This window comes from Pseudomonas sp. BSw22131 (assembly GCF_026810445.1).
Lineage (GTDB): Bacteria > Pseudomonadota > Gammaproteobacteria > Pseudomonadales > Pseudomonadaceae > Aquipseudomonas > Aquipseudomonas huanghezhanensis.
Genome location: NZ_CP113949.1, coordinates 3,270,108 through 3,381,665, shown reverse-complemented (window position 1 = coordinate 3,381,665; position 111,558 = coordinate 3,270,108). Strand labels below are relative to the sequence as shown.

The 111,558-nt window shown below is 56.7% G+C and carries 113 protein-coding genes, 1 tRNA gene and 9 pseudogenes (2 of these 123 running past the window's edge); 74 read left to right on the top strand and 49 right to left on the bottom strand.

Features of this window, described 5'->3' with window-relative positions; all coding sequences use genetic code 11:
- From OYW20_RS15185 to OYW20_RS15150, 8 genes are all read right to left on the bottom strand, one after another.
- On the bottom strand, positions 1 to 1,896 hold the 5' portion of the coding sequence (locus OYW20_RS15185; protein WP_268796780.1) for a transporter substrate-binding domain-containing protein. It extends 1,740 nt beyond the left edge of the window; 1,896 of the gene's 3,636 nt are visible here — the first part of the coding sequence; its start codon is at positions 1,894 to 1,896; its stop codon lies beyond the left edge, outside the window.
- 8 nt (positions 1,897 to 1,904) lie between these two features.
- A complete protein-coding gene (locus tag OYW20_RS15180) occupies positions 1,905 to 2,531 on the bottom strand; it encodes a response regulator transcription factor (RefSeq protein ID WP_268796779.1) in 627 nt (208 codons plus the stop codon).
- Positions 2,532 to 2,811: 280 nt separating this feature from the next.
- Positions 2,812 to 3,225, bottom strand: a complete 414-nt coding sequence (locus OYW20_RS15175; protein ID WP_268796778.1) for a response regulator — start codon at positions 3,223 to 3,225, stop codon at positions 2,812 to 2,814.
- A gap of 282 nt (positions 3,226 to 3,507) precedes the next feature.
- A complete protein-coding gene (locus OYW20_RS15170; protein WP_268796777.1) occupies positions 3,508 to 4,839 on the bottom strand; it encodes a deoxyguanosinetriphosphate triphosphohydrolase in 1,332 nt (443 codons plus the stop codon).
- 71 nt (positions 4,840 to 4,910) lie between these two features.
- Complete coding sequence (locus OYW20_RS15165; protein WP_268796776.1) at positions 4,911 to 6,074, bottom strand: EAL domain-containing protein; 1,164 nt, start codon at positions 6,072 to 6,074, stop codon at positions 4,911 to 4,913.
- Between the two features lie 121 nt (positions 6,075 to 6,195).
- On the bottom strand, positions 6,196 to 6,537 hold the full coding sequence (locus OYW20_RS15160; protein WP_268796775.1) for a hypothetical protein: 342 nt from the start codon (positions 6,535 to 6,537) through the stop codon (positions 6,196 to 6,198).
- Positions 6,534 to 6,926, bottom strand: coding sequence for a phage holin family protein (locus OYW20_RS15155; RefSeq protein WP_268796774.1), 393 nt, complete (start codon positions 6,924 to 6,926; stop codon positions 6,534 to 6,536). The genes OYW20_RS15160 and OYW20_RS15155 overlap by 4 nt, the downstream gene beginning before the upstream one ends.
- A 5-nt stretch (positions 6,927 to 6,931) precedes the next feature.
- Complete coding sequence (locus OYW20_RS15150) at positions 6,932 to 7,246, bottom strand: DUF883 family protein (RefSeq protein WP_268796773.1); 315 nt, start codon at positions 7,244 to 7,246, stop codon at positions 6,932 to 6,934.
- 289 nt (positions 7,247 to 7,535) lie between these two features.
- Here OYW20_RS15150 and OYW20_RS15145 point away from each other — a divergent pair, with 289 nt between their 5' ends.
- The gene (locus OYW20_RS15145; protein ID WP_268796772.1) at positions 7,536 to 7,784 is read left to right on the top strand and encodes a glutaredoxin family protein; all 249 of its coding nucleotides are present in this window, start codon (positions 7,536 to 7,538) and stop codon (positions 7,782 to 7,784) included.
- Between the two features lie 37 nt (positions 7,785 to 7,821).
- Here the strand turns inward: OYW20_RS15145 and OYW20_RS15140 are convergent, their stop codons facing one another.
- Positions 7,822 to 8,088, bottom strand: a complete 267-nt coding sequence (locus OYW20_RS15140; protein ID WP_268796771.1) for a hypothetical protein — start codon at positions 8,086 to 8,088, stop codon at positions 7,822 to 7,824.
- A gap of 516 nt (positions 8,089 to 8,604) precedes the next feature.
- Here OYW20_RS15140 and OYW20_RS15135 point away from each other — a divergent pair.
- Positions 8,605 to 9,495, top strand: a complete 891-nt coding sequence (locus OYW20_RS15135; RefSeq protein WP_268796770.1) for a pseudouridine synthase — start codon at positions 8,605 to 8,607, stop codon at positions 9,493 to 9,495.
- Positions 9,496 to 9,594: 99 nt separating this feature from the next.
- Here the strand turns inward: OYW20_RS15135 and OYW20_RS15130 are convergent, their stop codons facing one another.
- Positions 9,595 to 9,819 (bottom strand): YgdI/YgdR family lipoprotein, encoded by a 225-nt coding sequence (locus OYW20_RS15130; protein WP_268796768.1) that lies wholly within the window; start codon positions 9,817 to 9,819, stop codon positions 9,595 to 9,597.
- 102 nt (positions 9,820 to 9,921) lie between these two features.
- Positions 9,922 to 10,503, bottom strand: coding sequence for a molybdenum cofactor guanylyltransferase MobA (gene mobA / locus OYW20_RS15125; RefSeq protein ID WP_268796767.1), 582 nt, complete (start codon positions 10,501 to 10,503; stop codon positions 9,922 to 9,924).
- Positions 10,504 to 10,581: 78 nt separating this feature from the next.
- Here mobA and moaB point away from each other — a divergent pair, with 78 nt between their 5' ends.
- The gene (gene moaB / locus OYW20_RS15120; protein WP_268796766.1) at positions 10,582 to 11,121 is read left to right on the top strand and encodes a molybdenum cofactor biosynthesis protein B; all 540 of its coding nucleotides are present in this window, start codon (positions 10,582 to 10,584) and stop codon (positions 11,119 to 11,121) included.
- A gap of 4 nt (positions 11,122 to 11,125) precedes the next feature.
- The gene (locus tag OYW20_RS15115; RefSeq protein WP_268796765.1) at positions 11,126 to 12,340 is read left to right on the top strand and encodes a molybdopterin molybdotransferase MoeA; all 1,215 of its coding nucleotides are present in this window, start codon (positions 11,126 to 11,128) and stop codon (positions 12,338 to 12,340) included.
- A 39-nt stretch (positions 12,341 to 12,379) separates the two neighbouring features.
- Here OYW20_RS15115 and OYW20_RS15110 read toward each other — a convergent pair whose 3' ends face one another.
- Positions 12,380 to 14,188, bottom strand: coding sequence for a monovalent cation:proton antiporter-2 (CPA2) family protein (locus tag OYW20_RS15110; RefSeq protein ID WP_268796764.1), 1,809 nt, complete (start codon positions 14,186 to 14,188; stop codon positions 12,380 to 12,382).
- Positions 14,189 to 14,380: 192 nt separating this feature from the next.
- On the opposite strand from OYW20_RS15110, the gene OYW20_RS15105 reads away from it, so the two are divergent.
- The 3 genes from OYW20_RS15105 to OYW20_RS15095 all read left to right on the top strand — a co-directional run bounded on the left by OYW20_RS15105 (position 14,381) and on the right by OYW20_RS15095 (position 15,532).
- Positions 14,381 to 14,569, top strand: coding sequence for a hypothetical protein (locus OYW20_RS15105; protein WP_268796763.1), 189 nt, complete (start codon positions 14,381 to 14,383; stop codon positions 14,567 to 14,569).
- Positions 14,570 to 14,673: 104 nt separating this feature from the next.
- Positions 14,674 to 14,940 (top strand): PepSY domain-containing protein, encoded by a 267-nt coding sequence (locus OYW20_RS15100; protein ID WP_268796762.1) that lies wholly within the window; start codon positions 14,674 to 14,676, stop codon positions 14,938 to 14,940.
- Positions 14,941 to 15,094: 154 nt separating this feature from the next.
- On the top strand, positions 15,095 to 15,532 hold the full coding sequence (locus tag OYW20_RS15095; protein ID WP_268796761.1) for a GNAT family N-acetyltransferase: 438 nt from the start codon (positions 15,095 to 15,097) through the stop codon (positions 15,530 to 15,532).
- Here OYW20_RS15095 and OYW20_RS15090 read toward each other — a convergent pair whose 3' ends face one another.
- Complete coding sequence (locus tag OYW20_RS15090) at positions 15,533 to 16,261, bottom strand: aspartate/glutamate racemase family protein (RefSeq protein ID WP_268796760.1); 729 nt, start codon at positions 16,259 to 16,261, stop codon at positions 15,533 to 15,535.
- Between the two features lie 333 nt (positions 16,262 to 16,594).
- On the opposite strand from OYW20_RS15090, the gene OYW20_RS15085 reads away from it, so the two are divergent.
- The 5 genes from OYW20_RS15085 (at position 16,595) to map (ending at position 19,603) form a co-directional block, all read left to right on the top strand.
- Positions 16,595 to 17,626, top strand: coding sequence for an Ldh family oxidoreductase (locus OYW20_RS15085; RefSeq protein ID WP_268796759.1), 1,032 nt, complete (start codon positions 16,595 to 16,597; stop codon positions 17,624 to 17,626).
- A gap of 148 nt (positions 17,627 to 17,774) precedes the next feature.
- Positions 17,775 to 17,984 carry a hypothetical protein gene (locus OYW20_RS15080; protein ID WP_268796758.1) on the top strand — a complete coding sequence of 70 codons (210 nt, stop codon included), beginning with the start codon at positions 17,775 to 17,777 and terminating at the stop codon, positions 17,982 to 17,984.
- Positions 17,985 to 18,112: 128 nt separating this feature from the next.
- Entirely contained in the window at positions 18,113 to 18,445 is a 333-nt protein-coding gene (locus tag OYW20_RS15075; RefSeq protein WP_268796757.1) for a helix-turn-helix domain-containing protein, read from the top strand.
- Between the two features lie 91 nt (positions 18,446 to 18,536).
- Positions 18,537 to 18,791: a ParD-like family protein gene (locus OYW20_RS15070; RefSeq protein ID WP_268796756.1), complete on the top strand. Its 255-nt coding sequence runs from the start codon at positions 18,537 to 18,539 to the stop codon at positions 18,789 to 18,791.
- Positions 18,782 to 19,603 carry a type I methionyl aminopeptidase gene (map, locus tag OYW20_RS15065; protein ID WP_268801147.1) on the top strand — a complete coding sequence of 274 codons (822 nt, stop codon included), beginning with the start codon at positions 18,782 to 18,784 and terminating at the stop codon, positions 19,601 to 19,603. The genes OYW20_RS15070 and map overlap by 10 nt, the downstream gene beginning before the upstream one ends.
- 212 nt (positions 19,604 to 19,815) lie before the next feature.
- On the opposite strand, the gene OYW20_RS15060 is transcribed toward map, so the two are convergent.
- The 4 genes from OYW20_RS15060 to OYW20_RS15045 all read right to left on the bottom strand — a co-directional run bounded on the left by OYW20_RS15060 (position 19,816) and on the right by OYW20_RS15045 (position 21,687).
- The gene (locus tag OYW20_RS15060; protein ID WP_268796755.1) at positions 19,816 to 20,070 is read right to left on the bottom strand and encodes a hypothetical protein; all 255 of its coding nucleotides are present in this window, start codon (positions 20,068 to 20,070) and stop codon (positions 19,816 to 19,818) included.
- 99 nt (positions 20,071 to 20,169) lie between these two features.
- Positions 20,170 to 20,394 carry a DUF6555 family protein gene (locus OYW20_RS15055; RefSeq protein WP_268796754.1) on the bottom strand — a complete coding sequence of 75 codons (225 nt, stop codon included), beginning with the start codon at positions 20,392 to 20,394 and terminating at the stop codon, positions 20,170 to 20,172.
- A 338-nt stretch (positions 20,395 to 20,732) separates the two neighbouring features.
- Positions 20,733 to 21,434, bottom strand: a complete 702-nt coding sequence (locus OYW20_RS15050) for an endonuclease I family protein (protein ID WP_268796753.1) — start codon at positions 21,432 to 21,434, stop codon at positions 20,733 to 20,735.
- A gap of 4 nt (positions 21,435 to 21,438) precedes the next feature.
- Complete coding sequence (locus tag OYW20_RS15045; protein WP_268796752.1) at positions 21,439 to 21,687, bottom strand: DUF1654 domain-containing protein; 249 nt, start codon at positions 21,685 to 21,687, stop codon at positions 21,439 to 21,441.
- A 200-nt stretch (positions 21,688 to 21,887) separates the two neighbouring features.
- On the opposite strand from OYW20_RS15045, the gene OYW20_RS15040 reads away from it, so the two are divergent.
- Positions 21,888 to 22,112 carry a YgdI/YgdR family lipoprotein gene (locus OYW20_RS15040; protein ID WP_268796751.1) on the top strand — a complete coding sequence of 75 codons (225 nt, stop codon included), beginning with the start codon at positions 21,888 to 21,890 and terminating at the stop codon, positions 22,110 to 22,112.
- A 106-nt stretch (positions 22,113 to 22,218) separates the two neighbouring features.
- On the opposite strand, the gene OYW20_RS15035 is transcribed toward OYW20_RS15040, so the two are convergent.
- Positions 22,219 to 23,382, bottom strand: a complete 1,164-nt coding sequence (locus OYW20_RS15035; protein WP_268796750.1) for an asparaginase — start codon at positions 23,380 to 23,382, stop codon at positions 22,219 to 22,221.
- A 372-nt stretch (positions 23,383 to 23,754) separates the two neighbouring features.
- Here OYW20_RS15035 and OYW20_RS15030 point away from each other — a divergent pair, with 372 nt between their 5' ends.
- From OYW20_RS15030 to OYW20_RS15000, 7 genes are all read left to right on the top strand, one after another.
- Complete coding sequence (locus OYW20_RS15030; RefSeq protein ID WP_268796749.1) at positions 23,755 to 24,711, top strand: sugar ABC transporter substrate-binding protein; 957 nt, start codon at positions 23,755 to 23,757, stop codon at positions 24,709 to 24,711.
- 80 nt (positions 24,712 to 24,791) lie between these two features.
- Entirely contained in the window at positions 24,792 to 26,342 is a 1,551-nt protein-coding gene (locus OYW20_RS15025; RefSeq protein ID WP_268796748.1) for a sugar ABC transporter ATP-binding protein, read from the top strand.
- Positions 26,342 to 27,337 (top strand): ABC transporter permease, encoded by a 996-nt coding sequence (locus OYW20_RS15020; RefSeq protein WP_408005411.1) that lies wholly within the window; start codon positions 26,342 to 26,344, stop codon positions 27,335 to 27,337. The genes OYW20_RS15025 and OYW20_RS15020 overlap by 1 nt, the downstream gene beginning before the upstream one ends.
- Position 27,338: 1 nt before the next feature.
- The gene (locus tag OYW20_RS15015) at positions 27,339 to 28,358 is read left to right on the top strand and encodes a LacI family DNA-binding transcriptional regulator (protein WP_268796747.1); all 1,020 of its coding nucleotides are present in this window, start codon (positions 27,339 to 27,341) and stop codon (positions 28,356 to 28,358) included.
- A gap of 38 nt (positions 28,359 to 28,396) precedes the next feature.
- The gene (rbsK, locus tag OYW20_RS15010; RefSeq protein WP_268796746.1) at positions 28,397 to 29,314 is read left to right on the top strand and encodes a ribokinase; all 918 of its coding nucleotides are present in this window, start codon (positions 28,397 to 28,399) and stop codon (positions 29,312 to 29,314) included.
- Positions 29,311 to 29,715, top strand: coding sequence for a D-ribose pyranase (rbsD, locus tag OYW20_RS15005; protein ID WP_268796745.1), 405 nt, complete (start codon positions 29,311 to 29,313; stop codon positions 29,713 to 29,715). The genes rbsK and rbsD overlap by 4 nt, the downstream gene beginning before the upstream one ends.
- Positions 29,716 to 29,774: 59 nt before the next feature.
- Positions 29,775 to 30,803 (top strand): nucleoside hydrolase, encoded by a 1,029-nt coding sequence (locus OYW20_RS15000; RefSeq protein WP_268796744.1) that lies wholly within the window; start codon positions 29,775 to 29,777, stop codon positions 30,801 to 30,803.
- Positions 30,804 to 30,810: 7 nt separating this feature from the next.
- Here OYW20_RS15000 and OYW20_RS14995 read toward each other — a convergent pair whose 3' ends face one another.
- Positions 30,811 to 31,008, bottom strand: coding sequence for a hypothetical protein (locus OYW20_RS14995; RefSeq protein WP_268796743.1), 198 nt, complete (start codon positions 31,006 to 31,008; stop codon positions 30,811 to 30,813).
- A 356-nt stretch (positions 31,009 to 31,364) separates the two neighbouring features.
- Between OYW20_RS14995 and OYW20_RS14990 the strand changes: the two genes are divergently transcribed.
- On the top strand, positions 31,365 to 31,691 hold the full coding sequence (locus OYW20_RS14990) for an I78 family peptidase inhibitor (RefSeq protein ID WP_268796742.1): 327 nt from the start codon (positions 31,365 to 31,367) through the stop codon (positions 31,689 to 31,691).
- A 63-nt stretch (positions 31,692 to 31,754) separates the two neighbouring features.
- Here OYW20_RS14990 and OYW20_RS14985 read toward each other — a convergent pair whose 3' ends face one another.
- Complete coding sequence (locus OYW20_RS14985) at positions 31,755 to 31,967, bottom strand: cold-shock protein (RefSeq protein WP_007905882.1); 213 nt, start codon at positions 31,965 to 31,967, stop codon at positions 31,755 to 31,757.
- 297 nt (positions 31,968 to 32,264) lie between these two features.
- Positions 32,265 to 32,579 (bottom strand): hypothetical protein, encoded by a 315-nt coding sequence (locus OYW20_RS14980; protein WP_268796741.1) that lies wholly within the window; start codon positions 32,577 to 32,579, stop codon positions 32,265 to 32,267.
- Positions 32,580 to 32,977: 398 nt separating this feature from the next.
- Between OYW20_RS14980 and thrS the strand changes: the two genes are divergently transcribed.
- The 11 genes from thrS to OYW20_RS14925 all read left to right on the top strand — a co-directional run bounded on the left by thrS (position 32,978) and on the right by OYW20_RS14925 (position 41,424).
- The gene (thrS, locus tag OYW20_RS14975; protein WP_268796740.1) at positions 32,978 to 34,900 is read left to right on the top strand and encodes a threonine--tRNA ligase; all 1,923 of its coding nucleotides are present in this window, start codon (positions 32,978 to 32,980) and stop codon (positions 34,898 to 34,900) included.
- A complete protein-coding gene (infC, locus tag OYW20_RS14970) occupies positions 34,900 to 35,451 on the top strand; it encodes a translation initiation factor IF-3 (RefSeq protein WP_268801145.1) in 552 nt (183 codons plus the stop codon). Before thrS ends, infC begins: the two co-directional genes overlap by 1 nt.
- A gap of 60 nt (positions 35,452 to 35,511) precedes the next feature.
- A complete protein-coding gene (gene rpmI, locus OYW20_RS14965) occupies positions 35,512 to 35,706 on the top strand; it encodes a 50S ribosomal protein L35 (RefSeq protein WP_002553160.1) in 195 nt (64 codons plus the stop codon).
- Positions 35,707 to 35,735: 29 nt separating this feature from the next.
- A complete protein-coding gene (gene rplT, locus OYW20_RS14960) occupies positions 35,736 to 36,092 on the top strand; it encodes a 50S ribosomal protein L20 (RefSeq protein WP_056839923.1) in 357 nt (118 codons plus the stop codon).
- Between the two features lie 104 nt (positions 36,093 to 36,196).
- A complete protein-coding gene (gene pheS / locus OYW20_RS14955; protein ID WP_268796739.1) occupies positions 36,197 to 37,213 on the top strand; it encodes a phenylalanine--tRNA ligase subunit alpha in 1,017 nt (338 codons plus the stop codon).
- 82 nt (positions 37,214 to 37,295) lie between these two features.
- Positions 37,296 to 39,674 (top strand): phenylalanine--tRNA ligase subunit beta, encoded by a 2,379-nt coding sequence (gene pheT, locus OYW20_RS14950; protein WP_268796738.1) that lies wholly within the window; start codon positions 37,296 to 37,298, stop codon positions 39,672 to 39,674.
- A 3-nt stretch (positions 39,675 to 39,677) separates the two neighbouring features.
- On the top strand, positions 39,678 to 39,980 hold the full coding sequence (gene ihfA, locus OYW20_RS14945) for an integration host factor subunit alpha (RefSeq protein WP_002553164.1): 303 nt from the start codon (positions 39,678 to 39,680) through the stop codon (positions 39,978 to 39,980).
- On the top strand, positions 39,961 to 40,317 hold the full coding sequence (locus OYW20_RS14940; protein ID WP_268796737.1) for a MerR family transcriptional regulator: 357 nt from the start codon (positions 39,961 to 39,963) through the stop codon (positions 40,315 to 40,317). Before ihfA ends, OYW20_RS14940 begins: the two co-directional genes overlap by 20 nt.
- A gap of 88 nt (positions 40,318 to 40,405) precedes the next feature.
- A tRNA-Pro gene (locus tag OYW20_RS14935) sits at positions 40,406 to 40,482 on the top strand.
- Positions 40,483 to 40,717: 235 nt separating this feature from the next.
- A complete protein-coding gene (locus tag OYW20_RS14930) occupies positions 40,718 to 41,089 on the top strand; it encodes a hypothetical protein (RefSeq protein ID WP_268796736.1) in 372 nt (123 codons plus the stop codon).
- A gap of 113 nt (positions 41,090 to 41,202) precedes the next feature.
- Positions 41,203 to 41,424 carry a hypothetical protein gene (locus tag OYW20_RS14925; RefSeq protein WP_268796735.1) on the top strand — a complete coding sequence of 74 codons (222 nt, stop codon included), beginning with the start codon at positions 41,203 to 41,205 and terminating at the stop codon, positions 41,422 to 41,424.
- Between the two features lie 671 nt (positions 41,425 to 42,095).
- Here the strand turns inward: OYW20_RS14925 and OYW20_RS14920 are convergent.
- Positions 42,096 to 42,728, bottom strand: a complete 633-nt coding sequence (locus OYW20_RS14920; protein ID WP_268796734.1) for a TetR/AcrR family transcriptional regulator — start codon at positions 42,726 to 42,728, stop codon at positions 42,096 to 42,098.
- 72 nt (positions 42,729 to 42,800) lie between these two features.
- Between OYW20_RS14920 and OYW20_RS14915 the strand changes: the two genes are divergently transcribed.
- Positions 42,801 to 43,667 (top strand): aldo/keto reductase family oxidoreductase, encoded by an 867-nt coding sequence (locus tag OYW20_RS14915; RefSeq protein ID WP_268796733.1) that lies wholly within the window; start codon positions 42,801 to 42,803, stop codon positions 43,665 to 43,667.
- 256 nt (positions 43,668 to 43,923) lie between these two features.
- Here OYW20_RS14915 and OYW20_RS14910 read toward each other — a convergent pair whose 3' ends face one another.
- Positions 43,924 to 44,310 carry a hypothetical protein gene (locus OYW20_RS14910; protein WP_268796732.1) on the bottom strand — a complete coding sequence of 129 codons (387 nt, stop codon included), beginning with the start codon at positions 44,308 to 44,310 and terminating at the stop codon, positions 43,924 to 43,926.
- A 425-nt stretch (positions 44,311 to 44,735) separates the two neighbouring features.
- Here OYW20_RS14910 and OYW20_RS14905 point away from each other — a divergent pair, with 425 nt between their 5' ends.
- From OYW20_RS14905 to OYW20_RS14865, 9 genes and pseudogenes are all read left to right on the top strand, one after another.
- Complete coding sequence (locus OYW20_RS14905; RefSeq protein WP_328284783.1) at positions 44,736 to 45,683, top strand: arginase family protein; 948 nt, start codon at positions 44,736 to 44,738, stop codon at positions 45,681 to 45,683.
- 106 nt (positions 45,684 to 45,789) lie between these two features.
- Positions 45,790 to 46,323 carry a GNAT family N-acetyltransferase gene (locus OYW20_RS14900; RefSeq protein WP_268796730.1) on the top strand — a complete coding sequence of 178 codons (534 nt, stop codon included), beginning with the start codon at positions 45,790 to 45,792 and terminating at the stop codon, positions 46,321 to 46,323.
- Positions 46,324 to 46,413: 90 nt separating this feature from the next.
- Positions 46,414 to 47,179: pseudogene (locus tag OYW20_RS14895) on the top strand (transposase).
- A 419-nt stretch (positions 47,180 to 47,598) separates the two neighbouring features.
- Positions 47,599 to 48,330, top strand: coding sequence for an energy transducer TonB (locus tag OYW20_RS14890; RefSeq protein ID WP_268796729.1), 732 nt, complete (start codon positions 47,599 to 47,601; stop codon positions 48,328 to 48,330).
- A gap of 84 nt (positions 48,331 to 48,414) precedes the next feature.
- Positions 48,415 to 49,143 (top strand): MotA/TolQ/ExbB proton channel family protein, encoded by a 729-nt coding sequence (locus OYW20_RS14885; protein WP_268796728.1) that lies wholly within the window; start codon positions 48,415 to 48,417, stop codon positions 49,141 to 49,143.
- On the top strand, positions 49,143 to 49,568 hold the full coding sequence (locus tag OYW20_RS14880; RefSeq protein WP_268796727.1) for an ExbD/TolR family protein: 426 nt from the start codon (positions 49,143 to 49,145) through the stop codon (positions 49,566 to 49,568). Before OYW20_RS14885 ends, OYW20_RS14880 begins: the two co-directional genes overlap by 1 nt.
- A 113-nt stretch (positions 49,569 to 49,681) precedes the next feature.
- Positions 49,682 to 51,802 carry a TonB-dependent receptor gene (locus OYW20_RS14875; protein WP_268796726.1) on the top strand — a complete coding sequence of 707 codons (2,121 nt, stop codon included), beginning with the start codon at positions 49,682 to 49,684 and terminating at the stop codon, positions 51,800 to 51,802.
- Between the two features lie 7 nt (positions 51,803 to 51,809).
- Positions 51,810 to 53,075, top strand: a complete 1,266-nt coding sequence (locus OYW20_RS14870; protein ID WP_268796725.1) for a histidine-type phosphatase — start codon at positions 51,810 to 51,812, stop codon at positions 53,073 to 53,075.
- Between the two features lie 323 nt (positions 53,076 to 53,398).
- Positions 53,399 to 53,623, top strand: a pseudogene (locus OYW20_RS14865) (IS5/IS1182 family transposase); the annotation flags it as partial.
- A 380-nt stretch (positions 53,624 to 54,003) separates the two neighbouring features.
- On the opposite strand, the gene OYW20_RS14860 reads toward OYW20_RS14865, so the two are convergent.
- Positions 54,004 to 54,498: a BLUF domain-containing protein gene (locus OYW20_RS14860; RefSeq protein ID WP_268796724.1), complete on the bottom strand. Its 495-nt coding sequence runs from the start codon at positions 54,496 to 54,498 to the stop codon at positions 54,004 to 54,006.
- A gap of 9 nt (positions 54,499 to 54,507) precedes the next feature.
- Positions 54,508 to 55,311: a Crp/Fnr family transcriptional regulator gene (locus OYW20_RS14855; protein ID WP_268796723.1), complete on the bottom strand. Its 804-nt coding sequence runs from the start codon at positions 55,309 to 55,311 to the stop codon at positions 54,508 to 54,510.
- 888 nt (positions 55,312 to 56,199) lie between these two features.
- Between OYW20_RS14855 and OYW20_RS14850 the strand changes: the two genes are divergently transcribed.
- Positions 56,200 to 56,511, top strand: a complete 312-nt coding sequence (locus OYW20_RS14850; RefSeq protein WP_328284782.1) for a DUF1652 domain-containing protein — start codon at positions 56,200 to 56,202, stop codon at positions 56,509 to 56,511.
- Positions 56,512 to 56,777: 266 nt separating this feature from the next.
- Here OYW20_RS14850 and OYW20_RS14845 read toward each other — a convergent pair.
- Both OYW20_RS14845 and OYW20_RS14840 read right to left on the bottom strand, forming a co-directional pair.
- Positions 56,778 to 56,979: pseudogene (locus OYW20_RS14845) on the bottom strand (integrase); the annotation flags it as partial.
- Between the two features lie 551 nt (positions 56,980 to 57,530).
- On the bottom strand, positions 57,531 to 57,710 hold the full coding sequence (locus tag OYW20_RS14840; protein ID WP_268796721.1) for a hypothetical protein: 180 nt from the start codon (positions 57,708 to 57,710) through the stop codon (positions 57,531 to 57,533).
- Positions 57,711 to 57,963: 253 nt separating this feature from the next.
- Here OYW20_RS14840 and OYW20_RS26325 point away from each other — a divergent pair, with 253 nt between their 5' ends.
- The 6 genes and pseudogenes from OYW20_RS26325 (at position 57,964) to OYW20_RS14815 (ending at position 65,433) form a co-directional block, all read left to right on the top strand.
- Positions 57,964 to 58,098: a DUF4113 domain-containing protein gene (locus OYW20_RS26325; RefSeq protein WP_408005410.1), complete on the top strand. Its 135-nt coding sequence runs from the start codon at positions 57,964 to 57,966 to the stop codon at positions 58,096 to 58,098.
- A 314-nt stretch (positions 58,099 to 58,412) separates the two neighbouring features.
- Positions 58,413 to 59,147 (top strand): annotated as a pseudogene (locus tag OYW20_RS26320) (MCP four helix bundle domain-containing protein); the annotation flags it as partial.
- A 42-nt stretch (positions 59,148 to 59,189) separates the two neighbouring features.
- Entirely contained in the window at positions 59,190 to 60,053 is an 864-nt protein-coding gene (locus OYW20_RS26315) for a methyl-accepting chemotaxis protein (RefSeq protein ID WP_408005519.1), read from the top strand.
- A gap of 644 nt (positions 60,054 to 60,697) precedes the next feature.
- Positions 60,698 to 60,916, top strand: a pseudogene (locus OYW20_RS14825) (DUF4113 domain-containing protein); the annotation flags it as partial.
- A gap of 155 nt (positions 60,917 to 61,071) precedes the next feature.
- Positions 61,072 to 62,661, top strand: coding sequence for a methyl-accepting chemotaxis protein (locus OYW20_RS14820; RefSeq protein ID WP_408005518.1), 1,590 nt, complete (start codon positions 61,072 to 61,074; stop codon positions 62,659 to 62,661).
- Between the two features lie 582 nt (positions 62,662 to 63,243).
- Positions 63,244 to 65,433 carry a putative bifunctional diguanylate cyclase/phosphodiesterase gene (locus tag OYW20_RS14815; RefSeq protein ID WP_268796717.1) on the top strand — a complete coding sequence of 730 codons (2,190 nt, stop codon included), beginning with the start codon at positions 63,244 to 63,246 and terminating at the stop codon, positions 65,431 to 65,433.
- A 144-nt stretch (positions 65,434 to 65,577) separates the two neighbouring features.
- Here the strand turns inward: OYW20_RS14815 and OYW20_RS14810 are convergent, their stop codons facing one another.
- On the bottom strand, positions 65,578 to 66,546 hold the full coding sequence (locus tag OYW20_RS14810) for an endonuclease (protein ID WP_268796716.1): 969 nt from the start codon (positions 66,544 to 66,546) through the stop codon (positions 65,578 to 65,580).
- Positions 66,547 to 67,220: 674 nt separating this feature from the next.
- On the opposite strand from OYW20_RS14810, the gene OYW20_RS14805 reads away from it, so the two are divergent.
- The 3 genes from OYW20_RS14805 (at position 67,221) to OYW20_RS14795 (ending at position 70,090) form a co-directional block, all read left to right on the top strand.
- Positions 67,221 to 69,245 carry a methyl-accepting chemotaxis protein gene (locus OYW20_RS14805; RefSeq protein WP_268796715.1) on the top strand — a complete coding sequence of 675 codons (2,025 nt, stop codon included), beginning with the start codon at positions 67,221 to 67,223 and terminating at the stop codon, positions 69,243 to 69,245.
- 145 nt (positions 69,246 to 69,390) lie between these two features.
- The gene (locus OYW20_RS14800; protein ID WP_268796714.1) at positions 69,391 to 69,639 is read left to right on the top strand and encodes a hypothetical protein; all 249 of its coding nucleotides are present in this window, start codon (positions 69,391 to 69,393) and stop codon (positions 69,637 to 69,639) included.
- 19 nt (positions 69,640 to 69,658) lie between these two features.
- On the top strand, positions 69,659 to 70,090 hold the full coding sequence (locus tag OYW20_RS14795) for an NUDIX hydrolase (protein WP_268796713.1): 432 nt from the start codon (positions 69,659 to 69,661) through the stop codon (positions 70,088 to 70,090).
- Between the two features lie 108 nt (positions 70,091 to 70,198).
- Here the strand turns inward: OYW20_RS14795 and OYW20_RS14790 are convergent, their stop codons facing one another.
- The 6 genes and pseudogenes from OYW20_RS14790 to OYW20_RS14765 all read right to left on the bottom strand — a co-directional run.
- Positions 70,199 to 71,146, bottom strand: a complete 948-nt coding sequence (locus OYW20_RS14790; RefSeq protein ID WP_268796712.1) for a DNA/RNA non-specific endonuclease — start codon at positions 71,144 to 71,146, stop codon at positions 70,199 to 70,201.
- Between the two features lie 546 nt (positions 71,147 to 71,692).
- On the bottom strand, positions 71,693 to 72,466 hold the full coding sequence (locus OYW20_RS14785; RefSeq protein ID WP_268796711.1) for a CHAD domain-containing protein: 774 nt from the start codon (positions 72,464 to 72,466) through the stop codon (positions 71,693 to 71,695).
- A 51-nt stretch (positions 72,467 to 72,517) separates the two neighbouring features.
- Positions 72,518 to 74,371, bottom strand: coding sequence for a pyruvate kinase (locus OYW20_RS14780; RefSeq protein WP_268796710.1), 1,854 nt, complete (start codon positions 74,369 to 74,371; stop codon positions 72,518 to 72,520).
- Between the two features lie 9 nt (positions 74,372 to 74,380).
- Positions 74,381 to 75,982 carry an inorganic phosphate transporter gene (locus tag OYW20_RS14775; protein ID WP_268796709.1) on the bottom strand — a complete coding sequence of 534 codons (1,602 nt, stop codon included), beginning with the start codon at positions 75,980 to 75,982 and terminating at the stop codon, positions 74,381 to 74,383.
- 353 nt (positions 75,983 to 76,335) lie between these two features.
- A complete protein-coding gene (locus OYW20_RS14770) occupies positions 76,336 to 76,608 on the bottom strand; it encodes a hypothetical protein (protein WP_268796708.1) in 273 nt (90 codons plus the stop codon).
- A gap of 184 nt (positions 76,609 to 76,792) precedes the next feature.
- A pseudogene (locus tag OYW20_RS14765) lies at positions 76,793 to 77,125 on the bottom strand (alpha/beta fold hydrolase); the annotation flags it as partial.
- 767 nt (positions 77,126 to 77,892) lie between these two features.
- On the opposite strand from OYW20_RS14765, the pseudogene OYW20_RS26310 reads away from it, so the two are divergent.
- Positions 77,893 to 78,918, top strand: a pseudogene (locus OYW20_RS26310) (methyl-accepting chemotaxis protein); the annotation flags it as partial.
- 30 nt (positions 78,919 to 78,948) lie between these two features.
- The gene (locus tag OYW20_RS26305; RefSeq protein ID WP_408005517.1) at positions 78,949 to 79,821 is read left to right on the top strand and encodes a methyl-accepting chemotaxis protein; all 873 of its coding nucleotides are present in this window, start codon (positions 78,949 to 78,951) and stop codon (positions 79,819 to 79,821) included.
- 89 nt (positions 79,822 to 79,910) lie between these two features.
- On the opposite strand, the pseudogene OYW20_RS14755 reads toward OYW20_RS26305, so the two are convergent.
- The 5 genes and pseudogenes from OYW20_RS14755 to OYW20_RS14735 form a co-directional block, all read right to left on the bottom strand.
- Positions 79,911 to 80,159 (bottom strand): annotated as a pseudogene (locus OYW20_RS14755) (winged helix-turn-helix domain-containing protein); the annotation flags it as partial.
- A gap of 106 nt (positions 80,160 to 80,265) precedes the next feature.
- A complete protein-coding gene (locus OYW20_RS14750) occupies positions 80,266 to 81,387 on the bottom strand; it encodes a metallophosphoesterase (protein ID WP_268796706.1) in 1,122 nt (373 codons plus the stop codon).
- Between the two features lie 34 nt (positions 81,388 to 81,421).
- Positions 81,422 to 81,838: pseudogene (locus OYW20_RS14745) on the bottom strand (methyl-accepting chemotaxis protein); the annotation flags it as partial.
- 164 nt (positions 81,839 to 82,002) lie between these two features.
- The gene (locus OYW20_RS14740; RefSeq protein ID WP_268796704.1) at positions 82,003 to 82,272 is read right to left on the bottom strand and encodes a hypothetical protein; all 270 of its coding nucleotides are present in this window, start codon (positions 82,270 to 82,272) and stop codon (positions 82,003 to 82,005) included.
- A 78-nt stretch (positions 82,273 to 82,350) separates the two neighbouring features.
- Positions 82,351 to 84,522 (bottom strand): TonB-dependent siderophore receptor, encoded by a 2,172-nt coding sequence (locus OYW20_RS14735; protein ID WP_268796703.1) that lies wholly within the window; start codon positions 84,520 to 84,522, stop codon positions 82,351 to 82,353.
- A gap of 300 nt (positions 84,523 to 84,822) precedes the next feature.
- Here OYW20_RS14735 and OYW20_RS14730 point away from each other — a divergent pair, with 300 nt between their 5' ends.
- From OYW20_RS14730 to xylB, 10 genes are all read left to right on the top strand, one after another.
- Complete coding sequence (locus tag OYW20_RS14730; RefSeq protein WP_268796702.1) at positions 84,823 to 85,053, top strand: hypothetical protein; 231 nt, start codon at positions 84,823 to 84,825, stop codon at positions 85,051 to 85,053.
- A 106-nt stretch (positions 85,054 to 85,159) separates the two neighbouring features.
- A complete protein-coding gene (locus OYW20_RS14725; protein ID WP_268796701.1) occupies positions 85,160 to 85,408 on the top strand; it encodes a hypothetical protein in 249 nt (82 codons plus the stop codon).
- Between the two features lie 99 nt (positions 85,409 to 85,507).
- Positions 85,508 to 85,837: a glycine zipper domain-containing protein gene (locus OYW20_RS14720; RefSeq protein WP_268796700.1), complete on the top strand. Its 330-nt coding sequence runs from the start codon at positions 85,508 to 85,510 to the stop codon at positions 85,835 to 85,837.
- Between the two features lie 55 nt (positions 85,838 to 85,892).
- Positions 85,893 to 86,015, top strand: coding sequence for a hypothetical protein (locus OYW20_RS14715; RefSeq protein WP_268796699.1), 123 nt, complete (start codon positions 85,893 to 85,895; stop codon positions 86,013 to 86,015).
- A 177-nt stretch (positions 86,016 to 86,192) separates the two neighbouring features.
- Positions 86,193 to 86,396: a DUF2934 domain-containing protein gene (locus OYW20_RS14710; protein WP_268796698.1), complete on the top strand. Its 204-nt coding sequence runs from the start codon at positions 86,193 to 86,195 to the stop codon at positions 86,394 to 86,396.
- 318 nt (positions 86,397 to 86,714) lie between these two features.
- Entirely contained in the window at positions 86,715 to 88,208 is a 1,494-nt protein-coding gene (locus OYW20_RS14705; RefSeq protein WP_268801144.1) for a sugar ABC transporter ATP-binding protein, read from the top strand.
- A gap of 69 nt (positions 88,209 to 88,277) precedes the next feature.
- Positions 88,278 to 89,270, top strand: coding sequence for an ABC transporter permease subunit (locus tag OYW20_RS14700; RefSeq protein ID WP_268796697.1), 993 nt, complete (start codon positions 88,278 to 88,280; stop codon positions 89,268 to 89,270).
- Positions 89,271 to 89,338: 68 nt separating this feature from the next.
- Entirely contained in the window at positions 89,339 to 90,280 is a 942-nt protein-coding gene (locus OYW20_RS14695; RefSeq protein ID WP_268796696.1) for an ABC transporter substrate-binding protein, read from the top strand.
- A 71-nt stretch (positions 90,281 to 90,351) separates the two neighbouring features.
- Positions 90,352 to 91,350 carry a LacI family DNA-binding transcriptional regulator gene (locus OYW20_RS14690; RefSeq protein ID WP_268796695.1) on the top strand — a complete coding sequence of 333 codons (999 nt, stop codon included), beginning with the start codon at positions 90,352 to 90,354 and terminating at the stop codon, positions 91,348 to 91,350.
- Between the two features lie 29 nt (positions 91,351 to 91,379).
- Positions 91,380 to 92,864, top strand: coding sequence for a xylulokinase (gene xylB, locus OYW20_RS14685; RefSeq protein WP_268796694.1), 1,485 nt, complete (start codon positions 91,380 to 91,382; stop codon positions 92,862 to 92,864).
- 7 nt (positions 92,865 to 92,871) lie between these two features.
- Here xylB and OYW20_RS14680 read toward each other — a convergent pair whose 3' ends face one another.
- Positions 92,872 to 93,135: a hypothetical protein gene (locus OYW20_RS14680; protein ID WP_268796693.1), complete on the bottom strand. Its 264-nt coding sequence runs from the start codon at positions 93,133 to 93,135 to the stop codon at positions 92,872 to 92,874.
- 232 nt (positions 93,136 to 93,367) lie between these two features.
- Here OYW20_RS14680 and OYW20_RS14675 point away from each other — a divergent pair, with 232 nt between their 5' ends.
- Positions 93,368 to 93,565, top strand: a complete 198-nt coding sequence (locus OYW20_RS14675; RefSeq protein ID WP_268796692.1) for a DUF6021 family protein — start codon at positions 93,368 to 93,370, stop codon at positions 93,563 to 93,565.
- 88 nt (positions 93,566 to 93,653) lie between these two features.
- On the opposite strand, the gene OYW20_RS14670 is transcribed toward OYW20_RS14675, so the two are convergent.
- The 3 genes from OYW20_RS14670 to OYW20_RS14660 form a co-directional block, all read right to left on the bottom strand.
- Positions 93,654 to 94,304: an HAD family hydrolase gene (locus tag OYW20_RS14670; protein WP_268796691.1), complete on the bottom strand. Its 651-nt coding sequence runs from the start codon at positions 94,302 to 94,304 to the stop codon at positions 93,654 to 93,656.
- Between the two features lie 121 nt (positions 94,305 to 94,425).
- The gene (locus OYW20_RS14665) at positions 94,426 to 94,731 is read right to left on the bottom strand and encodes a DUF6482 family protein (protein WP_268796690.1); all 306 of its coding nucleotides are present in this window, start codon (positions 94,729 to 94,731) and stop codon (positions 94,426 to 94,428) included.
- 135 nt (positions 94,732 to 94,866) lie between these two features.
- The gene (locus OYW20_RS14660; protein WP_268796689.1) at positions 94,867 to 95,196 is read right to left on the bottom strand and encodes a hypothetical protein; all 330 of its coding nucleotides are present in this window, start codon (positions 95,194 to 95,196) and stop codon (positions 94,867 to 94,869) included.
- A 626-nt stretch (positions 95,197 to 95,822) separates the two neighbouring features.
- Between OYW20_RS14660 and OYW20_RS14655 the strand changes: the two genes are divergently transcribed.
- Positions 95,823 to 96,791: a threo-3-hydroxy-L-aspartate ammonia-lyase gene (locus OYW20_RS14655; RefSeq protein ID WP_268796688.1), complete on the top strand. Its 969-nt coding sequence runs from the start codon at positions 95,823 to 95,825 to the stop codon at positions 96,789 to 96,791.
- 51 nt (positions 96,792 to 96,842) lie between these two features.
- On the opposite strand, the gene OYW20_RS14650 is transcribed toward OYW20_RS14655, so the two are convergent.
- The 4 genes from OYW20_RS14650 to OYW20_RS14635 form a co-directional block, all read right to left on the bottom strand.
- Complete coding sequence (locus tag OYW20_RS14650; RefSeq protein ID WP_268801143.1) at positions 96,843 to 97,742, bottom strand: TIGR03915 family putative DNA repair protein; 900 nt, start codon at positions 97,740 to 97,742, stop codon at positions 96,843 to 96,845.
- A gap of 7 nt (positions 97,743 to 97,749) precedes the next feature.
- Complete coding sequence (locus OYW20_RS14645; protein WP_268796687.1) at positions 97,750 to 98,970, bottom strand: putative DNA modification/repair radical SAM protein; 1,221 nt, start codon at positions 98,968 to 98,970, stop codon at positions 97,750 to 97,752.
- A 120-nt stretch (positions 98,971 to 99,090) separates the two neighbouring features.
- Positions 99,091 to 99,735: an HAD family hydrolase gene (locus OYW20_RS14640; protein ID WP_268796686.1), complete on the bottom strand. Its 645-nt coding sequence runs from the start codon at positions 99,733 to 99,735 to the stop codon at positions 99,091 to 99,093.
- A 200-nt stretch (positions 99,736 to 99,935) separates the two neighbouring features.
- A complete protein-coding gene (locus OYW20_RS14635; RefSeq protein ID WP_268796685.1) occupies positions 99,936 to 100,502 on the bottom strand; it encodes a cysteine hydrolase family protein in 567 nt (188 codons plus the stop codon).
- A 132-nt stretch (positions 100,503 to 100,634) separates the two neighbouring features.
- Here OYW20_RS14635 and OYW20_RS14630 point away from each other — a divergent pair, with 132 nt between their 5' ends.
- The 8 genes from OYW20_RS14630 to OYW20_RS14595 all read left to right on the top strand — a co-directional run bounded on the left by OYW20_RS14630 (position 100,635) and on the right by OYW20_RS14595 (position 110,525).
- Positions 100,635 to 101,678, top strand: coding sequence for a GlxA family transcriptional regulator (locus OYW20_RS14630; protein WP_268796684.1), 1,044 nt, complete (start codon positions 100,635 to 100,637; stop codon positions 101,676 to 101,678).
- An 83-nt stretch (positions 101,679 to 101,761) separates the two neighbouring features.
- Entirely contained in the window at positions 101,762 to 102,889 is a 1,128-nt protein-coding gene (locus OYW20_RS14625; protein WP_268796683.1) for a DUF1615 domain-containing protein, read from the top strand.
- A gap of 253 nt (positions 102,890 to 103,142) precedes the next feature.
- Positions 103,143 to 104,000 (top strand): glucose 1-dehydrogenase, encoded by an 858-nt coding sequence (locus OYW20_RS14620; protein WP_268796682.1) that lies wholly within the window; start codon positions 103,143 to 103,145, stop codon positions 103,998 to 104,000.
- A gap of 147 nt (positions 104,001 to 104,147) precedes the next feature.
- Complete coding sequence (locus OYW20_RS14615) at positions 104,148 to 104,342, top strand: hypothetical protein (protein ID WP_268796681.1); 195 nt, start codon at positions 104,148 to 104,150, stop codon at positions 104,340 to 104,342.
- Between the two features lie 180 nt (positions 104,343 to 104,522).
- Positions 104,523 to 105,002, top strand: a complete 480-nt coding sequence (locus OYW20_RS14610) for a hypothetical protein (RefSeq protein WP_268801142.1) — start codon at positions 104,523 to 104,525, stop codon at positions 105,000 to 105,002.
- A 308-nt stretch (positions 105,003 to 105,310) separates the two neighbouring features.
- Entirely contained in the window at positions 105,311 to 107,572 is a 2,262-nt protein-coding gene (locus tag OYW20_RS14605; RefSeq protein ID WP_268796680.1) for an ATP-binding protein, read from the top strand.
- 19 nt (positions 107,573 to 107,591) lie between these two features.
- Positions 107,592 to 108,056: a response regulator gene (locus tag OYW20_RS14600; protein WP_268796679.1), complete on the top strand. Its 465-nt coding sequence runs from the start codon at positions 107,592 to 107,594 to the stop codon at positions 108,054 to 108,056.
- Positions 108,057 to 108,134: 78 nt separating this feature from the next.
- Positions 108,135 to 110,525, top strand: coding sequence for a response regulator (locus OYW20_RS14595; RefSeq protein WP_268796678.1), 2,391 nt, complete (start codon positions 108,135 to 108,137; stop codon positions 110,523 to 110,525).
- A 37-nt stretch (positions 110,526 to 110,562) separates the two neighbouring features.
- Here OYW20_RS14595 and OYW20_RS14590 read toward each other — a convergent pair whose 3' ends face one another.
- Together OYW20_RS14590 and OYW20_RS14585 are read right to left on the bottom strand one after the other, a co-directional pair.
- The gene (locus OYW20_RS14590; RefSeq protein WP_268796677.1) at positions 110,563 to 110,862 is read right to left on the bottom strand and encodes a protealysin inhibitor emfourin; all 300 of its coding nucleotides are present in this window, start codon (positions 110,860 to 110,862) and stop codon (positions 110,563 to 110,565) included.
- A 19-nt stretch (positions 110,863 to 110,881) separates the two neighbouring features.
- A protein-coding gene (locus OYW20_RS14585; RefSeq protein ID WP_268796676.1) for a M4 family metallopeptidase crosses the window boundary here: on the bottom strand, positions 110,882 to 111,558 show its 3' portion. It continues 391 nt past the right edge of the window; only the last 677 of its 1,068 coding nucleotides appear in the window; its start codon lies off the right edge, out of view; its stop codon occupies positions 110,882 to 110,884.

Here is a 111,558-nt window from a genome sequence, read left to right as displayed (position 1 = left end):
GTCGCTCAACACGCCGTCCAGAAGGCTTTTGCCGATGACATCCTCACGTTTCGCGGCGAAGGCCGCGAGGTAGCTGTCATTGCAAATCTTCAGCAGGCCTTTGGCGTCGCGAACGTAGATCGGATGCGGCGTGCCATTGACCAGCGCGCTCATGAATTCGAACTGATCGTTGAGCGCTCGCTCAGCCCGCTCGCGTTGTTTGATCTGACGGCGCATCCAGGCATTCCAGGCCAGCGATCCCAGCAACAAGACGCCCGCGCCGATGACGATCTGGTAGATGAGTAGCTGGTAATCGTGCCACGCACCCTGATTTGCCGGGATGTAGGAGCGCCAGCGGTTGTTGATGACCCTCAGGTCCTCGGGCGCGATGCTCGACAACGCCTTGTCGAGGATGCCGCTGAGCTCCGTCGCATTGCGTGATGTCGCCATGGCGATTCTGGCTGGCACATTACCCACGGTGACCCGCATCTGCAGCGAATCCTGCAAAGCTCTGGACGACAAGTAATAGCTGGCGCTGAGCAAGGAGGTAATCGCGCCCTCGACCCGTCCGTGGGCCAGCATGTCCAGTGCTTGGGAGGGATTGTCGACCTCGACCGGGTAAATATCCGGCCAGGCCTCTTTCAGGTATTCAAGGAGCGGGCTGCCCAATGCCAGGGCGACGCGCTTGCCGGCAAGCTGCTCCAGATTGGCAGGGCTGGAAGGCCGTTTGCGGGTGACGAGCACGAACGAGTTGTCCAGGTAGGGACGACTGAAGCTGAAACGATTTTCACGCTCGTCGCTGGGGACCATCGCGCCGATCATGTCTGCCTTGCCCTGAGTTACCTGATTCATCATGTCGTTCATGCTGGGCGCATGAGTGACCTGAAACTTCAGTCCGGTGCGTAATCTCACCAGCTCCAGCAGGTCGGCGGTGACGCCGCGGAAATTGCCGTTGGCGTCGAAGAACGTCAGGGGCGCGTAGGCGTCGTTGATCACCACCCGCACGGTCGGATGCTGGGCGATCCATCGTTCTTCGCGTTGAGTGAGTTGCAGTTTCTGGTCGGTAAGCATCAGATCGCTGCCCGCGCCCCAGCGCTTGGAGATGGCAATACGCTCTTCGACCGGGATGCCCTTGAGCACCAGATTGATGATCTGCACCAGTGGAGCGTTGTCGGTGCGCGTGGCGAAGCTGAAACCATTTGCTTCGTGCTTGCCGAAGTTGGCCATCTGCACGTTGTTCAGATAGCCCTTGTTGATCAGGTAATGGGTGGAAATGGTGTCGCCGAGAAACACATCCGCCTGGTTGAAGGCCACCGCATTGATTGCGCTCTGAAACGAAGGGAAAGTCTGCAGGCGAGCCTTGGGATAGAGCGCGGCGATGTCCTTGGGCGGCAGGTAGTGATAAACCATGCTCAGGCGCAAGCCGTTGAGGTCATCGCTGAGCGAACGGTTTTCGCCGATCCGCGTGACCAGTACGGGTTGATCGACTGCGTAGGGTGTGGACAGGGTGACGTTGCCCTGGCTGGCCTCGAAGCCATTGGCGCTGCCCAGAAGGTCGATTTCCCCGCGCTGCAACGCATCAACTGCAGCGTCTCGGGATTCGTAGCGCTGGACCCTTACGGGCAGATCCAGCGCTCGCGCGATGATGCCCGCGTAGTCGGCCGTGAACCCTTCGTAATCATGCCCGGTCAAGGTCATGTCGAAGGGCGGGTAGTCCGGGGCAGATGTTCCCAGAACCAGCTCTCGCTTGCTGCGTACCCACTGCCATTGCGTCCGGTCCAGCGTCACGTCCATGTGGGCTGGGTTGGATCGGCTCAACAGCGTATAGCGTTCAGCCACCGCGCCGTGCGCCTGAGCGATAAAGCCCAGGCAGGCGAACAGGGTCAGCGTCCAATAGTCCTTTAAGCCGTTTGACATCCTATCTCTCACACTAACGAATTGCGTTTAGCCATCTCGATAAGTTCTACCAGCGTCTTTGCCCTCAGCTTTTGCATTAAACGAGTCTTGTACGTGCTGACTGTTTTGTTGCTGAGAAACATTCCTTTGGCGATTTCTTTATTGGTGCGCCCTTGAGCGAATAATTGCAATACCATTAATTCGCGGTCGTTGACCAGTTTGAATAACTCTATTTCGCTCGGTTGACCATCTTCGCGCGCGCAGGCCATCAGAGCCTGGCTGGGAAAGTAATTGTAGCCGGATAATACGGCTTTGACCGAGCTAAGTAGCTCACTGAGGTCTTCCTGCTTGCATACATAGCCCGCCGCCCCTGACTGCATGCAGCGAATAGCGAACAGGTCAGGGGTCTGTTCGGTGAGCACCAGAATTTTGCACGGGAGGTTCATTGCGTTGAATCGGGCCAGCACCTCGAGGCCGTCCAGCTTGGGGATGCTGATGTCGAGAATGATCAGGTCAGGCATGCACTCGCGAACCATTTGCATTGCGTCGACGCCGTTATCTGTTTCACCAACCACTTTGTAATTTTCATTTTCGAGCAACATACGAATAGCCAGGCGAATAACCGGGTGATCGTCAATGATAAATACTGAATTCATACTTTAATCCATGTCAGCAGTGAAGATAGCGCGCACCTTATCTCAGTTGTTGCAGCAGTCACATGAACAGACACGGTTGCTGGGGAGATATAGGAAGTTTCCTACGTGAATTAGCGTATCGGCGTACGTAAATACCCACGTGGAGCGAAAACTTTAATCGTGGTAGTGCTGATTCTTCATCGAAATGGTTATTGCTGAATAGTACGGTTATTTCCTTTAGGAATTATCCTACATACCTAAAGCCTACTGACTACAGAGTAAAAAAGTCGCCGCGCCAAAGTTACTCGTCGTCAGCCCCGTCATGACTTTCCGAGCACGATAGCAACCTGTAAAGATCCGGTGCGAAAAGTGGTTTGCTCAGGCAGCCCAGTAGCGGCAGGCCTCTTTCGGTAGCATGGCGGGCAACCTCGTCCAGATCATGCTGAGCCTTTCCGCTGAACACCACGGCCTGAATAATCAATCCGCGTTGGGTGGCTTCTTCGATCAGGTCCAGACCACTGATGTCAGGCAGACCCTGATCGCACAACAGAAGGTCATAGGGCATCTCACTGGACTCCATGGCGAGCAAAGCGTCTTTGGCGGTCAGGACGGGCGTCAGCCGATAAAACCCATGTTGGTTCAGCAGGATTTCCGTGGCGATGAGCTGGAAGGGGTGGTCTTCCACCAGCAGAATGCGAAGATTTTTTTTGAGCATCGGGGGGGTTCCGGAGAATCGGCGATTCTAGACAGGCCTGTTCGTGCTGCGTTTGATCGCACCTGAATGCGTGCGTCTGTGGGGGAGCCTGCGGCACCACGAATCGCTTTGGGGATGCGCGCAAGCGGGGCGAGTATTGGATAGAGACGACGCTGCCGCGATAGGAGCATTCTCCGATTGGCGTAGGAAGCTTCCGAAGTTGCCAAAGGCGTTTCTAGATCCGGTGAAGGCACAACCCGATTTCATGATAGGAATCGGGTTTTTTTTCAGCCTGTCGGGCACTTATACCGGGCTGCTGCGACCGGTCATCTCTCTGGCCATCTCGCTGGCATAGCTGTCGGTCATGCCTGCGATAAAATCGATCACCCGCAGAAACGAGGTGTGCAACGGCCAGGCTGGGTCGGGCGCGTTGTTACCCAGCAGGTCGAGGATACGACGGCTTTTGAATGAAGGGGTGCGGCCGTCGAATTGCTCCAGCGCCGCCCCGCAGAACGCATTGAGCAGGATCTCAAGCGTGGTGTACGCGCCGATCTCATGCAGCGTCTTGCGTTTGTCCTGGAAGATTTTCTTGCGCGCCATGTCCTTGGCATCAAGGACGCAGCGCTTGGCCGGTCCGTGCATGTGTTCCACCAGGTCGCCTGGCAGCGTGCCGGCCAGCAGAGCGTCCTGTTGCTCTACAAACGCTCTGGCCGCCGCGTTGGTCAAGTGCTCGATGGCTTTGCCGCGCAAAATCGCCAGTTTGCGCCGACGGGAATCGTCCGGCCCCAGTTGGCGGTACGTCTCTGGCAGGTCGTCGCCCACCAGCCCCAGCAGCAGCGCTTCGACTTCGGCGTACTCGAGCAAGTCCATTTCCAGCCCGTCTTCGAGGTCGATCAGGGCATAGCAGATATCGTCGGCGGCCTCCATCAGGTACACCAGCGGATGCCTGGCCCAGCGCTGGTCCTCTATCTGTGGCAAACCGAGTTTGGCGGCGATCTGTTCGAGGATGGGCAATTCGCTCTGGTAGCAGCCGAATTTGTGTTTTTTGTAGCCAAGGGAATCGGCGTGACGGGCAGTCCACGGGTATTTCAGGTAGGTCCCGAGGGTCGCGTAGGTCAGCCGTGTACCGCCTTCGAACTGGTGATATTCAAGCTGGGTGAGCACCCGAAAACCTTGGGCATTGCCTTCAAAGTTAAGGAAGTCGTTGCGTTCGACGTCGCTCATTGCATCAAGCCAGCCACGTCCGGCGGCCTGTTTGAACCAGTTGCGAATAGCGTCTTCACCGGAGTGGCCAAAGGGCGGGTTACCGATATCGTGCGCCAGACAGGCCGATTGCACGACCATGCCAAGATCGCTTGGCGCGCACCACTCGGGGAGGGCATCACGCAAGGTTTCCCCAACGCGCATGCCGAGCGAGCGGCCTACGCAGCTGACTTCAAGCGAGTGGGTGAGGCGGGTATGAATGTGGTCGTTGCTGGTGACGGGATGAACTTGAGTCTTGCGCCCCAGACGGCGAAAAGCGCCCGAAAAAATAATCCGGTCATGGTCTTTGTGAAACGGGCTGCGCCCCAGTTCTTCAGGGCTGTGCAGGGTTTTGCCGAGTCGCTCGCGGGTAAGCAGGGTTTGCCAATCCAAGGCGTTTACTCCATCGGGTAATTATCGGCCTAGCTTCCCGCTTCGACCGGCCCCCCGCAAGTGCAATTGGCTCATAATCCCGCTGCATCGACGTCAATCAACAGTAATCGCTCGCCGTTGCCGCAGAACTGCCCGGCAGTGAGGCAATACTGGTTACTGGTAGCGTCCCGGTAGGTGGTCGACAGCGTCAGCCGCCGCTCATGCCAACCCTCGGCCAGCAGGTGATAGAAATACGGGCGCCAGGACCAGTTATGCCCCAGATACCGGGGGTCGGCCTGCCAGCTGCCGTCGCGCCATTCCAGATTGGGTGTGAGCTGGGTGCCATGGCGGTCGCACTGATAAAACCGCAGCAGCCAGGGGAAGTCATCCATCGGCGGCAGAGACGTCAGCGGGTCGTGATTTTCTGCCCAGGCTTGCAGCAGATTCATTAACCTGGACAACTGCTTGCGCAGACTCATCAGCCGCTCGCGTTCACCGACTTTCTGCAACACATAGCGGTCACGTAACGTGGCGAATTGGTCGACGAACGCATCGGCAGAGAAAAAGTCCAGCTCGGCCTGTGCAAACAGAAAGCCCTGCACATAACGCGAACCGCACTCCAGCGCAAACTGAAGCTCGGCTTCGGTCTCAACCCCTTCAGCGATAATCCAGCAGCCTGTTTTCTCGGCCATCTGCGCCAGCGCCTTTACTACATCGCTGCTGGGTCCGCCACGCGCGGCCGCCTGGAACAGCTGCATATCCAGTTTGAGGATGTCAGGCTGTAACGCCAGCACCCGATCCAGCTGGGAATAGCCTGCGCCAAAGTCGTCGATGGCGATCCGTGCGCCCGCCTCACGGTAGCGCGCCACCACCTCGCTCAAGCAATGACTGTCGCCGCCTAATTCGGTGATTTCGAAGACAATGCGCTCCGGTGCGATGCCATGCAGCTGCAATTGCTGAAGACTTGGCAACGGCTGGCCGGCGCGTAGGCGGCTGATCCAGCGCGGAGAGATATTGAGGCTCAGAAACCAGTCGTCGGGTGCTTCGTGCAGGCGGCTCAGTGCATCGTCGCGGATCAGTCGATCCAGGCGGCGCAGCGCGGTGCCAGAGACTTTAGGGTCGGTAAACAGTGGTCCGACCGATTGCAACCGGCCGTTTTCCAGACGCAGACGTCCCAAGGCTTCGATGCCTGCAATGCGGCCAGTTGCGGTATCGATGAACGGCTGAAAACAGGCTAGCGGGTGCCCATCGAACACGTGGCCTCCTCAGTGGGGAATAGTCGTTATTTTTTACGCACACTAACTTTCTCCATTGGCGGACCAATGGAGAAAGGATCGATCAGAAATGTGTCTGCAAGAATGCAGCCAAATGGCCAGCTCAGCGTTGGCGATTGCTGCCCTGGATCGCCATTTTGAGCAGCGGCAACAACGTTGCGCTGAGCTTGACCAGACGGCCAACGCTACCGGCTCGCTTGCTGCGGGCGCCTTTGCCGGTCAGGAAGCCCAGCAGGGAGACAATACCTACACCCCAGAGCGGCGCATGTTTGATACCAAGGGTGCCTTGCCAGTCTTGAGTCATGCCGCGCACTCGATGCAAGGGGCGCATCAGTTGTGTGGACTCGTGACGGATCTCTTGCCTGTGCATTTCCATGCGCAGGCGAACCAGCGCTTTGCGCAGTTCGCGGCGATTATGGGTCTTTGGCAATTCGGGCTGGCTCATGGCATCAATCGCTCGCGGTCGTTGGCCAATTCTTCCAGGGTGGAGTGGAAGGGTGAGGACTCATCGAAAATCGCTGACTTTAGTTTCATCGCGCAAAACAGAGCAGCCAGGGTGTAGAAACCGCACAGCGCAACGATACCCATCAGGCGGTAGCTGTCCCAGACCAGAATCAGGAACAACGCCGACAACCCGATCAGTAAAAGTAAGGCGAACACCAGTGCCAGACCCGCGAACAAAAGCAGGCTGACCGTGCGTGCTTTTTGCTCCTGCAGTTCAATGCCGAACAGCTCGATATGGCTGTGCAGCAGGCCCAGAAACGCCGCACCGAGCCGGCGAGGTGAAGAGCTGTTATCGGTCGAAGAAGGACCGGATTCCGTTCCCAGTGTCATATCGTTCAGCGCCTTGTGGCCAACAGACCCAGCAGAAAGCCTGCACCGGCTGCGATGCCGACAGACTGCCACGGATTGCTCTGTACGTAATCTTCAGTCGCGACAACAGCAGCTTTGCCGCGCTCGCGCAGCGCATCTTCCGTCAACTTCAGGGTTTCCCGGGCACGCAGCAGGCTTTCCTGAATCTGACCGCGCAGCTCGTCCGCTTGGTCGCCGGCCAGGGATGCTGTGTGTGCCAGCAGCTTTTCGGTGTCGGCAACCAGCGTCTGGAAGTCTGCCATCAAGATGTCTTGGGCTTTCTCTGCGGTTTGGCGGGCCATGGTTTTCTCCGTTAGGTTGCAATATGGGTTTTCGAGTATGGCTGATTACTGAAGGTTCATTTCAATTGCAGTCCCAATTGCAAAGCAGGGGCCTAACAGTGATCACTTCAGCCCTATGATTCGGCGGGAGGAGAGCATCGGTATTCGCGCCCTGTTGCGGGTCGCGAGCCAAATGACGCGCCTTTAAAAGGTGCGCTGGCCTGATTGGGGGAGGGTCGCGGCTGCGTCTCGACGCTGTCGGCAGGCGCGCCTAAACTGACGTCTCCACTTGCTTTTTGAGGGCGCGCTGATGCCACCTGAATGCCAGTTGTTCAGCACCGTGGGTTGTCATTTATGTGAAATTGCCGAAGCCGAATTGATGCCCTTGATCGAGCACGGACTCTTGGTTGAATTGATTGATATCGCAGAAAGCGACGTCATGGCCGAGGATTACGGGCTGAGGATTCCCGTATTGCGACGCACCGACACCGGGGCCGAACTGGATTGGCCGTTCGACGCCGGGCAGGTGGTGGAGTTCTTGCGCTCAACCAGCGGGTAACGGGTCAGCGCCTTGCAGCAGGGAGGGCAACAAAGATTTACAGATATTGAGTGTCCACGACCATAGCTTTGGCAACTGCTTCTTTCTGCTGCTCAGTCATGCTGTCCCAGACATGGACCTTGGCGTAGTAGCCCAGGCCTGCGACGACGTAGAGGCTGAGGGTGAATGCGATGAAGATCGACAGAAAGGTCCACCGGCCCACGTCGCTCTGTTCACCGGAAAAGGTTTCGGAGTAGTTCTCGTCGTTCTGCGGCGCAGTACGGGTGGCAATGCGTTTTATCCATTGAAGCAGTTGAACCAGCATGGGCGTGACCTCGAAAGTTGAAAAATAAAACAGTGGCAGGGCAGTGGCAGCTCCATAAGTCGAGAGTCTCCAGTGCCGACGCAAAAAGGCACGGCGTTCAGGCGTGGCGCGCTGATCACATTCTGAAAACGAAAAAAGCCCGTCGATGACGGGCTTTCTTTTTATGGTCTCAGGTCCAGCTGCGCTTTCGAATTCGACGATGAAAGTGATCGTTGTCGTTCGTTGTGACGCCTGCTTGCCGATTTCGAAACATTTTAGAACAAATCAAAATCGGCTTCCAGATGTGTCATGTAGTTGTCTGATAACCGGTGCCGTTTCGGACTGCGTCATGTCGTCGCACACCGCTCGAACGGTCGGGCCAGAGCGGTTGTCGGATGCGGTCACTGTAAGCATCCTGCGCCCAAGTGCGTTTGATCACTTGCAGAGTGCTTAAAGCGTCTGCGCTCGCGCCGCGCCGTGGCACTGGGTGATAATGCGTGTCCTGCAACGCCCCCTGTCATCAATGCTGAGTCACGCATGTCTGAATCTGTTTTTTCCGCCGCTCATCTTCAGGCCAGCACGCTGTATCTGCCGCCCGGCGCATGGGCCACCGTGCTCGACTGTCTCTGTGACCGGTTTCGCGCGATCACCCGGGAGCAGTGGCTTGACCGTATCGCCCGTGCACGAGTGCTGGACGGCGAGGGCAAACCGATTTCCGTTGATCTTGCTTACCGCGAAGGGCTGCGCATTCATTACTTTCGGGAAGTGCCCAACGAGACGCCGATCCCGGTGGTAGAGTCAATTCTGTACGCAGACGAGCATTTGGTAGTCGCGGACAAACCACACTTTTTGCCCGTTACGCCAGCGGGGGAGTACGTTGAGGAAACGCTGCTCAGGCGTTTGATTCGCACGCTTGCCAACCCTGATCTGGTGCCGTTGCACCGCATAGATCGACACACCGCAGGCCTGGTGCTGTTTTCGGCCAACAAGAAAACGCGCTCGGCCTATCAGGCGTTGTTCCCGACCCGCACCATCCATAAGCGCTACGAGGCCATCGCCCCCGCATTGCCAGGCCTTGAGTTCCCGCGGGTTCACAAGACCCGCCTGGTTGAGGGCGAACCGTTTTTTCGCATGCAGGAAGGCGCGGGCACCAGCAACACCGAAACGCTAATTGAGGTAGTTGAGCGCAATGGGGCGCTGTGGCGCTACGCGCTGTATCCGGTTACAGGCAAGAAGCATCAGTTGCGCGTGCACATGGCGGCGCTGGGCGCAGGCATCTGCAACGATCCGTTCTATCCGAATGTGTTGGAGGACGCGGTCGATGATTTTGATCAACCGCTGAAGCTACTGGCGCAAGCCTTGCGATTTATCGACCCGCTGACGGGTGAGGAAAGGGCGTTCCGCAGCGAGCTGACACTGGACTGGTGATGGCTTGAGCCCACTTGGCGCGTAACGCATCGCTCGGATCGGCCTGAGAGGCGCACATAAAAAAACCCGCACGAAGCGGGTTTTTTGGTGTTTGCGGACTTACAGATCTTTAACGGTACGAACCTGGTCTTTGTTGACGCGGGTTTCTTTGCCGTCCAGTTGCTTGAACTCATAGAAGCCTGAGTCTTCGTCATATTTCGGAGTGTCAACGGCTTGGATTTCACGGCCGTCATTCAACGTGATCACAGTGGGCGACGAGCAACCAGCGAGGGAAGCAAGGCTCAGTGCGAGCAAGAAGGCTGCGGGAATAGTCCGTTGTTTCATTACAGTGTCTCCAGAATGGAATTCTTTGTGTAGTGGGGTTTCTGACGCGGGCGCGACCGGCTAAGTTCCATGAAATTCAGTTGCGTCACCTCAAAAGATGATTCAGGTCAGTAAATCCGGAGTGTTGAAGTTAGCAAGACGCGGATCGCCAGCATCGCATTGAAACGCCACCGCGCCCAGTCTTGACAGGGTATAGCGCGGGCTGCGTTGGCCTTCATTCCAGTCGCGTTCGAACGCGCCCGATTGTGCAAGCGGGATAATGCACAATAACGGCTCCCATTGCTCGCCCTGACGCACCATCACCGGTTTGTCCCGATGCGCCTGAGCGGTGATGCGCAGACCTTCTATAAGTCCGCTATCCAGCAGCGGCGCGTCACAGGGCAGCACCAAAAGCCATGGGTGCACCGCCGCCGCAAGGCCAGCCCGAATTCCTGCGTAAGGCCCCGGAAAGTCGGACTGGTCGTCATGGACAAGGCGATCCGCATAAGCAAGATAGCGCTCGGGGTTGCGGTTGCACGAGATGATCAGGTCGTCCGTCCACGGTCGCACCAGGCGCTGGGCGTGGGCGATCAGAGGCTCACCTCGCCATTCAACCAGGCCCTTGTCACGTCCGCCCATGCGCTGGCCACGACCACCGGCCAACAGCAAAACAGAGCAGGGGGGAAGGTCAGAAATGGCGTTCATGGAGGACTCAACCGGCGCGGGAAAAACAGGTGCTGTGATATAACACCGGCCTGTTTTCACTACAACCGGACCTAGCCGATGAAAGCCAAGGCAGACACACCTTTCGTACCCTTGAATATTGCCGTTCTGACTGTCAGCGACACCCGCAGCCGCGACACCGATACCTCAGGACAGATGTTCGTAGACCGTTTGACCGAAGCCGGTCACGGCCTCATCGAACGCGTCCTGCTCAAAGATGATCTGTATAAGATCCGCGCTCAGGTCGCGACCTGGATCGCCGACGACGACGTGCAGGTAGTGCTGATCACAGGTGGTACGGGTTTTACCGGCCGCGACAGCACTCCCGAAGCGGTAGCCTGCCTGCTCGACAAACAGGTCGACGGTTTCGGTGAGCTTTTCCGCCAGATATCCCTGCCAGACATTGGCACCTCGACTATCCAGTCACGTGCCTTGGCGGGCCTGGCCAATGGCACGCTGGTGTGCTGCTTGCCGGGTTCCACCAACGCCGTGCGCACCGGCTGGGACGGTATTCTCGCCCAGCAACTCGACTCTCGGTTCCGTCCCTGCAACTTCGTCTCGCACCTGAAAAAAGCCGAACTGTGCGCGACCCGAGGCTAGTCCCATGAGCGAACCTGAAAAGCGCGGCTTGATGCCGGTGGAAGAGGCCATGGCGCGCTTGATGTCCATGGCCGAAGCGTCGCCGATCCGCGAGCATGAACACGTGAGCCTTGCCGATGCGCATGGGCGTGTGCTCGCCGACGATCTGATTTCAAGCCTGGACTTGCCGCCTTGGCCCAACAGCGCCATGGACGGCTATGCGCTGCGCCTCAGCGACTGGACCGGCGAGCCGCTCATCGTCAGCCAGCGCATTTTCGCCGGACAAGCCCCTGATCCATTGCAGCCGGGCACCTGTGCACGCATCTTCACCGGCGCGCCCGTGCCCGAAGGCGCCGACTGCGTCCAGATGCAGGAAAACGCTGAAGTGCTGAGCGATGAGCGCGTGCGTTTTACCGAGAAGATGCAAGCGCAGCAGAACATCCGGCCAAAAGGTCAGGAAACCACAGTTGGCGATACGGTGCTCGACGCTGGCACCGTCATGGGGCCGATCGAAATGGGGCTGGCGGCAACCATGGGCCTGGCACATCTGGACGTGGTACGCCGGCCCCGCGTGGCGGTGCTGTCCACTGGCGACGAGTTGATCGAACCGGGGCAGCCGTTAGGACCGGGGCAGATCTACAACAGCAATCGTGTGCTGCTGTGCAGTTGGCTCCAGCGTCTGGGGTGCGAGGTGGTGGACGCCGGTATTCTGCCGGACGACATGGATAAAACCCGCGCGGCGCTGGTTGGTTTGCACGAGGTCGACTTGATCCTGTCCACCGGCGGAGTGTCGGTGGGCGAGGCGGACTTTCTCGGTAAAGCATTGCGCGAAGAGGGTGAGTTGTCGCTGTGGAAGCTTGCGATCAAGCCCGGAAAGCCGCTGACATTCGGGCATTTCCGTGGCGTTCCGGTCATCGGTCTGCCGGGTAATCCTGCGTCCACGCTGGTGACTTTCGCGCTGTTGGCCCGTCCCTATCTGCTGAGACGCCTTGGGGTGAAAAAAGTCCAACCCCTCCAGTTCAAGGTCCCCGCAGGCTTCGTCTGGGACAAACCAGGCAATCGCCGGGAATACTTGCGCGGTCGGCTGGAGCAGGGGCGTGTGGTCGCTTATCGCAACCAGAGCTCCGGCGTCCTGCGCAGCGCAGCGTGGGCCGATGGCCTTATCGAGGTACGAGAAGGCACCACAGTGGCAGCGGGTGATCTGCTGAACTTCATCCCGATGAGCGAAGTGCTGGGTTAACCCCGGCAACTGCGCTGTGCCCAACGGCGTAACAAGGGCTCAGTTTTTTGCCGCTTCCTCGTCGAGTCGGTCGGCTTCGAACAGTTCGGCGAGCTCCTTGCGCGCCTCCAAAGCGTTTTGCTTGACCTTGACTGCGTCGTCGTAAATCAAGTGTTGGGCGTTGAGCACTTTCTCATCGTGGCGTTTGAACCGGCTGATGCGTGCATCGGCCTGGGCCTGGCTCAAACCCAGGCCAACCAGCGTGCGCCGAGTCATCTCCAGGCTCGAATAGAACGTTTCCCTAATGGCCTGAGCGTCCACATCCATAAGGCGATGCACGTGTTGGCGGTTGCGTGCCCGGGCGATGATTTTCATGTGCGGGTAGAGCTTGCGTACCAGTTCGGCGGTTTTGATATTGGCGTCTGGATCGTCGGTCGCGATGACGAAAAACTCAGCCTGATCGACCTTCGCCGCCCGCAGGATTTCCGGGCGCAAAGGGTCGCCGTAAAACACCGGAGCATTGCCGAAGCTGCGCGTGAACTCGATGGTTTCAACCGACGTGTCGAGCGCCACGAACGAGATATTTTGCGCACGCAGAATCCGCGCCACTATCTGCCCCATCCGACCCATGCCTGCGATGACCACGCGCGGGTTGTCGGACTCGATATCGCGGTATTCCTCAGGGACTTCCCTGGCCACCGTTTTACCCTTCAACCACCGCGCCATCGCCAGCAACAGCAAGGGCGTCACGGCCATCGACAAGGTAATGGTCAGCACCAGCAGGTCGTATAGCCGCGCTTCAAACAGCCCTTGATCACGGCCGATCTTGAACACCACAAACGCGAACTCGCCGCCTGCTGCCAACACCAGGCCCAGGCGCAATGCGCTCTGTTTACCGAGGCCTCCGGCCAGCCTGCCGACGATAAACAATAGCGGCAGTTTCAGTGCGATCAGCAACAGCGTCAGGCCGATAACGGTGACGGGGGTGCTGAACAGCAGGCTGATGTTCGCACCCATGCCGACGCTGATAAAAAACAGCCCCAGCAGCAACCCTTTGAACGGCTCGATTTGCGACTCAATCTCATGCCGGTATTCGGAGTCTGCCAGCAGCAGCCCGGCGAGGAACGCGCCCAGCGCCATCGAGACGCCGACCAGATCCATCAGCCATGCTGTGCCGATCACCACCAGCAAGGCGGTGGCGGTGGAGACTTCCTGAAGCTTGGTCCGGGCGACGATGCGGAACACCGGCCGCAGCAGGTAACGGCCGCCAATCACCACGATTGCGATGACGCCCAACACTTGCAAGCCGTGAGTCAAAGAGTTGCCGGAACTGGCGTCGTGACCGGCGCCGGCCAGTAGCGGGACCATCGCGATCAAGGGGATGGCGGCGATGTCCTGGAACAGCAAAATAGCGAACGCCAGACGCCCATGGGGCGCATTGAGTTCCTTGCGTTCGGCCAGGCTTTGCAGGCCGAACGCAGTTGAGGACAACGCAAGCCCCAGGCCCAGCACCACGGCGGTGTTAAGGGGTTGTCCAAACGCGAACAAGGCGGTTGCGCCAATCACCACGCCGGTGACCAGCACTTGCGCCAGGCCTACACCAAACACCGATTTACGCATCACCCACAGACGTTTTGGCGACAACTCCAGGCCAATGATGAACAGCAACAAAACCACACCAAGCTCGGAAATGTGCGCAACGCTTTGCGGGTTGCCGATCAGGCCGAGGACGGCGGGGCCGATGATCACCCCCGCGATCAGGTAACCGATGACCGCGCCCAATTGCAGCCGCTTGGCCAGTGGTACAGCCAGGACGGCGGCGAACAGAAACACGACTGCCGCCTGTAACAGGCTGCCTTCATGGGGCATTGGGAACTCCTCAGCGTTGATGGCGAAACGGTACGGGCTGTAACAAGCGGTATTAAACCACGGCAGACGAACTGATCTGGCGCGGCAAAGCGCTGCATCTCGTTCGCCACGGTGCCAGCCAATGCATAACGGCGTACCATGGGCGCGCATTTGCCCCGGCGGATGATTTCCACGAGATTCCAGGAACCCGAAATGACCAATAAGCAGCGTTTGATTTACTCCATCATCATTGCCCTTTCAGTGCTGGCGATCATGCTGGGCCTGTCGCATCTGCAGAACAGCGGAGTGATCACCGAACAAACTTTCCAGTACATCGCTATTTTCGTGGCGGTCGTGGTGGTAGTGCTCAATGGCATCCTGCGGCGCAAGGTCAAACACTGAGCCTGACGCACCGCGTTACAGATCATGACCTGAACTATTTTTTCCCCTGTGAACTCCAAAATTGCGCAATTAATAACGCCCAAAAAGGGAAATGGAGTTCTGACATGATCAAGAAACTTACTGCTGCCATCCTCGCCACCGCCGCCCTTGCCACTGCTCAGGTCGCCTTGGCCGACAAGCCTGCTGCTGGCTGGATCACGATCGAAAAAGCCATCGAAAAAGCCAAATCCGCCGGCTACACCGAGATCTACAAGATCGAAGCCGATGACCACGGTTACTGGGAAGGCGAAGGTCGCAAGGCCGACAGCCTGACCTACGAGTTCCGCATCGACGGCATGTCGGGCAACGTACTTCGCGATCAGAAAGACTGATTCAGCACTCGGCTGGATCAACGCTACATCCCCGCAACAGCGCGACCGATTCGCGCTGTTGTCGTTTCAGCACCGCTCCCGACAGTCTTCTTTACCGATACCTGCGTTGCCTCTACGCTGGCTCCCTTCATTAAATGTCAGCAGGAAGCAGTGCATGAGCGTGCGGATCGAACTCAGTAACAACCCAACCGAAGAAGAACGCCTGGCAATTCTTGAGCCGCTGAGGGGCTACAACGCGGCGCAGGCAGGCGATGGCCAGTCTGAAAAGCTGGCGCTGTTTGTTCGCGACGAACACGACGACAGCATCATTGGCGGCCTGCATGCACGGGTGCTCTATCGCTGGTTGTTTATTGAGTTACTGGTGGTGCCCGAACAGACGCGAGGGCAGGGCATGGGCACCACGTTGATGAACATGGCTGAAGATCTGGCACGTGAGCGAGGCTGTGTTGGCATCTGGCTCGATACGTTTGATTTTCAAGCGCCTGAGTTCTATCGCAAGCACGGTTACAGCGAGTTTGGGCAGATTCAAGACTACCCACCGGGTCACAAGCGCTTCTTTTTTCAGAAACGCCTGACACCTCAGGAAAAATAGTCAGCGCCTGAAGGTGCCTGGCCAGCCCGTGATTGTTTTGGGCCTGGGCTTGGCGTAGGTCCTGACCTTGGACGTCGACAAGCCCAGGCGTACCAGCGATTCAGCGAGCATCACTGCAGCGGTCACGCCATCCACCACCGGCACTCCGGCGCGCTTGCGAATCTGCTCGTCCAGACCGGCCATACCTCCGCATCCCAGACAGATCACTTCGGCCTTGTCGTCTCTCACCGCCTGTTCGGCCTGGGAGACGATGGCGTCGACGGCACGCTGCGGATCTTGCTCAAGCTCAAGCACCGCCAGACCGCTGGCGCGCACCGAGGCGCAACGTTCAAACAAGCCAGCGAGCTTCAATCGGTCTTCGATCAGCGGCACGGTCCGGTCCAGCGTGGTCACCACCGAATACGCGTGGCCGAGCAGCATCGCCAGACTCGCGCCAGCCTCGGTAATGTCAACCACCGGCACGTCCAGCAGTTCCTGCAAACCCTCTCGGCCATGCTCTCCGTAGCCTGCCTGAATCACTGCGTCGTACGGTTGGTCGTAGGACAGCACGCGGTCCATAACGGCAAGTGCCGCCAGATAGCTTTCGAAATTGCCTTCAATTGAATCGGCGCCAAAATGCGGTGTGAGGCCGACGATTTCTGTGCCTGGCGCCGCCACGGAACGGGCTTGAGCGGCAATGGCTTCGGTGATGGATTCAGTGGTGTTGACGTTGACGACGAGAATGCGCATGCGAGGTCCTTTGGCGGCGATCGGCACGTTGGCGTGAAGAGCCTGCAAAACCTGAGCGATCAGGCCTGCAAGCAGGGCTAGTAATCTTTATCAGAAAACGCCCGGTGAGAAAAAGCGGTCAGCGCGGGATGAAGCGCTGAGCAGACACCAACAATTCCGGCACCTAACACGAGGGTCTGGCAATGCATCGTCAATCCTTGATCGGGCGTTGAGGGAGCCGCAGGTGACGCAGTTTACCCGTTTGCCGCCACGCAGTACTCTCGACCGGATGCTCACGATATGCCGCGACTTCCTGCCTTGACTCCACTTCAAAAAAACCAACCGGAGCTACAGATGTCTTCACCACCCGCCAACGTAGAGCTGCAGACCCTTTCATTCGTCGAACTGACAGCGCTGCTGGAGCAGATTTTCGTGCGTCACGGCACCTCGCCTGAAGTGGCTGCCGTGCTGGCGAACAACTGTGCAAGCGCCGAGCGCGATGGCTCGCACAGTCACGGGATTTTCCGGATCAGGGGCTATTTGTCGTCACTGGCCGCCGGCTGGGTGGACGGGCAGGTTGTACCGAAGGTTGAAGATGTGGGCGCCGCGTTCGTGAGGGTAGATGCAGGTGGCGGGTTCGCCCAGCCCGCACTTGAAGTCGCGAAAGCGCTGCTGATCGCTAAGGCCCGGAGCGCCGGGATCGCGATTCTGGCGATTCGTAATTCGCACCACTTTGCAGCCTTGTGGCCCGATGTCGAACCCTTCGCCGAGCAAGGTCTGGTGGCGTTGAGCGTGGTCAACAGCATGACGTGTGTGGTGCCGCATGATGCGCAGCAGCCATTGTTCGGCACCAACCCCATCGCTTTCGCTGCGCCGCGGGCGGGCGGTCAGCCGATCGTCTTTGACATGGCCACCAGCGCCATCGCGCACGGTGACGTGCAGATCGCCGCGAGGGAAGGGCGCCTTCTGCCGGAGGGCATGGGCGTGGATCGCGCAGGTGAGCCAACCTGCGACCCGAAGGCCATCCTCGACGGCGGAGCGCTGCTGCCATTTGGTGGCTATAAAGGGTCGGCCCTTTCAATGATGGTCGAGTTGCTGGCGGCCGCCTTGACCGGTGGGAATTTCTCGTTCGAATTCGACTGGTCTAAACACCCCGGCGCGCAGACCCCGTGGACCGGTCAATTGATCATCGTCATCGATCCCGACAAAGGCCGTGGGCAGGATTTTGCTGCGCGCAGTGAAGAGCTGGTGAGGCAAATGCATGGGGTGGGGCAGACGCGCATGCCGGGGGACCGACGTTACGCACAGCGCGCTAAATCTTTGGTCAGCGGCATCGGGTTGCCCCGTTTCGATCTGGATCATCTCAGGCAACTGGCAGGCGTCTAGACCACGTGGTAGAGCGTTGAAGACGAAGAAAATGGGCGGGGTTTGGTGGCGTGAGTGTCGTTAACCGCTCGTCAGAAGGCTGCTTGCGTTTGGCCTGCGATCTGAATACTGTATGTTTAACCAGTATTCGTTGAAACGGAGTTGACCCATGCAAACCGCTCAAATCGATAACAGTTTTGAATTCTCCTGCCACCCGCAGGAGCAGACCTTCAGCAGCGTCTGGGGCAACGAGATGCAGCGCGAAGACTTCCTGGCACTCGCTTCAGGCCTGCGGCATTACAGTGCTTCGTTGATGCAGGTCGGGTATATCGACGGGGTCCCAGGCGAATCCGCGGTGGTTGTTGCGCGAGGTGAGTGACCAGCGGACCTGAAATTATCGCGCTTTGGTTCAGAGGTGCAAGATTGAGCAATTGCGGCATGTACCGCAACTCCCCCTCACCAGCGGGGTCATGATTAGACGACAGTGATTGTTAAGGGCATCCGTTTATGAAAGATCTTGGTTCGCGGTTGAAAGAGACCCGTAAAAGCATGGGCCTTTCGCAACAGGATTTTGGTGCGATTGGTGGCGTTGAGGCCAATGCGCAGGGGAAGTACGAAAGTGGCGAGCGCATCCCTCGTTCAGATTATCTGGCGGCACTCAATCAAAAAGGCATTGATGTGCTGTACATCCTCTCCGGTAAAAAAACGCCGATGGATCATGAGTCTTTGAACGATGAGGAACGGCGCATCATTACTCACTATCGTGAGCTGAGTGAGGATGACAAGGAGGCAATTTCACAGTTGGCGACCTCCTTGTCCGAGTGCAAAACCCCGTCTTGAAGCAGCCAGTCGATCAGACTTACATGGCAACGAGCTTGCTTGTGAATATACGGAACATATATGCTTCGTATATTCCACGTGAGGGTTATCCATGGGTCTGGTCAAGATATCCGAACAGATGCACGCCAATATTCGTTCGGTCAGTGCAGCACTTAGCCGTTCTATCAACGCGCAAGCGGAGCACTGGATGCGCATCGGCATGCTTGCCGAGCTTCATCCGGGCTTGAATTACAGCGAAATATGCCAGTTGCTGATCCGGCTCGAAGCCTCGGGCGGCGTGCTTTCCAGCTTGCCCTCCGACGATTTCAATCCTTCCATCATGCAGTCCAGGGCGGTATCTCAATGAGCATCAGTATCAAGAGCGAAGAGGACCTGATCGGGCTGCGCGTTGCAGGGAGACTGGCAGCGCAGGTGCTGGCGATGATCACGCCACACGTCCAGGCCGGCATCAGCACCGAAGCGCTGGATGACATTTGCAATGACTTCATCGTCAATAAGTTGAAAGTGATCCCGGCCAACGTGGGTTATCACGGTTTTACCAAAACCACCTGTATTTCCCCCAACACAGTGGTCTGCCACGGCATCCCTGCGCCGGGCGATATCCTGAAGGATGGCGATATCGTCAATATCGACGTTGCGGTCATCAAGGACGGTTGGTACGGCGACACCAGTCGGATGTACGCGGTGGGCGAGATCAGTCCGCTGGCCAGACGTTTGGTCGACACTACGTATGAGGCGACGCTCGCAGGCATCCACGCTGTGAAACCAGGCGCGACGTTGGGGGACATAGGCAACGCGATTCAGACCGTTGCACACCGCGAAGGCTTTAGCGTGGTTCGGGAATACTGCGGACACGGCATCGGCCGCAAGTATCACGAAGAGCCGCAGATCTTGCACTACGGCGCGGCGGGTAAAGGGTTGCGCCTCAAGCCAGGCATGGTGTTCACCATCGAGCCAATGATCAATGCCGGCAAGCCAGGCACCCATGTGCTGAATGATGGGTGGACTGTCTTGACCCGCGATTCATCGCTGTCTGCGCAGTGGGAGCACATGGTCGCTGTCACGCAGACTGGCTTCGAATTGCTGACACCCTGGCCGGAAGGCACTGGCAATTATCCGGAGGTTCAGAGCGGCGGAAAGCGGACGGAACAGGCATGATGACTAATTAAGTCACAATTGCTGAGGTGACGATTATCCGACATCGCCTGTAGTCTTCTTCTCGTTCCCCTGTAGTGCTGTGGCCTGACCGGCTCATGGATGATCAGACCTGCAGCACTTGGGGAGAACACCAGTTTCGCGGCTGCGCGCTGCAAAGAAAAACCCGGCCTGAGCCGGGTTTTTTTGTGTGGGGTTGAAATCAATGCCTCAAATCAGTGCTCAAGGCTTTTGGCGGCTTCCACACCCGCGGAACTCAACTTGATGGGGTAGTGAAGCGATCGATCATTTTTTCCTGGCTTGTCCACGCTTCCATCATGGATCAGCCCATGCTGCTGCAAGTGTTCGAGGGTATCCGCTACGGCGTGTTCGCCCCGGTAGTTATCCAGCACTTCCTTTCCAAGGCCGGCCGGATGAGCATGAAGCAGGCGGGTGAGAACCTCTTTCTTGAGTGCGTCGTCGATAGTCATATTTACCTCGCTTTGCTGGTTTCATGAGCGCTGCATATAAATTGGGACCACTCGATTTCACATTTGTTTGTTGTTTCTCTCTACCTGTAAGCCGAAGCCCTATGTGCGTTTGCACTGAACCTTGGTGATGCCCAGATCTTCGGCCTGGATAATCGCCAATCTGACGGGGCGCGCCGACACGTTGCCCTCCAGTCCTCCAACGCCGGCGTGCAGCGTGGCGAAGTACAGCGCCTCGCTTTCACTCAAAAAGTTTGCCTGATGGCAGAAGTGCCGGGTTTCGCCGCGAAACTGGTAATGAATTTCAAATTCCTTGTACTCGTTCATTGTCTGCTCCCCGCCCGTGCGCCGTGATAAAGCGCTATGAAATTATGTACAGTCCATTTGTACCGGCAGCATGAACGCGTGGTGCGTCCGGGAAACCACCATTTCATTTCGAGATCGATACAGGCTTGCGAGACTGCTGCGGCCGAATCGTAATACAGATTCTCCGTCTGAAATTCAAAACATCTGCGCGTTTATTCAGTTTCAGACAGGGAAAAAATTACACGCTTTCATAACGTTTTAAACGCTGCTCCGATCAGCGGTAATGTGCCATATCTGATCGGGGGCAGCGGTTTATTCAAACGCATACATCTGCAAATTCTGTACTGTTTTGAGGTGTGTCAGCCGCATGCCTTGAGGTTCACAGGACCGACGAAATCATTACCATGACCCATCACGCAGGCTACTCGCTGATTGCGTTGACGCTCCCAGCCTTCAACCGGATAGGTTTTGTTCCAGGCCTGATAAAGCTGCTCGTCCTGACGCGAAATACGCAGGTTGTACTGCTTGCTCATATAGAAATAAGTGCGTGCGATCATGCCGCGAACAGACGGCCTTGGCATCACTTTTTTTGCCTTGAAATCGACTTGTGTCAGGCAAGAGCCGTATTGACCGGGGTGCTCTGGAAGCCAACCGAAACTGAAGTTATTCCGGTCCCCATTCACTTCCCCGATGCTCGGCACAAGGTTGTGCAAATCGGCTTCGGCACGCTTGTAAACCTGATCATTGCGGGTGCAGTTCTTGCGTCCACCGTTTTGCCAGCACCGACGCTGATGGCCGATTTGCCAGGCGGGCACGATGTGTTCCCACTCTATGCGTTTGGCCCGCGTTGCATTTTTGCGCGGAATGTACCCGCAAGCGGCCAGGTCGACCTTATTGCCGGTGTATTTGCAGCCACAATAGAATTCCGTCGACTGTGGCGCGTAGAGGCCCCATGCGACTTTCTTGGCCTCGCTGAATGTGCGCGGCGCTTCGGCGTGCGCCGCTAGCGATGCGGCCCACAAGACGCTGGCGCAGAGGAGGATCAAACCGTTGAGTCTCATGCGCTCAATCTTCCTTGGGCAGCGTCCAAAACACTTGGATGCCGCCGTCGTCGCGGTAGGCGAGCGTGACGTTGTCGTTCTCGGCGATCTCTCCGAGTAACTGATTCCAGTCGTCCTCTGTCTCGTCGGGCAGGCGGAAGATCAACGCGGATCTGGATTTCTGTGCAGTCGTGGAATTGATGATCTTCTGGATACGAATGCCCAGACGCTCATAAGGGCCGGGAGCCTGGGCTGCGGAGGTGTTTTTTGACACGAAAATGATCCCTTGATTTAGCTGTACATGCGTACAGTATTTGAGTGTGGGAAGTTTCGCAACATTGCTGTAGGACTGAATATCATATGAGCGAATCATTAGCCACCAGCGAGGGCTGACCTGCCGAACCAAATTGCGTCGTGTCGATCTGATTGCGTATCGGCGGATCAGTTCGCCGCATTCTGGAAATAGGAGTCTGCATGAATATCAAACAGTTAGCGCTGCCAGCCGTTCTCGCGTGTTGCGCAATGCTCGCCGGTTGCTCGACCGCTACCGTTGTCACGCTTCAAAACGGCACCCAGTACGTGACCAAGGATGTGCCGAAGACCAAGTCTAAAGATGGCTTCTACGAGTTCGAAGATATTTCCGGGAAAATGGTCAAGGTCCGCGCTGACGAAGTCGCGACGGTCAAGCAGGAGGACTGAAGGTCGTTCGATTGCCGGCCGATCCCTTAAAGGTAAAAGGGGCTGAGTACAGTAAATGTGCCAGCCCCTTTTTCATGCGTGCAAACACGGGTTTGGGCGATGTGAATCAATATTCCCAGAACATGCGTTGCAGCTCTTTGCTGTCGTTGGTTTTGGTCAACCCGACCATGGCCAGGATGCGCGCTTTCTGAGGATTCAGATCGTGCGCAACGACCCAGTCGTATTTGTCATCCGGCTGCTCTGCGTTGCGCAACACGAATCCACCTGCGTTGACGTGAGAGGAGCGAATGATCTGGACACCGTCCTTGCGCAAGGCTTGCAGGCCGGGTACTACTTTGGACGAGACCGAGCCGTTGCCGGTGCCCGCGTGGATGATCGCTTTGGCGCCTGACTGGGCCAGTGCCTTGTAGGCGGTGTCGGTAACATTGCCGTAGGAGTAGGCGATGTCTACCTGTGGCAGGCTGCTGATCTGTTTGATATCGAATTCTGAATTCTGCGTGTGACGTTTCGCAGGCAGGCGGAACCAGTAAGATTTGCCTTCTACCACCATCCCCAGCGCGCCCCACGGACTTTTGAACGCCTCAGTCTTGATGTTGACCATCTTGCTGACATCACGCCCCGACAGGATCTCGTCGTTCATGGTCACCAAAACGCCTTTGCCGCGAGCTTCTTCGCTGCTGGCAACGGCCACTGCATCGTAGAGATTCAGCATGCCATCAGCCGACATGGCCGTGCCGGGGCGCATCGAGCCAACGACCACAATGGGCTTTTCGGTCTTCTCTACCAGATTCAGGAAATACGCGGTTTCTTCAAGCGTATCCGTGCCGTGGGTAATGACGATGCCATCGACGTCAGGGCTGTCCGCCAGTTCAGCGACGCGCTTGCCCAACTGCAACAGGTTTTCGTTGCTGATGCTTTCCGACGCTATCTGCATTACTTGCTCGCCGCGCACGTTAGCCAAGGCGTTCAACTCAGGTACGCCGGCAATCAGTTTATCGACACCGACCTTGGCTGCCTGATAAGTCGCGCTGTTGGCGGTGCTGGCCCCTGCGCCGGCAATGGTGCCTCCGGTGGCGAGAATCACCACATTAGCCAGCCGGGTTTTTTCCGAGGGTGGTTGCACTGCCGTGTCCGCCCAGCTCAGGGCCGGGGTCAGCAGCAGGCACAAGGTGAGTGCACGAGGTACGAAAGCGTTCGGGGCAATGTATTTCGGAGCAGTGTTCTTCGAGGCAGTGTTGTTAGAAGCAGTGTTCAGTGCTGTGCTTTTCATTATTGTTTTATCTCGCGGTTGAATACGGTGCCTTCCTGACACGGTGAAAACCCGGCCTGACCGAACAGGACGGGCAGCACTGAGAGATTGCAGAATCCATACCAAATCCATACAGCCAGCCAGCTACATGATTTTTATAAAAATTATCTGATTCAACATGCTATTTGCTTCACGTTTTTATCCGGGGTTCCGAACATGAAGCCATCAATCTGTTCGGCCCACCGACTCTGGCTTGACGCTGGTCTCTTGGCAGTTGACAAATCGAATGCGCATTCTCATAGTTCCGCTCACGCAAACGTTTGCGCTCGACCCTGCCCAAGGTATGAAGCGCTGACGGTGCCGATAAAATAATCATAATGTCGGAGTGATTCCATGAAGCTGCCTTTCGCTGCTCGTCTTCTTGCTGTTGCCATGCTCACCGCCACCGCGGTTTCCCTGCCCATTTCCTCTGCATTCGCCGACGAAGCCAAAAAGCCCACCGTCGCGCTGGTGATGAAGTCCCTCGCCAACGAGTTCTTCCTGACCATGGAGGACGGCGCCAAGGTCTATCAGAAGGAGCACTCCGCTGATTTCGACCTGATCTCCAACGGCATCAAAAACGAATCCGATACCGCCGCCCAAATTGATATCGTCAACCAGATGATCGTCAAGAAAGTCGACGCACTGGTGATTGCGCCGGCCGACTCAAAAGCTTTGGCCTCCGTTCTCAAAAAAGCGATGGATGCTGGCATCAAGGTCGTCAACATCGACAACCAGCTGGATGTCGATGTGCTTAAAAGCAAAAACATGGAAGTGCCTTTCGTAGGCCCGAACAACCGCAAGGGCGCCAAGCTGGTGGGTGATTACCTGGCCAAGCAACTGACGGCCGGTGATCAGGTCGGCATCATCGAAGGTGTTTCGACCACCACCAATGCCCAGCAGCGCACCGCCGGCTTCAAAGATGCAATGGACGGCGCGCAGATGAAGATCGTCTCCACCCAATCCGGTAACTGGGAAATCGACAAAGGTAACGCTGTTGCCTCGGCCATGCTCAACGAGTACCCGAACCTGAAAGCATTGCTGGCTGGTAACGACAGCATGGCGTTGGGCGCGGTGTCGGCGGTGCGTGCCGCAGGCAAGGCGGGCAAAGTACAAGTGGTCGGCTACGACAACATCAACGCCATCAAGCCAATGCTCAAAGACGGTCGGATTCTGGCGACAGCGGACCAGTTCGCAGCGCGCCAGGCGGTGTTCGGTATCGACACGGCACTGAAGATGATCAAGGGCGAAAAACTCGACATCAAAGACGGCGTGATCGAGACGCCGGTCGAGTTGGTCACCAAGCCGTAACACACCCCTCAGGCTTCGCCTCACACACCCAAACCGATACAGCGCCAGCCTTTTTCCAGGGCTGGCGCGTGGAGAGCGTTATGTCAGCGTCTGCTCAGGCCGCTGTTCTATCTGTCAGCGGCATCGGCAAAACCTACGCCCAACCCGTGCTCGGCGACATCGACCTGACGCTGATGCGTGGTGAAGTGTTGGCCTTGACCGGTGAAAATGGCGCGGGCAAAAGCACCTTGTCCAAAATCATTGGCGGGCTGGTCACACCGACCACCGGCCAGATGCAATTTCAGGGGCAGCCTTATGAGCCCGCCAGCCGTGCCCAAGCCGAAATGCTGGGTGTGCGCATGGTCATGCAAGAACTCAATCTGCTGCCAACTTTGTCGGTGGCGGAAAACCTGTTTCTGGACAATCTTCCCAGTCGCGGTGGCTGGATCAACCGCAAGCGGTTGCGCGAAGACGCGATCAAGGCGATGGCCCAAGTCGGACTGGATGCGATTGATCCGGACACGCTGGTCAGCGAGCTGGGGATCGGTCATCAGCAGATGGTCGAGATTGCGCGCAACCTGATCGGCGATTGCCACGTGCTGATCCTCGATGAGCCAACGGCCATGCTCACGGCGCGGGAAGTGGAGATGCTGTTCGAGCAAATTTCCCGTCTTCAGGCCCGTGGCGTGTCGATCATTTACATCTCCCACCGTCTTGAAGAACTCGCCCGTGTCGCCCAGCGCATTGCGGTCCTGCGCGATGGCAAGCTGGTCTGCGTGGATGCAATGGCCAACTACAACAGCGAGCAACTGGTGACCTTGATGGTCGGCCGCGAGCTGGGCGAAAAGATCGACTTGGGCGAGCGCCGGATTGGCGACGTGGCCTTGTCAGTGAAAGGCCTGTCCCGCTCGGACAAAGTCCTCAATGTGTCTTTTGACGTTCGAGCGGGCGAGATTTTCGGGATTTCAGGCTTGATCGGCGCCGGTCGTACCGAACTGATGCGCCTGATCTACGGGGCCGATATCGCCGACAGCGGGACCATTGAAGTGGGCACGCCGCTGCGTGCAGTCAGTATTCGGTCACCTGTAGATGCGGTCGGTCATGGCATCGCGCTGATCACCGAAGACCGCAAAGGCGAGGGCCTGCTGCTGCCGCAATCGATCAGCGCCAACATCGCGCTGGGCAATATGCAGGCGATTTCCAACGCTGGCGTGGTGGATGGCAACGCCGAGATGAGCCTGGCCAGACGTCAGGTCGATGCCATGCGGATTCGCAGTTCGAGCCCGACGCAATTGGTGTCTGAATTGTCAGGCGGCAATCAGCAGAAGGTGGTGATCGGCCGCTGGCTGGAGCGCGATTGCCAAGTGATGTTGTTCGACGAGCCCACTCGGGGCATCGATGTCGGCGCCAAGTTCGACATTTACACGTTGCTGGGTGAGCTGACGCGCCAGGGCAGGGCCTTGGTGGTCGTCTCCAGTGACCTGCGCGAACTCATGCTTATCTGCGACCGGATTGGCGTGCTGTCCGCCGGTCGTCTGATCGACACCTTCGAGCGCGACAGCTGGACCCAGGACGAACTGCTTGCTGCCGCGTTTGCCGGCTACCAAAAACGTGATGCGCTGCTCTCTGATGCCGCGCCCAGGATTGACTGATGAAAACCACTGCTAACAGTGCAGCGCTGCCTTCTCCGGGCAAGCGCAGCGGTAACTATTTCGGCCTCGGCACCTACCTCGGTCTGGCGGGCGCTTTGCTGGCAATGATCGTGCTGTTCTCGTTGCTCAGCGATCACTTCCTGTCTTATGAGACGTTCAGCACGCTGGCCAACCAGATCCCCGATCTGATGGTACTGGCGGTGGGCATGACCTTCATTCTGATCATCGGCGGCATCGACCTTTCCGTGGGTTCGGTGCTGGCGCTGGCAGCGTCCGCGGTCAGCGTGGCGATGCTCGGTTGGGGCTGGGGCGTTTTGCCCTCCGCGTTGCTGGGCATGGCGTGCGCAACGGTGGCGGGGACAATCACCGGTTCGATCACCGTGGCCTGGCGCATCCCCTCGTTCATCGTCTCGCTTGGGGTTCTGGAAATGGCCCGTGGCGTGGCCTACCAACTGACCAACTCGCGCACCGCATACATCGGCGACTCCTACGCCTGGCTGTCGAACCCTTTCGCTTTTGGCATCTCGCCCTCGTTCGTGATTGCATTGATCGTGATCTTCGTGGCGCAAGCGGTGCTCACGCGCACGGTGTTTGGTCGTTACCTGATCGGCATTGGCACCAATGAAGAGGCCGTGCGTCTGGCAGGTATCAATCCAAAACCCTACAAGATCCTGGTGTTTTCGCTCATGGGCTTGCTGGCAGGCGTGGCAGCGCTATTCCAGATTTCGCGCCTTGAAGCGGCCGACCCCAACGCAGGTTCCGGCCTGGAGTTGCAGGTCATCGCGGCGGTCGTGATTGGCGGCACCAGCCTGATGGGCGGCCGTGGGTCGGTCATTAGCACCTTCTTCGGCGTACTGATTATCTCGGTGCTGGCTGCGGGCCTTGCGCAAATCGGCGCGACCGAACCCACCAAGCGCATCATCACCGGTGCGGTGATCGTGGTGGCCGTGGTGCTCGACACCTACCGCAGCCATCGCGCTAAACGGCGCGGCTGATATGGCAACGATCAAGGACGTGGCGGCGCTCGCCGGGATTTCCTACACAACCGTTTCGCACGTGTTGAACAGGACCCGGCCAGTCAGCGACGAAGTGCGGATCAAGGTCGAGGCCGCCATCGCGCAACTCGACTACGTGCCCAGCGCGGTGGCTCGCTCGCTGAAAGCCAAGGCCACACTGACCATCGGTCTGTTGATCCCCAACGGCATCAATCCGTACTTCGCCGAACTGGCCCGTGGCATCGAGGATCACTGCGAGCGCAACGGTTTCTGCGTGATCCTTTGCAACTCCGATGACGATCCGGACAAGCAGCGCAGCTACTTGCGCGTGTTGCTGGAAAAGCGTGTGGACGGCTTGATAGTGTCCTCGGTCGGGGGCGACAGCGGGCTGATTGATGGTCTTGATTCAGTGCGCACGCCCATGGTCATCGTCGACCGCGACCTGGAACACCTCAACGCTGATCTGGTGCGCATCGATCACGAACTTGGCGCTTACCTGGCGGCCTCGCATTTGCTGACGCTGGGGCACCGGCATATCGCCTGTATCTGTGGCCCGGCGCAGACCAGCGTGGCGCGCATGCGGCTGGCCGGCTACCACCGGGCGATGCAGGAAGCGGGTGTCAGTGTGCCTGCTTCATGGGTGCTCGAAAGTGATTTCACCAGCCCCAGCGGCTACAGTGCGGCGGTCAGTTTGCTGGAGCATGATTGCCCATCAGCGATTTTTGCAGCCAATGACATGGTAGGTTTTGGTGTGCTGCGCGCTGCGGCTGAGCGCAATATCCGTGTGCCCGGTGACCTCTCGGTCATTGGTTTCGACGACATCCAGATGAGCCGCTATGTTTACCCCGCGCTGACCACGGTCGGTCAGTCGATTCTGCAGTTGGGCGAGCGTGCCGCGCAGGTGCTGCTCAAGCGGATTGCAGTGCCGACCACGCGAGTGGAGCAATTGATCGTGGCGCCAAGCATTGTGTTGCGTGAATCCACTGCGCCGCCCACCAATGCATTCACCGAATTCCGTTGAACCGGACGGCTGCGGCCGGATTGAAGAGTACAAACGTCATGCAAGCAAAAGTAGTGATAGTGGGCAGTCTCAACATGGACCTGGTTACGCGGGCGCCACGCCTGCCACGCGGTGGCGAAACCCTGGCGGGACATTCATTTGTGACAGTGCCGGGCGGGAAGGGCGCCAACCAGGCGGTTGCGGCAGCGCGCCTCGGGGCGAGCGTCGCGATGATTGGCTGCGTTGGCGATGACGCTTATGGCGATCAGCTGCGTGCGGCTTTGGTAGCTGAGGGGATCGATTGCACGGCAGTCACTGCCGTGCCCGGTGAGTCATCTGGCGTTGCGCTGATCGTGGTCGATGACAACAGTCAGAATGCGATTGTGATCGTAGCGGGTGGCAACGGGCATGTTTCGGCCGAGGTCGTGGACCGATTCGACACACTGCTCAGTCAGGCTGAAGTGATCATTTGCCAGCTGGAAATCCCGATGGCTACCGTAGGTCATGTGCTCAAGCGCGGGCGTGAGCTGGGCAAGATCGTCATCCTCAACCCGGCCCCCGCCAGCGAGCCATTGCCAGCCGACTGGTACGCACTGATTGACTACCTCATCCCGAATGAAAGCGAAGCAAGCCTGTTGACCGGTTTGCCCGTGGACTCGGTAGCCACAGCCGATTCGGCGGCAACGGCGCTGCTGGCCTCTGGCGCTTCCAAAGTGATTATTACGTTGGGCCCTCAGGGGTCGCTGCTTGCGACGTCTTCGCGCTCGCAACATTTCGCGGCACCCAAGGTTCAGGCGCTGGACACCACGGCAGCGGGTGACACGTTCGTTGGTGGGTTTGCCGCCGCATTGGCAGAAGGCAAGAGCGAGTCCGAGGCGATCCAGTTCGGCCAGATTGCCGCCGCGCTGTCAGTCACCCGCGCCGGTGCCCAGCCATCCATTCCAACGTTCGATGAAGTACAGGGATTCAAGCCATGAAAAAAACACCGCTTCTCAATATCGCGTTGTCGCGTGTTGTGGCCTCTCTGGGGCATGGCGATGTGCTGATGATCGTCGATGCAGGCATGCCGGTACCGCCTGGTGTCGAGCTGATCGATTTGGCGCTGACCCACGGTGTGCCGGATTTCGTCAGTGTGCTGAATACAGTGCTGACTGAAATGCAGGTCGAGCACCATGTTATCGCCGAAGAAATGCTCACCCGACAGCCTCCGGCGCTTGCCACTGTCGATAGCCTGAACTCAGCCGGTGCGCTGGGTGAGCAAAGGGTGGTCACTCACGAGGCACTCAAAACGCTAAGCCGCAGCGCTCGTGCCATCGTGCGGACCGGCGAGTGCCAGCCTTACACCAATATTGCACTGGTCGCGGGCGTGGTGTTCTGACGTTCAGCGTTCTGACGTCCAGGCCTTTTTTATTCTTACCTTGGAACAGGGAGTTTCCGATGCTTAACGTTCATCTTCATCTGACCCGTCTGCTCAGGAGTGTGCTGTTTTTGACCGTGCTCAGTGCCACTGCCGCTCAGGCAGCCGAAAAACGCGACCTTATCATCGACACTGATCCTGGGGCTGACGATGTCGTGGCGCTGCTGCTGGCGCTCGCATCACCCGAAGAGTTGAACGTGATGGCGATCACCACCGTGGCAGGTAATGTGCGGGTGGACAAAACCTCGCGCAACGCACGGCTGGCTCGCGAGTGGGCAGGACGTGAAGATGTCCCTGTTTATGCAGGCGCCGGCAAACCGCTGGTGCGCACCCCGATCTATGCCGAGAACATCCATGGCAAAGAAGGGTTGCCGGGGGTTGAGGTGCATGAGCCCAAACAGGGACTGGCCCAAGGCAGCGCGGTGCAGTATCTGGTCGATACATTGAGCAAAGCCAAGCCACACAGCATCACGGTGGCAATGCTTGGTCCGCAAACCAACCTTGCCCTGGCACTGATTCAAGCGCCAGAGATCACGCAGGGCATCAAGGAAGTGGTCGTGATGGGCGGCGCCCATTTCAATGGCGGCAATATCACACCGGTCGCAGAATTCAATATTTTCGCCGACCCTGACGCTGCCAAGGTCGTGCTGGCCAGCGGCGTCAAGCTTACCTACGTGCCGCTGGACGTGACCCACAAGATCCTGACCAGCGATCAGCGACTCAAGCAGATAGAGGCACTGAATAACCAGGCGGGCAAGCTGGTCGGCGCGATTCTCAACGAATACGTCAAGGCAGATATGGTCCATTACGGCCTGTCCGGCGGCCCTGTTCATGACGCGAGCGTCATTGCGTGGCTGCTCAAGCCCGATTTGTTCAGCGGCAAGCCGGTGAATCTGGCGATTGATAATCGCGAAGGGCTAGGGCAGGGCCAGACAATTGCGGACTGGTACGACACGCTGGCCCAGCCCAAGAATGTCTACTGGGTAGAAAGCGGCGATGCTCAAGGGTTTTTCGACCTGCTGACCGAGCGCCTCGCGCGACTCAAGTGAACGCTGCTCAGGCCTCGGTCGACACTTCGGTCGAGTAACGCAGGAACACCTGGTTCATGAAGGTCTGGGCGCCTCGGGTGCCCAGCTCTTTAACCAGCAAGTCAATCGCAATGATTGCCAGCTCCTCAGCGCTTCCCGGGCTGTGCGCGCAATGTCCCTGTGGCCATTTGGCCTTGATATCAGCATCGATCGATACGACTGACATGGTCTCTCGTCTCTCTTTGGTCTTCCTGGGATAAGCAAGTGCCAGCGGCCGGGTACCGTGCTTGAGCGGCTGCGTCACGCGCGCAGTAGAACATTTCGGTCGCGATTGCGCACTGCTACTTAGGCATGAATCTGGCGCGGCATGCTTCTGATGTGAGATGCGAGCCATGACTCAGGCATGAGCGCCCACGCCTGAAAAACCTTTTGTGACGATTTGAATGCCCTTAAAACGCATTGCTTGGGCAGACTCACTCGCCTGTCACCCGCTCAGAGGGGTGTTCGGACTGGCACATTGCAACAAAAACCTGGCAGCGCTGTCGCACAGGTTCTGGTTTACGTTTAAAGCAAGGAGATTGTATGTCCTGGAAATTAGTCCCGACGGGTCTGGTGTTATCAATGGCGGTGTTGGCGGGCTGCAGTTCAACGTCGCAACCGTCGGGCGATTCTGCTCAAAGTCCGGCAGCCATCGATAGCGGTCATTCCCGATGTGACGCCGCAGCCGCACAGTTTGCTGTCGGCAAGCCTGCATCGCCCGCGTTGCTCGAACAGGCCCGAACCAAAGCCGGCGCGCAGACGGCAAGGGCACTGGGACCCAACGACATGATCACGCTTGAGTATCGCTCGGACCGCCTTAACCTCAACACTGATCAGGCCGGGAGCGTGAATCGCGTCAACTGCGGGTAACACCAGTTTGTTGCAGGCATAAAAAAACCCCGTCCATGACGGGGTTTTTTTAGAACGCTCGGATTACTCCGCGCGAACCTGAGCAGCTTGCATGCCCTTTTGGCCTTTCTCAGCCACGAACGAAACGGTCTGGCCTTCTTTCAGGCTTTTGAAACCGTCGCTTTCGATAGCTTTGAAGTGTACGAACAGGTCGTCACCGCCACCCTGTGGAGTGATAAAGCCGAAGCCTTTTTCATCGTTGAACCATTTTACGGTGCCGGTTTGGCGATTAGACATGGTGTATCTCCAAGAACATAATTTTTTCAGTAGTACTGTGCTGCTCAGGCCAACTGGGCACACCCGGCTATCATAGTCGAATTGTGCGAATGCAGAACTTTTTCAGTAACAACTTTGCGCAACTGCCGGAAATATTGACGCGAAATTGATTTCTATCACTGGTTTTTTGACTGCGGATTTCTGCTGCAATCCATCACTGACGGACCGCTGGACGCCTTGATTTACGAGGGGTTCAGCGTTCATCTGACGCTTGATCATCCTGAGTGATCATCCAAAATCCGCAGAAATGTAAATTTTTTATTTTTTGCTCGGTAGACAGTGCTCACCGACGTTTTTTTGCAAGCGCGCAGTCAATTCCGGGATCGGCGCCTTGTTCGTATCACTCAAGGATGCGATCTCCTTGTCGGTAAAGCTTTTGTTGATCTGCTGGGCGCCGCACTCACAGTGGGTTTGAACTGCTTTTGCGTCCATGCCCGGATTGTTCTGGGTGGCGGCGGCTGCGCACTCGTTCATGTAGGTGGTTTTGGTCTTGGCATCCATCGCGGCATGCGCACTCAAAGGGAAAGCCAGCGCCAGTGGGGTCAGCAGGGCAACAGCACGTAGAAGATTCATGGTGGTTTCCTTCTTGTCTATGGGCCGTGATATCGACAGCCTTGAACGGGGGTTACGGGTAATCTGACGGCGATGAATGCCGGCAGTTCACCGAGCGCAGGTTTCTTCCGGGCTCTACAAGAAGCTGAATGCGTAATAGCGTGGCTTCGGACCGCCTGTCTGACGATTGGCTGTGCTAGGATGCGCGTCCTGCGGATTTCCTGAAAACTTGCGAGCGGCTACTTGGCTCGGCGCAGACCCTATTTTTTGAAATCGTTAATTCCAGTCACTGCGGTTCGTTAACAGGTTGGCCTCAAGGCTCCTGCCACTGTGAGGCAGGCACACCGCCGAATCGCGTTACTGGCACTATCCCACCCACGTGACCTTTGGTAGGGGTCACCACTAGGAGAGGAGGCGCCATGCCCACCATTACTCTTCCCGACGGCAGTCATCGTTCGTTCGATCACCCGGTTTCCGTAGCCGAGGTTGCGCTTTCCATTGGTGCTGGTCTGGCCAAGGCCACCGTAGCCGGCAAGGTCAACGGAACACTGGTCGACGCCAGCGACATGATTGATGCTGACGCAAGCCTGCAAATCATCACCCCCAAAGATCAGGAAGGCCTGGAGATCATTCGCCACTCCTGCGCCCACTTGGTCGGTCACGCCGTCAAGCAGCTGTACCCCACTGCAAAGATGGTCATTGGTCCGGTCATCGATGATGGCTTTTATTACGATATCGCTTACGAGCGCCCGTTCACGCCTGATGATCTGCTGGCGATCGAGCAGCGCATGCAGCAGCTGATTGAAAAAGATTACGACGTCATCAAGAAGGTCACGCCGCGCGCCGAAGTGATCGACGTGTTCACCGCCCGTCATGAAGACTACAAGCTGCGCCTTGTCGAAGACATGCCAGAACAGCAGACCATGGGGCTGTACTACCACGAAGAATACGTAGACATGTGCCGCGGCCCGCACGTGCCGAACACGCGTTTTCTGAAGTCGTTCAAGTTGACCAAGCTGTCTGGCGCTTACTGGCGCGGCGACGCCAAGAACGAACAGTTGCAGCGCGTCTATGGCACCGCCTGGGCTGACAAAAAGCAGCTCGCAGCTTACGTTCTGCGTATCGAAGAGGCCGAAAAGCGCGATCATCGCAAGATTGGCAAACGTCTGGGCCTGTTTCATACCCAGGAAGAAGCACCGGGCATGGTGTTCTGGCACCCCAACGGCTGGACCCTTTATCAAGTGCTCGAGCAGTACATGCGCAAGGTGCAGCACGACAACGGGTATCTGGAGATCAAGACTCCGCAAGTGGTTGATCGCTCCCTGTGGGAGAAGTCTGGCCATTGGGCCAACTACGCCGACAACATGTTCACCACTCAGTCCGAGAGCCGCGACTACGCCATCAAGCCGATGAACTGCCCGTGTCACGTGCAGGTCTTCAATCAAGGCCTGAAAAGCTACCGCGAGTTGCCGTTGCGTCTGGCTGAATTTGGCGCGTGTCACCGCAATGAGCCTTCGGGCGCGCTGCACGGCATCATGCGTGTGCGTGGCTTTACCCAGGATGACGCCCACATTTTCTGCACTGAAGATCAAATGCAGGCAGAGTCGGCGGCATTCATCAAGCTGACGCTGGCTGTCTACGAAGATTTTGGCTTCAAGGATATCGAGCTCAAGCTTTCGACTCGTCCCGAGAAGCGCGTAGGTTCAGACGAATTGTGGGATCGTGCAGAAGCTGCACTGGCTGCCGCACTCGACAGCGCTGGGCTGCCTTACGATTTGCAGCCGGGTGAGGGTGCCTTCTACGGCCCTAAAATCGAATTCTCCTTGAAGGATTGCTTGGGTCGCGTGTGGCAATGCGGTACATTGCAGCTCGATTTCAACCTGCCTGTACGTCTGGGTGCCGAATTCGTCACCGAAGACAACGGTCGCAAGCATCCAGTGATGCTGCACCGCGCGATTCTCGGCTCTTTCGAGCGCTTCATCGGAATTCTGATCGAGCACTATGAAGGCGCATTTCCGGCTTGGTTGGCTCCAACTCAGGCAGTGATCCTCAATATCACTGACAAACAGGCAGATTTTGCCCTTGAAGTGGAAAAAACTTTGGCTGAAAGCGGGTTTCGTGCCAAGTCCGACTTGAGAAATGAAAAGATCGGCTTTAAAATCCGCGAGCATACTTTGCTCAAGGTTCCCTATCTTCTGGTAATCGGAGATCGGGAGGTTGAAACGCAAACTGTCGCTGTGCGTACCCGTGAAGGCGCAGACCTTGGCTCGATGCCGGTCGCCCAATTCTCGGAGTTTCTTGCACAAGCGGTTTCCCGGCGTGGTCGCCAAGATTCGGAGTAATTACTATTAAGCGTGAAATGAGACAAGATAAACGAGCTGCACCGAAGGCCCCGATCAACGAGAATATCTCGGCACGCGAGGTTCGGTTAATTGGGGCTGAGGGAGAACAGCTTGGGATTGTGTCAATTGAAGACGCGCTTCTTAAGGCTGAAGAGGCCAAACTGGATCTGGTAGAAATTTCTGCCGATGCAGTACCTCCTGTTTGCAAACTGATGGACTACGGCAAATCGATCTTCGAGAAGAAGAAACAGGTTGCTGCCGCCAAGAAAAACCAGAAGCAGATCCAGGTTAAAGAAATCAAGTTTCGTCCAGGGACGGAGGAAGGGGATTACCAGGTAAAACTACGCAACCTGGTACGTTTCCTGAGTGACGGGGACAGGGCCAAGGTGTCGTTAAGATTCCGCGGTCGTGAGATGGCCCACCAGGAGCTGGGCATGGAACTGTTGAAGCGGGTTGAAGGTGACTTGCTCGAATACGGTACCGTTGAACAGCATCCTAAGATGGAAGGACGCCAGCTAATCATGGTCATCGCCCCGAAAAAGAAGAAATAACCACCAGGGCACGGCAGGCCTTGCGGTTATGTTTATCAACTGAATGCGGAGTATCCGAACATGCCAAAGATGAAGACTAAAAGTGGTGCAGCTAAGCGGTTTTTGAAAACTGCTAACGGCATCAAGCACAAACATGCTTTCAAGAGCCACATCCTGACCAAAATGTCGACCAAGCGTAAGCGTCAACTGCGCGGTAGCAGCTTGCTGCATCCGTCTGACGTGGCAAAAGTCGAGCGAATGCTGCGCCTTCGTTAATTTTGATCAAGATATAGAGGAAGTTACTCATGGCTCGTGTTAAGCGTGGCGTCATGGCGCGTAAGCGTCACAAGAAAATTCTGAAACTTGCTAAAGGCTACTACGGCGCGCGTTCACGCGTATTCCGTGTTGCCAAGCAAGCGGTTATCAAGGCCGGCCAATACGCCTACCGTGACCGTCGTCAGAAAAAACGTCAGTTCCGCGCTCTGTGGATCGCTCGTATCAACGCTGGTGCGCGTATCAACGGTCTGTCCTACAGCCGTTTCATCGCTGGCCTGAAAAAAGCGTCGATCGAGATTGACCGCAAGGTCCTGGCTGATCTGGCAGTGAACGAAAAAGCGGCGTTTGCTGCGATTGTCGAGAAAGCTAAAGCCACCTTGGCCTAAGTCCCCGGCAATCATCGGGCCTTCTCTCGAGGTTCGGTGTTAAACGTCATAAATAGGGGAAGAGCCTTTCAGCTCTTCCCCTATTTTGTATCTGGAGTCTGTAAATGGAAAACCTGGACGCACTGGTCTCTCAAGCACTTGAGGCTGTGCAAAGCGCTGAAGACATCACTGCCCTGGAGCAAATCCGGGTCAACTACCTTGGCAAGAAGGGCGAATTGACTCAGGTGATGAAGACCCTGGGAAATCTGCCACCTGAAGAGCGTCCGCAAGTCGGAGCGCTGATAAACTTTGCCAAGGAGCGTGTCACAGAGGTTCTAAATGCGCGCAAGGCAGCGTTCGAGCAATCTGATCTAGCCGCCAAACTCGCCGCCGAGTCGATTGATGTGACCTTGCCTGGTCGTGGGCAAACCTCAGGTGGTCTGCATCCGGTTACCAGGACTCTGGAACGTATCGAACAATTCTTCACCCACATTGGCTACGGCATCGCCGAAGGGCCTGAAGTCGAAGACGACTACCACAATTTCGAGGCGCTTAACATCCCAGGCCACCACCCGGCCCGGTCGATGCACGACACCTTCTATTTCAATGCAAACATGTTGCTGCGCACTCATACCTCGCCGGTACAGGTCCGCACCATGGAATCGCAAAAGCCGCCGATACGCATCGTCTGCCCTGGACGTGTTTACCGCAGCGACTCCGATATTACCCACTCTCCGATGTTCCATCAGGTTGAAGGGTTGCTCGTTGATCGCGACATCAACTTCGCTGACCTGAAAGGCACTATCGAAGAGTTTCTGCGCGTGTTCTTCGAGAAAGAACTGGCAGTGCGCTTCCGTCCTTCGTACTTCCCTTTCACCGAGCCCTCCGCTGAAGTCGACATGGAGTGCGTGATGTGCAGCGGTAAAGGCTGTCGCGTCTGCAAACAGACCGGCTGGCTTGAAGTAATGGGCTGCGGCATGGTGCATCCGGATGTGTTGCGCATGTCCGGCATTGACCCTGAAGAGTTCCAGGGCTTTGCATTTGGCATGGGCGCAGAACGTCTGGCCATGTTGCGTTACGGCGTCAATGATTTGCGCCTGTTCTTCGACAACGACCTGCGGTTCCTCGCGCAATTTCGCTAGGCGTAGGGGAAGGGCACCGTGCCGGCGGCCTTCTCGTATCGCCCGGGTCGTATGTCAGTAAAGAATTGATTAGGAGAGCAGGATGAAATTCAGTGAACAATGGTTGCGTGGCTGGGTAAGCCCGCAAGTATCGCGCGACGAGCTGGTTGCTCGTCTGTCGATGGCTGGTCTGGAGGTCGACAGCGTCACCCCGGCAGCTGGTGTTTTCAGCGGTGTGGTCGTGGGCGAAGTGCTCAGCACAGAGCAGCATCCTGATGCAGACAAACTGCGTGTTTGTCAGGTCAGCAATGGCTCGGAAACCTTTCAGGTTGTCTGTGGTGCCCCCAACGTGCGTCCAGGCCTGAAGATTCCTTTTGCGATGATCGGCGCTGAGTTGCCCGGCGACTTCAAGATCAAGAAAGCCAGGCTGCGTGGTGTCGAATCCAACGGCATGCTGTGCTCCCAGTCAGAGCTGCAGGTGGGTGAAGGCAATGACGGTCTCATGGAGCTCTCTGCCGACGCCCCAGTGGGTCAGGACTTCCGCATCTATCTGGAACTAGACGACGCCAGCATCGAAGTCGACTTGACGCCGAACCGCGGCGACTGTCTGTCCGTCGCCGGGCTTGCGCGTGAAGTGGGCGCCCTTTATGACGCAACCGTGACACGTCCTTACGTTAGCGCAGTGCCGGCTACACACGATGAAGTGCGCTCAGTTGAAGTCCTTGCGCCGGCTGCTTGCCCGCGTTATCTGGGTCGTGTCATTCGCAATGTCGATCTGTCGCGCCCTACGCCGCTTTGGATGGTCGAGCGCCTTCGCCGTTCCGACGTGCGCAGCATTGACGCGGCGGTGGATATCACCAATTACGTGATGCTTGAACTCGGTCAGCCGCTGCACGCGTTTGACCTTGCCGAGATTAACGGCGGCATCCGTGTACGTATGGCAGAGGAGGGCGAGAAGCTCGTCCTGCTCGACGGTCAGGAAGTCAGTCTGCGTGCAGATACGCTGTTAATCGCCGACCATCAACGTGCGCTGGCGATTGCTGGCGTCATGGGTGGCGAGCACAGCGGTGTTACGGCGACAACGCGTGACATCTTTCTCGAAAGTGCCTTCTTCGAGCCGATTTCCGTCGCTGGCAAGGCCCGTTCGTATGGCTTGCACACCGATGCGTCCCATCGTTATGAGCGTGGTGTCGACTGGCAGCTCGCCCGCGAAGCCATGGAGCGTGCAACTGGTTTGCTGATTGAAATCACTGGCGGTGAAGCAGGTCCTGTCACTGAGTCAGTGAGCGAAAGCAATTTGCCTTCTGTAGCCCCGGTTATCTTACGTGCAGACCGCATCGAGCAAATGCTGGGTCTGAAGATTGAAACGGCTGAAGTCGAGCGTTTGCTGACTGCACTGGATCTCAAGATTTCGTCGGAAGTGGCGGGGCAGTGGCGTGTCGAAGTACCAAGCCACAGGTTCGATATCACGCTTGAAGTCGATCTGATCGAAGAGCTGGCGCGGCTTTATGGTTACAACCGCTTGCCGGTTCGTTATCCGCAAGCGCGTTTGGCGCCGCAGGCGAAGTCTGAGTCCAAGGGCGAATTGCCGGCACTTCGCCGCCTGTTAGTGGCCCGCGGTTATCAGGAAGCAATCACGTACAGCTTCATTGATCCAAAATGGTTTGAACTGTTCAGCCCGGGCGCAGAGCCGCTGCTGCTGGCGAACCCTATTTCCAATGATATGGCAGCAATGCGGTCGTCGTTGTGGCCCGGGTTGGTGAAAGCGCTGCAGCACAACCTCAACCGGCAGCAAGATCGTGTTCGCCTTTTCGAAAGTGGTCTGCGTTTTGTCGGTCAGCTTGATGGGCTGAAGCAAGAGCCAATGCTGGCGGGTGTCATTTGCGGTAGCCGCCTGCCAGAAGGCTGGGCGCAAGGCCGGGACGCGGTCGACTTCTTCGACGTCAAGGCCGACGTAGAAGCGGTGCTGGGTTTCGCCGGCGCGCTGGATGATTTCACCTTTTCGTCAGGTCACCATCCTGCTCTGCATCCGGGCCAGACTGCCCGCATCGAGCGTGACGGGCGTGAAGTAGGTTTCATCGGAACGCTGCACCCTGAGCTGTCGAAAACGCTGGGGCTGGACCGTCCCGTTTTCGTTTTTGAGCTGGTGCTCGCGGAGGTTGCCACAGGTCGCTTGCCGAAATTCCATGAATTGTCGCGTTTCCCTGAGGTGCGCCGAGACCTGGCGTTGCTGGCTGATCGCGACGTCGCATCCAGTGCGATGATGGCTGTAATCCGAGAAAATGCAGGGGAGTGGCTCACAGACCTCAGGCTATTTGATGTTTATCAGGGTAAAGGCATTGATCCGCATAGAAAAAGCCTTGCAGTCGGCTTGACCTGGCAACATCCATCGCGCACTCTTACTGACGATGAGACTAACGCTGCAACGCAGAAAATTCTCACCTCGCTCGAGGAACGGTTAAACGCCACGTTAAGGAAGTAGCGTATGGGGGCTCTGACGAAAGCTGAGATGGCCGAACGTCTGTACGAAGAGCTAGGCCTGAACAAACGAGAAGCCAAGGAACTGGTTGAGCTGTTCTTTGAGGAAATCAGGCACGCTCTGGAAGATAACGAGCAAGTCAAACTGTCGGGATTCGGTAATTTTGACTTGCGAGACAAGCGCCAGCGACCGGGTCGGAACCCAAAGACAGGGGAAGAAATTCCGATTACCGCTCGCCGTGTGGTCACCTTTCGCCCAGGGCAGAAACTGAAGGCCCGAGTTGAGGCTTATGCTGGAACCAAGTCATAACGACGAGCTACCGCCCATTCCAGGCAAACGCTACTTCACCATCGGTGAAGTAAGCGAGCTCTGCGCGGTAAAACCGCACGTTTTGCGTTATTGGGAGCAGGAATTCCCTCAACTCAACCCCGTGAAGCGCCGCGGAAATCGCCGCTATTATCAGCGCGAAGACGTGTTGATGATTCGGCAAATCCGCGGTTTGCTGTATGAGCAGGGCTTCACCATTGGCGGTGCGCGATTGCGTATGTCCAGCGGGGAAGAAAAGGACGATACCCAACAGTACAAAGTGTTGTTCCGTCAGATGATTACCGAGCTTGAAGATGTTCTTGTGGTGCTGAGCAAGTAGAAAATTCCCCAGATACTTCCACAATTCAAAAGCTTAGGGTATATTCCTCGAAGTTTTCGCGGTTATGGAAACTGATACACGCCTTAGTCGGGGCGTAGCGCAGCCCGGTAGCGCACTTGCATGGGGTGCAAGGGGTCGAGTGTTCGAATCACTCCGTCCCGACCATTTATTCCTGAGTAACATCAGACAGTTAAGCCGGTTATCTCAACCGGCTTTTTTGTGTCTGCGATTTGTTGCGCGGGGTAGGGCTCATATAGGTCACATCGCCTGGCGGGCACTTCACGTTAATTTCAAAATACTGCTGGCTGCGCGTGCTTGTTGGGGCTAGGCAGACGAGATTTTCGCGGTAGGGGATGAATGGCAGTCTATCAACCGCTTTGCCGGTGCCGATGTGTCCGTCATGACCGAGTTCGTAAAACAATTTGGCTCAGGCCAGATGTTGAAGCCGCAGGAAACATTTGGCTGCCCACAAGCCATTTGTGACATTTCCAGTCGGTTCGTCACAAAAAATCCTATGCAAATCTGCAAACGCGTTCACTCGAAAACGCCATCCATCGGGCCAGCTCTGCAAGCGTGTGTAGGGAAGAGAAAGAGCGACACCCAAGACGCGGTTTCCAAGTATCTGGGCGTTCTGGCTCAGGGGCTGGTCGACGGGACTATATCAGGTGAACAGGATCGAAAGATCAAAGTGTGCGTGCTGGGTCGGTACAACAAGCATGCTGATTTCATTCCAGGTAACTGGCGTGAAAAGTTCGGTCGGTACGCCGGGTAACCAATTATGTGTTTTGTGGCGTACACCCACCATTGGTCACTCCAGGCCCAATTGTCCTGACGCACTCCGCAAGCAGGCCCATACTCACGTATGCCACCAATAAGGAGGTCTCGATGAAAGATGCACAGCGAGAACTGAACCTGACAGCCTGGCGCGAGCTTTCTGTACTGGCTGGAAGTCGAATAGACGCAGAGGTTAAATACTTCGAATTGCTGAGACGGGCTGACGCCATGGAGCGAGCCGACATCATCACAAGTGATGAGTGGAGAGGGCTTGTGAAGCACGCCGGAGCATTGCTTTGCAGTACTGCACGTTGTATGGGCGGGCCGGGGTAGACCAGATATAAGAAGCCCGGCGCTAGGGCGGGTTATCTGTTGATTCGGCCTTAGGGAGTATCCGAGGGACGCATTGGTTGGTCTCCAGTAGAGGGCAAGGAAAGCATAGCCACGGGCAAAAAAAAGGCCCGCTTATGTGCGGGCCTAAAGGGAATTCTTCAAAGGAGTAGAGTGATTTTGCACTCGGCCCTGTGAATACCAGGTGAAAAGGATGTCGTGAAAGCAGAAAGCCCGCACGCGGCGGGCTCTCTGCACTTTGGGCGCCGACCCTTCAGCGCGGCCAGTCTGCAATCGCCGGAACTGCCAGCCCGACGGTGGCGCTTCGATTGGCTCAAATCATCTAGTGAAAAAAGGGAACTGGAAAAAGGGGAAAACTTTATTTTTACCCATTGTCTAGTCCTGAATAAGGATCACCCCTGTTTCAGGAATAGACACCAACGTCCGTTATGGGTCGATTCTGTTGAAAAAGTCGGCTTGCCCAAAACGATCGACTATTGATGGATGAAACCATCTCTTTTGCATGCTGCAACGTGAAATCCGATTCCTGAACCTTCTGCGCAAAACTCAGATTTCAATCTCAGGCGCGTACTTTTCTGCCGTGGAATTCGAAGCCGACTTTTTCAACAGAATCGGCCAGAAGCAGACACTTGCACGCAATCTTTAAGAGGAACCTATGCGGGTCTGCGGTACATCCCAAGGTAAGCCGTCAAAAGTAGTGTTGCCTGCTGTTCGAGACAGCTTTCGAAAAGCGGTGTCGCGTAGCCTTCGAGCAGAGCTCGCACCGGTCCGGTGAGAGCGGTGAGCGAAACAGTGGCGATCAATGTCGGGTCTTCAAAATCTGCGTCCGGTGCGCTCACCAACATGGCAGCAGTGGCTGTCACCATTCGGATGTTGATACGCGCGACCAATTCAGCTCCACCCCGCTCCGCAGCAATCGCGTAAAGCGCCTTGGACATTGCTGGATTACGCAGTTTGACAGCCAGGAATGCCGAAACTAGCTCCGATGCCATCTCGGCAACCGGCTTGCCCCGGCATTGTTCGCAAGTCCGCTCCACCGTTTCGGCGACTTCCAGCAAGTGCTTTTCAAGAACCGCAGCAAGCAACGCATCGCGGTTTGGATAGTACTGATAGACACTGCCCACGGACATTCCAGCACGCTCGGCGACGCGGGTCGTCGTGCAGCGGACAAGACCATGCTGGGTCAAAACCTGAAGGGTTGCCGTGTGAAGAGCGTCAACGGTCGCCGTGGATCGGGCCTGAACCGCTGATTTTCTTGGCTTTAAAGACGCTTTTAGGTTGTTCATGGAATGCGAATTCTAAAACCTGAAGGATCCTTCATATCATAGCTCTCCTCAAATGAAGTGAGAACAATCGATATGGCTGGGTTAGATAAAAGCGGCACTTTCATTCTTGGCGACCGCAAAATCAAGCGTTTGGGCTACGGCGCAATGCAATTGGCCGGTCCGGGCGTGTTCGGCCCGCCCAAGGATCGTAATGCGGCGCTGGCAGTACTGCGCGAGGCCGTTGAATCGGGTGTGAACCACATAGACACCAGCGACTTCTACGGACCGCACATAACCAATCAGATTATCCGAGAGGCCCTGCATCCCTATCAGGACGATCTGACAATCGTAACCAAGATCGGCGCCCGGCGCGGGGACGATGGCGCCTGGCTCGCGGCCGGTTCAAAAGCAGAGCTGACCCAGGCAGTGCAAGACAATCTGCGCAATCTGGGCCTGGAAGTTCTGGATGTCGTCAATTTTCGGGCGATGCACAACGCAATGGGACCCGGCGAAGGATCAATCGAAGCTTCACTGACTGCTGTGGCGGAGCTGCAACAGCAAGGCCTCGTCCGCCATATCGGGATTAGCAACGTCACACCGACCCAAGTGGCCGAGGCGCGAAAAATCGTTGATGTCGTCTGCGTGCAGAACTTATACAACATCGCTCATCAGCACGACAACGCCATGATCGACGAGTTGGCTCTGGATGGCATTGCTTACGTGCCGTTCTTCCCTCTGGGCGGTTTCACCCCGATCCAGTCCTCCGCACTGTCTAGCGCTGCGCAACGACTCGGAGTTACGCCGAAGCAGTTAGCGCTGGCATGGCTACTGCGTCGTTCACCCAATATTCTATTGATTCCGGGGACTTCGTCATTAGCCCACTTGCGCGAAAACCTCGCTGTGGCCGATCTTCATCTGCGAGATGAGGTGCTGGCAGAGCTGAATGCAATCGCGGACTAACCCGGATGCCAACGGTGGAAACGGTCAGTACAGCTGCTGACCAGGTTAGCGATGCCTGAAAGAGAGCGACGGTCATACCCCGTCGCCAGTCCCATACGTCTGACCATATGACTTTATTAGTAGTGCCGGGCCAAGTCGCTCACGGGGCGGGACATCGCATACTGATCTCGCACGGCGACCGGCCTTTAACGGCCAAAAGCGGAATTCGATCCACTACCGTCCAGCACAAAAGCGAAAACCTCTCGATCTGTGAAAGCTAGTCTCTAAGGGTACGCATTATTTCCTCGACCACCGGCTTCGTGTATTTCTCACTGGGGTCAGTCTCCAGGGGGTCGTTACTGCGGAACCATTCGCCTTGATCGAATGCTTGGTAAAGCGAGAAAGCGGGCTGAGGCATGTCGTTAGTCATGCCTACTTCAACCACGGCATTTATGATCCCATTCATAACGCCGTCGCAAAAGTCATAGAGCAGAGATCCTTGTAGATAGCCTTCCGCAACCGCGACGGACAGCTCGTTAAGCACATCATGCGGTGCAACGTCGAACATTTCGCAAATGGGGACAAGATCACTCAGCGTCAAACCGTCTGATTCCGCTTTCACCGACAGTTCCTTGAGTTCGATCTTCGGCAAGACCATGATCATGAGCTTCTTCCGGTTAAGTGCGAAGGTAGCGCTTGCAGATTGGCCGCACAGCGCTGCCACACGTCAATTCCATGCTGCAATACGGGTTCATGGTCGGTCAACTTCAGCTACAGTAAATGTCAGCTTTGGGTCGATTCTGTTGAAAAAGTCCGGCGTGGTTTTTACGTTAGAAAAGTATGCGCGTGAGATTGAAATCTAGAGTCGGCGCAGAGGTATTCGGACTCAGACTTCACGTGGCAGCGCATAAAAAAGACACTTTCACTGATCAGTATTATGGCAGTTTGAGAAAATCGACTTTTCAACAGAATCGGCCGATAGCGGCCTGTCGCAGCAGTTTTCGTCACCAGGAAATCTGGCACAGGGTATTCCCACTCGCACCGAAAAGGTGGGTGCTACCCTGAGAAATACTCAAACTAAAGCATCCGATGAAATCCGTTGGAAGAACGCTGAATGCTGACCCTTACCCCATGCTTGTGATTGCTGCGCCATCGAACCTTGGATTAAGTCCCTTGAGGCCTGGTCATGAACCGGGTACGTGGCGGGCTCCAGCTGCGCTGGTTGCTGCGGGCCTGCTACAAGCACTCATCCCTCGCGAGTTTAAGGCTTTACCTCGGCCCAAATACTCGACGGAAGAGCAGCCAGGAACACGTTTGCGTAACGGCCATACTATTCGTTCGTTCAATATTGCTTTGGCGAATCTGGTGAGTGAAGCCAGTAGACAAGGCGACTTCGCGCTTGTCATCGGGGGTGATTGTTCAATTCTGCTGGGCGCGTTAGCCGGAGTCCGCGAAGCGGGCCCTATTTCCCTCATTCATATTGATGGACACAGCGACTTCCGCCATCCGGGTAACTACGATCCGACGCAGAGCCTAGGCGCGGTTGCGGGCATGGACCTGGCGCTGGCTACTGGTCGTGGTGAGCAACTGGCAACGGAATGGCCAGGCATTGCCGGTCCGCTTGTTGCTGACGCCGATGTCATCCAACTGGGTGAGCGCGAGAACCGCGACGACGACTTTGCCTGGCCCGATGTAAATAGCACGGCTATTAATCGTGTCGATGTCTTCGAAGCCTTGAGGATAGGTCCGACGGCCGTTATAGGACGCATTAGTGAAGTGCTGGCTCGAAAGCCTGACCAGGGCTATTGGATACACCTGGACATAGACGTGCTGGATCAGACTGTAATGCCCGCTGTGGACTCGCCCGGTTCTCCAGGCATTCCACCTGACGACTTATTGATCATCATTGCATCATTCGTTGCCAACCCTCTATGTAAGGGAATGACTGTAACGGTATTCGATCCTGATCTAGACCCGGACGGATGCTTGGCCTCTAGCATTGTGAAGTTGCTAGCACAACTGCCGTTTCCAAGTTGAGTGGCAGCTATCGGCCGATTCTGTTGAAAAACTCAAGCATCTCCGTCCGTGTCGCCTTGGGCCTAGAAAGGACATAATCAGTGCACGACCATGAAATGTGATTTCGATGACCACGATAATCAAACGACTGACCCCGGATCATGCCTCGTCGTATCGAGCGCTAATGCTTGAGGCTTATCGCCTTCATCCCGATGCTTTTACTTCCGATGTCGGCGAGCGCGAAGCCTTACCCATCGACTGGTGGGAGAAAAGGCTTAATAGTGGATCTGATGCTGCCGATCTGGTGTTCGCTGCGTTTGAGGGTGAGGATTTGCTTGGTGTCGCTGGACTTTCTGTTGAAAGAAGAAAGAAGGCCAGCCACAAATCCACGCTCTTCGGAATGTACGTTCCACTCGCTCATCGAGAGAAAGGCATCGGATATAAACTGCTGCGCAGCGTCCTGGCCTATGCGAAATCCCAGTCTCAGCTTTTGCTCGTTCAGCTCACCGTCACCGAGGGTAATCGAGGTGCACAAGGGCTCTACGAGCGAATGGGATTCAAGCCATTTGGAATAGAACCTTTGGCGGTAGCAGTAGGGCAGCAATACATTTCGAAAGTGCATATGTGGCACGATCTACGAAACGATACCTGCGAAAATTAACGCCCATTCGGATCATTCTTGATTGGCTCGTATCGCTCCTGTCTGGCTTGCGGCAAAATATATCCATCGGCCAGCGGGAGAATACGCAGCATGATGGGACAGTTATCGAGGGGCAGGATCGGCTGTTTTACTCGTTCAACCTTGAAGACCACATCCCAACAAATAATCTGCTGCGCAGCATTGATCGGTGTCTCGATCTGAGCGACCTGCGCCACTATCTCGCCGACTTCTATAGCCCGATTGGGCGTCCTTCGATTGATCCTGAGCTGATGATCCGCATGCTGGTCGGCGACACCGCTTACGGCACAGCACCGATGCTGGCCTGGATGGTGGAAGAGAAAGATATCGAGCCGCATGTGCCGCTGTGGGATAAAACAGAGCGCAAGGACGACAGTTTTTCGATCAGCGACTTCCACTGGAACAAAGACGCTGAGGAGTATCGCTGTCCTGCTGGTAAGGCATTACGTAGCGAATGGCGAGCTTTCAAGAACCTGCGCTCACACGTAACGAAAGCCAACACCATCAACTTCCGATCCAGCCAAACCGACTGCGCGACATGTCCGATGAAAGCCAAGTGCTGCCCGAACACTGAGGTTCGTAAGATCGCCCGCAGTGTTCATGAAGCGGCTCGCGATGTGGCTCGGCGAATCGCGAAAACGCCGGAATATGTGCGCTCTCGTCACGAACGTAAGAAGGTAGAAATGTTGTTCGCCCACCTCAAGCGCATCTTGAAACTGGATCGCTTGCGACTACGAGGGATGAGTGGCGCGACCGATGAATTCACGTTAGCGGCTGCGGTACAGAACCTGCGCCGACTGGCCAACTTACATCTCAAGGGCCACCCGCCACAGGATAGGTACGCCTGTTTCAAGCAAAAACCCTCAAATTAACCCACTGACACAGCAGCAACGGTCAACGAAAGATCGAAAAGCCACTTAACAGTGGTGAATAGGTTCTTTGAAGAGGCCAAGCTCAGCGTCACGTTTCCTGAAAAATCGACTTTTCAACAGAATCGGCCAATAGCTGCCAGTCCCGAAAGGCTACCTTTGACTGCGGATTCAATCCCGCAATGACCGTTTATAAGGTCACGCCTGTTGGTGCCCATGAAATTGTAACAAAATGCTTACATGATAATTCTTGTCTGTCATGCATCTGTCATTCGTCACTCCTATATTCCTCCGACACCCGTTAAGAAGGCCTTTACAGGCCTTATACCCAACCTTCGCAGGGAATGCGCCCGATGTACCCGGCATACCGGCCTGGAGAAAATCAATCGTGGATGCAACGCTTACACCCCTGCTGTACCTTCAGCCATTGCCTGCCGGCAGTGCCTCGCGATGGCTGCGCCGAGGATGCGTGGTAGCGCTGGTGGTGTTGGTGCATGTTTTGGCATTGAGTATGGTGACCCGGTCATCAACCCCGGCGCTTGCACCACCGTTGATTCGTACTATTTATGCCTCGGTCATCAATGAACCGACTCCGGCGCCAGCCGCCAGTGCCGCGCCCACGCCACCCCCCACGCCACCGCCTCCCGTTGCCTCGGTTGCACCTGCACCTGTGGCCGTTCAGCCGATAGCCCGGCCCAAGCCCGCAGCCAAGCCGCATGTGATGCAACGCCCCGTTGCGGCCGTCGCAACGACCGCACCCGCGACCATCAGCACTGCGGCCGCCGCGCCGGTAGTCGCGCCGGTAGTCGCGCAAATTCCCGCACCACCGCCTCAGCCCAAGACCCTCACCCGTGGCGTCGAATACGTGCATGAACCACAACCCGAATATCCCGACAGTGCACGTGAAGAGGGCCACGAGGGCACCGTGATCCTGCGGGTACTGGTGGACGAGCACGGCAAGCCCGGCGCGGTGGACATCGTACGCTCGTCGGGCTTTGGCAACCTCGACGAGGCGGGCAGGACGGCTGTGCGCGGAGCACTGTTCAAGCCTTATTTGCAGGAGGGGCATGCGGCGTCGGTGTACGTGATCGTGCCACTGCGATTCCAGCTCGACAGTTAGTACTCAAGCAGGCGTAAACCCACCATCTTTTATCGACGGGCCTCCCGCTCAGGGCAGCGCTCACCCCAAAGAAAGGAAATACACATGGAAACCGGAACACTGGGTTTGAATGTTTTGTGGCAACAGGCCGACTTTGTCACCCGTACCGTGGCCTTGACGTTGTTGGTGATGTCGGTTGCGTCCTGGTACGTGATGGTCGACAAGCTGGTGCGCCTGGCACTGCATCGCCTGCGTTCGCCGAAGTTGCTGGCGGCGTTCTGGAACGCACCGACGCTCAAGGATGGCTTGCAGCAATTGGATCATCATAGTGCCTACACCGAACTCACCCATGCAGGCATCAGCGCCGCACGCCAGCACCGTGATGCGCTGGATGGCGACATGAACCCGCCGGCCTTCAGTGAATGGCTGACCCGCGCCTTGCGCCAAGCCACCTTGACCGTGGGCGGACAGTTGCAAGGCGGCATGGCGATTTTGGCCACCGTGGGTTCCAGCGCCCCCTTTGTCGGTTTGCTCGGCACCGTGTGGGGCATCTATCACGCCTTGATGAAGATCGGCCTGACCGGCGACGCGAGCATCGACAAGGTCGCAGGCCCCGTCGGCGAAACGCTGATAATGACCGCTCTGGGACTGGCCGTGGCCATTCCGGCCACCCTGGGCTACAACCTGCTGGTGCGCAGTAACAAGCAGACCCTCGCTGAACTGGGCAAGTTTGCCTTCGAACTGCACGACCTGCTGGTAATCGGCGCCCGTGCGACCCCACGCGGCGGGCAGCCTGCGCGCAGCACGTTCAACGCCCAGGCGGAGTACGTCTGATGGCCGGTGGATTGCTGGGCGGGGATGAGCTGGAAGAGGACGGCTTTAACCCCGAAATCAACACCACGCCGCTGGTGGACGTGATGCTGGTGCTGTTGGTGATCTTCATCATCACCGTGCCGGCCATCCAGCACTCGGTGAAGATTGACCTGCCTAAGGCCGCCGCGCAGCAGGACAACAAACCGCCGCCCTCCGTGGATCTGGCGCTGGACAACGAAGGCCACCTGCATTGGGACGACCGCGACATCGGCGACAGCGACTTGCCGGCACTGATCGCCGAGGCCGCTGCGCGTCAGCCGGTACCTGAGTTGCACCTGCGCGCCGCACGTAACACCCCGTATGAAAAGGTGGTGCAGGTAATGGCCGCGGCGCAGTCCGGTGGCCTGGACAAGATCGGCTTCGTGACCCAGGCCGTTACGCCTTAACAACCTCGTCGCCTTCGTCCACACCCCTTGGTCGGCTGTTACAGCCGGTCACGGTGAAGTGCGCGCGACAGAAATCAACCAGGCCGTGAACGGCCGTTTTCGAAGGTGCAGTCATGTTTCGCAAATCTCAGCTGTATGTGCGTGCAGGTCTCGGTTTCGCAGCGTTTGCCCTGGCCTTGCCATCGTTTGCGGCCGATGCACCACCGGCCATCGACGACAGTACGTTGGCCACGTTGCCTCAAGTCACAGTAAAGGCAACCAAGCGCAAGCCGGCGTTGCGCCAGCAGACCAACAGCGGTGCCTTGGGCAGCCACGCGGTGATCGACACGCCGTTTTCGTTCAAGAGCGTAGGCAGCGACGAAATCCAGGCCCGTCAGGCGGGCATCCTGTCTGAGGCCGTCAAGTATGATGCCTCGGTCACCTCCATCAGCTCCAGCTATGGCACCCACCCAGCCACGCTGGCCGTTCGCGGCCTGCCCCTGGATGACCTGAACGGCTACAAAGTCGACGGCATGGCCAACATCAACCGCGGTGTGGAAATGCCTCTTGAGATGTTCGAGCGGGTCGATGTGCTTAAAGGTCTGTCGGGCTTCATGTATGGCTTCGGCAGCCCGGGCGGCATCGTCAACTACGTGACCAAGCGGCCTACCGACAAGACCACCCTCAGCGTTGATGCCGGCTACCAGTCCAACAACCTTTATAAGGAGCATCTGGACGCCGGAGGGCGTCTGGATGACCCGCGTTTCGGCTACAGGGTCAATGTGGTACACGAGGAGGGCGATGCCGCTTCGGGTAACGCCAAGGTCAACCGAACGGCAGTCAGCGTTGCGCTGAACGCGCAGCTCAGTGATGACCTGAGCGTTGACTTCGACACCCTGTACCAGAAACGCAATACCAGCGGTGGCACCGACATCATCGTCAACACCAAGAACGCCTTGCCCAGCCCTATTGACGGCAGCAAACGCCTGTACAGCAATGGCTCCTATACCGATGTCGACTACAGCCTGTCGACCGTGAGCGCCACCTACAAGTTTTCTCCCGACTGGACCGGTAAGCTGGCCTACCGCTACAGCGATTCGACACGCCGTTATGTGAAGGACCAATACCAGATTTCCAGCGACGCCGGCGGCTACACCGACAAGGTCACGTCCGAGTACCACGCCTACGACTACAACGACACCATGGGCACCCTGGAAGGTAAATTCACCACGGGATGGTTCACTCACGACATGGTACTCGGCGCCAGCTATTCGCAACTGAACTCGGACAAATCCGTGGTCACCCCCAAGACCACCGTGGGCAAGGGCAACCTGTACAACCCGACGATCTTCTCGGTGTACAACATCGACTACAGCGGCGGTACCTACGGCGACGACAACGTCAAGGAAAGCGCGGTGTTCGCCAGCGACACCATCGGCCTGGGCGAACACTGGTCGTTGCTGGCTGGCCTGCGCAACGAAAACTTCCAGGAGCAAACCCACGACTCCGCCACCTCGGCGGCGACACAGTACAAGGCCCGGCCCGCAACCCCAACTCTTGCGCTGATGTACAAGCCGACCCAGGACATGACGCTGTATGCCAGTTATGTCGAATCTCTGGAAAGCGGCGGTACCGCACCCAGTAACGCCTTCAACTCCGACCAGACCCTGGGCCCGCTGCGCAGCAAGCAATACGAGGTGGGCGTGAAAGCCCAGCAACGTAACTGGAGTGCTACCGCCGCAGCGTTTCGCATCGACCGTGGCGCCGAGTACACCAACGACGCCAACGTCTACGTGCAAAGCGGCACCATCCGCTATCAGGGCCTGGAGCTGAACGCCAGCGTCGATGCCACACCGGACCTGACAGTGGAAGGTAGCGTCATGTCACTGGACTCGGCCTACCACGATGCGGGGGACGGTGTGGACGGAAACCGCGCAGCAGGTGCGGCGCGCTATCAGGCCGCAACCCAGGTTACGTACCGTGTGCCCATGGTGCAGGGGATGTTCCTGCACACCGGCGTCCAGCGTATCGGCGAAATGGCAGTGGATTCGGGCGACGTGCATACCCTGCCGGCCTACAGCCTGTTCGATGCAGGGGGCGGCTATCGTCTGCGTCTGGGCGATGGTCATGCGCTGACCTTGGGTGCCAACGTCACCAACCTGGCCAACAAACAGTACTGGACCTACTACCAGGAAAACTACCTGCAGCCGGGTTCGCCACGTACTTTAAGCCTCAATACCCGCTACGACTTCTAGGCCCGTGATGATGAAATCGAAGTTATTGAAATATGCGGGGTTGGCGCTGGGCGTGTGCCTGGCGCTTCCAGCGGTGGCCGCGCCTCTGGACACCACCGGCCTGCGCCTGGACAAGGTGGTACTGGTGATGCGCCACGGTATCCGCGCGGCTACCAACACCGCCGAGTTGCAACGCTGGTCGGCCAAGACCTGGCCAGCGTTTGGTGCCCGCGACGGTCAGTTGACCGCCCATGGCCGTGCTGCCACCGTGCTGCTCGGCCAATGGCAACGCCACACGCTGGATTCGCTCGGCCTGTTCAACGCGGGGCAGTGCCCGCAGGCGGGGGATGCCTACGTGTGGTCCAGCCCGGTAGCGCGTGCTCAGGACACCAGTACGGCGTTGGTAAAGGGGATGTTCCCGGGTTGCAACGTAGCGATACACCATGTGCGTGAGAGTGAAGACCGGCTGTTCCACGGCGACGAAAATGGCCTGGCACCACTGGACCCGGTGCGCACCCAGGTGGCGATGCTGGCAGCCATGGGTGGCAGCGTAGACGCAGCTCGCGAGCGCTTTGCGGCGCCGTTGCTGGCCATGCAGCACTTGGTAGGCGTGCCGACGCTCTGCGGGAAAAAGACCTGCGCCCTGAGCAAGCAACCCTGGACGCTGAAAGAGAACGCAGGCGTCATCAAGCTCAGCGGTCCGTTGAGTGTGGGCGCGGCCATGAGCGAAACTTTCCGCATGCAATACGCCGAAGGCTTGCCACTGGACCAAGTGGCGTTTGGCGAAGGTCGCACCGCCGCAGACGTATCTACCTTAATGGCCTTGCGTTCGGGAAAATACGCGCTGAGCAATCACGTACCTTACATCGCCCAGCGGGGGGCTTCGCAATTGCTCGGACAAATCCTGCTGGCCCTGCAACCGACATCAGTGGGCAGCCCGCCTGGTACCAAATGGTTGGCGTACGTGGGCCACGACAGCAACATCGCGCAGTTGCGCACGCTGCTGGGCTTTGACTGGAAAATCGCCGAATACCCCGAGAATGACGCAGCACCGGGCGGCACTATTGTGTTTGAACGCTGGGCGAACGACCGCACAGGCGCGCAGTTTGTAAGCGTTGCCTATGTGGCGCAGAGCCTGGACCAATTACGCAGTTTGTCCGATGCACCGCCCTATCAGGTGCAGTACCAGGGGTATGCGGGAGAGGGATTGATGCCATTGAACGGGTTTGTTGGCGAGATGGAAAAGCGCATCGATCGGTCTGCGACTGAGGTACAGCACTACGACAACCCGTGATCATGGCGGTAGACGTTTAGTGGTGCACTGAAACTACTCCTGTTGATGGCTGCATAGAAGTTTGCCCCGGCGCTGGTCACGAAATAGCCGTCTTTAGTAGCTACGAGTGACGGCTGGCTATCGACCGTTCGGCCACCCTCACCACAACCTGTGTTCGACTTAATATTTAGGGCTCATTGTGTGACTTGGTCCAAACACACTTGTGAGACATGGTGATCAATCGCTCGTTTGCTCGTCGATTTCTGAAAAGGCCGGCCTTCTTACAGTCAGTTGACGGCTGACGGGAAGCTGCTAAGTGAAATCTTTGTCCGAGTACCTGTGAGTTTGGGGATTGGAACAGGATCTACAAACGCTTCGATGCCTGGTCTGCTTGCGGTAAGTGGCTCAGGATCTTCAAGGCGCTTGTGGCTGACCCCGGCATGGAGTGGGCTTTCATTGATTGCAGTTATGCCAAGGCCCACCAGCACAGTGCCGGCGCCATCAGCGGAGATGATGAAGCCATAGGGAAAATTCGGGCCGGCAACACCAGCAAGATTCACTTGGTGGTGGCGGGCACTGCAGACCGTTTCGAGCTGGGGATGCACGACGCGGGTCCACGTTTGCAGAGTGTCCCTAGAACCCGTCTGTTGGTCGCCTTCGGTGTCATCGAACTCGGCGTGATTTCGCTCTACGCTCAAGCGCAGAATTTTCCTCGCGCTCCAGGTCTTTCAACCCTGGTTTCATTCAAGCAGATGAAGACGGGATGCAAATGCTGTGGACGGTTCCGGCGGCTGGTCTGTTCTCGTGATGTACGGTAAGGGGCAATGGCAGGGCTTGGTTTAACCACCCTGCCTGGGCTGTCGAGGCAACAAACTGGACTGGTTTATGCTGTAAGCACAAGACTTTCTAGGGACCCGCTGTGTCCGGGGAGCCGGGGGAAGCCTAATCGCTAGTTAATCACCTCAATACCGTGCCCAAACAGCACCAACATAGCCAATGCTGCGCCAGGCTTTACCCGATTTTCGATTTCATTTCGGTCTGCTTTGAAAATATCTGCATCAAGTAGCGTGTCGCCGTATTCTGTGTCAGTCAATTGTCTAAAACCCATATCCCAAGCTGCAAAATTCCGCGCACTTATTTTATTTTTTGAAAGCAGAAATATGTCTGTATGACGCTTGTCCGCTTCGATCGACAGGTAAGTCTTGCTGACGTCCGCCTCATCACCTTCAAGCACCTGCAATATTCCACCATTTGCGTACAGAAGCATGCCAGTGATGTTGCGAGATTTATTGATAAGTTTTGCAGTTTGATGAATTTCGGCAATCACTTCTGGTGCACTGCTGACCAAACAACTGGTGTAAATCAACTGAATGAGTGGCATGGCTCTGTTTGCTCCACAGTTAAAAGAGTGTGCATTTTCTTCATTAAGTTCAGGGCTGGGCATGTCCGTTTATCATTGCTCCAAATTAAGCGGATTAATTTCAGCAGTAGTAATGGAGGTAGTCGAATTTAAATTGCTTGGATGCTTGGGCTTATGCATGTCATTGGTAATTCGTGGTAGCAGCCTTGCATATTCATCCTTCACCGCCCCAAAACACTCACAAACCAGCCTCTCCAATCCTGCACGGTCAACCACCTGAACCAGCCCACGCTTGTATCGGATTAACCCGCCAGCTTGTAGTTTGCTCGCCTCGATGCTTACGCCCTCTCGCCGCACGCCGAGCATTTTCCCTATGAGTTCGTGCGTTATCGTCAATAGTTCCGAGGGAACAAGGTCGACTCGCACGAGGAGCCAGCGGCAAAGTTGCTGCTCCAGGCGGTGATGCAAATTACAAACTGCAATTTGAGTCATTTGAGCAACCGTAGCTTGGGTGAAGCGCAAGAGGGTGCGCATCATTGCCGAGTGTCGGTCAAACTCCAATGCCAAATTGCGGGATGACAGACGATAGGCTTGACCGGCGTTCTGAACTACTGTGCTACTGGAAGTTTTACCGCCGCCCAAAAAGAGCGAAATGCCCACCACGCCGTCACGCCCCACGACTGCAACCTCTGCAGAGTCGCCGTTTTCCATCATGTAAATCATCGAGATGATTGCCGTCGTAGGGAAATACGCGTACGAAATCGGCTGTCCGGGCTCCGCCATCACCTGCCCAGCCTCAAGGGTCACCAGCTCAAGGTTTGGCAGCACGCGATCGAAATCTGCAGTTGGCAGAGTTGCCAGCAAGTAGTTATCTTCCGGACGAACGTTTAAATACACAGGCAAATTTCTCTGGAAATTTTGGAAGTTTTTCTGAGGGGCAGAGGGTAGCTGTTTGGATTGGTTTGGTATGTTCGTTACCGCACATAGCCGCATAAATGTAGGCGGCCCGTCTGGCCACCGTCACGATCGGCTTTGAGTCGCTCCACTGCGTTCGACATGTCCACCTCAAGCATGGTTGAGCACGCACGGTAGCACGCGGTCAGCCCGGCGATACCACGTTGCCATGCACTCATTTCCGCAGAAACACTTGACCTCAACCATAGCTGAGGAATTAAGGTTCGTGGCGTCACAGAACTATCCGCAAGAAAGCAGTGATGAACAAGCCGAACCGCCCCAGCCAAGCCGCCACATCCTCGGCGGACGGCGCCAGCGCTAGCCGCCGCAACCTGCCGCGGGCAGCGCTGGCCGGACTGGTGGCTGGGGCGCTGACCTAGGGCACGAATGATTGTTCCCTTACCAAGTCCTCCAAAACCGCATGACGATATTTTTCGCGCAACCCGCAGGGCCGGGCCCGTATTAGCGCGATGCAGCGTTTCTCGATTGTGTTATCGCTGATGCAGCATTGACCCTGCTGCCGACTTGGCGTTGCCCCATAAGTATTCAGCCCAAAGTCAGACCTGCTAACTCTTTACGAATTAGAAGCCTGGGTCAGCGAAATTTCGGCAGCTGGGTCACTTCTGCATCAGCGGCAACAGGTAAGCATGCCTCCATACGTCACCTTGCGCCGTCCGCTGCATGAGCAGCTGGCGGTTAATTTTCGGTTACACCATGGCTGAATCCTCTGTGTGGTGGCGACTGCAGGGAAGTAAAGCAAGCAGCGCAGCAAATTTGCTCTTCCTTGATGTGACTGTCGCCATGCCATTTGAACGCTGAGCTGCTATTGCTATGATGGTTGGACCGGAGAAGATGTTTAGGGAGGAACACGCCATGATTTCCAGCCTCGAATTGCGTCATATCATTGAATCAAGCTTCTTGCCCCTGAAGTGTATTTGCACCGTCAACGGTGTCGGCACAATGACAATTCAACTGATAAATCCATCAACGAATCGGGTGGATCTGACTGCGCCAGGTATCCCGATCGCTACCTTGGTCACGATGAGGTCTGTGTCCGATCTTGTCGCTCAAGTAAGGGAGGAGTACGGATTGGTTCAGGTGGCGAAACGGGACTCCAGTTCTCCGCTGAATCGTCAGGGATAGCTTTAACATCGCCGAAGGGTGGATCCGCATGCCGCCTCGGCAATGATGCTGGTTTTAATCGATTTGGTTTGCTGCAATCTTTGGCCCGACGCTCAGCGCCCTAACCACGATGATCTGCTGCATCGGCGGGCTGATCTGCTCGTCGTAAATATGTTCGAATCACTCCGTCCCGACCATTTATTCCTGAGTAACATCAGACAGTTAAGCCGGTTATCTCAACCGGCTTTTTTGTGCCTGCGCAATAGATGCGCAAAGCTGGTGCAAAACTATCCGATGATTTCGCTGATATTCAGGTCCGGTAGCGCATCAGACGATTTCTATGTGGTCTCGCGGGTAGTTACGTGTCATTTTCTCGGTTGCGTGCCCAGCGATCTTCTGACCATCTTTTCCGTCCCTCTTGTAAAGGTGCAGTGACAATGCCCGGACCTCGTGGAAGCTTGGCATCTGCTCGTCAGTCCGCGTCGCGTACCCGTGGCGCTACGCATTGCCAAAGTGCTAACTCAGCTCCTGAGCTCATAAGCCCTGTAAGGACTATCGAACACACAACAGATAGATTGCGCATAAAACCAACTCAGTTCAATCACAAATAAGTTGGAAGAGAGCTGCTCCCTCTGTTCCAACTATTTCGAGCATTCAGGTGCTGGATTTTTTGTCAGGCGGGTCGCTAGGGACGCGAGCACCGTCCGCACCTGGAGCGCCATCGGCGCCTGGCGTACCGCCAGGGCCCGCTGCGCCACCCTTGCCGCCAGAGCCTCCTTTTCCGGGTAGAGTTCCACTCCCTCCAGCACCGCCGGCACCACCATGTCCACCGTTGCCGCGGTTCCCTCCGGAGCCTGAACGTATGTCCGTGGGCGTATCATTGGCGGCCATGGTTGTTACTAAGAGTGTTGTTTGGGTGGTTGGGCGCTCAAAGGCCATTGCGAAATGCGAAGGTGTCAGTAAGACCGCAAACACGCTGCATAGCGGAAAGATGATCAGCTTCTTCATGGGTTAACTCCTCGAAGGTTAAAGATCAGGTTTCAATCGCGTCCGCCGCCATCGCCACCACCATTCCCTGCCAATTGCAGCAGAGGTGGTGAAACGTTGATTACGTGACTGCTGGGTTGCTGCCCTGCTGGGGCTTGAATTTGAGACGCGGAAACAGACGAGCAGGCTGCGAATGCAACGCTTAAAGCAGTGACGCTGGTTACAATTTTCATTGTTGCTCTCCTGGTAAAGGGTTAAAGCATGTCCGGACAATTTCATGCCGCATCGCTGCTATGAGCATTGACGCGACACGCTAGCTGGCCGGCATTTCAACCTAACCCAGCAATATTTTGTCGCAACGGAAAATCCTGTCTGTTTGCTGAACAAATTTTTTTGCGTATTCGAAGGCAAATTGGCGCCCTAACTCTCAGCCAGCCGAGCGGTCAACTCGAAGCAGTATCGCAGCCAGGCGCAGCGGACAAGTTCATGGGCGTGTTGGACGAAATCAACGGTCGATGGGGGCGAGGCACTCTGCGCTCTGGCAGCGTTCCCAGTAACCCGGAATGGGCGTTAACCGTCGTCCCCACAACGCGGATAACTGTCAGATCTATTAAATACTAAGGAAGCTATATTATTCGGGAGGCTCGAAAACTATAAGACAGTGATCTTTATGTCGTTATTTTGTAAAAGGGATGTGGAATAGAGTTTATTGATAGGATTGCTATCCGCCATTCTTGGCCGCTAATCCAAAGAGTAACCATATCCATTTGATTGGTAACTCAATTCAAAGGGATTACATTGCAGTGATTATTGTTAGCTGCCTATTTAAGTTACTGTTTTTAAAAATAAATCCCTCAAGTAAACGGAGACACCTCCCGATACAGTGAAGGCCTGACTTCTGTGGCTCAGCTAAATAAAAATTCCTGGAGTATTCTATGGAGATATTACGTAACATCCAGCTTTCTACACGATTGATGTCTGCGTTTATCGCGTGCGCCATCATCACGCTGGGAGTGGGGATCGTAGGATATTCGGGTGTAACAACACTCGATAAAAAAATAAACGGAATCGTTAGCAATAACCTTGTTTCTGTTTACAACACTGCCAATGCCCGCGGAAAGGCTTTTGCGTATTCGAGAGCTCTGCATGCTGCCCTGTTAATCAAGTATTCTAAGGGAGACCAGGCGGCATTTGACGCGGCAGTGCAATCAATGTCTGATAATCAGAAGGAGGTTGAGCGGCTATTCAAAGACTATCGCCAAACACCTCTGCATGATGATGAGCGTGTGGCGGGGGACCAATTCGAAAAAACTTGGCCAGCCTATACTCAGGGCGCGAGCAAAGTTATCGCTTTGGCAGCGTCGGGCGACCTTGATGGAGCTACCCAACTATTCCGGGAGCGAGTTTCGCCTGCTTTCAAGGCCAATGTTGATGCGCTTGAAGCCGTGGTTGCGTCCAACTATCGCCAAAGCGGTGAGTCTGCAGTAGCAGCACAGGTCGCTACTGCGAGTGCTTACTGGGCATTGGGCATCGGGGTACTGACAGCCTTCCTCGCTGCCGTCGCTTTGGGAATGATCATTACCCGCTCAATCACGCGTCCGCTTTACATCGCGGTACGCAGCGCAGAGGAAGTGGCTGATGGTGACCTTTCTAAAAGCATTGAAATCAGCGGGCGTGACGAGGTCGGTGCCTTGCTGAGTGCATTGGATAAAATGCAGAAGAATCTTCGCGTCACAGTAAGAGAGATTGGCGGTGCTGCTGACCAACTTGCCTCGGCATCTGAAGAGCTGAATGCAGTCACGGAAGAAAGCTCACGTGGCCTGACGCGGCAGAATGATGAGATTCAGCAAGCGGCAACAGCAGTGAATGAAATGACCGCCGCAGTCGAAGAGGTTGCCCGAAATGCGACAGGCGCTTCTGAAGCTTCTGAGCAAACTAGTCGAAATGCTTTAGAAGGGCGTGATCAAGTCCGTAGCGCTGTTAATTCTGTGGCTGCAATGGCGGACGAAATTGAGAACTCAACCGGCAAAGTTGAAGTTCTGGCAACTCGCGTTAAAGAGATTACAAAGGTGCTTGAAGTAATCAGGGCCATCGCGGAGCAGACCAATCTACTTGCTTTGAACGCAGCTATCGAAGCAGCACGGGCAGGGGAGCAAGGTCGGGGTTTCGCAGTTGTAGCTGATGAGGTCCGTGCGCTTGCCCATAGAACCCAAGCGTCCACGGCGGACATCGAGTCGATGATGCAACAGGTACGTTTGGGCGCTGAAGAGGCCGTTCTCGCGATGAATAAAAGTAAAGCGTTGGCGGCCGATACGCGGGCGCAGTCCATTGAGGCCGGCCAGGCCCTTGACCGCATCACCGATGGCGTTTCAATCATCAACGAAAAGAACCTGGTGATCGCGAGCGCTGCTGAAGAGCAGGCTCAAGTTGCACGAGAGGTTGACCGTAATCTGGTCAATATTCAGGACCTGTCCGTACAAACGGCAACGGGGGCACATCAAACTAATACCTCGAGTTTAGAGTTGTCGAGATTGGCGACGTCATTTGGCGTGCTGATTAGCCGATTCAAAATCTGATCAGACGAGGTCATTAGCCACCATTAATACCGTAAGGTGCGATCCACGCTTGGCGTTAGCGACAGCGTTACGGTCTTCCCAAACACAGAACGCCAGATGTTTCACATCAGGCATCCTCAGGTCAACACATCAGGGTTAATGCTGGAGAGTAAGGCCGTGGGTTAGGATTTAGGTGCGAACCTGCTGTTGATAATATCTTTCAATTTCACCACTCGCTGATTCAGCGTTCTCGCCACTACATCCTCAAAGCACTCAAACAGATGAGTCTGAAGTCGCTTCCGGTTACCACAAAATAACCGAGCACATTCCCGTAGCAAACGCGACAGAAATAGGGACTGTGCTCATTGCGAAGATACCGTGCAACGGATACCAAGCGAAGCACCCAGTAGCCGCTACTATGGCAATCCATCCTGTATGCAGGTGTAACGGTAACCTCAACGTCCAATGGTATTAGCGATTGCCATGACCAGCAATCCCGTAAGTATTCCTGCACCCACGGTAGCAATGCTGCCGTTCTTTTGGCCGAATTGAGTCTTGCGGTCCTCTTCGGTGACACCCATGGCGCGAAGGCAACTACCCAACGAATGCTTTGAGGTCGTGAATCCTGATGGAGCTCCGGCACGCCGGTCTCCTGATGGATCTGTCAGCCAGGAGAGTCCACCGATGACCTTGTCGCGGTATTGCAACCAGGCGCATCGGGCAAGGTCATGGGCGTGCTGGACGAGATCAACGGTCGATGGGGGCGGGGCTCGCTGCGCTCAGGTAGCGTTCCCAACAACCCGAAATGCTCAATGCGCCACGACTTCATGAGGCAGAGCGATACCACGAAGGTGGATCAGCTCTGGACAGTGAAACCCAAGTAGTTTGGGTTCGGCAGAACGCCGTGGGTGGGGGGCTACTTCACTCAAGCTTTGCTTTAGTTTGCCGACAATTCCTAAGCGAGCAAAAAATCGATCAACGCCAGGAATTTGTTGCGATGAGAAACCTTAAAGTATCAGTACGCGCAGCACTCAGCTTTATGTTTATCGCCTTGTTATTGGTTGCCCTGGGTGGTATTTCCGTTTGGAAAATGGGGGAAGTCCGCGAGACTGCCAGAGCTCTTCAAGACGATGCATTCGCCAGCGTGGTGGTTGCCGACCGAATTAATTCCGCGATGCTGCGCCTGAGGCTGGAAGTCCGCCGACTGCTGTTCAAGACCGATTCGCAAGACATTGCCACGTCGATCAGTACGATAGCCGCGCTTGGCGAGGAATTAAAAAAGCAAATCAAGCTCTATGGCCCTTTTGTTTCAGGCGAAGATGCGAATCCAAAAGAAGTGCAATTGTTCAAGGTCATGTCTGACAACACTGAAAACATGCTGGTTGCATTTGACGAAGTGAGCTCACTTATGCGGCGAAACGAGCCGACTAAAGCGCTGGCTTATCTAGGCTCCAATGTGACTCCTGTTACACCTGTTCTTGACGAAGCCGTGAGCGGACTTGTTCAACTGAACATTGATGAGGCGGCAATCTCCGGAAAAGAATCTGAGGATTCGTATCAAAGTGGTTTGACGTTTATTGTTTTTATAATCACAGCTGCATTGCTGGCGACTGTGATTCTGGCCGTACTGTTTACCAACAGTATCGTTACACCCTTGCGCGACATGTTGCTTATCAACGAAACAATCGCTAAAGGTGATCTGCGCAGCGTGATTAACGTTACAGGCAAAGACGAATTTTCCGACCTGATGCGCTCTACCCAAATCATGCAAAACAATTTGCGCGATACTATCAAGCTGATTGGGGATTCCTCCACTCAACTGGCGTCCGCTGCCGAGGAAATGAATGCGGTCACCGAAGAGTCCAGTAAAGGTTTACTTCGCCAGAATAATGAAATCGATCAGGCAGCCACCGCAGTCAATCAAATGACCGCTGCGGTCGATGAAGTGGCGCGTAACGCTGCTAGCGCGTCGGATGCGGCTAAAGCCTCTGATCAATCAGCACGTACAGGAGCGGCGCGGGTAACGAGCACGGTCAGCGCCATCGAGAAACTAAGCAAGACGGTGCAGAACACCAGTGTCGATGTAGAGCGTCTGGCAGTTCAATCCAAGGACATTAGCAAGGTGTTGGAAGTCATTCGCACGATTGCCGAACAAACCAATCTCCTGGCATTAAATGCGGCAATCGAAGCTGCACGGGCGGGTGAGCAGGGACGCGGTTTTGCTGTAGTGGCCGATGAAGTCAGGGCTCTGGCACATCGCACCCAGACCTCGACTCAGGAAATCGAACAAATGATCGGCGATATACTCAAGGGCACTGCTCAGGCCACCAAGGCCATGAGTGAAAGTTGTGAGCAGGCCGATGGCACCCTCAGCATCGCTCATGAAGCAGGTGCCGCGCTGACCCTGATCGCGAAAGCAATCAATGAAATCAACGAAATGAACCTGATGATTGCTACCGCATCGGAGCAGCAGGCGCAGGTCGCCCGTTCAGTCGACGGCAACCTGATGAGTATTCGCGATCTTTCTATTCAGAGCGCAACGGGGGCTAATCAGACCGCCGCAGCGAGTTCCGAGCTTTCACGCCTTGCTGTGGACATGAGCAAACTGGTGGGAAGGTTTGCGCTCTAGCGTTAGCGTCGGCCAATTTTTCGGTTTTCTACGTAATCACACCAGCCGAGCCAGAGCTAGCAACCTCGCGGCTTTATCAGGCCATTCCCACACCTTGCTCTCAGACGCGATTAGGTTGATGAAAAAACTGCTTTGGAAGCGGTAGGCCGGGTTTGTCGACCTGGCTTCATAGATAGCAGAGCGGAGGTAGTTCTGCTTAATCTCTGTCAGCGCGATGGTTACCCAGAGGATCTTTCCACCGTTTCGCAGGCCGCAGCTACCGACAAGGTTGTTAAAACCCTATCGCTTATTCGGGGCAATAAAACAGTCTGGGTAATCCTGGCGTGGGTGTGCGCTTCATGCCTGGCATGCTGCTCGCTGAGAGATTTCTACAGATATCCGTTTTTTTGACGATACAGCTTATGAACTGCTCGAAACAGCTGCCAATACGTTGCCGACAGGTGTTGAAATGTACAGAATTTTCCTTTTTTTTTATGATATGAGCATATTTTTGCAGTTTATTTTCATCGGTGCTGAAGTAGCAACGATCCATATCAATCGCTTCGCATTCTATGTGCGGTCAGCTTTAAGCGATTACGTCAAATGAGTACCTACCCAGTAAGTGATAATGATGAAGAGCGCATTCAGATTTTGAATGCTTTCGCGCTGATGGATACGCCACCTGAGCACGAATATGATCAGATCGTCCAAATGGCATCTCGGATTTTTGATGTACCCATCGTTCTGATTTCTTTAGTACACCGCGACCGACAATTCTTCAAAGCACGTGTTGGCCTCGATGTGTGCGAAACGGGTCGTGACGTCTCATTTTGTAATTTTGCGATCATGGGTCGTAACGTTTTTTTGATACCTGATGCATCGAAGGATGAGAGGTTTAGTTCAAACGCCTTGGTTGTCGGAGCTCCCCATATTCGCTTTTACGCGGGGGCGCCACTGATAACGGCCACGGGACATGTGCTGGGTAGCTTATGCCTGATCGACCATAAGCCCCGAGAGACATTCTCAGACCGTGACCAGCTTGTTCTTCAGGACTTGGCAGTCTTCGTTATCGAAAAAATGGAGTTACGGCGGCTCGAACTCAAGAATGAAGACAGTCGCACTCGGTTCACGAATATCACGTCTACTTCACCCGATGCCATTATTTGCTCAAACAGCAAAAATCAAATCACCTCGTGGAATAATTCGGCCGAGCTTATTTTCGGACATAGCTCCGAAGACGCAGTTGGAAAGACTCTCGACATCATTATTCCGCAAGAGATGCGCTCCAGGCATCATGCAGGTTTTTCGAGGGTAGTCTCAGGCGGCCCAACCCGCATCATCGGAAAATCCGTCCACCTGATGGCCCTGCATCGTGACGGCCATAAAATACCCATCGAGCTCTCGCTCTCACAATGGACTGAAGCCGGGGAGCCTCAATTTGGGGCGATCATTCGTGACGTCACCGAACGTGTGGCGGCTGACAAACTTCTGAAGCACGCTGCTGAATACGATCATCTGACGGGCCTCGCTAATCGATCAACACTTAAGCAGCGGATTAAAGAGGCTTGTGACGCGCAAATAACAGCGGCAATTCTTCTGATCGACCTGGATGGTTTCAAGGATGTTAACGATACGTTAGGCCACGCCGCTGGTGATTTTGTCCTCAGAGTGACGTCAAATCGTCTTCGCGAACGCGTACCGATGTGTCATATGGTGGCCCGTCTGGGTGGGGACGAATTTGTAGTTTTCATGCCAGAGATTGTAGATGAGCCCACAGCGATTGAGCTTGGTTTGGCGCTAATCGCACTCATTGAGGAGCCTATAGAGTTTGAAGATAATTCTATTTATATCGGAGCCAGTATTGGCGTGTCGATGAGGTCAGGCTCCGATTACGATGGGGAGCAAATGCTAGGCAACGCTGATTTGGCGCTCTATCAAGCCAAGTCTGACGGGCGATCCCTTGTTCGTATGTTCACCTCCGAACATCGACACACCGCATCAAAGAGAGGGGCTCTGAGCTCATCGATGCGCCAGGCATGGGCGAACAAAGAGTTTGAACTGTATTACCAGCCCCAGGTACGACTTGCAGATGGCGCTATTACCGGGGCCGAAGCACTTATACGCTGGAACCATCCAACATTGGGTGTCATGTCTCCTGCGTTTTTTTTACCTGTACTGGAAGCAGGCCTTCTAGCGGTACCGGTGGGCGAATGGATATTGCGCTCAGCCTGTGAACAGGCAGCTCATTGGCGAAATATTGGCTGTGACGGCTTCAGGATCGGCGTCAATTTGTTCGCAGCCCAGTTTCGTACGCGCGACTTTGCTGAAACGGTCGAAAGTGCGCTTAACGACTTTTCTTTACCGGCGAGCGCACTCGAACTGGAGATTACAGAAAATATAATTTTGCGAAACGAACAGCGAATTATGGAGCCCCTGCGCTACCTTCGCTCGTTGGGTGTAGGCATTGCGTTCGATGATTTTGGTACAGGCTATGCGTCTTTGAGCCTTCTGAAAGACTACCCGGTCACACGCCTGAAGATTGACCGTTCGTTTGTAAGTGGCGTCGAACGTAGCAAAAAAGATGAAGTCATCATCGAGGCTGTTGTCAGGCTGGCTGCAGGCTTTAATCTTCAAGTCACTGCGGAAGGCATAGAAACCCGCGAACAGGAAAGTCTGATGCGGCATTATTTATGCGAAGAGGGCCAAGGCTACCTGTATGGTCGTCCTATGAGGGCTCAGGAGTTCACTGAGCGTTATGTCTCAACTGCGCAGGAGATCGCAAAGCTCAATTGATTGAAGCTTGCCAAGCGCAGCGGGCCGATGAGTCCTTAGCAGGCTAGCATCCGGAGGATCTGATCGATAGCGACATAGCCGCGATCAAGTCCGAGCGTCATGCGGGTTGCAAATGGGTTCGTTACGTCCAGCAATGCTGGCAACCTATCTGCAATTACCCGCTTTTCGATAGCCCGCTGCGGTCGCCTCAGATTCTGAGCCAAATGAAATTCGGTTTTTGGACGATACTTTGGCGTAGCTCGGACAGCCTGTTGGTAGGTGATAAATGTGGCTGTTTTTGTTCCCGACGATTGCTCCAGCGGAACTTGAGCTGATCACCTTAGGCTCGGCGGGCAAAGTCTTCACCGCGCGTGGGGGGAGGGCGCTTACAACACCGTCGCCAGATGGCTTGTACCCCGATGCCCAGGAACGTTGGCCCGTAACGAAAGGGTTTGCATGGCCCATGATCGCCGTGATGCGTTTGTTTCGCTCAAGCTCCCAGGGTGTAACTGGAAACTGTTTGTCCCATGCCATCAACAACTGTTGCTGCTGACGCGACATGTTCAGGTTGTAGCGATCAAACATGTAGAACGTCGTCCTCGCTACCAGGCCCTTCACTTCATTGCGCGGTTCTGCGACACGCTGATCGAAATCGACCTTGGTCTTGCATTGACCGTACTGCGGAGCGATACCAGACGCCATCCCGTAGTTGAAATTGCTCCGATCGCCATTCACCTCACCTACCGACGGGTACAGGTTGAATAGGTCAGCCTCCATCGATTGAAATACCGGGTCATCTTTCACGCAGTGTTCGCGACCGCCGTTCTGCCAGCATTGGCGCTGATGTCCGAATGTCCAGGCTGGAACGATGTGTTCCCATTCAGTTCTTTGCTCGCGCTTCTCTTGTTTCCTCGCTTTAAGACCGCAAGATCCAGCGTCGATGCGACCGCCGGATTTACCTACCCACGTCCACTTGCAGCCGCAGTAGAGATCGCCCATTGAGCTACTGGCCTGGTCGAGATAGACCTTCTGTTTTGCGACGATTTTAGCTTCGGTGAACGTGGCAGGAGGGGCGGCGAGGGCGGTTAGGATTGATGATAGAGAGAGCGCTACAGCAAGCAGTATTCTTTTCATGTTCACGTCATTGGAAGATCAAGCGCCGCAGTATACGGGCATCTTTTGCCAGGCGAGATGCGCGCGGCAGACGCATAGGCTCAAAAGAAAAACCTTTGAAACTTAAAATTGAAAGCGTTATGCCGCCCACGCCAGCTTGTCTTTCCAGTCTCGCAGGACGTTAGGTGCATCCCCCTGGGCGGCTTGGGCTGAAGTCATAAACGACAGCGGTTGTTTCGCAGAGGCTGGGCGCGTTTGAGTGTGCGCTGCTGGCGACTAGCTGCTGGTGAGTGGGTAGCCCTTGGTGATTTGGAAGCCCTGAATAGTCTTGGCGACTAAAGAGTTTTGGATGATTCCGGCTCCGTCGCCGTTTTGTGGTGCCGCGAACCGGACATCGAGCTTTGTTGAGCCATACCAGTGGCGAACCCAGCATCTCCAGTGACGAAGCGCGACCGGAGCATTGATGTCACAGATGCATCACCACTCACAAGCTGGACCAAAGCTGTACAAAAATAAATATCTGTACAGTTTTCGATAAAGTTCTCAATCTTCGTGCCGACATCGTGGCTGAAACGTTTAGTCATAAAAAGTTGTGGATAGCCGAATCCGACAGACAGACCAGGGCATTCGAGAAAACTGAGCGTTCTTGCCCATAAACCACCTACAAACTGTCCCATTTGGGCTGCGAGAACCTCATGAATATCCTTGCTCCTGCCGTACACCTGGCTAACCGATTACGCTTTCCAACGAAATTCGGCGTGCTTGCCATCATCGTCCTGATCCCTCTGGTTCTGCTTGGTACGCGCGTCATCAATCAGATCAGCGATAGCCTAGAGGTCATTCGCTTGGAACAATCGGGACAGGGCTATCTATTGGACGTGACGCCTGTACTGCGTTTATCGATGTTGCAACGCGCGCTCACCAACCGCTTGCTCAGCGGTGATAAAACCGCACAAGCCGATTTATCTGCCAACCAGGTGAAGCTAGAGGACGCATTTTCGAAATTGGCGGCCACCGACAGGCAGTTCAACACCCAGTTGGAAACCGGTGACCGAGTCCAGCGCCTGCATATGGGGGCCCAGCGGTTGGTCGAATTGGCGAAGGCTGATGCCAACCAAAGCGCGATATTCGACGATTGGAACGATCAACTCACCGAGACGTTGAACTTTGTTTACTTCATATCGGCCACATCGGGGATGGTGTTGGATGAAGATTACGCATCGCTGTTCATGATCGACCAGAGCACCCTGAGGTTGCCACGGCAAATCAATATCGTCGGGCAATTGCGTGGGCTGGCCAGTGGGCTGCATGACGGGCAAACCTTGAGTGCAGGCGCGCGCAGCGTAATGAAGTCGACGCTCAAAAATGAGTTACTCATCCATCAAGAACTTCAGCAAAGTCTTGCGCTGCTGGGTCGCAGAGAACCCGGACTCTCCGACAGTATTCAGGCACCGATCAACAGAGCTTTCGTGGGCCTGGACAGCTTCCGCGCTGACCTCGAAGCAGTAATTGGCGCGACAAGCGACACCATTAGCGGCGCACAGAACTTGCCGGCCAAGGGCAATGCGGTGGTGGCTGAGTTGTACAAGGCGCAAGACACCCTGCAAGACGCATTGCTGAATTCGCTTGAACGCCGAGTTCAGGAAAAAAACTCGGAGCGGTTATCCATCATTGGCATGTTTGCCGTTTTTGGCCTGTTGCTGGTGTATGCGTTCAGCGGCATTTACAGCGCCATGCGCCGCACCATTAACGACGTTTTGATTGCCACCCAGCTCATTGCGCAGGGTGATCTGAGCGTGCGGATTAAGGTGCGAGGCAAAGATGAAATGGCCGACGTCGGCAGCGGCCTAAACCATATGGTCCAAGCCTTTAGCTCCTCGCTTGCTCAGGTTGAGCGCAGTTCACAATCGGTCTCCGATGCGGCTGAGCGCATAGGCGTGTCGATTGACCGTGCTAAACGCTCAATGAGCGCCCAGCAGAGCGAAACCGAACAAGTCGCCACGGCCATCAATGAGATGACCACAAGCGTTGCGGACGTGGCGCAAAACACCGAAGGTGCAGTGCAAGCCGCCGAGCACGCGAGCCAGTCCTCCAACGCCGGTCTGGAGAAAATGCAGGAAACCCGCGTTACTATTGAAGCCTTGGCCAATGAAGTGGAGCGCAGCGCTGAAAAGGTGTCGGCGCTTGCACAACACAGCCAGCAGATCGGCGGCGTTATAGAGGTGATTCGCAACATCGCCGATCAAACTAACCTGCTTGCGTTGAACGCCGCCATTGAAGCGGCGCGCGCCGGTGAGCAGGGTCGAGGTTTCGCGGTGGTCGCGGATGAGGTCAGAACCCTGGCCTCGCGCACACAAAACTCCACTGAAGAGATCCGCCGGATTATCCAAGAGCTGCAACTGGCGACGGGCGCCGCCGTCGAGCAAATGAAAGCAGGCAAACTACGCGCGCAGGAATGTATCGAGTCGGCCGACCAGGCCTCGACAAGCCTGGAAGCAATCAATGACGGCGTCGAGCAGATCGTCGGCATGAATACCCAGATAGCTAGCGCAGCGGTTCAGCAGCATGCAGTCTCGGAAGATATCAACCGCAATGTGACGGAGATTCGTAACGGCAGTGTTGCGCTGATGGAGGGCATCGAAGACAACGCCTTGACGGCGCAAGAGCTTTCGCTGCTGGCAGGGGAACTGCGTACTGTCGTTTCGCGTTTCAAGCTGTAAGGCGACACAGGGGAACTCTCTAATTATAGGGATCCCCTGCCTTTGTTTGCCGTCAACCCATAGCCCCTTGAAAGTATGGATTGTAGCGGTCTAATGAAACCGGACACCCGTTTAGGCGATTATTCTCGCCAGATAAAGGTGTCTGATGACCAAACAACGTCGTTCGTTTTCCGCTGAATTCAAATGCGCTGCAGCCTTGGCGGCAAATGCATCCTCATTGGACGTCGCTTTTCTGCTGGTAAACAGAACGTTGCTGGAAAATGACTGCATATCTGGCGCAGGAGGAAATGACGTTTACGGCTTTAACTTGCAAGAAAGTTGGACGGTCATGATACCGACACCTTCGTGGCGCATGTTTGGCGAAGAGTCGCGATTTCAACCCTACGGCTTTTAGTACCGAAAGGATAACAATGATGTCTGCATTGGACGCCGTCTACGGGAAAGACAAAGGTCTGAAAAGGCGCGCCACAGTCATATGCCGCCGGGATGAGCAGATACTTTTTGTCCGCAAACGCAATGCAAAGTGGAACCTTCCGGGTGGCCGTGTCGAACGGGGTGAGACGCCGCTGCAAGCGGCCATGCGCGAAATGGCAGAAGAAACCGGTCTGACTTTCGATCAGTTGTCCTATGTCTCCCAGTACGAAGAAGACAATGTCATCCATTTTCTTTTCGAAGCGCAGAGGTCAGGTCGTCAGAAACCGCGGCCCAGCAACGAGATCGACGCCTGCCGTTGGCTGAATGCCAAGGAAGCGTCCAGGCGAAATGTCCGTGCTCCTATCAGATCACTTTTGAAGCGCAGTGCCTCTGATGTGCATGACCGCCAGATCCTGCTCGACGCCGGGTAGACATGTAGTTATCCAGGGTGGGCTTGTAATTGCCAGGTGGCTTGTGAGCCCGGTTAGACTGCAAGTCTTGCAACCGGTACGACAAACCCAACCCAAAAGCATTAACAATCACAGACGGATGTCATCCGGCCCGCCAATCAGTGCTTCGATTCGGGTTCCTGTGATCTGCTCTTCGTTTGAAAAACCATCATAGTTAGCGAGCTCCCCAAAATTAATACCTGTCAGCTGTTGGATCTGGGAGACGCTGCGCCTATATGTCCTGAGTTCGCCAAAGACCAGTTCGAGTTTTCCGAGCTCTGAAGTCTGGCTAATCATGTAAGCGCTGGCGGAAGGTCTGCCGTCGTCTGCGAGAAAGGCGACGACTTTCCAGAATGCCTTGGGTATTCGCACGCCTCTGTACGTCGGGTCGTCATCGCGGAAAACAGGCCCGGTGAAGATCGTTGCCCGCGCTTTCCAGCGGCGAGTGTTTTGAAGAATATAATCCTCAAGTTCCAACCACGTCTTTTGATTGAATGCCGCCATCTGCGGCGAGCAGTTGGTGAAATGGAAAGTGTCGTTGTTAGCGATTTGCGCCTCGGCTCCCCAGTTTGGATCCTGACGGCGAACCAGGTGCCCTCTGTCCAATAAATTGTCGCGATACAAATCCTCTCCAATCTGTGCTTCGGTGGGTATGCGACCGTCATATGCCCAGACGTCCTGTTGCCGAGCTATCTCCACGCTGCTGGAACCCTCCACGTTGACCCCGACATAAAGTGCGATGCGCCGACTGCGGGACATGGTTATCGAGAAGTGGGTGTAGTCCAGGCGGTTGTCTGTATTGCCGACCTGATAAACATCCTCCATCAGGCTCGGCGTCGTTGGCCAAGGCACTGAGAAGTCGCCAAGAAAATCGCTCTTGTAACCTTTTCGATCTATCAATTGCTCCGCCGGCGTGACCCGGACTTGCGGGGCTGATCGCTGGGCAGTGGCGAGCAGGGATGAGGTGGCAACTATGGGCCGAAGATCAGCAAGACGAGGTCGATGTGCAAGATCGACAGGGACGCGTTTTGTCGGCATTACACTGTCTCTGCAAATTGAAAAAAGCCCGCTCGAGTGCGGGCGAAGTATTCGAAGGGAGCAGTGATGATGCACCGGTAACAATGAACATTACGTGACGTGTTGCCGGAGCAGGTGATGCATCATCCTCGTTCTGTGCTTTGTACTGGCTTCAGGGTCAGGCTCCAGGGAGGACGTGCGGAGCGTCAATTCGCGCTTTCAACCTCTCGGCAAACTCTACGGCTTCCAGCATGCTTCGAAATTTCACGGGGTAATCGTCCAGCTTCACAAGCCAGTCCTGGCAACCCAAGGCCTTTTCCACTTTGATTGTCATAGCAACTCCTCCATACAAGGTTGGGGATGTTCGGGTGAAAATCACCCGGATATTGCGACCGATGTAGAGGTGTTTGCGAGGATTTATCATGAGAAGCGACGACCGGTAGTTAGACAAACCAGTCATTGTGCTTCGCACAGGTGGGCCGGGCGAAAGTCTCTGATTTAGCCAGCGCCCGAGTGTTAGCCAAGCAAACGTGGCCAGTCCCTGGCCGCTAAGACTGGTCTGCTGATTTATTTCTTCAAGTCTTGCTTAAGATGGTGGTGGAGCGAGACCAACTTGCTCTCGGCCTTCATCAGTGCTGTTTCGGAAGCAGTTGCCCACTGCCTGGATAACGGTCGTAAGTCCGGTTCTATTTTGGCTTTGACGCACCACTGAAAATGGTCGTGCCACGATCCCAACGCAGATTGAACAGTTTTCAGCTCTTCCCTGGACTTCTTGCGAAGTGAAGAAATGTGCGGGAAGGCCTCGGCTAAATATCGGGTGTTTTTGACCATGATCCGAATGTCGTGCCGGTCATGTCCGGGGTCGGCGAGCCCGACGACAAGTCGCTTGACCCGATTATTCAGTGACTTATCGATTTCGGTCTCGACGCAGGCCAGCTCTCCGTTAATTTCGGCGCGCCGAAAAGCGGCAGGCCAGTTATCGAGTTCATTGAACAGCGTAACGAGTGCCGGGCTTTTCAGGATAGAGGCATAGTTGCTTTTGAGTATCGCTTTTCGCCGATCGGCTTGCTGAAGATATCCATGGCGTGCCAGCTCACCAATCATCACCTCCAGATCCCTGGCAGGTGTGGTGATACGGCCAACTTCAGCAGCGGCAATATTGAGCGGAATGATTTCATCCCTGGTTCGCACAGGTCGCAACAAGCTTCTGAGTCGACGAATAGCGATTCTCAAATCATGTAGAGCTTCAGCATCGCTATCGGCTTCCAGCCTGGCGCGCGCATGGTAAAGCGTGACTTCTAATCCAATGATTTGGCGTACATATTCATCTACGAATGACATTGCGATTCTCACTCGAAAAAAGTGAGATCAGCGTAGCAGACGTATTCGGGTCTAAGGTGAAAGTCTTGGCGATGACGCCACGTGCAGCTTTGTCATCATGTCGCGTTTTTTGTCGTGGTGGTGTTGCATTCGCTTGAGTAAATCGTCGAGGGTTTTGATCGCTTTAAGAATGTGCCGCCCTTTGTTGAGCATCACACACTCGGCACGAACTCCCATGGCGGCATCGGTGATTTCCGCTCTTGTGGGCGCTCCGGTCTTGGCAAGCGTCTCCAGAACCTGGGTAGCCCAGATAACCGGGACGTGTGCAGCCTCGCACAAGCAGAGCATTTCCTCTTGCAGCTCGGCGGTACGTTCGAAACCTGTCTCTACCGCCAGATCCCCACGCGCGATCATGACCCCTAATCGTGAGGTGGCCATGCCTGCAATTAGTAATTCTGGAAGACTCTCAAAGCCACGCTGCGTTTCGATCTTTAGCACAACGCCAAGGCGTAAAGCGTCCAGTCGCTTAAGTTCAGTCATCAAGGCGTTCACGTCGTTAGCGCTATTCACAAACGATAACTCGACGATGTCAGCATGCTGCGCCGCAAATTCGAGCGCGAATAGATCGTCATCGGAGAGGGCGCCCAACTTGAGATCGGTGGCGGGAAGATTGATGCCTTTGTCCGCCTTGAGCTTCACACCGTCAGGGGCGTGGTGAATCGAGATCTGCATTTCGTCCTGTGAAGTGGACAGCACCACCCCACCAATCTTGCCGTCATCGAACCAGATGGGATCGGCGGCTGCTGCGTTGAAGACAGCGTTTGAGTTGCAGCTGATTCGGGCGGGCGAGATGACGTGGGCGTGCTCGTCGAGGAGGGCGGGTTGACCTTCCTGATTACCATGCACCAGCACCAAGTGATCACCCTCTCGAAGCTTGATGGAGCAGGGCTTCGAAGGTACTGCGACCACTCTTGCATGCGGTTTGCGCCCTTTTGCATTCTTGAGTTTTAGTACCGTGCCGGGAACGATGTAGGCGGTCTTATGCATCTCGACCCAGCAGCCTGATTCATCACAATCCGTCACAAGCATTTGACGCTTCGAATCCCGTGCGTCCCTTAGGCTCAGAACATCGCCCACCTCAAGTCCCATCAGCCATTTACAGGGCACTTGCAGACAGTTTTCATCAATTTCGTGAGCGCTCAAGTACACCCTTGCTGGCGCTCGTACTTTCCCTTTTTTATCCCGCTCGGGACGTATTTTCATTACTGGCGGACGAGCCGCAATTGGGCCCGTGCGCAGCTTGGGCCCTGCGAGATCCATGACGACCTCGCAGGGTTTACCGAGTTTCTGACTGGCTTTGTGAAGATGTTCAATCATCCTTCCCCAGACTTCAGGCCCATCGTGTGCGCAATTGATGCGTTGGCAGTTCATCCCTGCCGCGAGCATGCTTTCCACCATGGCGTAATCATCAGCGGCCTCCGTGGGCATGGTGACCATAATGCGCACAGCCCTGTCGCGAGGAGGGTCGCCGAACAGCGCTTTGCCGTGGTCTTGTAGCGAGGTGGTGCTGATTGGCGCGTTGTCACGCTGAGCCAAGGCGCGCGAATCTTCTGTCGCGCCGGTCAGTTGCTGCAGCACGTCAATCACTTGATCGACGGAACGGGTCACGTTGCGTTCGCAGCGTCCTAATGAGGACAAGCCAAGCTCACTCAGTTGCGTTTGCAGTAGCCGGATATCGTGCCTTCGCAACGCAAGATAGCTGAGCAGATTCACGGCGCTGCTGCGGTAATCCTCGTGCACGTGCGCATAGTTCGCCGCGTTCTCGGCAGCGACCTGTATTTTCCTGCGCAAGAACAACAGCGTCTTGAGAGCGCCCTGACGTGCGCGATCGTCGGCGGGTGCAACGGATGCTTTCAGCGGCGTCATGGCGCTTACCTAGAAAATGGCGTGAAACAGCGTGTACAAGCCGGCAGCAAGCAGCATCGCCGCTGGCAGTGTGAAGACCCAGGCAAGGAGTAGATTGCGGACTGTCGCCATTTGTATTCCGCTTCCGTTTGCCGCCATTGCACCAGCAACGCCGGACGACAACACATGGGTCGTCGAGACAGGCAGGCCAAAAGCATCAGCGGCACCGATAGTGGCCATAGTGACCATCTCGGCGCTGGCTCCCTGTGCGTAGGTCAGATGGCTTTTTCCGATCTTCTCACCGACGGTGATGACGATCCGTCGCCAGCCCACCAATGTCCCAAGACCCAATGCAATCGCCACCGCAACCTTCACCCAGAACGGTATGAAGCGCGTCGCTTCATCTATCTGCTTCTTGAATTCGTTTAGGTTGTCACGGGTGTCCTGAGGAAAGTCGACCAGCTTTTGCTGGTTCATCAGGCGAATGCTTTCGGAGGTCAGAAACATGTCATTGCGCACGTTATGCATCGCCTGCGACGGCACATTGTTCAGGGTGCCATAGCTGCGCACTTCCTTTGCGATCAGGTCAACCACCCCGGTCAACGCCGGTACAAGATCACTGGGCGCTTCACGGCTGCGCACGTATTGCAACAGCACGGCTCGTGGGTCGGTGGGAGAGGGTGCTGGCACCGCTTTGGCTAAACTGTCGTGTGTCACTTGCGCAACTGCTACAAATTGCGTGGTTTGCGTAACCGGTACGGCCCGATTGAGGGCGTACGCCATTGGTAACGTGCCGACCAGTATCAGCATGATCAGGCCCATGCCTTTCTGGCCATCGTTGGAGCCATGAGCAAACGACACGCCGCTGCAAGTGAGGATGAGTAAGCCACGGATCCAGGTGGGAGGCGGCTTGTTACACGACGGCTCCTGATAAAGCTCCTTTTGTTTTACCAGCAGGCGCATGAGCAACAGCAGCCCTGCTGCGCACACGAAACCTACCAGCGGAGAAAGTAACAGTGCGTAACCAACCTTCGTGACCTGTGACCAGTCAACGCCCTGTGTGCCTGGGCGTCCGTCCAGCCAGGAACTGGCGATGCCTACGCCAAGAATCGAACCGATCAGCGTGTGGGATGAAGAGGCTGGTAGTCCCATCCACCAAGTGCCGAGATTCCAGATGATGGCGGCAATCAACAAAGCAAAGATCATCACAAAGCCGTTGCTGGAGCCCACCTGCAAGATCATGTCCACGGGTAGCAGCGCAACGACGCTGAACGCTACGGCACCACTTGAAAGCAGCACGCCAGTAAAATTGCACAGCCCCGACCAGATCACTGCGACATTGGCGGGAAGGGAGTGTGTATAAATGACGGTGGCAACGGCATTTGCGGTGTCATGGAAACCGTTAACGAACTCAAATCCCAGCGCGATGATCAGCGCCAATGTCAACAACCCATAGGGCAGCCAGGTCGTCACGACTGCACCGGCTTTATCAATGTCCTGAAAGATGCCCCATGCGCTGAAGATAATTCCCCCGATCAGCAGCGCGCCGAACAGCAGCAAGGTAAAGGGGCCCATGCGATGGTCAAGGCGCGGGCGGACTACATGAGAGTTATCCGAAAGGGTGTGTTCCATGTGCACCTCAAAGTTGCTCGATACTTCAAGCTAGAATCTTAAAGTGACAGTTTTCCTACAGCGCGACGACGCTGCGATGTGTTGAGGGGGAGAAGTGACCGGCGGTGAAAAGCAGTGCCATTTGGCAACATCGTTGGTAGAGAGTTAGCACGAATGGCAGCGAGCTACTGTCAGATTCTTCTCCCGTTTCTCAGCGGGCAGTGCCAAGCATCGAAGTGAAGGAAGCTTTGCGGGTGCTCTGAACTTCCACGCTGAATGTCGTGTCATCCGCGCTTTACCTTGAGCGCAGCGACGCTCCGAGTCAGTTCCACGCTTGCGCTCGTAAAGTCTGATGTCCTCACTGTCTTTCGGCGTTACGACGCCGCGCAGTTGTCAGCTAAAGCAACCTGTTCGTAAATCCCGTCTACATATTGCGACTTGAGCTGCTCTGCCATAGGCCCAAGGATTGGGTTTTCCCGAAAGTCCGCCAGGTGAGCATCTATCACATTGCTCACTTGAGTGATGGCAGCATCAACACTCGCACCTTTGGTAGGGTCGAAGGCGATACGCTCCAGTTCAATGTCAAGCGCCTTAAGCACAGGCTCAGCATCCTGCATTTGCGTTCTCAACAGATCGAGTGCTGTCATGCTTTACCTTCCTGGAAAAAAGGCTAAGTCTCTCATAACACTGAATTTGTTTCCTTAAATCTCTGTTATGTGCGGCGATCGCTTAACGTTAATGTCATAAATATGAAATGTAGGCCAATCGTGACGATCCAATCGTACTGGTCGCTAACATCATTGATACCTTTTCAACGTAAAGGGCTCTCAGGCCAGCACCGTGCTGAGCGACATAGCGAGCCACTTCACCTCCGCCTGTGGAGTGGCCGATATGCACGGCGTCCTTCAACTTCAAGTGCGCGACCAAGGCTGCAACGTCCTGCGCGTAAGTGTCCATGTCGTTGCCGATGGTGGTCTGCGTCGAGCGACCATGACCCCGTCGATCATGAGCGATCACGCGGTAGCCCTTGGAAACGAAGAACAGCATTTGCGCGTCCCAGTCGTCGGAAATGAGAGGCCAGCCGTGGTGAAAAACGATGGGCTGACCGGTGCCCCAGTCTTTGTAGAATATTTCAGTCCCATCGAGGGTAGTGAAGCTGGTCATTTCGGTTTTTCCTTCTTTGGTTGGGGCCGAGGTTGCAGCCTGAGCAACGTTGTTGCCCGGTACGATTCCCGCGATGGTTCCGGCAGCCAGCGCAGCGGCGCCGACTTTGAGTACCTGCCTGTGGGAAGTTGATGGAGCGTAGTACTGATCGGACACAGGACCTCCTTTTCTTGGTAGGGCACGGCAGTCAGACTCAGGGTTATTGCTCACCAACTGAGCGTGGAAGGGTGCTGAAGTGTTGATGTGATAAGGCAAGGGTATTTTCAATCTGCCGGTGCGGCTGACTGGACGTCGGTTAGAACTAATGAATAGTTGGGTAGAACCACAGCGTTGCCGCATAAAAGGTGAGTCTTTTAACTGGATAACACCAGGCCTCTGCATACGAGAGTCCTGCGAAATCAGCTTAGGGCGCAGAGCATTCTGCAGATTGAACAGACGTGCTATTAGCCCGAAAGCCATTAGTTGCTGCTGACGCGCTTGTAACGGGGCTGAAAATTCAACCTCCGGTTCTGACCTATAAGGTCGATTTTTATAGCCCTTGCCACGGGGCCGCAGAGTGTCCCGACAGCTACGCCACTGCTCTGCGGAACAGGTCGAGGCCGTAGCGTGGTGGGCACGCAACGCATCCATTCAACCTGACTTAGGATTACGCTCACAGCTATTGAGGGTTTTGATCATATCAATCAGTTATTTCAATAACTTAGCCGTCAACTTTTAGTCGTCCACGTCGATAAACCACATGAATACTAATCAACGGTCAGAACGCAATGAAATCTACATGGTTGGATAATCTGAATGTGAGTAAAAAACTGGGCATAGGCTTTGGTGCCATTCTGCTTGGCGTGCTCACGGTGACAGCCATTGGCTATGCCAGCACCAACCTGCTGATTGAGCGCCTGGCCAAAGCTGCCAGAGTCTCAGAAGTGAAAGTCAATGTGCTGGACGTGAGAGTCGCTGCGCAAGCCTATTCCGCTAGCCCGAATGCCGGCGCAGCGCAGGCCTACGACCTCAAGCTGGTGGCTCTCAACGAAGCCATCCAAGAAGGTTTGCAGGTTCTGACAGTGCCCGCCAACGTTGCCATGCTCAGAGGTATTGGCGATCAAGCCGGTAGCCTCAAGCAGACGTTCGACCAACTGGTGAATAACAACCAGAAAGTGGATGGCGCTCTTAAACCACTCATCAAAGTTTCCGATGAGGTGAGCGCAACCTTTGAAAGCCTGCTGCAGAGCACGTTAAACGATGCTTCGCGCTCACCGGATCAAAACGGTATCGAGCAGGTGAAGATCGCGGGTGACCTTCGCAATGGCATGACCAACTTTCGCCTTGTATTCCGCCGCTACCTGAGTATTCCTAACGACGATAACCGTCAGGCAACTTTCAAGAGTGCCGACGCGCTGATAGCGCAAGTCACAGACGCCCGTAACCAGCTGCCAAGCCAGGCCAGTGCAGCCGTCGACACCGCCCTTATGGCACTGCGTCAATACAAGGAATTGATGGCGACCATTTCGCAGATGCTGCAACAAAACGATCAACTGCGCGACGCGTTGCAACAAAACGCGACCGATGCAGTTAAAAGCGCTGACGAGCTGATGGCCGCACAGATTGTTGCCGCCAATACAGAAAAGCGTAACGCGATCATCCAGCTACTTAGCGTGGCTTTAGTTGTATTGCTTTTAGGTATCTTCGCGGCAGTGCTGATCACGCGCCAAATCACTCGCCCGCTCGGCGCCAGTGTCATTGCAGCCCGACGCATTGCCGATGGCGACTTGAGTAACGACATAAGCACCACCCGTAAAGACGAGTTGGGCTTACTGCAGAACACGATGCAGCACATGACGACATCATTGCGCGACCTGATCGGGGGCATTAGCCACGGAGTGACACAGATTGCGACCTCTGCCGAGGAGCTTTCGGCCGTGAGCGAGCAGACCAGCGCCGGGGTTACCCAGCAAAAAATGGAGGTCGATCAGGTCGCTACTGCGATGAATGAAATGGCCTCGACCGTGCAGGAAGTTGCGCAAAACACCGAAGACGCATCACGAGCCGCCAAACAAGCCAGCGAGCGCGCGGCCCATGGCAGCAGCGTCGTGCAAAACGCCACGCGGGAAATCGGTCAACTGGCGGGAGAGGTGGAGCAACTAGGCGTGGCCATGCAGCGCCTGACCCATGACAGCGACAAGATTGGCAGCGTGATTGACGTTATCAAGGCGGTCGCTGAGCAGACCAATCTGCTCGCGCTCAATGCCGCTATCGAAGCCGCACGCGCGGGCGAACAAGGCCGTGGTTTTGCCGTGGTAGCAGATGAAGTAAGGTCATTGGCCCAGCGCACGCAGAACTCCACAATGGAAATCGAAGAGCTCATCAAGGCTCTGCAGCAAGGGACTGGCGCGGCATCGAGTCTGATGTCCGCCAGCCAACAGCGTACTGAAGGCACCGTTGAACTGTCTCGTCAGGCCGAACAGGCGCTACTGGAAATTACTCAGTCAATAGGCACCATCGAGCAGATGAGTCAGCAAATCTCAGCCGCCGCTGAGCAACAGACTGTAGTCACCGACGAAATCAACCGCAGCGTTATTAACGTCCGTGACGTAGCTGACCAATCCGCGGCCGCGACCGAACAAAGCGCAGTCTCCACGATGGAACTGGCACGCTTGGGAAGCACACTCCAGAGCATGGTGGCGCGGTTCAAGATGTAACTGGGCTCTGAAGATCTAGAACATCGCTTCGGCGCTTTTCATTTTCACCAGGCATCAAGGCGTCTGGGGTCGGCTGCTCATAGCCGATTTCAGCGCCTCACCGCGCGCCGGGATCGACAACTACCCGTGGTCGGCGAGACCTCAGGCCAGGAAAGCTGAAACCGATAACCCACTCCATACACTGACTCGATGGGCGTTTCCCCAGGGCACGCCTGCTCCTGCTTACGCCGCAGATTGCGGATATGGCTTTCCACCGTGGGGTCAGTGATCACGCAGTGGTTGGAGTAGATCTTGTCGAGCAGTTGGTCACGGGAAAACACCCGGCCGGCCGAAGGTGCCGATTGCGCGAATCAACCTGGCGTACTTCAGTGACTTGACGATCTAGCCCAATCCGGGAAGGCTGGGCTGTTTCATGTGCGCGACTCTGCCCATCGCCTTCGGGCTTCAATCGACCGCTCTTCGCAGCGTGATGCGTGTCAGCTCAGACGGCACGCCCAAACGCAGGGCAAATCCGGGCCACAGCGCGGTGCCATTGTTGACGTACAGCTGCATGCCTTGCACGTCGTAGAGTCCCGAGACAAACCCTCCATTGGCCAAGGCCAGCAACCGGTCAATCCCCAGAATCATGCCGCCATGGGTATGGCCTGACAGCTGAAGTGCGATGCCTTCGCTCGCTGCAGACCTGGCAAGCTTTGGCTGATGATCGAGCAAAATGATCGGCGTATTACTGGGCGCGCCCGCTATCGCCTGTTTCACATCAGGCGCCGGGAAACCGGTTTTTGGAGCGGTCAGATCCGTGACACCCGCCAGCACAATCTGCGCACCTTGACGATTGAGCAGCGTGTGGCTGTTGGCGAGCGGGATCATTCCCAGCGAGACGAAGTGTTGCATCCAGGCGGCGTTATCGAAGAAGTACTCGTGGTTGCCCGGGATGACATACACGCCATCCGGTGCATGAAGACCGCGCAGCGGGGCAATGTCGCGTGTGCGATTGCTGACCGATCCATCGATCAAGTCACCCGTCACCACCATCAGATCCACACCCAACTCGTTGGAGCGGCTGACGACGGCCTGCGTCCACGGCTCATCGAAAAGCCGGCTGATGTGCAAGTCGGTCAACTGAAGGATCGTGTAGCCCTCGAATTGGGGCGGCAGGTTCTTGATCGCAATGTCGATGTCCTTTATCTCCGGCACACGTACTGCCTGCTGCACACCGACCACAGCCAAGAGCAGCGCGGCGGCACCAAATCCGTAGCGCAGCGCTGCCGGGATGGTCAGCCACCGACGACGCGCCAGCATCGTCAGCAGCGTCCCGATATCGACCAGAATCTGAAACACGGCAGTCAACAGGATTGCCCCGAATCCCACGTTGAACAGCATCACGATGCTGCGCGGAAATTCCGGCGAGAACACGCTGCCGGAGGAGAGCCGACAGTAAAGATGGTATTGCGAAGCGAGCACGATCAGCAGGGCAATCGCGATTCTGATGGGGCGCGACCACGGCATGGGCCAGATGAACCGGACAACGACGTACAGGCATGGCAGGCTGAACATAACGTGAAACATCAACGCTTTCCTCTCATCAGGTTGGTCGCCCAACTTACCACTTGAAGCGCGCGACCACCGTACGCAGCTCGCCCGCCAGCAACGACAATTCGTCAGCCGTGACTTCGTTGTCCTCGACCCCTTGCATCAGCGTCATGCTGCCGTTACGAATCTCGATGACGTTGCGATTGATGTCTTCGGAGACCGCATGCTGCTGAACGGCTGCGCTGGCAATCTGAGTGTTCATGCCGACAATACGTTCCACTTCTTCATTGATGTCAGTCAGGCTGGTCGAGGCTTTGACGGCCGAATCTATGCAGTCGCGAGCCCGGGTCTGACCTGCGGTCATCTGGTCGACGGCGGCCTTGGTGTTGTGTTGCAGTTCCTGAATGATGCGGCGGATTTCCTCTGTGGAGGTCTGGGTGCGCGATGCCGGCGTGCGCACTTCATCGGCCACCACGGCAAATCCGCGACTCGCCAGTTCGTTGTGCAAGGTCTCCTGCAATAAGTCTTGGGCTTTGTAGAGCTGTGCGACGGCTGAATTGCCTTCCGTGGTCAGGGTTTCAACGCTGCGGATCACCCCATCGCTGGCGCTCATCAGGTTTTGCAGGTTCTGGCGAAACCCGTCCAGACTGGTCAGGGCGGCCATGATAGGCGGCTCGATTTTGTCAGGACGGGCTCGTTACGGCGGAGTAATTTCAGACTCTGCTGCAGTTCCTGACGAAGCTGGGTTTCTTGTTTAAGAAGCGCGCGCAACGAGCTGCGGTCGGCTTCAGTGACAGGTTGTCCGTTGCGCAAGCCGCTGGAGAACCCGTTCAACTGGCCGACGATGTTGATCTGGCGGGGCAGGCGCAAGGTGCTTTGGTCGATCATGAACAGCGAAGCGTAATCCTCGTCCAGGACCATGCCTGAATAAAAAGCCCACCAGCAATGGCGTGGGCTTTTTCATTTTTCGGCGCGTCTGGTGTCAATGGGTCTGACCGATCAGAGCGTCCACTTCAACGAAAACATCAGGTTGCGTGGGTCACCGTACTGTCCGGCGCCCCCGGCATTCGGGATGCCTTGCCAGTAGCGGGTATCGAGCAGGTTGTTGACGTTGACCCGGCCGTCCCAGTTCTCATCGAACTTGTAACCTGCCATCAGGCCGACGATGCCGTAAGCGTCCTGATCGGCGGTGCCGTTGCCCACGCGGTTGAAGGTTTTGCTCTGGCCGTAAACGTCTGCGCCAACGCGCCATTTGTGCAACTCGCCAGGCAGGGTGTAACTGGTCGCTGCCTTGAACAAATGCTTGGGCTGGTCAGGCGCGAACAGTTTGCCTTCATTGCTCTCGGTGCCGTCTTCAATGTACTGGCTGAGGACGTAGGTGTAGGACGCCGAGAACTGCCAGTCGGCGGTGAGGGCGCCAGTCAGTTCGGTGTCGATACCGCGACTGCGCACTTTGCCAGCGGCGCCGTAGCAACTGGTTGCCGGGAACGACGGGCAGTTGGTCGAGTTCTGGTTGTCGAGCAGGTACGCACGGTTTTCCTGCTCCATTTCGAACAACGCGACAGAAGCGTTCAGCGCGCCTTCGAAGTACTCCCCTTTAAGGCCGATTTCATAGTTCTTGCCGGTCATGGGCTCCAGCACTTTACGGCTGGCGTCCATCTCGCTCTGCGGCTTGAAGATTTCGGTGTAGCTGACGTACGCCGAATAGGTGTCGTTCAGGTCATAGATGATCCCGGCGTACGGCGTGACTTCACGGGTGACGGAGTAATCCCCGGTGCCGGCACGGTTGTCGTAGTCATACCAGCTGACCCGGCTACCCAGGATGATATGCAGCGGACCAATAGGGTTCAGGCGGGCAGCGGCATACACGCCTTTTTCGGTGGTGGTGTTACGGCCTTCGTACATCGTCGTGTCCACTGCCGGCTTGGAAATTGCGTGATCGAAGTTGTAAATGTCGATCGGTGTACCCGCAGTCCAGCCGCCCCATTGATCGAACTTTTCCTGACGATGACTGACGCCCACCACCAACTCGTGCTCGCGACCCAATAGCTGGAAAGGGCCGGAGAGGGAGGCGTCGAGGTTGGTCTGGTCATCATTGTCGATGTACTTGCCGGAGTACTGCTGGAAACCGGCGCCGTCGTAGTTGCCCGGATAGCTGGAAAAGGTGTCTGCCTTGGCCCAGATTTTTGCAGCGGCAAGCCTGGTGGACCAGCCATTGTCGAACCGATGCGTCAGGTCGGTGAAGACGCTGACGTTATCCTTGTCCCAATACGACCAGTCATTGCTCAGAAAGCTTGAGCGTTTGAGGTGCAGGTCTTCGCCATTCGGACCGCTTGGCAGGCCGCCCCAGTCTGAAGTGTTGTCATCGCGCTGCTTGGAGGCGCCGATCGTCCAGGTTGTTGAGTCGTTGAGGTCCATGTCGAGGACGCCGTAAAACGTCTGCCGCTGATTTTCACGCACATCGGTGAAACTGTTGTTGTCCTGATACGCCGCGACCACGCGGCCACGGACGGTGCCGGCATCATTGAGCTTGTTGGACGCATCGACTTCAGTCCGGTAGCGATCCCAAGAGCCGGCGCTCGTCGTAATGCTGACCTGCGGCGTGGCAGTCGGGCGCTTGCGCACAAGGTTCAACGTAGCGGCCGGGCTGCCGGCGCCCGTCATCAGGCCTGTCGCACCGCGGACCACTTCAACGCGGTCGTAAATGCTCAGATCAGCCGCGGATATGACGTCCTGGGTGTACGTGCTGATACTGGTGGGCAGCCCGTCGTACATGATGTTGTCGATCTTGAAGCCGCGCGCCAGAAACTCCTGGCGATCAGACGCAGTCTTGTGCAGCGTCACGCCGGGTGCATATTTGACCACGTCATTGAGGTCGTTCATGCCCTGATCTTCCATGCGCTGACGAGTAATCACGCTGACCGATTGTGGAGTCTCGCGGATCGACAGAGGCAGCTTGGTCGCGGTGTTCATGGAGCCCGTCGTGTAAGAGCCGCTGCTTTCGGTAGTCGCCATACCCGCCAGGCCGTAGTCGGCGTTGATATTCACACCGTCCAGAGAAATGGTCCCTGGTGCCGCAGGAATGTCGGGATCAACAGGTGCCGCCATTGAGGAGGAGCAAAAACCGAGCGCAATTGTGGTGGCCAACGCGGGGAATACGGGACGGAGCATTGTAGGATTCCTGGAAAGCTGAATGCAGGCAAAGGACTACGTGAGGGGGGCGAATCCTAACAAAATTTTCACAATTGTTTAATGCTAATTATTCTTGTTATCAGAAAGCTTCCGTTTACTGATTTTGCGAAGGTTTGAAACGGGCTGTTGAAAGGCTGTTTGAATAGGAACGAAAGGCTGTGTCCATCACTCGTATGAATGTGGCCATGCGAAGTGGCCCGGTTGAATGTTGCTGATGCCAGTGACCACTTTGACTGCCCTGACTCCCGCAATCGCGGGATCCGTCCAAAGGAGCACGTCATGCAGAGCACCTACCATTCCCGCGACTTCGTTGAAGGCGCTTTCAAGATTACCGTCAACGCCTACCGAAATGGCTCGGCCACACCGTGGACCATTGACGTTGTAACGCGCAAAGCGGGTGAGCGCATCTCCCCGGTGTGGCGCGAATACAACCGCAGCTACTTCAAGCTTGAAGCTGCGCAGCAGGCTGGACTGGCCGGCGGACGGCTGATGATTTCTTCCCTCCACTGACCATCGCTTTGCGAACCTGACCTCAGGTCATGGCGTTGTACATCGCGCTGAACTGTTGGCCCAGTTCGCAGCCTCAACTACATCACTGACGAGCGAGGCACCTCCCATGAACAGCGAAGCATTCAATCAGTACGACCAGGAACGCTTTCATCTCCAGATTGCAGAGCAGTTAGGCATTTCCGTCGACGAGCTCAAGACATGGATGATCAATGACATCGAACGTGTCACTGAAGGCGGCAAAGAGGTCGGCCACATGGTGGTCTTTCGTGAGTCGACCCCGGCCGACGTCCTCGAAAAACTGAACAATCGTCAAAGTGAATTCACCGCCATGACCGGCGTGATCTCGGGTGACTGACGTGCTGGGTGACCCAGGTGCGCGAAGGTCTACTTCGGTTGAACGAAGCCGCCTTGCGCCGTGTCAATCCATTTCGAGCAACCCATCAGGAATGCACTCATGTCCAAAGACTTCACGAACACCCTGACTGACGATCTCTACGAGAAAACGCGCTCCGAGCTGAACGCGTTTCTCAAAGAGACTGACGCACTGCTTAAAGCTGGCGACGCCGTTAACGAAGACCGCACTGATGTGGCACGCAGCCGTCTGAGGGCGTTTCTGGACAGCGCCTCCAGATCGGTGACGTCCGAAGGCCCGCTCGTGGAGCACGGTCTGCCGGCGTTTGAAAAGGCCAAGGCCTACGTCAAGGAAAAACCCTGGCATGCGGTTGCGGCAGCAGCAGGCGTAGGTCTGGTGGTCAGTATTGTGCTGAACCGACGTCAACCCTGATCCAGCCGATCCGCTATCACGGCCCATGATCACTGACTGGGCACGAGGATTAACCATGAGCGAACCCGAAAAAACTCCGGAAAAGCCTGCCGACGATACGCCTGCCCATTCCACACCCGAGGAAAAAGAGCGTCTCAAGGACTTCAAAAAAGACGGCATTCCACCAGGCGCTTGGTGAAACATGAATCGCCGATACACACGCAGCGTGCCCCCGCTGCGTAAGCCCAAGGTGTCGATGTGTTCGAAAGGAGTACGCCGTGGCGTACTTTCTCGGCAAAGTGTTGTCACAAAAAACTGTCACGGCGTTCACTTGATGCCGGGCGATGGCACATGGGCCTATACAGGGGGAGTGGAAATGAGCATCGATCAAGACACAATTCGTCAGTTGGCCGAGGCGATCTGGGAGACCGAAGGCAAGCCGGATGGGCAGCAGGACCGGCACTGGGAGATGGCCACAAAGCTGGCGGAGTCTGCCGCCATGGCGCCCGTGCGCAGCGGCAACAGACAGCGTGTCGACACGTTGTTCCCTGAGCCTGACAACGATCCCGAAAACAAATAGTCCCCGATTTGTACGCCTGCGCACTTCGCAGGTTATTTTGCAAAAGTAAAAGCAAGCGCTTGCGTGAAACGATTCAGCTGTTCTAGAGTGTTTCCAGTTGCTTCCCGAGTGTCTTCCGTCAGCGCCATCCGACGAGGAGTCACAGGTATAAAAACAAGAAACCTCGAGGTTTGAAATGAACAGCCATCATGGTCGGTTCACGCTCGTTCGCTCCCTCAGCGACGCGCCTTGCACTCCCGTTTCGAGCGCTCTGTCATGAGCGTGCCTTCTGCTGCACAACCTGATTTTTCCGAAGCCCAGCCCACGCCTGTTCTGGAAATGCGCAATATTTCCAAAACCTTCAACGGCCTGCGCGTGCTCAAAGATGTCGCGTTGCAGGTGTATGCCGGTGAAGTGCATGCGCTGATGGGGGAGAACGGGGCGGGCAAGTCGACACTGATGAAAATCCTGTCCGGTGCTTACCAGGCCGATCCCGGCGCTGATATCCGGGTCAATGGGCAGGTCTTGTCAGTCTTCGACCCGTTAACGGCCAAAGCCCATGGCATTGCGGTGATTTACCAAGAGCTGAGCCTGTGTCCCAATCTTAGCGTCGCCGAGAATATCTATCTTGGCCGTGAGCTGCGCCGGGGATGGACCATCGACCGAAAGTCGATGGAGGCGGGCGTTGTCGAGGTGCTGACACGGCTGGGCGCTGGATTCAGCGCGACCACCACAGTCAGCTCGTTGTCGATTGCCGAACGCCAACTGGTCGAGATTGCCCGTGCGCTGCATGCCAACGCCAAAATTCTGGTGATGGACGAGCCCACCACGCCGCTGTCATCCCGCGAGACCGACCGCCTGTTTGCGCTGATCAAGCAATTGCGCGATCAGGGTCTGGCGATCATCTATATCAGCCATCGCATGGCTGAAATCTACGAGCTGTCGGACCGGGTGTCTGTGCTGCGCGACGGCGAGTACGTCGGCCAGCTACAGCGCGACGGGCTGTCCGCTGAAGTGTTGGTGAAGATGATGGTGGGCCGCGATTTGTCCGGCTTCTACAAAAAAGAACACGCGGCTTACGATCCCGGCGCGGTGGTGATGCGCGTGCGTGACATGGCGGACGGCAAACGCGTGCGCCCTTGCAGCTTCGACCTGCACGCCGGGGAAGTGCTGGGCATTGCCGGGCTGGTGGGTGCCGGACGTACCGAATTGGCCCGGCTGATTTTCGCGGCCGATTCACGCATCTCCGGCACGCTGGAGATCTCCGGCAAGCCCGTGACTGAATTGAATAACCCCGCTGACGCCATCCGCGCCGGTGTGGTTTACCTCACCGAAGACCGCAAGGCCCAAGGGCTGTTTCTCGACATGAGCGTGCGTGACAACATCAACGTCTGCGCGTGCGTGCCAGACGCCCACAGCGGTGGCGTGCTGGACCGCCCGCGCGGCGCCAGACGTGCCATCGATGCGATTCGTGCGCTGTCGATCCGCGTGGCATCGGGCAAGGTGAGCGTGGGCGCGTTGTCGGGCGGTAATCAGCAGAAAGTCCTGCTGGCGCGGTTGCTTGAGGTCAAGCCGGTAGTGTTGCTGCTCGATGAGCCGACCCGCGGCGTGGACATCGGCTCCAAGTCGGAGATTTATCGCATCATCAATGAGCTGGCAAAAGCCGGTGTCGGCATTGTGGTGATCTCCAGCGAATTGCCGGAAATCATTGGCACCTGCGACCGCGTGCTGGTGATGCGCGAAGGGCAGTTGGTGGCCGAAGTCGGCGGTGCATCGGGCAGTGAAATTTCCCAGGAACGGATCATCGATCTGGCCACGGGCGGCGCTGCCTGAGGCAGCGAAACGCAGAGTGCATGCGACAGCAGCACATCCTTCCAATAACAAGAAAGAGGGCTTCAGACCATGAGTCTGATCGTAGACAAACCCGCAAGCGTTGCGGTGGTCAACAAGCGTGAACGTGTGCGCGAGCTGATGCGTACGGTGGGCATGCTGCCGGTGTTGGTGCTGTTGCTGGCAGGTTTTGCGTTGATGAGCGAGAGCTTTCTGACCTGGCAGAACCTGTCGATCATCACGCAGCAGGCGTCTGTCAACGTGGTGCTGGCGGCGGGCATGACCTTCGTGATTCTCACGGCCGGCATCGATCTCTCGGTGGGGGCCATTCTGGCGGCGTCTGCAGTGGTTGCGTTGCAGGCGTCGATGTCGCCGCAATACGGCATGCTCGGTATATTCGCCGGTGTCGGTTTCGGCCTGTTGCTGGGGCTGGTCAACGGCGGGCTGATTGCCTTCATGCGCCTGCCGCCGTTTATTGTCACCCTTGGCGCGCTGACCGCGATGCGCGGTCTGGCACGCTTGCTGGCGGACGACAAAACCGTGTTCAACCCTGATTTGCCTTTCGCTTTCATCGGCAACGACTCTGTGCTCGGCGTACCGTGGCTGGTGATCATCGCGGTGGCGGTGATCGCGATGTCGTGGTTCATCCTGCGGCGAACGGTGATGGGCGTACAAATCTATTCAGTGGGCGGTAACCCGGAGGCTGCGAGGCTTTCCGGGATCAAGGTGTGGAAAGTCCTGCTGTTCGTCTACGCGTTGTCCGGTGCGTTGGCCGGGCTTGGCGCGGTGATGAGTGCCTCGCGACTGTTTGCCGCCAACGGCCTGCAACTGGGCCAATCCTATGAGCTGGATGCCATCGCCGCGGTGATCCTGGGGGGCACCAGTTTTACCGGTGGCGTCGGCACCATCGGCGGCACGCTGATTGGCGCACTGATCATCGCTGTTTTGACCAACGGTCTGGTGCTGATGGGCGTCTCGGACATCTGGCAATACATCATCAAGGGCATCGTGATCATCGGCGCCGTGGCGCTGGACCGTTATCGCCAGTCGGGGGCAAGAACCTGATCGGTCGCTGCATGCAACACCTGCTGCGCTTCAAAAGTGGACTCAACAATAATCACAAGAGAGCAATCATGAACTTCAAACGTAAATTTCCCGCTGTCGTGACCCTGTGCCTGGCGGCGTTGTTGTCCCAAGGTGTTCAGGCGAAAGAGCTGAAATCGGTCGGCATCACGCTCGGCTCGCTGGGCAATCCTTATTTTGTGACCCTGGCCGAAGGTGCCAAGGCCAAGGTGATGGAGCTCAATCCCAACGCCAAAGTGACGTCGGTGTCAGCCGATTACGACTTGAGCAAGCAATTCACCCAAATCGATAACTTCATCTCGGCGGGCGTGGATTTGATCCTGCTCAACGCGGTCGATCCGTCGGCCATCGAGTCGGCCATCAAGAAGGCCCGCAAAGCCGGAATCGTGGTGGTAGCAGTAGACGTGAACGCCAAGGGCGTGGACGCCACTGTGCAAACCGACAACGTGGAAGCCGGTCGTCTGGCGTGTCAGTTCATCATCGACAAGCTGTCGGGCAAGGGCAACATGATCATCCAGAACGGTCCGCAAGTGACGTCGGTGATGGACCGCGTCACAGGGTGTAAAAATGCCCTGGCCAAAGCGCCTGATATCAAGGTGCTGTCAGATGATCAAGACGCCAAAGGGTCGCGTGAAGGCGGTTTGAATGCGATGCAGGGCTACCTGACGCGCTTCCCGAAAATCGACGGGCTGTTCGCAATCAACGACCCGCAAGCCATCGGTAGCGACCTGGCCGCCAAACAGCTGAAACGCAGCGGCATCATCATCACCTCGGTAGACGGCGCGCCAGACATCGAAAACGCCTTGAAAACCGACACCTCGATCCAGGCCTCCGCCAGTCAGGATCCGTGGGCCATGGCGCAGGACGCCGTGGTGCTGGGCAACGACATCCTCAATGACCGCAAGCCGGCCGAAGCGCTGACTTTGCTGACCCCCAAACTGATCACCCGTGACAACATCGGTGAGTACAAAGGCTGGTCTAGCAAGCGCTGAGCACTTAGCGGGCAGCCCATGGCGTATGGGAGGCCCGCACTCCAGCAGACTCTGAAAATCGGAGGGTGTCAGTGGTAAAGATGGAGGACGTGGCGCGGCAGGCCAAGGTGTCGACCTCGACGGTGTCCCATGTGTTGAACGGCACGCGCAAGGTCAGCGCGCAAACGGTGCAGGCGGTTGAGCAGGCGGTCAAGGCATTGGGTTACATCCCCAACACCGTGGCCCGCTCGCTTGCCCGGTCGCGCACCAACACCATCGGCGTGGCCATTTCGGCGTTGTCCAACCACTATTTCAGCGAGACCGTGCACGCCATCGAAACCGAATGCGCCAAGCACGGGATCATGATGCTGTTCGTGGACACCCACGATGACCCGGAGCAAGAGTTGCGCGTGGTCAAGACCCTGCATCATCGGCGGGTGGACGGGATTTTGCTGGCCCCTTCGAGAGACCCGCAGCACCGCGCACTTACGTATTTGCAGAACAACGCCATACCGACAGTGCTGGTCGATCGACTGGCCGAGCACGGATTCGATCAGGTTGGCGTCGAAAATCGCGAATCCACCCAAGGGTTAATCGCACATCTTGTGGCGCACGGGCATCGGCGCATCGGCATGGTGGCGGGTGCCAAAGGCTTGAGTACTACGCAAGAGCGCATCGACGGCTATCGCGCCGCTTTGCTGGACGCGGGCTTGCCGTGGGACGACATGCTGCTGGTCGAAGGTGACTCGCGCAGTGAGTCCGCCTGCGCGGCGACGCACCGATTGCTGGCGCTGAGCAGCCCTCCGACGGCGATCATGGCGGGCAACAACTTGATGACCATCGGCGCCATGCAGGCCTTGCGCGAGGCCGCTATTGAAGTACCGCAACAGATGGCCCTGGTCGGCTTCGACGATTTCGACTGGGCGGATTTCTTTCTGCCGCGCCTGAGCGTCATCGCTCAGCCGGTCAACGAACTGGGTGCACGTGCAGTTGGCTTACTGCTGGGCTGCATCGATAACCCCGATGCCCCGCGGCAAACCGTGCGCCTGGCACCAACGCTGCGTATCCGAAATTCATGTGGATGCCCCTGAGCGCGTCCGCCAACGGTAAGTGAGGGTTTATGCAGGGTTGCGTTTCACTGGGAATCGATCTGGGGACGTCCGAGCTCAAAGCGATATTGATGGATGAAAACGGCCAGGTCGTCGGCCACGCGGGTGCGCGTCTGGAGGTGTCGCGCCCGCAAACAGGCTGGTCGCAACAGAATCCCGAAGACTGGTGGCAAGCGTGCCTGTCAGCATTGCAGCAGCTTCGTGCAAACCACCCTGACGCCTGGGCTGCGATTGCCTGCATCGGGATGTCCGGGCAGATGCACGGCGCAGTTCTGCTGGATGAAGATGATCAGATTCTGTACCCGGCGATCCTTTGGGATGATTCCCGTGCGATTGCCCAGGCCCAGCAGCTCAACGCTCAGTACCCGGCGTATGCGTTAACCACCGGTAGCCTGGCGATGGCCGGCCTCACCGCGCCCAAACTGTTGTGGCTCAAGCAGAATGAACCCGACGTGTTCGCGCGCATCAGTTGCGTGCTGTCGCCCAAGGATTATCTGCACCTGCGGCTGACCGGCGAGCGCGTCAGTGACATGTCAGATGCGGCGGGCACGCTGTGGCTGAATGTCGAGCAGCGCGCCTGGTACGAGCCGATGCTGCGCGCCACCGGACTGTCGCTTGCGCAGATGCCGGTGCTGCGAGAATCCACCGAGCTCGCCGGACGGCTCACGCAGCAGACCGCGCAGCAGCTTGGGCTGGCCCCGCAGTTGCCGGTCGCCTGTGGCGGTGGTGACAACCCGGTTTCAGCAGTCGGTATCGGTGCGATCAATGCCGGGGACGCGTTTATTACCTTGGGGACCAGCGCCGCGCTTGTGGCAATCACCGACACGCCAGCAGGTGATCCGCCCAGCGCGGTGCACAGTTTTTGCCACGCCTTGCCGCAACGCTGGTACACCATGGGCGCCATGCTGGCGGGCGCCAGTTGTTTGCGCTGGGTTACCGGACTGCTCGGCCAGCCTGACGAGCAGACGCTGCTGCAGCGGGTCGCGGATGCGTTGCCCCACGGGCGTATGGTCGCGCTGTCCAATCCGCTGTTTCTGCCGTATCTGGCAGGCGAGCGCACGCCCCACAACGATCCATTGCTGCGCGGCGGATTCATGAATCTGGGCCACGACAGCACGCCCGCGATGTTGGGTTACGCAGTGCTGGAAGGGGTCGGTTTTGGCTTGCTCGATGCGCTGAACGCCGTGCAGTCAGCGGGGGCACAGGTCAATGCGTGTGCGCTGGTGGGTGGCGGTGCGCGCAGTGAGTACTGGGCGCAATTGCTGGCCACTATTCTGAATCGCGAAATTCACACCTTGCAGGGCAGCGAACTGGGTGCGTGTATCGGCGCTGCCAAGCTGGGTTTTCTCTCGGTGGGCAAGGGCGCGGCTTTGCTCGAAATCGGGATGCCGATCAAGGCGCGGTTCTTCCCTGACCCACAGGCGCACACTGCATTGCAGGCGCGCTATCAACGGTTTCGCGGGTTACTGGGCGCTGCCAAAGCACTGCGTGGTTGATTCGGGCTCAATGCACGGAGGCTGATTTCTGGGTGAAAGCGTGGCCGAATTTGGCGATATTCTTCACCCAGAAACGTCGGTGGGCGGTCTGCGCCGGAGACAGTGGCGCCTGGCTTGACCATTGTTGCTGGCGCTTCACCTCTTCGCGATAGGTTTTCCACTCCATCGCTTCAGCGGTTTCTTTCGCTGTCATTTCGTTATCAAACCAGCCGAGGACGTAAACCTCGCCTTGTTCGCGACCGTGTTCAACCAACAGAAAAATAGTGTCCATGCGCCTGCCTGTCATTCTTCAAGTGCTGTCCGGCAAATCCGGAATCCACAGAAAGATTATCGACAGCCAAGGCGGAAGGTTTAGCGCGGGCGGAGGCTCTCGGATCGGTGGTTCCGCCCAGTTCTGACAGATTAAGAGCCCGCCCGATGGCCCATTCATCAGTCCGGCCGCACTTATCCGGCAGCGTCCTTTCTTAACTGAAACCCATGGCAACCGAGATGGAGATGTCCGAATGAAGCCTCAAGACCACAACCCGTCCAAGCACGACGAGCCCAAAGAAAACCTGGGTTTTGATCCTGACTCGCCAGATCTGGCCGATCCCCAGGTGGACCCGCAAGGCCCCGCGAAGTCACCTGAAAGCGGCGAAAATATTCAGGAGCAGAAGCGGGTCAAGGACGACCAGTACCCGCCGTATGATTCAAAGGAGTAATTCCGGCATTTGATGCTGCCCGGAGGCGAATGGCGCCGGGCAGGACCGCTATGCAGTCCATGGCCAACGCACTCACCTCCGATGGCGCCTACACAGAGGCTAACGTCAGCGTTTCGCCGTCGACCTGCGCCCGTACGTTGGTGTAGCGATTCAACGTCGGGTGAGCTGTCTGGTAGGGATGAACATGAGCGGCGCTGATCACCATAACGCTGGCACCGGCCTTCTCTGCGGCCTCGATCCCGGCTGGAGCGTCTTCGAACACCAGACAATCGCTTGGATTGACGCCCAACCGTTGCGCAGCCAAGAGGAAACAGTCAGGTGCGGGTTTGCCCTGAGTGACGTCTTCAGAGGCAATCATCAGCGCTGGCAAGGGCAGACCCGCGGCCCGCATCCTTTTTTCCGCCAGCGCTCTGGGTGCCGACGTCACCACGGCCCAACGATGGGCGGGCAGCGATGCAAGAAACGCTGCCGCACCTTCAATGGCCACAACGCCTTCAACATCATCCATTTCGGCTTGGGTAACCGCCTCGGCTTCCCGCTCGGGGTCTACGCCCGGCAGGTTTTGCCTGCGTATGGTTTCAATACAACGCACGCCATGAATGGTCGGCAAAAATGCGTCGACATCCAGTCCGTGGCGACGCGCCCAGTGCGTCCATACGCGCTCGGCGGCGGCAATCGAATTGATCAGGGTGCCGTCCATGTCGAACAGGAACGCAGAGAACTTCGTGTTTTCCAGCATGCAATGCAAACCTTGAAAGAGGGGAAGTCATGCAGCGCGCTGACCTGGCAGGGCTGCCCGGCAATCGCACATTGTGAGAGCAAGAATGCCGGACTTTACGTCCGGCCATTGGCAGGGTCAATCAGAGGGAAGAGCGAAACGGAATCCGCTCACGAGAGGCCAGCTGGTCGTCACGGGCTTGTCCAACCATTTCGTCGTACACCACGGGATGAACGATAAAGAGCGGCACTTCAGGCACACCGGCCAGGCATTTGCGCGCTTCATTGACAGAGGCCACATGCAGAACTTGGCCGTTTGCACTGCTGATCGGGTGGGATTTACCGTTCATGCGGGCGTGAAGGACGTAGGAGCCGCCCTCAATCGACATGAGATTCAAATCCTCGATCTCGCCGGCCTTGATGTGTTGGGTGAGCTTGTTCAGATCCATGACAGCACCTTGATCGCCCCGCAGGGCGCTGAATGTTCAGGGAGGCGTGCGAAGGCAGTTCTCGCACGCTTTGAATTTGAAGCATTCAGCGCCGCCGAGTTCAACGCCATTACCCGATGGTTGCAGTGCTACTGCCTAGCAAAGCTTATCGATGACCCTCAGCCCCGGCTCACGTTGTGCCGAACCCCATTCGCTGCTGAGGGTTTGCAGCACACGGCCGAGAAAATCCTTGTCGGCAGCGGCCTTCTTGCCCACGTAGCCCTGGCCTTTGCGGTACATCTTCAGGCGCGCCCGCATATGCGGATGTTCCTGGTCGAACTCTTGCTCCTGGCTGCACGCACCCAGCCCGTCCATGTGCACATCGCCTTTCTCACAGACCCACAGGATATGGCTGTCGAGGGAGTCTTTACGTGTTGCAAACAACTGAGCCAGTTGATCAATGGTTGGTTGATTGTTCAGGTTCATTTTTAATACCCCTTTGACCGCGTGTTAATCCATCTGGTTGGTTCGAGCGTTTGGGTGCATCACTGTGTAACGGGCAAACAGGCAAGGTCCGTTGATACACGGAGCCGGGTCTGGGCCGGGCTGATGTAGTGTTGATGGAGGAAGACTACGGGAAGGGTCGAAACGAAGGGGGAGAAGTGGCGGACGTCATGAGGACACTGGCGACTTTACGCGGTCGACCACAAGCGTCATGAGGACGTTTCGCCAGCTTCTCTCGGTCCTTGGTTGGACGATCATGCCGGTTCAGCTTCATCAATCTGCCTTGTGGGCAGCACACATCAGGTAACGGTTCGACGGCTTGCCGAACGTGCTCGGGTTACGTTTGCCAGTTCTCCCGATCGGGGAGACGGTTGAACTATGCAAGCGAAAAACCCCTTCGTCAACCGATATGTAGTGATTATTTTTGATCACTACATAATTCTTTCTCTCAATACGCGAAGGTCGATCCGTGACTGAAAAGTCACTGATTACGGGGCTTTGGCCGATTCGGATTTGTTAGCGGGGGCAGTTTGAAATTGTCCGGGTGGCCCCAGTGTGTTTTGATCACGACGCACTGATTTTCAATCCTCCAGCTTGCCAAGGTGATTATGGAAAACCACTTGCTTCCGACTTATGACGACGTCGTTGCCGCCGCCCATCGCATCCACGGGCACGCCCACACGACCCCCGTGCTGACCTCGCGCACGGTTGATCAGGCCTTTGGCGCCAGCGTGTTTTTCAAGTGTGAAAATTTTCAGCGCATGGGTGCGTTCAAGTTTCGGGGCGCCTTCAATGCGCTCTCCAGGTTCGATGCCGATCAGCGCAAGCGCGGTGTGGTGGCGTTTTCGTCAGGCAATCACGCGCAGGGCATCGCCCTGTCGGCGCAGCTTCTGGGCATCCCTGCAACCATCGTCATGCCGCACGATGCCCCTGCGGCGAAGATCGCCGCGACCCGTGAATACGGCGCGACAGTGGTGCTGTATGACCGCTACAAGGAAGACCGCGAGGCCATTGGTCGTGATCTCGCGATCACCCATGGCTACACGTTGATTCCCCCTTTCGATCACCCTGACATCATTGCCGGGCAGGGCACCGCGGCCAAGGAGCTGTTTGAAGAAGTGGGCGTGCTGGACACGCTGTTCGTGTGTCTGGGTGGCGGCGGGCTACTGGCGGGTTCGGCGCTGTCGACGCGTGCCCTGGCACCTGAGTGCACGCTGTTCGGCGTTGAGCCGCTGGCGGGCAATGACGGACAACTTTCTTTTCGTGCTGGCAGCCATGTGCGTATCGATACGCCTAAAACCATTGCCGACGGTGCGCAAACCCAGCAATTGGGCGACATCACGTTCGAGATCATTCGTCGTGATGTAAACGACATCCTGACCGCCGATGACGATCAACTGATCGCCGCCATGCGCTTCTTCGCCGAGCGCATGAAAATGGTGGTCGAGCCCACTGGCTGCCTGGGATTCGCTGCGGCGTGGCATATGAGGGAGCAACTCAAGGGACAGCGCGTCGGGGTGATCATCAGCGGCGGCAATATCGACTTGCCGCGCTACGCTGCGATGTTGGCGGGCTGACGAGGTACCTGATCGGCGACCGTCCTGCGGCACCCTGATGCCGCAATGCCGCTAATTCGCGCTTTTGTGAAAGTCCGAGCCCTGTTTGTCGCTACGGATCTGTTTGCCAGGGCGGGCAGCTATTTCGCTTGCCTGGCCATCGCGTTGTTTGCCGGTACGGGCCTGGCTGATCAGCGCCGGAATCAGCGGGCCTTCAGGGAGGTTTTTCCAGAACCTGGCAGGTAAGTGACCCTGCATCACCTTGGGGTTCAGTCGCGCCGGGTTGAAGATGTGGCTGTAATACGTCAGCCACAGTTGGCCATAGGGATCATCGGCGTTCTTCGCCAATTGCCGCCATGTATCCGGGCATTGCCTGCGATGAATCAGCTGCTTGCCGTCGTAGTACACACCGTCTTCGGGCGTCGCAATCATCCAGCGATGGCGCCCCATGCGCCCCACAAAATGCTCGCTGGCCGTTTGCAGAATGTCGTGGGCCGGCTCGTGCCAGGCCACGTACTGCGGCAGATTGGGCGTGTCGAGCAGGGCAGCCTTTGCCAGTTCGTCTTCGGCGTCCGGGGCTTGTGGCAGCGCAACAAAGCGCAGGAAGGCGTGCAGATGATGGGCTTCGCGGCTGACCTGCTTGAGCCGGCGATGCAGTTCGCTGCCCAGTTTATCGCCCGCCAGCATGGCAGTGCGGTCGCCATGGCTGACCCTCCATAACACCTCATACAACAGGCTCCAGCGCTGTTGACCGCGATACTGCGCAGCGTTTTGCAGCAGCTCCAGCAACGCCATCGGGATGCGCGCCTGAAACGGCCCATGTTGTTCAGGGTAATGGCTGTCGGTGGCAAACAGGTCCGCATCGTCCGGCACGCTCCAGCTCACCTGATCCGGATCAATCTGGTGACTGAGCAGCCAGCGTGCCTGCTGTCTCCAGGTGTCGAACAGGTCGTCACAATCGAGGCTGATCATCTGGCTGTTAACCCCACAATCCCAGTTGCTGCGGCTGCGGGCGCTCACGCATTTGCTCACGCAGCAACAGGCTGGTGGTGTCTGCCTGACGCGGGTGGTAATCGCTGGTGATGATGAACGGTCGTGCCTTGGCCAGCACACACCTCAGGCGCGTCAGGTCTTCATAGCGGATTCGACGTTGGCGACGCAATTCCACCAGACGCTTGGTGGTCCGGATTCCGATGCCGGGAATGCGCGCAATCATCGCAGGCTCCGCGCGGTTCAGGTCCAGAGGGAATACATCACGATTGTCCAGCGCCCAGGCCAGCTTGGGATCAATGTCCAGCGCCAGATCGCCCGGGCCTTTGAGCAACTCGTCGGCCTTGTAGCCGTAACTGCGCAGCAGAAAATCAGCCTGATACAACCGGTGCTCGCGCATCAATGGCGGAGCGGCCAGCGGCACGCTTTTCGGGCTGTTCGGGATCGGGCTGAATGCCGAGTAGTAAACGCGCTTGAGCCGGTAGTCGCCGTATAACGCTTCGGCGCTGTGCAAGATGGTGCTGTCATCGGTTTCATCGGCGCCGACGATCATTTGCGTGCTCTGGCCGGCAGGGGTGAAGCGCGGGGCCCTGGGTTCGTTAAGCACTGTCTGCTGGCCTGTGTAGATGGTCTGCATGGCCTTTTTGATCGCGCCCATTTCTTTTTCCGGGGCCAGGGTTTGCAGGCTGAGGTTGGTCGGCAGTTCGATGTTGACGCTCAGACGATCGGCGTAGCGACCTGCTTCCTGGATCAGCAACGGATCGGCTTCGGGAATGGTCTTGAGATGGATATAACCGCGGAACTCGTGTTCTTCGCGCAGCAGTCTGGCGACGCGGATCAACTGCTCCATGGTGTAGTCGGCAGAGCGGATGATGCCCGAGCTTAAAAACAACCCGCTGACGCAATTGCGGCGATAGAAGTCCAGCGTCAGGGTAACCACTTCTTCAGGGCTGAATCGTGCGCGGGGCACGTCGCTGGAACGCCGGTTGACACAGTACTGGCAGTCATACAGGCAGAAATTGGTGAGGAGGATTTTCAGCAGGGAAACGCAGCGCCCGTCAGGGGTATAGCTGTGGCAAATGCCCATGCCGTTGGTTGATCCCAGGCCGGATTTGCCTTCCGAGCTGCGCTTGGGTGCGGCGCTGCTGGCGCAGGACGCATCGTACTTGGCGGCGTCAGCGAGGATGCTCAGCTTGTCGATCAGTTGCATGGGGCAGTCCCGATACTGTTTGGATGTACAGTATCGGGTTGTCGGTTTGCTCACAAGTGCCGATTGATTGGATGTGATAGACGGGCGGTGTCGCCCTGGTCACCTGCCACTCAGCGTGGCTCAGAGCATCCGCTGAACCAGCGTGTCCAGTTCGGTGAAATCCTTGACCCGGTGAAAGTTGGCGTGATCGTGAAACTCGGAAAAGTCAGTGTCGCCATAACCTGCCACTTGAGCGCCCGCCCCAAGACCTGCCAACACGCCCTGCACGCTGTCTTCAACCAGCAGACACTGCTGCGCTGACAGGCCCATTAGGCGTGCAGCGGTTTCGATCAGCACCGGCGAAGGCTTCCATGAATCGACCTCGTACGCGCTTACGATTAATCCTTCGAATTCATCCAGCAGGCCGACGGTACCCAGGCATGTCTCGATCTTGCTGCGCGGACCGTTCGAGGCTACGCATTTGGGCAGGTTCAGACCACGTACAAATGCGACGGCGCCAGGCATTTCTTTCAGCTTTTCACGCAACAACGGCAAGGTCTGACTGCGGAAACGCTGTTCTACTTCTTCGGATGGCAGGCCCGGATAGTCAGCGCAAAGACCCTGCAGGCAAAGGGCAAATTGCAACCCGCGAAAGCGCGCCAGGACTTCCTCGACGCTTAACGACACCTGATAGTCGTGCAAAATATCGCGTAGCAGGCCAGCTGCCAGGCGCTCGCTGTCCACCAGTGTTCCGTCGCAATCGAAGATGACGCCAGCAATATTCAAGCAGGATTCTCCTGTTTCACATGATCGGGTTCAGGGCCGTATGGACCGGCATTATCCGGGAAAGTTGGACAGGGGGCGGCACAGGTGATCGGCGGTAAGCCGAGGAGGGGGCCGGAGAATGAACGCTCCGGCTCCGAGACTGCGAAGTTACAGGATCAGCGGCGTCATCAGCTTGCCCTTGTGGTGCACCTCGCGATGAATCATAGGTTCGATGATTCACTTTCGGCCAGGTACTCTTCGGTAGACAGCACGCGCGCGTAGCCGAATTCGAGTGCAGCCATGAATGCGCCATGCACATGCGAAGCCGGTATGGTCAGGCCGTTGAAGACCAGGTCTCTCGACGCGCAGGCATCGTGAATCACTGTGGTCTTGTAACCCATATCCACAGCGGCACGCGCAAGGGCGTCGATACACATATGGCTCATCGCACCGACGATCAGCAGTTCGTCAATCGACTTGTCATCAAGGATGGTTTTTAGCTCCGTGTCGCGAAAGGCGTTGATGTGATGTTTGAGCACCACGGATTCTTCGTCGCGATTGAGCAACGTGGGGTGCAACTGGGCGCCTGGCGTATCAGGTGCGAAGAACGGCGCGTCGTCACGGGTAGATTCATGACGCACGAAGACCACTGGTTTTGCTGAGCGACGCGTCGCTTCGATGAGCCGCGCAACGTTTCCGGCGGCCTCTTCGACGCCTGCCAGCGGCCACTTCCCCGTAGGGAAGTAGTCATTTTGCATATCGACTACGATGAGTGCTTGTCTGGACATGTCTGCTTTCTCGCTTTATGAAAAGGGCCGTGTCGGATTGAACGGTGACGTGATGAACAGCGTAACGAGTATTGATGACGCAGCAAGTCTGCGCGATTGGCCGCAACGACATCAGGCGAGGCAAAACTGACAATGAAGCCAGAGCGGGCAGTGATCGAAATCGGCGTATGGGTATATCCCGGCGCGCAAGCGGCAGCGGTACATGGCCTGACGGATCTGTTTTGCGTCGCCAACCGGATTGCCGATGAACATCAATCGGACCGGCTCCCTGTTTTGCGTGTCAGCCATTGGCGCTCGCAGGAGCGCACAGCGCAACCTCATGACACCGATGGCGAGGGGGCTGTCGAAAGGAAAGAAGAGCCTCAGCGTGTGTTTGCCAGTCTGGAGGGGGCAGCAATGCCGCTGACTGCCGTGCTCATTCCGCCGTCGCTGGGCGCGCACACGACGCCGACCCAGGCGCAGTCTTCACATCGCTGGCTGATTGCTCAACACGCCCAAGGCGCAATACTCGGCGCCGTGTGCATGGGGGCTTTCATTCTGGCCGAGACGGGACTGCTCGCCGGACGGGCTGCCACCACCCACTGGACGCAGGGCGCATTGCTGGCCGAGCGTTTTCCGACTATTCGCGTCCAGGCGGACCGGCCGATGATCGATGACGGCGATATCATCACCACTGCAGGGATGATGGCCTGGCCAGCGTTGGGATTGCGACTGGTCGAGCGTCTGCAAGGCAGCGCTGTGGCCGCCGCGACCGGGCGATTTCTGGACATTGATCACATCGACATGGCGGGGCAGGCCGCCCGTCACTTTTCACCGGCACTCGGGCATGGCGATGGCCCCATATTGCATGTTCAGCACTGGCTGCAGGCCAGTGGCGCGGTCGATGTGTCGCTGCACGACATGGCCCGGCGAGCGGGGATGGAAGAGCGCACGTTTCTGCGTCGTTTTCGCGCTGCAACGGGCCTCAGACCGACTGAGTACTGCCAGCACGTGCGCGTTGGCAACGCTCGGCAATCGCTGGAATACAGTCTGGACACGGTCGAGCACATTGCCTGGGCCGTCGGTTACCAGGACCCTGCGGCGTTTCGCGGGACATTCAAGAAAATCACCGGTCTGACCCCCAGCGACTATCGCCGTCAATTTGGCCTGCGTACGCCTTCGCAGGCAATGACGTGAGCGCGCCGCCAGGCGTATCGCCGAAGGATTTCACGTCGATGATGTCGCGTAGCTTCCCAGCCTTTTTTGATCGTCGAGGACACATGTACCCCACGCCATTCACCGCCAGCTTGCGGCGTTATCCAGCGGTTTTGCTCATGCTTCTGGCAGGGTTGCTTGCGGCCTGTAGCACCCATCCGAAAAAACCGCCTGCACCACCGCCTGAAGTGGTGCGTGCGGAGATTGTGCGACTGATGCCCGCCAGCGTTGCAGACCGGCCGGGCTGGGCGACGGACATTTATGCCGCGTTCAACGCTCAGGGCCTGGACCCAAGCGTAGAGAACCTGTGCTCGGTCCTGGCCGTTGCCGAGCAGGAGTCCAACTATCAAGTGGACCCGCCAGTGCCGGGAATGGGCAAAATTGCCCGTGATGAAATAGACCGTCGCGCGGGTAAAGTGCATGTGCCCAACTTGCTGGTGCGATCGGCGCTGGATATCCGCTCGCCGGGCGGCAAGACCTACAACGAGCGTTTGAATGCTGCTCGCACCGAAAAAGACCTGAGTGCGATCTTCGATGACTTCATCGGGATGGTGCCGATGGGCAAGACCCTGTTTGGTAACTTCAATCCGGTGCACACCGCCGGGCCGATGCAGGTCAGTATCGAGTTCGCCGAACGGCAGGCACGCGATTATCCGTACACCGTCGAAGGCTCTATTCGTCATGAGGTGTTCAGTCGACGCGGCGGCATGTATTTCGGCATCGCGCACCTGTTGGGTTATCCGGTCACTTACAGCCAGCCGATCTATCGTTTTGCCGACTTCAATGCCGGCTGGTACGCCAGTCGCAATGCTGCGTTTCAGAGTGCGGTAAGTCGTCTTTCCGGCACGTCTCTGGCGCTCGACGGGGACTTGATCAGTTATGGATTCAGTCCGTCCGTTGGCGCGACGGAACTGGCAGTGCGCTCGCTCCATCGGCAGTTGGGCCTGCGCAACACCACCATTCGCAGCCAGCTGGAGAAGGGCGACACCCTGGAATTTGAAGAGACGGATGTCTATCGTGATGTGTTTGCCCTGGCAGACAAGGCCGCAGGCAAGCCGTTGCCACGCGCGATTCTGCCGGGCATCGTGCTGGAAAGCCCGAAGATCACACGTAAGCTCACCACCGCCTGGTTCGCCCAACGCGTGGAAGACCGCCGCAGAAAATGCATGACCCGAGCCTCCGGCGCGTTATGAGCACCTCGGCCCAGCAACGGCTTGATCCTCTGTAGAGCCAACTTGTTGGCGAGACGGCGTTATGAGGTGAGTCAGTGCCGGCGTCTCGCGAATGAATTCGCTCCTATGGATTGGGCGTGCAGCGGCGATGAAACCGCTCATTCAATTTCCTTGAACCGTCGCACTCTTCTGCCAGTCGCAACAACACACCGTATCTGCCCGGCCGCTGCCGTCGGGCTGTTACAGGAATGTTCAAACGACTGGAGAACCCTTGATGAAATCCTACCCGCGCCCCCCCTTCAACGTGCAAAAACAGGCTGTGCCTGGCCAGCAATACCTCATGGATCCTGTCCCCGACTGCGGTGAAGACAGTTACAAGGGCCACGGCCGGCTGACCGGCAAAGTCGCGGTTATCACCGGTGCCGACAGCGGCATCGGCCGGGCCGTCGCCATTGCGTTTGCGCGCGAAGGGGCCGACCTGGTGATTTCCTACCTGGATGAACACGAGGACGCCAAGGCCACCGCCCAGTGGGTTGAAAAAGCAGGGCGCCAATGCCTGTTGATCCCCGGCGATATCGCGCAAAAGGATCAGTGCCAGCACATCGTCGATCAGGCCGTGGAGCGCTTTGGGCGGATCGACGTACTGGTCAACAACGCAGCGTTTCAAATGTCTCATCCCTCGCTGGAAGAGGTGTCCGATGAAGAATGGGTGCGCACCTTCGACATCAACATCACCGCAATTTTTCGCATCTGCAAAGCGGCGATCAAGCACATGCCTGAGGGCAGCTCGATCATCAACACCAGCTCGATCAATTCCGACAAGCCCAAGCCCACGCTTGTGCCGTATGCCACCACCAAAGGAGCGATAGCGAACTTCAGTGCCGGCCTCGCGCAGTTGCTGGGGGAGAAGAATATTCGCGTCAACAGCGTCGCACCGGGGCCGATCTGGACCCCTCTGATTGTTGCGACCATGACCGAAGAAGACATCAAAAGCTTCGGCGCCGAGACTCCGATGGGACGTCCTGGCCAACCTGCCGAACTGGCGCCGCTGTACGTGCTGTTGGCGTCCGACGAAGCCAGCTACATCTCTGGCGTGCGTATCGGTGTGACCGGTGGTACGCCGATTCTTTGACAGCTGTGCGGTGTGCCAGCGGCAGGTGACCTATCAATCCTGACCGTTGATCCTGCGCGGAGCACTGCCGCCAGTTTGAAGCGTCCTAATCTGCATGCCGCACTAAGCCGCACTAACACTGCGGGCGAAATCCGACACGAGGTAGTTATGGCTAATGATCCGACCCCTACGAATGCTGACAAACATGTGATCCCGACCAGCGTTCCGCCAGTCACGCCAATGCCCCCGACTACGCCAGTCGAGAGCAATCTTGATCCAGACGCCATGGATGACGAGGACATCGAAGAAAACAAGGCGCTTGAAGACAAGCTTATTCGCGACCAGCAACGTAATGCCGACTGATGCACATCAGGGTCGCGGGGAACATTAAGGCCCTGCGCCCGTCGTATCGTGCATTGGGAAGAATTGAGAGCCGCTGTTTTGAACCGTGAGTCCATCGTGTCCGACATCATCACCACGCCCGTTCCGTTGGGCCAAGCCGAGATTCCGGCCAACGAGGCCCAGGTTCAGGCGACTGAGGCTATGCTCTTCGGTTCGCCCAAAGACCGGCTGGATTTCTATCGACGGGAGATCCAGTACGAAACCACCATCCTGTCCAACCGCACCAACGCCTATCTGTCTGCACAATCGTTTCTGGTGATCGCGTTCGCCTCGTCCATGGCCAACATCAATCCGGAGTGGGGCAAGCTGTTCACACTCGTGGTGCCACCGTTCCTGACGTTACTTGGGCTGATCTCATCGATGCATGCCTGGCCCGGGATTCGTGCCGCTTATGAAATTATCGACCATTGGCATTTCAAACAAAGTCAGTTGCTCCACAGCGAGCCTGCCATGGGGCTGGCTTATGATGACTCGCCCTTGTTCAGCGAGCATGAATCCAGCGAGAAGGGTTATCGCAAATCATTGATGTTTTCGATGCGCACCCCTTGGCTGTTCAGCGGTTTCTGGTTTCTGCTGGGTGCATTCTCGATTTATGCGCAGATCTCCGATTCTGCGTTTTAGGTGGTTGTCAGCGCTCAAATGCCGCCAGGCGCCAGCGGTGACCCGAAAGCTTATTTACACCCCTTTAAGCGTCACTCATCGTTCTTCCATCCATCGGTGCCTGATGCCAATTTTTGTGACGGTCGGTATCATGCCAGCCACCTATATATCCATTTGAACGTTTGGCCGAGCCGGTTTACGGTCGGTTGTGCGGACAGTGCTGCAAATCGGCAGCGTTCTTGATCGAATCCAAACGTCGATCATCGACATGCCCGACCCATTGAAGCTCCCGTGGTCAAGGCTGAACGGGACCTTGAGGAGAGCCAGTCTTGCCCCAGAACGTTGAAGACCCCAGCTTTCAAAGCGCGCTGCAAAACTGCGCGCGAGAGCCCATCAAAATTCCTGGCAGCATTCAGCCCCACGGCTTTATGCTGGTTTTTGATGAGGCCAGCCTGCTGATCATCCAGGTGAGCGCGAACGTCGAGACCTGGCTGGGACTTGCGCCAAACGAGCTCATTGGTGCTTCCTTAAGCGATGTCATCCACCAGAGCGAACGCATAGGCGCCGTGCTCGACACTTTGCCCACAGACGACCAAAACCCTTTCCACGTCGGCGAAGTCAGCTTCCGCAACGGAACGCGCGCAGGCGCGCCAATCGACATGATGGTCCACCGTCACGATCACGTGCTCATGGCTGAGTTCGAACCCGCCAGCGATATGTCCAGTGCGTACGGCAATATTTACCCATTGATGCGTACCTTCGTCGGGCACATGGACGAGGTCGAGACCATTGATGAGCTGTGCCGCCGCTCGGTGGAACAGGTCAAGCGCATCACCGGTTTCGGCCGCGTGATCTCCTACCATTTCGACGCCGATGGCAACGGGAGGGTCAATGCCGAATCCGTCGATGCGGGTTACTCCAGCTATCTTGGCCTGACCTTCCCGGACTCGGACATCCCCGCTCAAGCGCGGGCGCTGTATGTCGTCAACCGGATTCGTGTCATCGAAGACGCCGACTATCACGCCTCGCCTCTGGTCCCCAGTGAAAACCCGTTGACCGCGGCGCCGCTGGACTTGAGTTTCGCTGCGTTGCGCAGTGTGTCCCCGGTGCATCTGCAGTACATGCGCAACATGCAAACAATGGCCTCGATGTCGATATCCATCGTGGTGCGTGGCAAGTTGTGGGGGCTGATCTCCTGCCATAACACCACGCCACGGTCGGTGAGATTTCAGACGCGCACCGCTTGCGAACTGCTTGGCAGCGCGTTGTCGTTGCAGATCGAAACCAAGGAAGCGCAAGCCAGGACGCAACGTCTTTTGAGCCTGCGTCGGCAGATCGTGCAGATGCTGGCCGCCATGGCCGATCTGGATAGCATCAATCTGGGCCTGCGCAAACTGCCCGCAGTTCTGGTGGATTTCGTTCGGGCCGAGGGCGCCGCCGTGGTGTCCGGCTCGACGATCGATGTCTACGGCTTAACCCCGCCAAATGAGCACATTCAGGCGCTGACGCAGTGGTTGTCCACGCGCATGACTTCCGAAGTCTTCCACAGTGACAACGTGGGGCGTGACATTCCCGAGCTGCCTGAATTGACCGAATCAATCGCAGGCGTGCTGACGGTTGCAATTTCGGAGTTGCACTCCAATTTCATCCTCTGGTTCCGTCCCGAACTCACGCGAGTGGTGAAGTGGGCCGGCAAGCCTGAGAAGACGATCAGCAGCTCGGGCGCCTTGAGCCCCCGCCACAGTTTCGAGAGTTGGCAGGAAACCGCCAGCGGCTACTCGCTGCCGTGGGATGAGCTGGACACCGAAGGCGTGATCGAACTGCGCGCTGCCGTGCTCGGCATCGTGTTGCGCAAGGCCGAGGAAATGGCTGAGCTGGCGAAGGAGCTGAAAAAATCCAACAAGGAACTTGAAGCGTTTTCTTACAGTGTGTCTCACGACCTGCGCGCGCCGTTGCGCCACATCGCAGGCTATGCGGAGTTGCTGGGGGACATCGAGTCCAGCAAGTTATCTGACCGGGGCATGCGGTTTCTCGACAACATTGGCGAGTCGGCGCGGTTCGCCGGGACGCTGGTGGACAACCTGCTGAGCTTCTCGCAGATGGGTCGCTCTGCGATGCGCTTTTCCGAGGTGGACCTGAACGCGCTGGTGGAGGCCATTCGTAGGGAAATGCAGCCCGATTATCTGGGCCGTCACGTTGAGTGGGTAATGCCCGAGCGCTTGCCGGTGGTGATTGCCGACGCGGCATTGCTGCACCTGGCGCTGCGCAACCTGCTGTCAAACGCTATCAAGTACACGCGTGGCAGCGACCCTGCGGTGATCGAAATCGGCGCTCGGGAGGTCGAGGGCAAGACCGAGGTTTACATCCGTGATAACGGCGTAGGCTTCGACATGCAGTACGCCAACAAGCTCTTTGGCGTGTTTCAGCGTTTGCACCGCATGGAGCAATTTGAAGGCACAGGCATCGGACTCGCCAGCGTGCGCCGCATCATCGAACGTCACGACGGCACCGTATGGGCCGATAGCAAGCTGGGGCAGGGGGCTACGTTCTTCTTTTCCCTGCCTGAACGTAGTCCGACCGAAACCCCTTGAGTGTCCGAGGAGACGCCCAATGTTAAAACCGATTGTGTTGGTGGAAGACAACCCCAACGATCTCGAACTCACGTTGGTAGCGCTTGAGCGCAGCCAGCTGGCCAATGAAGTGATTGTGCTGCGCGACGGTGCCGAGGCGCTGGATTACCTGCTCAAACGCGATGCCTATGCAGAACGCAACGCCGGCAACCCGGCCGTGTTACTGCTGGACCTGAAGCTGCCCAAGATCGATGGCCTCGAAGTACTCAAGGTCATCCGGGAGACAGAAGAGCTGCGCAGCATGCCGGTGGTGATGCTGACCTCCTCGCGGGAGGAGCCTGACCTGCAGCGCGCTTACGGCCTGGGGGTGAACGCTTACGTCGTCAAACCGGTCGAATTCAAGGAATTTGTTTCGGCTATCTCTGATCTGGGCATTTTCTGGGCCGTCCTCAACGAACCGCCACCCGGTTCGCTGCGTCTGGCTCGTCGTCCGGCGTCTTCCTAGCCGAGTTTAAAAGCGCACGCATTTGCCTGGTCATTCGCCGGGCAGCGCAGGCTAAATACACACTATCGACGACTATTCATGCCGCCAACGCTTCTGAAATTGCTGTTGATCGAAGACAGCCCCCACGATGCCGAGTTGACTCTGCTGACCCTGGAGGCTGCCGGGCTGAGCATCGATTCAACACTTGTGTACGATCACCACGGCGCCGAGAAAGCGCTGATGGCGCAACGGTTTGACCTGATCCTGTGTGATTTCCTGTTGCCGGGTTCTTCCGGTGCCGATGTGTTGCATTGCGCGCTTGCGCTGGCGCCCAAGACGCCCTTCATCTTTTTGTCCGGCATCTTCGGCGAGCAGCATGCAGTCGAAATGATGCGTCTGGGCGCCGTGGATTACGTCCTCAAGCAAAACCTGAAGATGCTGCCCAAAGCAGTCAGTCGCGCCGTGGCAGAAGTGAGCGAGCGCGAACATCGTCGTCGCGCCGAGGAAACCCTGCTTGACGCCGAAGTCCGTGCGCACCTGGCCATCGGTGCAGCGGAGATGGGCGTCTGGACCTACGATCCGGTCCGCGGCGAGCTGTTCTGGGACGCGCGATGCAGGGCGCTGCACGGTCTGCCTGCAGACGCTGCGGTGGACATGAGTCTCACGTTCGACCGCTGCCATCCTGATGACCGCGAGCTATTGCGCAGCAAGGTCAATGAGGCGTTGCTTTCTGACACAGAGTTTCAGGCCGAGTACCGCTTGCTGGTAGGGGATGACACCGAGCGGTGGGTGCTTTCCAACGGCCGGTCTCTCTTCGAAAACGGCCGGTGCGTGCGCTTCACCGGCGTCATCCAAGACATCAGCGAGCGCAAGCAGGCCACTCAGGCGCTGCATCTGCTCAATGATGTCTTGGGCGAGCGTGTGGTCCAGCGCACCCGTGAACGCGACCGCACCTGGGAGCTGTCGCGTGAATTGCTTGGCGTACTTCACTTTGACATGACGATCATCGCCCTGAACCCGGCCTGGGAATCGACCCTGGGCTGGGAGCGCTCGGCGCTGACAGGCCCGCGCTTGCGCGAGTTGATCCACCCCGATGATTTCGCTGCCACGCTGCACGAAACTGAAAACGTCGCCAGGGGTAACGTCACGACCCGCTTTGTAAACCGTATGCGGCACGCCGATGACAACTACCGCTGGCTGTCCTGGACGATTGTCCCGGACGAAGGCCTGATGTATGCCGCCGTGCGGGACATCACCAGCGAACGCGCCGTACTCGATGAGCTGGCAGCGACCAACAAACGCCTGCGTGAGCAGATCACCGAGCGCGAGAAAGTAGAGGCCGCGCTGCAACAGATGCAGCGCCTGGAAGTGGTTGGCCAGTTGACCGCTGGCGTCGCCCACGACTTCAATAATCTGCTTACCGTTATCCTGACCAGCGCCAGCTTTCTGTCCCGCGATCTGGAAAAGGGTGTATTCACCAAATCGGCCAGCCGTCTGCAGAACATCCAGGAAGCAGGGCAGCGCGGTGCCAAACTCACCAGTCAGCTGTTGTCGTTCTCCCGTCGCCAGCGCCTTGAGCCTGTTCCAATGAGCCTCAATCACACCATTGAAGGCATGCGCGAGTTGCTGGGTCGTGCCTTGGGTGGCAGCGTGTGGGTCGAAACCTCGTTGTCGGAGGATCTGTGGAGCGCACTGGTCGATCCTACCCAGACTGAGATGATCATCCTCAACCTGGCGATCAACGCGCGTGACGCGATGGCGCAAGGCGGCGCGCTGACGCTGAGCACCTACAACGAGAGGGTTTACCACTTGCCAACACGGCCTGAAGACCCGGAGCCCGGCGCCTACGTGGTGCTGTCGGTGGGTGATTCGGGCTCGGGCATGAGCAACGAAGTCCTGGCCAAGGCATTTGAGCCGTTTTTCACCACAAAGGAAGTCGGAAAAGGCTCGGGGCTCGGGCTGGCGCAGGTGTTCGGGTTCGCTAAACAATCGGGTGGCGGTGTCAGCATCGTCACCGCCGAAAACGTTGGCACCACCATCAAGGTTTATTTGCCAAGCATTCCGGACAACGTCCAGCGTCTGACGCAACCGGATGTCAGCGCCGATCGCGCCGGGCGTGATGATACCGATCGCACGATTCTGCTGGTGGACGACAACGCGAGCGTCCGCGCTGTGACGGCGATGATGCTCGATGCCTTGGGTTACGCAGTGATCGAGGCTGAAGATGGCAATGACGCGCTGAAGAAGATCGGCAGCGACGTGGACCTGATGCTGACTGATTTCGCGATGCCGAACATGACGGGCGCAGAGTTGGCGGATCTTGTTCGTCACGATTACCCGTCATTGCCGATCGTTTTCATCACGGGGTTCGCCGATATCGACATTCTGGATGTTGATCCGCAACTGATCGTGCAGAAGCCCTATGGCGAAGATGAGTTGGCGGCGAAGCTGTCGCAGGCGTTTCTGAATGGCCAAACCCAAGCCAGCTGAGTTGGGCTGGCTTGAGCAGTTGGCAGGCCGCCAGTTCTTAAAGCCCGCGTGGTTTTGACCGCTTTTGGAGAAATCCCAGCAGCGTTTTGGCCGCGTCCGGGACGTTTTGATCGTCGAACGACACACAGATGTCGCTGCGTTCATCTTCGATGGTGATCTCATACTGCCTGGCGTCCCGCGCCTGTTCGGAGACTGAACGGTGAGATTTGACCAGACCGCTTTCCACCACCAGACGCTTGAGCTGCTCAGCGTCCGGCGTTTCAAGCTCAGCGGTGTTGACCTCGCAGCCCCTGATCGTCCCCGCAAAGCCTCCTGATTGCACGAAACAGACTTTCATCGAAGTGCTCCTGAGTGAATCAAACCGTGATGCCGACTTTCTTCCACGCGGCCTTGACCGCGCGCTTGGCCGTTGCGCCGTATTTTGCGTTGCCTGCCACTTGTACGCTTATTCGCGCGCAATCGGCAAATTCGGCGTCGCTGTGCAGTTGCAGCAGGGTTTCGTACCAGATTTTTCCGGCGATTTCCCAGGCATTGCCGCCCAACGCCAATGCCGTCAGCACAAAGGCGCGATTGGGAATGCCTGAGTTGATGTGCACGCCGCCATTGTCTTTGGGCCCGCTGTACAAGTCTTTCATAGTGGCCGGCTGCGGGTCGTCCCCCAGATCCGGGTCGTCTTTGTAGGCCGTGCCGGGGTGTTGCATGTCCCGGATGCCACGACGCGTGGGCGCTGGCACCAGCAGTTCCTTGCCAATCACCCAGTCAGCCTGCTCGACGCTGACGCCTTCCTTCCACTGCCGGACGAGAATCCCGAACACGTCTGCAAAATGCTCGTTGAGTGCACCGGACTGGCCTTGATAGGTCAGGTTGCTGGTGAACGATTGCACGCCGTGGGTCAATTCGTGGCCGATGACTTCGAGGCTGCGGGTGAATCGCTGGAAAACCACACCGTCGCCATCCCCGTACGCCATCTGCTCGCCGTTCCAGAATGCGTTGTTGAGGGGTACGAAGGCGCCACTGAAATCGACTTCAGCCA

Bases quoted from the DNA above. Each gene is read 5' to 3' on its own strand.
- OYW20_RS14650 (WP_268801143.1), bottom strand. From the start codon at position 97,742: ATGATCAGCCTCGATTGTGACGACCTGTTCGACACCTGGAGACAGCAG.
- OYW20_RS14805 (WP_268796715.1), top strand. From the start codon at position 67,221: ATGAATATCCTTGCTCCTGCCGTACACCTGGCTAACCGATTACGCTTT.
- OYW20_RS14815 (WP_268796717.1), top strand. From the start codon at position 63,244: ATGAGTACCTACCCAGTAAGTGATAATGATGAAGAGCGCATTCAGATT.
- OYW20_RS15140 (WP_268796771.1), bottom strand. From the start codon at position 8,088: ATGCTGGTTCAACTGCTTCAATGGATAAAACGCATTGCCACCCGTACT.
- OYW20_RS15015 (WP_268796747.1), top strand. From the start codon at position 27,339: ATGGCAACGATCAAGGACGTGGCGGCGCTCGCCGGGATTTCCTACACA.
- OYW20_RS14600 (WP_268796679.1), top strand. From the start codon at position 107,592: ATGTTAAAACCGATTGTGTTGGTGGAAGACAACCCCAACGATCTCGAA.
- OYW20_RS15115 (WP_268796765.1), top strand. From the start codon at position 11,126: ATGAGCGAACCTGAAAAGCGCGGCTTGATGCCGGTGGAAGAGGCCATG.
- OYW20_RS14780 (WP_268796710.1), bottom strand. From the start codon at position 74,371: ATGACGCCGCTGAAAGCATCCGTTGCACCCGCCGACGATCGCGCACGT.
- OYW20_RS14995 (WP_268796743.1), bottom strand. From the start codon at position 31,008: ATGTCAGTCGTATCGATCGATGCTGATATCAAGGCCAAATGGCCACAG.
- OYW20_RS14630 (WP_268796684.1), top strand. From the start codon at position 100,635: ATGAAGCCAGAGCGGGCAGTGATCGAAATCGGCGTATGGGTATATCCC.
- OYW20_RS14660 (WP_268796689.1), bottom strand. From the start codon at position 95,196: ATGAACCTGAACAATCAACCAACCATTGATCAACTGGCTCAGTTGTTT.
- OYW20_RS14785 (WP_268796711.1), bottom strand. From the start codon at position 72,466: ATGTCATTCGTAGATGAATATGTACGCCAAATCATTGGATTAGAAGTC.
- OYW20_RS14620 (WP_268796682.1), top strand. From the start codon at position 103,143: ATGAAATCCTACCCGCGCCCCCCCTTCAACGTGCAAAAACAGGCTGTG.
- pheT (WP_268796738.1), top strand. From the start codon at position 37,296: ATGAAATTCAGTGAACAATGGTTGCGTGGCTGGGTAAGCCCGCAAGTA.
- OYW20_RS15160 (WP_268796775.1), bottom strand. From the start codon at position 6,537: ATGAGCCAGCCCGAATTGCCAAAGACCCATAATCGCCGCGAACTGCGC.
- OYW20_RS14635 (WP_268796685.1), bottom strand. From the start codon at position 100,502: ATGTCCAGACAAGCACTCATCGTAGTCGATATGCAAAATGACTACTTC.
- OYW20_RS14725 (WP_268796701.1), top strand. From the start codon at position 85,160: ATGAACAGCGAAGCATTCAATCAGTACGACCAGGAACGCTTTCATCTC.
- OYW20_RS14880 (WP_268796727.1), top strand. From the start codon at position 49,143: ATGGCCGGTGGATTGCTGGGCGGGGATGAGCTGGAAGAGGACGGCTTT.
- xylB (WP_268796694.1), top strand. From the start codon at position 91,380: ATGCAGGGTTGCGTTTCACTGGGAATCGATCTGGGGACGTCCGAGCTC.
- OYW20_RS14750 (WP_268796706.1), bottom strand. From the start codon at position 81,387: ATGTTTCACGTTATGTTCAGCCTGCCATGCCTGTACGTCGTTGTCCGG.
- OYW20_RS15060 (WP_268796755.1), bottom strand. From the start codon at position 20,070: ATGACTATCGACGACGCACTCAAGAAAGAGGTTCTCACCCGCCTGCTT.
- OYW20_RS14875 (WP_268796726.1), top strand. From the start codon at position 49,682: ATGTTTCGCAAATCTCAGCTGTATGTGCGTGCAGGTCTCGGTTTCGCA.
- OYW20_RS14930 (WP_268796736.1), top strand. From the start codon at position 40,718: ATGACCGAGTTCGTAAAACAATTTGGCTCAGGCCAGATGTTGAAGCCG.
- OYW20_RS14850 (WP_328284782.1), top strand. From the start codon at position 56,200: ATGATGGTTGGACCGGAGAAGATGTTTAGGGAGGAACACGCCATGATT.
- OYW20_RS14610 (WP_268801142.1), top strand. From the start codon at position 104,523: ATGCTCTTCGGTTCGCCCAAAGACCGGCTGGATTTCTATCGACGGGAG.
- OYW20_RS14870 (WP_268796725.1), top strand. From the start codon at position 51,810: ATGATGAAATCGAAGTTATTGAAATATGCGGGGTTGGCGCTGGGCGTG.
- OYW20_RS14665 (WP_268796690.1), bottom strand. From the start codon at position 94,731: ATGGATCTGAACAAGCTCACCCAACACATCAAGGCCGGCGAGATCGAG.
- OYW20_RS14810 (WP_268796716.1), bottom strand. From the start codon at position 66,546: ATGAAAAGAATACTGCTTGCTGTAGCGCTCTCTCTATCATCAATCCTA.
- OYW20_RS15025 (WP_268796748.1), top strand. From the start codon at position 24,792: ATGTCAGCGTCTGCTCAGGCCGCTGTTCTATCTGTCAGCGGCATCGGC.
- OYW20_RS15135 (WP_268796770.1), top strand. From the start codon at position 8,605: ATGTCTGAATCTGTTTTTTCCGCCGCTCATCTTCAGGCCAGCACGCTG.
- OYW20_RS14985 (WP_007905882.1), bottom strand. From the start codon at position 31,967: ATGTCTAATCGCCAAACCGGCACCGTAAAATGGTTCAACGATGAAAAA.
- OYW20_RS14905 (WP_328284783.1), top strand. From the start codon at position 44,736: ATGAAATCCGTTGGAAGAACGCTGAATGCTGACCCTTACCCCATGCTT.
- OYW20_RS14735 (WP_268796703.1), bottom strand. From the start codon at position 84,522: ATGCTCCGTCCCGTATTCCCCGCGTTGGCCACCACAATTGCGCTCGGT.
- OYW20_RS15000 (WP_268796744.1), top strand. From the start codon at position 29,775: ATGCTTAACGTTCATCTTCATCTGACCCGTCTGCTCAGGAGTGTGCTG.
- OYW20_RS14920 (WP_268796734.1), bottom strand. From the start codon at position 42,728: ATGAACAACCTAAAAGCGTCTTTAAAGCCAAGAAAATCAGCGGTTCAG.
- OYW20_RS14715 (WP_268796699.1), top strand. From the start codon at position 85,893: ATGAGCGAACCCGAAAAAACTCCGGAAAAGCCTGCCGACGATACGCCT.
- OYW20_RS14940 (WP_268796737.1), top strand. From the start codon at position 39,961: ATGCTGGAACCAAGTCATAACGACGAGCTACCGCCCATTCCAGGCAAA.
- OYW20_RS15130 (WP_268796768.1), bottom strand. From the start codon at position 9,819: ATGAAACAACGGACTATTCCCGCAGCCTTCTTGCTCGCACTGAGCCTT.
- OYW20_RS15105 (WP_268796763.1), top strand. From the start codon at position 14,381: ATGACCAATAAGCAGCGTTTGATTTACTCCATCATCATTGCCCTTTCA.
- OYW20_RS15095 (WP_268796761.1), top strand. From the start codon at position 15,095: ATGAGCGTGCGGATCGAACTCAGTAACAACCCAACCGAAGAAGAACGC.
- OYW20_RS14645 (WP_268796687.1), bottom strand. From the start codon at position 98,970: ATGCAACTGATCGACAAGCTGAGCATCCTCGCTGACGCCGCCAAGTAC.
- OYW20_RS14740 (WP_268796704.1), bottom strand. From the start codon at position 82,272: ATGGTCCTGGACGAGGATTACGCTTCGCTGTTCATGATCGACCAAAGC.
- OYW20_RS14625 (WP_268796683.1), top strand. From the start codon at position 101,762: ATGTACCCCACGCCATTCACCGCCAGCTTGCGGCGTTATCCAGCGGTT.
- OYW20_RS15055 (WP_268796754.1), bottom strand. From the start codon at position 20,394: ATGAACGAGTACAAGGAATTTGAAATTCATTACCAGTTTCGCGGCGAA.
- OYW20_RS14840 (WP_268796721.1), bottom strand. From the start codon at position 57,710: ATGAAAATTGTAACCAGCGTCACTGCTTTAAGCGTTGCATTCGCAGCC.
- pheS (WP_268796739.1), top strand. From the start codon at position 36,197: ATGGAAAACCTGGACGCACTGGTCTCTCAAGCACTTGAGGCTGTGCAA.
- OYW20_RS15150 (WP_268796773.1), bottom strand. From the start codon at position 7,246: ATGGCCCGCCAAACCGCAGAGAAAGCCCAAGACATCTTGATGGCAGAC.
- OYW20_RS15155 (WP_268796774.1), bottom strand. From the start codon at position 6,926: ATGACACTGGGAACGGAATCCGGTCCTTCTTCGACCGATAACAGCTCT.
- OYW20_RS15035 (WP_268796750.1), bottom strand. From the start codon at position 23,382: ATGAAAAGCACAGCACTGAACACTGCTTCTAACAACACTGCCTCGAAG.
- OYW20_RS15085 (WP_268796759.1), top strand. From the start codon at position 16,595: ATGTCTTCACCACCCGCCAACGTAGAGCTGCAGACCCTTTCATTCGTC.
- OYW20_RS14800 (WP_268796714.1), top strand. From the start codon at position 69,391: ATGACCAAACAACGTCGTTCGTTTTCCGCTGAATTCAAATGCGCTGCA.
- OYW20_RS14720 (WP_268796700.1), top strand. From the start codon at position 85,508: ATGTCCAAAGACTTCACGAACACCCTGACTGACGATCTCTACGAGAAA.
- rplT (WP_056839923.1), top strand. From the start codon at position 35,736: ATGGCTCGTGTTAAGCGTGGCGTCATGGCGCGTAAGCGTCACAAGAAA.
- OYW20_RS26305 (WP_408005517.1), top strand. From the start codon at position 78,949: ATGCAGCACATGACGACATCATTGCGCGACCTGATCGGGGGCATTAGC.
- OYW20_RS15100 (WP_268796762.1), top strand. From the start codon at position 14,674: ATGATCAAGAAACTTACTGCTGCCATCCTCGCCACCGCCGCCCTTGCC.
- OYW20_RS14710 (WP_268796698.1), top strand. From the start codon at position 86,193: ATGAGCATCGATCAAGACACAATTCGTCAGTTGGCCGAGGCGATCTGG.
- OYW20_RS15030 (WP_268796749.1), top strand. From the start codon at position 23,755: ATGAAGCTGCCTTTCGCTGCTCGTCTTCTTGCTGTTGCCATGCTCACC.
- rpmI (WP_002553160.1), top strand. From the start codon at position 35,512: ATGCCAAAGATGAAGACTAAAAGTGGTGCAGCTAAGCGGTTTTTGAAA.
- OYW20_RS15080 (WP_268796758.1), top strand. From the start codon at position 17,775: ATGCAAACCGCTCAAATCGATAACAGTTTTGAATTCTCCTGCCACCCG.
- OYW20_RS14670 (WP_268796691.1), bottom strand. From the start codon at position 94,304: ATGCTGGAAAACACGAAGTTCTCTGCGTTCCTGTTCGACATGGACGGC.
- OYW20_RS15090 (WP_268796760.1), bottom strand. From the start codon at position 16,261: ATGCGCATTCTCGTCGTCAACGTCAACACCACTGAATCCATCACCGAA.
- OYW20_RS15110 (WP_268796764.1), bottom strand. From the start codon at position 14,188: ATGCCCCATGAAGGCAGCCTGTTACAGGCGGCAGTCGTGTTTCTGTTC.
- OYW20_RS14695 (WP_268796696.1), top strand. From the start codon at position 89,339: ATGAACTTCAAACGTAAATTTCCCGCTGTCGTGACCCTGTGCCTGGCG.
- OYW20_RS14910 (WP_268796732.1), bottom strand. From the start codon at position 44,310: ATGATCATGGTCTTGCCGAAGATCGAACTCAAGGAACTGTCGGTGAAA.
- OYW20_RS15180 (WP_268796779.1), bottom strand. From the start codon at position 2,531: ATGAATTCAGTATTTATCATTGACGATCACCCGGTTATTCGCCTGGCT.
- rbsK (WP_268796746.1), top strand. From the start codon at position 28,397: ATGCAAGCAAAAGTAGTGATAGTGGGCAGTCTCAACATGGACCTGGTT.
- OYW20_RS14655 (WP_268796688.1), top strand. From the start codon at position 95,823: ATGGAAAACCACTTGCTTCCGACTTATGACGACGTCGTTGCCGCCGCC.
- ihfA (WP_002553164.1), top strand. From the start codon at position 39,678: ATGGGGGCTCTGACGAAAGCTGAGATGGCCGAACGTCTGTACGAAGAG.
- OYW20_RS15070 (WP_268796756.1), top strand. From the start codon at position 18,537: ATGGGTCTGGTCAAGATATCCGAACAGATGCACGCCAATATTCGTTCG.
- OYW20_RS14730 (WP_268796702.1), top strand. From the start codon at position 84,823: ATGCAGAGCACCTACCATTCCCGCGACTTCGTTGAAGGCGCTTTCAAG.
- OYW20_RS15040 (WP_268796751.1), top strand. From the start codon at position 21,888: ATGAATATCAAACAGTTAGCGCTGCCAGCCGTTCTCGCGTGTTGCGCA.
- OYW20_RS14990 (WP_268796742.1), top strand. From the start codon at position 31,365: ATGTCCTGGAAATTAGTCCCGACGGGTCTGGTGTTATCAATGGCGGTG.
- moaB (WP_268796766.1), top strand. From the start codon at position 10,582: ATGAAAGCCAAGGCAGACACACCTTTCGTACCCTTGAATATTGCCGTT.
- OYW20_RS14705 (WP_268801144.1), top strand. From the start codon at position 86,715: ATGCGCAATATTTCCAAAACCTTCAACGGCCTGCGCGTGCTCAAAGAT.
- OYW20_RS14820 (WP_408005518.1), top strand. From the start codon at position 61,072: ATGTTTATCGCCTTGTTATTGGTTGCCCTGGGTGGTATTTCCGTTTGG.
- thrS (WP_268796740.1), top strand. From the start codon at position 32,978: ATGCCCACCATTACTCTTCCCGACGGCAGTCATCGTTCGTTCGATCAC.
- rbsD (WP_268796745.1), top strand. From the start codon at position 29,311: ATGAAAAAAACACCGCTTCTCAATATCGCGTTGTCGCGTGTTGTGGCC.
- OYW20_RS14590 (WP_268796677.1), bottom strand. From the start codon at position 110,862: ATGAAAGTCTGTTTCGTGCAATCAGGAGGCTTTGCGGGGACGATCAGG.
- OYW20_RS14595 (WP_268796678.1), top strand. From the start codon at position 108,135: ATGCCGCCAACGCTTCTGAAATTGCTGTTGATCGAAGACAGCCCCCAC.
- OYW20_RS14700 (WP_268796697.1), top strand. From the start codon at position 88,278: ATGAGTCTGATCGTAGACAAACCCGCAAGCGTTGCGGTGGTCAACAAG.
- OYW20_RS14795 (WP_268796713.1), top strand. From the start codon at position 69,659: ATGTCTGCATTGGACGCCGTCTACGGGAAAGACAAAGGTCTGAAAAGG.
- OYW20_RS14925 (WP_268796735.1), top strand. From the start codon at position 41,203: ATGAAAGATGCACAGCGAGAACTGAACCTGACAGCCTGGCGCGAGCTT.
- OYW20_RS15175 (WP_268796778.1), bottom strand. From the start codon at position 3,225: ATGCTCAAAAAAAATCTTCGCATTCTGCTGGTGGAAGACCACCCCTTC.
- OYW20_RS26315 (WP_408005519.1), top strand. From the start codon at position 59,190: ATGCAGAAGAATCTTCGCGTCACAGTAAGAGAGATTGGCGGTGCTGCT.
- OYW20_RS14675 (WP_268796692.1), top strand. From the start codon at position 93,368: ATGAAGCCTCAAGACCACAACCCGTCCAAGCACGACGAGCCCAAAGAA.
- OYW20_RS14775 (WP_268796709.1), bottom strand. From the start codon at position 75,982: ATGGAACACACCCTTTCGGATAACTCTCATGTAGTCCGCCCGCGCCTT.
- OYW20_RS14770 (WP_268796708.1), bottom strand. From the start codon at position 76,608: ATGACAGCACTCGATCTGTTGAGAACGCAAATGCAGGATGCTGAGCCT.
- OYW20_RS26325 (WP_408005410.1), top strand. From the start codon at position 57,964: ATGGGCGTGTTGGACGAAATCAACGGTCGATGGGGGCGAGGCACTCTG.
- OYW20_RS14790 (WP_268796712.1), bottom strand. From the start codon at position 71,146: ATGCCGACAAAACGCGTCCCTGTCGATCTTGCACATCGACCTCGTCTT.
- OYW20_RS14900 (WP_268796730.1), top strand. From the start codon at position 45,790: ATGACCACGATAATCAAACGACTGACCCCGGATCATGCCTCGTCGTAT.
- OYW20_RS15145 (WP_268796772.1), top strand. From the start codon at position 7,536: ATGCCACCTGAATGCCAGTTGTTCAGCACCGTGGGTTGTCATTTATGT.
- OYW20_RS15050 (WP_268796753.1), bottom strand. From the start codon at position 21,434: ATGAGACTCAACGGTTTGATCCTCCTCTGCGCCAGCGTCTTGTGGGCC.
- OYW20_RS15020 (WP_408005411.1), top strand. From the start codon at position 26,342: ATGAAAACCACTGCTAACAGTGCAGCGCTGCCTTCTCCGGGCAAGCGC.
- OYW20_RS14680 (WP_268796693.1), bottom strand. From the start codon at position 93,135: ATGGACACTATTTTTCTGTTGGTTGAACACGGTCGCGAACAAGGCGAG.
- mobA (WP_268796767.1), bottom strand. From the start codon at position 10,503: ATGAACGCCATTTCTGACCTTCCCCCCTGCTCTGTTTTGCTGTTGGCC.
- OYW20_RS15075 (WP_268796757.1), top strand. From the start codon at position 18,113: ATGAAAGATCTTGGTTCGCGGTTGAAAGAGACCCGTAAAAGCATGGGC.
- OYW20_RS14885 (WP_268796728.1), top strand. From the start codon at position 48,415: ATGGAAACCGGAACACTGGGTTTGAATGTTTTGTGGCAACAGGCCGAC.
- OYW20_RS14980 (WP_268796741.1), bottom strand. From the start codon at position 32,579: ATGAATCTTCTACGTGCTGTTGCCCTGCTGACCCCACTGGCGCTGGCT.
- OYW20_RS14915 (WP_268796733.1), top strand. From the start codon at position 42,801: ATGGCTGGGTTAGATAAAAGCGGCACTTTCATTCTTGGCGACCGCAAA.
- OYW20_RS14860 (WP_268796724.1), bottom strand. From the start codon at position 54,498: ATGCCCAGCCCTGAACTTAATGAAGAAAATGCACACTCTTTTAACTGT.
- OYW20_RS14615 (WP_268796681.1), top strand. From the start codon at position 104,148: ATGGCTAATGATCCGACCCCTACGAATGCTGACAAACATGTGATCCCG.